This is a genomic window from Lactobacillus panisapium (genome assembly GCF_019469265.1).
GTDB lineage: Bacteria > Bacillota > Bacilli > Lactobacillales > Lactobacillaceae > Lactobacillus > Lactobacillus panisapium.
On record NZ_CP048268.1, the window covers coordinates 1,562,672 to 1,678,014 of the forward strand.

At 39.6% G+C, this 115,343-nt stretch carries 93 protein-coding genes (2 of these 93 running past the window's edge); 12 read left to right on the top strand and 81 right to left on the bottom strand.

What is annotated here, in order from left to right:
* The 7 genes from GYM71_RS07525 to GYM71_RS07555 all read right to left on the bottom strand — a co-directional run.
* Window positions 1-162: the 5' end (the start) of a galactokinase gene (locus tag GYM71_RS07525; protein ID WP_220220011.1), read on the bottom strand. The gene continues 1,008 nt to the left of window position 1, outside the view; only the first 162 of its 1,170 coding nucleotides appear in the window; it begins with the start codon at window positions 160-162; the stop codon falls past the left edge of the window.
* 174 nt (window positions 163-336) lie between these two features.
* On the bottom strand, window positions 337-1,272 hold the full coding sequence (locus GYM71_RS07530; protein WP_220220012.1) for an AAA family ATPase: 936 nt from the start codon (window positions 1,270-1,272) through the stop codon (window positions 337-339).
* 105 nt (window positions 1,273-1,377) lie between these two features.
* Complete coding sequence (locus tag GYM71_RS07535) at window positions 1,378-2,052, bottom strand: 2,3-bisphosphoglycerate-dependent phosphoglycerate mutase (RefSeq protein WP_220220013.1); 675 nt, start codon at window positions 2,050-2,052, stop codon at window positions 1,378-1,380.
* A gap of 1 nt (window position 2,053) precedes the next feature.
* Window positions 2,054-2,236: a DUF308 domain-containing protein gene (locus GYM71_RS07540; protein WP_103752432.1), complete on the bottom strand. Its 183-nt coding sequence runs from the start codon at window positions 2,234-2,236 to the stop codon at window positions 2,054-2,056.
* Between the two features lie 3 nt (window positions 2,237-2,239).
* Window positions 2,240-3,136, bottom strand: coding sequence for a cation diffusion facilitator family transporter (locus tag GYM71_RS07545; protein WP_220220014.1), 897 nt, complete (start codon window positions 3,134-3,136; stop codon window positions 2,240-2,242).
* Between the two features lie 57 nt (window positions 3,137-3,193).
* Window positions 3,194-3,874 (bottom strand): histidine phosphatase family protein, encoded by a 681-nt coding sequence (locus GYM71_RS07550; RefSeq protein ID WP_103752430.1) that lies wholly within the window; start codon window positions 3,872-3,874, stop codon window positions 3,194-3,196.
* Window positions 3,875-3,910: 36 nt separating this feature from the next.
* A complete protein-coding gene (locus GYM71_RS07555; protein WP_103752429.1) occupies window positions 3,911-4,672 on the bottom strand; it encodes a sulfite exporter TauE/SafE family protein in 762 nt (253 codons plus the stop codon).
* Between the two features lie 77 nt (window positions 4,673-4,749).
* Here GYM71_RS07555 and GYM71_RS07560 point away from each other — a divergent pair, with 77 nt between their 5' ends.
* From GYM71_RS07560 to GYM71_RS07575, 4 genes are all read left to right on the top strand, one after another.
* Complete coding sequence (locus GYM71_RS07560) at window positions 4,750-5,415, top strand: HAD family hydrolase (RefSeq protein WP_103752428.1); 666 nt, start codon at window positions 4,750-4,752, stop codon at window positions 5,413-5,415.
* A gap of 40 nt (window positions 5,416-5,455) precedes the next feature.
* Window positions 5,456-6,028 (top strand): DJ-1 family glyoxalase III, encoded by a 573-nt coding sequence (locus GYM71_RS07565; protein ID WP_220220015.1) that lies wholly within the window; start codon window positions 5,456-5,458, stop codon window positions 6,026-6,028.
* 182 nt (window positions 6,029-6,210) lie between these two features.
* A complete protein-coding gene (locus GYM71_RS07570; RefSeq protein ID WP_220220016.1) occupies window positions 6,211-7,230 on the top strand; it encodes a linear amide C-N hydrolase in 1,020 nt (339 codons plus the stop codon).
* Window positions 7,231-7,391: 161 nt separating this feature from the next.
* Window positions 7,392-8,105 carry a TatD family hydrolase gene (locus GYM71_RS07575; protein ID WP_220220017.1) on the top strand — a complete coding sequence of 238 codons (714 nt, stop codon included), beginning with the start codon at window positions 7,392-7,394 and terminating at the stop codon, window positions 8,103-8,105.
* A gap of 13 nt (window positions 8,106-8,118) precedes the next feature.
* Here the strand turns inward: GYM71_RS07575 and GYM71_RS07580 are convergent, their stop codons facing one another.
* The 11 genes from GYM71_RS07580 to GYM71_RS07630 all read right to left on the bottom strand — a co-directional run bounded on the left by GYM71_RS07580 (window position 8,119) and on the right by GYM71_RS07630 (window position 20,041).
* Window positions 8,119-9,282 (bottom strand): hypothetical protein, encoded by a 1,164-nt coding sequence (locus tag GYM71_RS07580; protein WP_220220018.1) that lies wholly within the window; start codon window positions 9,280-9,282, stop codon window positions 8,119-8,121.
* Entirely contained in the window at window positions 9,279-9,899 is a 621-nt protein-coding gene (locus tag GYM71_RS07585) for an ATP-binding cassette domain-containing protein (protein ID WP_220220019.1), read from the bottom strand. Before GYM71_RS07585 ends, GYM71_RS07580 begins: the two co-directional genes overlap by 4 nt.
* A gap of 434 nt (window positions 9,900-10,333) precedes the next feature.
* A complete protein-coding gene (locus tag GYM71_RS07590; protein WP_220220020.1) occupies window positions 10,334-11,203 on the bottom strand; it encodes a helix-turn-helix domain-containing protein in 870 nt (289 codons plus the stop codon).
* 558 nt (window positions 11,204-11,761) lie between these two features.
* Window positions 11,762-12,619, bottom strand: a complete 858-nt coding sequence (locus tag GYM71_RS07595; RefSeq protein ID WP_220220021.1) for an Rgg/GadR/MutR family transcriptional regulator — start codon at window positions 12,617-12,619, stop codon at window positions 11,762-11,764.
* A 256-nt stretch (window positions 12,620-12,875) separates the two neighbouring features.
* The gene (locus GYM71_RS07600; RefSeq protein ID WP_220220022.1) at window positions 12,876-13,511 is read right to left on the bottom strand and encodes an ABC transporter ATP-binding protein; all 636 of its coding nucleotides are present in this window, start codon (window positions 13,509-13,511) and stop codon (window positions 12,876-12,878) included.
* A 10-nt stretch (window positions 13,512-13,521) separates the two neighbouring features.
* On the bottom strand, window positions 13,522-14,178 hold the full coding sequence (locus tag GYM71_RS07605) for a hypothetical protein (RefSeq protein ID WP_220220023.1): 657 nt from the start codon (window positions 14,176-14,178) through the stop codon (window positions 13,522-13,524).
* A 663-nt stretch (window positions 14,179-14,841) separates the two neighbouring features.
* A complete protein-coding gene (locus GYM71_RS07610) occupies window positions 14,842-15,633 on the bottom strand; it encodes a hypothetical protein (RefSeq protein ID WP_220220024.1) in 792 nt (263 codons plus the stop codon).
* A gap of 64 nt (window positions 15,634-15,697) precedes the next feature.
* A complete protein-coding gene (locus GYM71_RS07615; RefSeq protein WP_220220025.1) occupies window positions 15,698-16,156 on the bottom strand; it encodes a hypothetical protein in 459 nt (152 codons plus the stop codon).
* Between the two features lie 322 nt (window positions 16,157-16,478).
* Window positions 16,479-17,105 carry a hypothetical protein gene (locus GYM71_RS07620; protein WP_220220026.1) on the bottom strand — a complete coding sequence of 209 codons (627 nt, stop codon included), beginning with the start codon at window positions 17,103-17,105 and terminating at the stop codon, window positions 16,479-16,481.
* 221 nt (window positions 17,106-17,326) lie between these two features.
* Complete coding sequence (locus GYM71_RS07625) at window positions 17,327-18,661, bottom strand: PTS sugar transporter subunit IIC (RefSeq protein WP_220220027.1); 1,335 nt, start codon at window positions 18,659-18,661, stop codon at window positions 17,327-17,329.
* 18 nt (window positions 18,662-18,679) lie between these two features.
* On the bottom strand, window positions 18,680-20,041 hold the full coding sequence (locus GYM71_RS07630) for a glycoside hydrolase family 1 protein (RefSeq protein WP_220220028.1): 1,362 nt from the start codon (window positions 20,039-20,041) through the stop codon (window positions 18,680-18,682).
* A gap of 127 nt (window positions 20,042-20,168) precedes the next feature.
* Between GYM71_RS07630 and GYM71_RS07635 the strand changes: the two genes are divergently transcribed.
* Window positions 20,169-20,882 carry a GntR family transcriptional regulator gene (locus GYM71_RS07635; RefSeq protein WP_220220029.1) on the top strand — a complete coding sequence of 238 codons (714 nt, stop codon included), beginning with the start codon at window positions 20,169-20,171 and terminating at the stop codon, window positions 20,880-20,882.
* 60 nt (window positions 20,883-20,942) lie between these two features.
* On the opposite strand, the gene GYM71_RS07640 is transcribed toward GYM71_RS07635, so the two are convergent.
* From GYM71_RS07640 to GYM71_RS07710, 15 genes are all read right to left on the bottom strand, one after another.
* Complete coding sequence (locus GYM71_RS07640) at window positions 20,943-22,952, bottom strand: BspA family leucine-rich repeat surface protein (RefSeq protein ID WP_220220030.1); 2,010 nt, start codon at window positions 22,950-22,952, stop codon at window positions 20,943-20,945.
* A 9-nt stretch (window positions 22,953-22,961) separates the two neighbouring features.
* Window positions 22,962-24,980: a mucin-binding protein gene (locus GYM71_RS07645; protein ID WP_220220031.1), complete on the bottom strand. Its 2,019-nt coding sequence runs from the start codon at window positions 24,978-24,980 to the stop codon at window positions 22,962-22,964.
* 22 nt (window positions 24,981-25,002) lie between these two features.
* Window positions 25,003-27,564 (bottom strand): BspA family leucine-rich repeat surface protein, encoded by a 2,562-nt coding sequence (locus GYM71_RS07650; RefSeq protein ID WP_220220032.1) that lies wholly within the window; start codon window positions 27,562-27,564, stop codon window positions 25,003-25,005.
* A 171-nt stretch (window positions 27,565-27,735) separates the two neighbouring features.
* Entirely contained in the window at window positions 27,736-30,111 is a 2,376-nt protein-coding gene (locus GYM71_RS07655; RefSeq protein WP_220220033.1) for a BspA family leucine-rich repeat surface protein, read from the bottom strand.
* Window positions 30,112-30,447: 336 nt separating this feature from the next.
* Entirely contained in the window at window positions 30,448-30,822 is a 375-nt protein-coding gene (locus tag GYM71_RS07660) for a hypothetical protein (RefSeq protein ID WP_220220034.1), read from the bottom strand.
* Between the two features lie 167 nt (window positions 30,823-30,989).
* Window positions 30,990-47,651 (bottom strand): DUF1542 domain-containing protein, encoded by a 16,662-nt coding sequence (locus GYM71_RS07665; RefSeq protein ID WP_220220035.1) that lies wholly within the window; start codon window positions 47,649-47,651, stop codon window positions 30,990-30,992.
* Window positions 47,652-48,577: 926 nt separating this feature from the next.
* On the bottom strand, window positions 48,578-60,982 hold the full coding sequence (locus GYM71_RS07670; protein ID WP_220220036.1) for a DUF1542 domain-containing protein: 12,405 nt from the start codon (window positions 60,980-60,982) through the stop codon (window positions 48,578-48,580).
* A gap of 1,106 nt (window positions 60,983-62,088) precedes the next feature.
* Complete coding sequence (locus GYM71_RS07675; protein ID WP_220220037.1) at window positions 62,089-62,349, bottom strand: SemiSWEET family transporter; 261 nt, start codon at window positions 62,347-62,349, stop codon at window positions 62,089-62,091.
* 251 nt (window positions 62,350-62,600) lie between these two features.
* The gene (gene scrK / locus GYM71_RS07680) at window positions 62,601-63,479 is read right to left on the bottom strand and encodes a fructokinase ScrK (protein WP_220220038.1); all 879 of its coding nucleotides are present in this window, start codon (window positions 63,477-63,479) and stop codon (window positions 62,601-62,603) included.
* 13 nt (window positions 63,480-63,492) lie between these two features.
* Window positions 63,493-65,424: a BglG family transcription antiterminator gene (locus GYM71_RS07685; RefSeq protein ID WP_220220039.1), complete on the bottom strand. Its 1,932-nt coding sequence runs from the start codon at window positions 65,422-65,424 to the stop codon at window positions 63,493-63,495.
* Window positions 65,425-65,481: 57 nt separating this feature from the next.
* The gene (locus GYM71_RS07690; RefSeq protein ID WP_220220040.1) at window positions 65,482-68,103 is read right to left on the bottom strand and encodes a glycoside hydrolase family 38 N-terminal domain-containing protein; all 2,622 of its coding nucleotides are present in this window, start codon (window positions 68,101-68,103) and stop codon (window positions 65,482-65,484) included.
* An 8-nt stretch (window positions 68,104-68,111) separates the two neighbouring features.
* A complete protein-coding gene (locus tag GYM71_RS07695) occupies window positions 68,112-70,781 on the bottom strand; it encodes a glycoside hydrolase family 38 N-terminal domain-containing protein (RefSeq protein ID WP_220220041.1) in 2,670 nt (889 codons plus the stop codon).
* Window positions 70,782-70,853: 72 nt separating this feature from the next.
* Window positions 70,854-71,951 (bottom strand): PTS fructose transporter subunit IIC, encoded by a 1,098-nt coding sequence (locus GYM71_RS07700; RefSeq protein ID WP_220220042.1) that lies wholly within the window; start codon window positions 71,949-71,951, stop codon window positions 70,854-70,856.
* Window position 71,952: 1 nt separating this feature from the next.
* A complete protein-coding gene (locus GYM71_RS07705) occupies window positions 71,953-72,270 on the bottom strand; it encodes a PTS fructose transporter subunit IIB (protein WP_220220043.1) in 318 nt (105 codons plus the stop codon).
* 4 nt (window positions 72,271-72,274) lie between these two features.
* Window positions 72,275-72,724: a PTS sugar transporter subunit IIA gene (locus GYM71_RS07710; RefSeq protein WP_220220044.1), complete on the bottom strand. Its 450-nt coding sequence runs from the start codon at window positions 72,722-72,724 to the stop codon at window positions 72,275-72,277.
* A 500-nt stretch (window positions 72,725-73,224) separates the two neighbouring features.
* Here GYM71_RS07710 and GYM71_RS07715 point away from each other — a divergent pair, with 500 nt between their 5' ends.
* The gene (locus tag GYM71_RS07715) at window positions 73,225-73,725 is read left to right on the top strand and encodes a hypothetical protein (protein ID WP_220220045.1); all 501 of its coding nucleotides are present in this window, start codon (window positions 73,225-73,227) and stop codon (window positions 73,723-73,725) included.
* Window positions 73,716-74,999 (top strand): glycosyltransferase family 2 protein, encoded by a 1,284-nt coding sequence (locus GYM71_RS07720; RefSeq protein ID WP_220220046.1) that lies wholly within the window; start codon window positions 73,716-73,718, stop codon window positions 74,997-74,999. Before GYM71_RS07715 ends, GYM71_RS07720 begins: the two co-directional genes overlap by 10 nt.
* Window positions 75,000-75,067: 68 nt before the next feature.
* Here the strand turns inward: GYM71_RS07720 and GYM71_RS07725 are convergent, their stop codons facing one another.
* The 6 genes from GYM71_RS07725 to GYM71_RS07750 all read right to left on the bottom strand — a co-directional run bounded on the left by GYM71_RS07725 (window position 75,068) and on the right by GYM71_RS07750 (window position 80,055).
* Window positions 75,068-76,420, bottom strand: coding sequence for a hypothetical protein (locus tag GYM71_RS07725; RefSeq protein WP_220220047.1), 1,353 nt, complete (start codon window positions 76,418-76,420; stop codon window positions 75,068-75,070).
* Between the two features lie 30 nt (window positions 76,421-76,450).
* On the bottom strand, window positions 76,451-76,711 hold the full coding sequence (locus tag GYM71_RS07730) for a SemiSWEET family transporter (RefSeq protein ID WP_103752411.1): 261 nt from the start codon (window positions 76,709-76,711) through the stop codon (window positions 76,451-76,453).
* A gap of 196 nt (window positions 76,712-76,907) precedes the next feature.
* Window positions 76,908-77,981 carry a S66 family peptidase gene (locus GYM71_RS07735; RefSeq protein ID WP_220220048.1) on the bottom strand — a complete coding sequence of 358 codons (1,074 nt, stop codon included), beginning with the start codon at window positions 77,979-77,981 and terminating at the stop codon, window positions 76,908-76,910.
* 255 nt (window positions 77,982-78,236) lie between these two features.
* Window positions 78,237-79,106, bottom strand: coding sequence for a DUF4097 family beta strand repeat-containing protein (locus tag GYM71_RS07740; RefSeq protein WP_220220049.1), 870 nt, complete (start codon window positions 79,104-79,106; stop codon window positions 78,237-78,239).
* A 2-nt stretch (window positions 79,107-79,108) separates the two neighbouring features.
* The gene (locus tag GYM71_RS07745; protein WP_220220050.1) at window positions 79,109-79,753 is read right to left on the bottom strand and encodes a DUF1700 domain-containing protein; all 645 of its coding nucleotides are present in this window, start codon (window positions 79,751-79,753) and stop codon (window positions 79,109-79,111) included.
* Complete coding sequence (locus GYM71_RS07750; protein WP_220220051.1) at window positions 79,750-80,055, bottom strand: PadR family transcriptional regulator; 306 nt, start codon at window positions 80,053-80,055, stop codon at window positions 79,750-79,752. The genes GYM71_RS07745 and GYM71_RS07750 overlap by 4 nt, the downstream gene beginning before the upstream one ends.
* 192 nt (window positions 80,056-80,247) lie before the next feature.
* On the opposite strand from GYM71_RS07750, the gene GYM71_RS07755 reads away from it, so the two are divergent.
* The 4 genes from GYM71_RS07755 (at window position 80,248) to GYM71_RS07770 (ending at window position 83,218) form a co-directional block, all read left to right on the top strand.
* The gene (locus GYM71_RS07755; RefSeq protein WP_103752405.1) at window positions 80,248-80,520 is read left to right on the top strand and encodes an autorepressor SdpR family transcription factor; all 273 of its coding nucleotides are present in this window, start codon (window positions 80,248-80,250) and stop codon (window positions 80,518-80,520) included.
* Window positions 80,513-81,142 (top strand): SdpI family protein, encoded by a 630-nt coding sequence (locus GYM71_RS07760; RefSeq protein WP_220220052.1) that lies wholly within the window; start codon window positions 80,513-80,515, stop codon window positions 81,140-81,142. Before GYM71_RS07755 ends, GYM71_RS07760 begins: the two co-directional genes overlap by 8 nt.
* Before the next feature lie 130 nt (window positions 81,143-81,272).
* A complete protein-coding gene (locus tag GYM71_RS07765) occupies window positions 81,273-81,956 on the top strand; it encodes an ABC transporter ATP-binding protein (RefSeq protein ID WP_220220053.1) in 684 nt (227 codons plus the stop codon).
* On the top strand, window positions 81,953-83,218 hold the full coding sequence (locus GYM71_RS07770; protein WP_220220054.1) for an ABC transporter permease: 1,266 nt from the start codon (window positions 81,953-81,955) through the stop codon (window positions 83,216-83,218). Before GYM71_RS07765 ends, GYM71_RS07770 begins: the two co-directional genes overlap by 4 nt.
* A 143-nt stretch (window positions 83,219-83,361) precedes the next feature.
* On the opposite strand, the gene GYM71_RS07775 is transcribed toward GYM71_RS07770, so the two are convergent.
* From GYM71_RS07775 to rpsL, 39 genes are all read right to left on the bottom strand, one after another.
* Window positions 83,362-83,724 (bottom strand): DUF6176 family protein, encoded by a 363-nt coding sequence (locus GYM71_RS07775; RefSeq protein WP_220220055.1) that lies wholly within the window; start codon window positions 83,722-83,724, stop codon window positions 83,362-83,364.
* 124 nt (window positions 83,725-83,848) lie between these two features.
* On the bottom strand, window positions 83,849-84,244 hold the full coding sequence (rpsI, locus tag GYM71_RS07780) for a 30S ribosomal protein S9 (RefSeq protein WP_103752400.1): 396 nt from the start codon (window positions 84,242-84,244) through the stop codon (window positions 83,849-83,851).
* A 13-nt stretch (window positions 84,245-84,257) separates the two neighbouring features.
* Entirely contained in the window at window positions 84,258-84,701 is a 444-nt protein-coding gene (rplM, locus tag GYM71_RS07785) for a 50S ribosomal protein L13 (protein ID WP_103752399.1), read from the bottom strand.
* Window positions 84,702-84,801: 100 nt separating this feature from the next.
* Window positions 84,802-85,596, bottom strand: coding sequence for a tRNA pseudouridine(38-40) synthase TruA (gene truA / locus GYM71_RS07790; protein WP_103752398.1), 795 nt, complete (start codon window positions 85,594-85,596; stop codon window positions 84,802-84,804).
* Window positions 85,596-86,393: an energy-coupling factor transporter transmembrane component T family protein gene (locus GYM71_RS07795; RefSeq protein ID WP_220220056.1), complete on the bottom strand. Its 798-nt coding sequence runs from the start codon at window positions 86,391-86,393 to the stop codon at window positions 85,596-85,598. Before GYM71_RS07795 ends, truA begins: the two co-directional genes overlap by 1 nt.
* A gap of 4 nt (window positions 86,394-86,397) precedes the next feature.
* On the bottom strand, window positions 86,398-87,243 hold the full coding sequence (locus GYM71_RS07800; RefSeq protein ID WP_220220057.1) for an energy-coupling factor transporter ATPase: 846 nt from the start codon (window positions 87,241-87,243) through the stop codon (window positions 86,398-86,400).
* Complete coding sequence (locus GYM71_RS07805) at window positions 87,219-88,070, bottom strand: energy-coupling factor transporter ATPase (RefSeq protein ID WP_220220058.1); 852 nt, start codon at window positions 88,068-88,070, stop codon at window positions 87,219-87,221. Before GYM71_RS07805 ends, GYM71_RS07800 begins: the two co-directional genes overlap by 25 nt.
* Before the next feature lie 395 nt (window positions 88,071-88,465).
* Window positions 88,466-88,849, bottom strand: a complete 384-nt coding sequence (rplQ, locus tag GYM71_RS07810; RefSeq protein ID WP_103752394.1) for a 50S ribosomal protein L17 — start codon at window positions 88,847-88,849, stop codon at window positions 88,466-88,468.
* A 25-nt stretch (window positions 88,850-88,874) separates the two neighbouring features.
* Window positions 88,875-89,813, bottom strand: coding sequence for a DNA-directed RNA polymerase subunit alpha (locus GYM71_RS07815; RefSeq protein ID WP_103752393.1), 939 nt, complete (start codon window positions 89,811-89,813; stop codon window positions 88,875-88,877).
* Between the two features lie 45 nt (window positions 89,814-89,858).
* Entirely contained in the window at window positions 89,859-90,242 is a 384-nt protein-coding gene (gene rpsK / locus GYM71_RS07820) for a 30S ribosomal protein S11 (RefSeq protein WP_034980403.1), read from the bottom strand.
* A 24-nt stretch (window positions 90,243-90,266) separates the two neighbouring features.
* A complete protein-coding gene (rpsM, locus tag GYM71_RS07825) occupies window positions 90,267-90,614 on the bottom strand; it encodes a 30S ribosomal protein S13 (RefSeq protein ID WP_046307546.1) in 348 nt (115 codons plus the stop codon).
* A 23-nt stretch (window positions 90,615-90,637) separates the two neighbouring features.
* Window positions 90,638-90,754, bottom strand: coding sequence for a 50S ribosomal protein L36 (gene rpmJ / locus GYM71_RS07830; RefSeq protein WP_003647815.1), 117 nt, complete (start codon window positions 90,752-90,754; stop codon window positions 90,638-90,640).
* A gap of 14 nt (window positions 90,755-90,768) precedes the next feature.
* Window positions 90,769-90,990: a translation initiation factor IF-1 gene (infA, locus tag GYM71_RS07835; RefSeq protein WP_103752392.1), complete on the bottom strand. Its 222-nt coding sequence runs from the start codon at window positions 90,988-90,990 to the stop codon at window positions 90,769-90,771.
* A 65-nt stretch (window positions 90,991-91,055) separates the two neighbouring features.
* Window positions 91,056-91,712: an adenylate kinase gene (locus tag GYM71_RS07840; RefSeq protein WP_103752391.1), complete on the bottom strand. Its 657-nt coding sequence runs from the start codon at window positions 91,710-91,712 to the stop codon at window positions 91,056-91,058.
* Between the two features lie 10 nt (window positions 91,713-91,722).
* Window positions 91,723-93,018 (bottom strand): preprotein translocase subunit SecY, encoded by a 1,296-nt coding sequence (gene secY, locus GYM71_RS07845; RefSeq protein WP_103752390.1) that lies wholly within the window; start codon window positions 93,016-93,018, stop codon window positions 91,723-91,725.
* Window positions 93,018-93,458, bottom strand: a complete 441-nt coding sequence (gene rplO / locus GYM71_RS07850) for a 50S ribosomal protein L15 (protein ID WP_103752389.1) — start codon at window positions 93,456-93,458, stop codon at window positions 93,018-93,020. The genes secY and rplO overlap by 1 nt, the downstream gene beginning before the upstream one ends.
* 23 nt (window positions 93,459-93,481) lie before the next feature.
* Window positions 93,482-93,667: a 50S ribosomal protein L30 gene (gene rpmD, locus GYM71_RS07855; RefSeq protein ID WP_103752388.1), complete on the bottom strand. Its 186-nt coding sequence runs from the start codon at window positions 93,665-93,667 to the stop codon at window positions 93,482-93,484.
* Between the two features lie 13 nt (window positions 93,668-93,680).
* Window positions 93,681-94,187: a 30S ribosomal protein S5 gene (gene rpsE, locus GYM71_RS07860; RefSeq protein ID WP_103752387.1), complete on the bottom strand. Its 507-nt coding sequence runs from the start codon at window positions 94,185-94,187 to the stop codon at window positions 93,681-93,683.
* A gap of 16 nt (window positions 94,188-94,203) precedes the next feature.
* The gene (rplR, locus tag GYM71_RS07865) at window positions 94,204-94,563 is read right to left on the bottom strand and encodes a 50S ribosomal protein L18 (protein ID WP_103752386.1); all 360 of its coding nucleotides are present in this window, start codon (window positions 94,561-94,563) and stop codon (window positions 94,204-94,206) included.
* A gap of 24 nt (window positions 94,564-94,587) precedes the next feature.
* Window positions 94,588-95,118, bottom strand: a complete 531-nt coding sequence (gene rplF, locus GYM71_RS07870) for a 50S ribosomal protein L6 (protein WP_103752385.1) — start codon at window positions 95,116-95,118, stop codon at window positions 94,588-94,590.
* 24 nt (window positions 95,119-95,142) lie between these two features.
* The gene (rpsH, locus tag GYM71_RS07875) at window positions 95,143-95,541 is read right to left on the bottom strand and encodes a 30S ribosomal protein S8 (protein ID WP_090092302.1); all 399 of its coding nucleotides are present in this window, start codon (window positions 95,539-95,541) and stop codon (window positions 95,143-95,145) included.
* Window positions 95,542-95,563: 22 nt separating this feature from the next.
* Entirely contained in the window at window positions 95,564-95,749 is a 186-nt protein-coding gene (locus GYM71_RS07880) for a type Z 30S ribosomal protein S14 (protein ID WP_103752384.1), read from the bottom strand.
* A 12-nt stretch (window positions 95,750-95,761) separates the two neighbouring features.
* The gene (rplE, locus tag GYM71_RS07885) at window positions 95,762-96,304 is read right to left on the bottom strand and encodes a 50S ribosomal protein L5 (protein WP_103752383.1); all 543 of its coding nucleotides are present in this window, start codon (window positions 96,302-96,304) and stop codon (window positions 95,762-95,764) included.
* A gap of 14 nt (window positions 96,305-96,318) precedes the next feature.
* Window positions 96,319-96,570, bottom strand: coding sequence for a 50S ribosomal protein L24 (gene rplX / locus GYM71_RS07890; RefSeq protein WP_046307564.1), 252 nt, complete (start codon window positions 96,568-96,570; stop codon window positions 96,319-96,321).
* 17 nt (window positions 96,571-96,587) lie between these two features.
* Window positions 96,588-96,956 (bottom strand): 50S ribosomal protein L14, encoded by a 369-nt coding sequence (rplN, locus tag GYM71_RS07895; protein WP_034980437.1) that lies wholly within the window; start codon window positions 96,954-96,956, stop codon window positions 96,588-96,590.
* 32 nt (window positions 96,957-96,988) lie between these two features.
* On the bottom strand, window positions 96,989-97,255 hold the full coding sequence (gene rpsQ / locus GYM71_RS07900; RefSeq protein ID WP_103752382.1) for a 30S ribosomal protein S17: 267 nt from the start codon (window positions 97,253-97,255) through the stop codon (window positions 96,989-96,991).
* Between the two features lie 18 nt (window positions 97,256-97,273).
* Window positions 97,274-97,471 (bottom strand): 50S ribosomal protein L29, encoded by a 198-nt coding sequence (gene rpmC / locus GYM71_RS07905; protein ID WP_103752381.1) that lies wholly within the window; start codon window positions 97,469-97,471, stop codon window positions 97,274-97,276.
* Window positions 97,461-97,901: a 50S ribosomal protein L16 gene (gene rplP, locus GYM71_RS07910; RefSeq protein ID WP_103752380.1), complete on the bottom strand. Its 441-nt coding sequence runs from the start codon at window positions 97,899-97,901 to the stop codon at window positions 97,461-97,463. The genes rpmC and rplP overlap by 11 nt, the downstream gene beginning before the upstream one ends.
* On the bottom strand, window positions 97,901-98,572 hold the full coding sequence (rpsC, locus tag GYM71_RS07915) for a 30S ribosomal protein S3 (RefSeq protein WP_103752379.1): 672 nt from the start codon (window positions 98,570-98,572) through the stop codon (window positions 97,901-97,903). The genes rplP and rpsC overlap by 1 nt, the downstream gene beginning before the upstream one ends.
* A 13-nt stretch (window positions 98,573-98,585) precedes the next feature.
* A complete protein-coding gene (gene rplV, locus GYM71_RS07920) occupies window positions 98,586-98,939 on the bottom strand; it encodes a 50S ribosomal protein L22 (protein ID WP_038523752.1) in 354 nt (117 codons plus the stop codon).
* A gap of 19 nt (window positions 98,940-98,958) precedes the next feature.
* Window positions 98,959-99,237, bottom strand: coding sequence for a 30S ribosomal protein S19 (rpsS, locus tag GYM71_RS07925; RefSeq protein WP_103752378.1), 279 nt, complete (start codon window positions 99,235-99,237; stop codon window positions 98,959-98,961).
* An 18-nt stretch (window positions 99,238-99,255) separates the two neighbouring features.
* Window positions 99,256-100,092, bottom strand: a complete 837-nt coding sequence (gene rplB / locus GYM71_RS07930; RefSeq protein ID WP_103752377.1) for a 50S ribosomal protein L2 — start codon at window positions 100,090-100,092, stop codon at window positions 99,256-99,258.
* Between the two features lie 15 nt (window positions 100,093-100,107).
* On the bottom strand, window positions 100,108-100,413 hold the full coding sequence (gene rplW / locus GYM71_RS07935; protein WP_103752376.1) for a 50S ribosomal protein L23: 306 nt from the start codon (window positions 100,411-100,413) through the stop codon (window positions 100,108-100,110).
* Window positions 100,410-101,042, bottom strand: a complete 633-nt coding sequence (gene rplD, locus GYM71_RS07940) for a 50S ribosomal protein L4 (protein WP_103752375.1) — start codon at window positions 101,040-101,042, stop codon at window positions 100,410-100,412. Before rplD ends, rplW begins: the two co-directional genes overlap by 4 nt.
* A gap of 14 nt (window positions 101,043-101,056) precedes the next feature.
* Window positions 101,057-101,686 carry a 50S ribosomal protein L3 gene (rplC, locus tag GYM71_RS07945; RefSeq protein ID WP_220220059.1) on the bottom strand — a complete coding sequence of 210 codons (630 nt, stop codon included), beginning with the start codon at window positions 101,684-101,686 and terminating at the stop codon, window positions 101,057-101,059.
* 25 nt (window positions 101,687-101,711) lie between these two features.
* A complete protein-coding gene (rpsJ, locus tag GYM71_RS07950) occupies window positions 101,712-102,020 on the bottom strand; it encodes a 30S ribosomal protein S10 (RefSeq protein ID WP_046307586.1) in 309 nt (102 codons plus the stop codon).
* A 431-nt stretch (window positions 102,021-102,451) separates the two neighbouring features.
* Window positions 102,452-104,548: an elongation factor G gene (gene fusA / locus GYM71_RS07955; RefSeq protein ID WP_103752373.1), complete on the bottom strand. Its 2,097-nt coding sequence runs from the start codon at window positions 104,546-104,548 to the stop codon at window positions 102,452-102,454.
* A gap of 23 nt (window positions 104,549-104,571) precedes the next feature.
* Window positions 104,572-105,042: a 30S ribosomal protein S7 gene (gene rpsG, locus GYM71_RS07960; RefSeq protein ID WP_103752372.1), complete on the bottom strand. Its 471-nt coding sequence runs from the start codon at window positions 105,040-105,042 to the stop codon at window positions 104,572-104,574.
* 14 nt (window positions 105,043-105,056) lie between these two features.
* Window positions 105,057-105,464, bottom strand: coding sequence for a 30S ribosomal protein S12 (gene rpsL, locus GYM71_RS07965; RefSeq protein ID WP_103752371.1), 408 nt, complete (start codon window positions 105,462-105,464; stop codon window positions 105,057-105,059).
* 179 nt (window positions 105,465-105,643) lie between these two features.
* On the opposite strand from rpsL, the gene GYM71_RS07970 reads away from it, so the two are divergent.
* Window positions 105,644-106,336: a prepilin peptidase gene (locus tag GYM71_RS07970; protein WP_220220060.1), complete on the top strand. Its 693-nt coding sequence runs from the start codon at window positions 105,644-105,646 to the stop codon at window positions 106,334-106,336.
* Between the two features lie 60 nt (window positions 106,337-106,396).
* On the opposite strand, the gene rpoC is transcribed toward GYM71_RS07970, so the two are convergent.
* From rpoC to GYM71_RS07985, 3 genes are all read right to left on the bottom strand, one after another.
* Window positions 106,397-110,062, bottom strand: coding sequence for a DNA-directed RNA polymerase subunit beta' (gene rpoC, locus GYM71_RS07975; RefSeq protein ID WP_103752369.1), 3,666 nt, complete (start codon window positions 110,060-110,062; stop codon window positions 106,397-106,399).
* Between the two features lie 16 nt (window positions 110,063-110,078).
* On the bottom strand, window positions 110,079-113,720 hold the full coding sequence (gene rpoB / locus GYM71_RS07980) for a DNA-directed RNA polymerase subunit beta (protein WP_220220061.1): 3,642 nt from the start codon (window positions 113,718-113,720) through the stop codon (window positions 110,079-110,081).
* Window positions 113,721-113,932: 212 nt separating this feature from the next.
* A protein-coding gene (locus tag GYM71_RS07985; RefSeq protein ID WP_220220062.1) for an ATP-dependent Clp protease ATP-binding subunit crosses the window boundary here: on the bottom strand, window positions 113,933-115,343 show its 3' portion. The gene runs 1,097 nt beyond the window's last position; only the last 1,411 of its 2,508 coding nucleotides appear in the window; the start codon falls outside the window, past its right edge; the stop codon is at window positions 113,933-113,935.

Below are 115,343 nucleotides of genomic sequence, written 5' to 3' on the forward strand. Positions count from 1 at the left end.
TGCGCCATAGATGCCTAACGAAATCGCACACGGAAAAACATGACCGCCATTGTAATCAGTATGCTCGCCAATCAAATTAATGCGCCCAGGAGAAAAATAGCAGCCTGAGGGTTGGTCATGATAAATATTGGCAAAATCTTGTTTTAATTCTTCAAGTTTCATTGCTACCGCCTTCGCCAAATAATAAAGCGTTATCATTTTTACATTCTAATTATACGGTTTTCCGTTGAGCTCAACAAGTGAATTAATTAGCACAACATTTTCATTTATTCACCACTCAAATACCAAATAAAAAAACGACTTTGCTGTAAGTTGCAAAATCGTTTCTTCTTGTTTTTACCAAATATGTAACAGCCGGTCGGGCTGCAGTTTGGTCAAATTAAACTGGTGAACATGCTGCGGTTTACTTTGCGGAAATATTTCCATAAAATCGGCCAGATTCACTAAGCCGGTCGAATATGTCCACACACCCTTTACCTTTTTTATTGGATCAAGCATTTCGTTCCTGATTGGACAAGCAGAAATTAAGAAATGCTTGTGATGAAATTTAAAAACAAAATACGGTAACCGAAAGTCATTAATAATTTCTTCTTTTGTCTTACCAATCGTAACCACATTTCGATAAGTACCATACATTTCAGTAAAGCGGTCATTAAACGAAAAATAAAAATTTGAAATGTGAACATGGGGAAAATCTTCTTCCGCTACCTGGTCAGGAACTGCAACAACGTGAGCAAAATGATCTAAATTACTTTCACGCTGTGACAATGCTTTTCCCAACTGGTTAGGACTAATAACGTGTGCCCATTCCGGAACCGCCAAATTTTCCTGATAATTAATATACATTTGCCTGACCACTTCAGGCTTAACCCAATCATATTGCCTGCGAATTTCATTGCGGTTCAACAAATTGCGCAAGTTCTTATGATACATCAAATCAACGATAAACAATTCATAGCGATAGCACTCAACCCACGGCTTATAATGCTCAATGCTTTCTTCAACGATGTGGGTACTATCGACAATTACTGTTTCGCCACGTTTCATCTTCTCTTCTACGAGGTAGTCCACCACTTTTTCCGTTTGTTCATTTGCATATCGCGGAATTACTTGATGTAAGCAATCGGTATCTTCTTCATAATAGTAAGTTAAATTCGCCAATAATAGCCTTATTTGATCACGGCTAATCGCATAGGGCTGCAAGTGATGACGAGCAATAAATGAAGATTTTCCGGAGCCGGGTGCGCCTCGTAATAAAAATATTTTACGCATACCTATTCTCCAAACTAAGAATGTAAAAACTCTATTTAGTATCGTAATAAATTTTAACATACATCTAGAAGATTCCTCACATCTAACTAAAAATGCGTGGAAATTTTAGCGCAAAATTTCTTTTTTCGTGATTTGTAAATGCTCATCAAAGGTGTAAATAATTGGCTGTGCATTGGGTACTTCAAGCTTAAGAATGTCATGATTGTCAATATGTTCAAGTTTTTTGATTAATGCCCGCAAGCTTGATCCGTGAGCAACAATTAATTGATCCTCACCCTTTAACAACCGGCTTGCAACTTGATCATGATAATAAGGCATTAGCCGCTTTTGCGTCTGGTAAAGGCTCTCAGCCCGCGGCAACCGTTTCCGATCACATTGATCATAGCAAGCCGCTGTCACCTCATCACCTGCTGGCGGAACTTCATAAAACCCGCGGCGCCATCTTCGCACTTGTTCTTCGCCAAAGATTGCCCGGGAAAGATCTTTATTGATCCCCCGCAATTTACCATAATGCCGTTCGTTTAACCGCCAAGTCTTGGTAATTGGCAAATATAAAAAATGACAAGTTTCCGCCACAATATTAGCGGTAATAATTGCTCGTTGCAAAACCGAGGTGTGAATGTGGGTGGGGTAAAAGTCGGGAACCTGCTTAAGTAATTCTCCCGCCGTCTGAGCCTGAATCCGCCCCTTGGCCGTTAATGCAACATCATTCCAGCCCGTATAAACATTAGCAAAATTAGCGGTACTTTCACCGTGTCTAAGAAGCACCAATTTGACCATTTTAGCCCATCCAATGTCTAATTAATAAAAAAATACCAAAAACCGTAAAGATAATGCCTAAAATCATAAAGGGGCCAAAACTACGGCCATTATTTTTATACCGGCGATTAAAGGCATAAGCCATATCATATAACCCAACGATTAAAACAATAATCGCGGTAAATAAACTCACTTCAAACTTCATTTGTTATTCTTCCTCTTCTTGATTGCGATCCGAAACAATCATCTTGTTGTTACGCCCACGCTCACATTCAACCTGAAAGTTGGTGTGATTAATGCCCAAAATCTGCAATTTTCGACTAATCTGCTGGTTAATCTGTTCAATCTGCCTAGCCGTTAAATCAGGAGCAACATTTACGTGAGCATCCAGCATAACGTAACGGTCGCTATAACGCCACAAATGAACGTGATGAATATTCTTGATTTCGGGAAAAGACAGGACAATCTTATTAACTTGGTCAAGATTAATGTCAGGATTAGATTCCATCAAGACGTTAGCGGCCTTCATAGTTAATTCCCAAGCCTCATGAAAAATAAAGAGGGAAACCAGTAAAGTCATTAATGGGTCAATCCATGTAATGTGCCAAAAGTAAATAAAAATTGCACCGACAACGACCGCAACACTAGATAAAGCATCACTCATCATGTGAATAAAGGTGGAGCGGACATTAAGATTCTCTTGACCGTCTTGGTGCATAACGAGCATCGAGATCACATTGGCCACTAAACCGATAATGGCCACAACCAACATAATTTGCCCACTAATTGCCGTTGGGTTCCAAAAACGTTCGATTGCCTCAATAAATAAAACAATGCTGATGAGCAGTAAAACGATCCCATTGGTAAAAGCAGCGAGCGTTTCAGCGCGGTCATAGCCAAAGGTCTTTTCTTTGTTGCTACCCCGATTACTAATTAAATGCGCCACAAAGGAAATGATAATTGCACCGACGTCACTTAAATTATGCACCGCATCAGATAACAGTGAAAGTGACCCGGAAACAAAGCCACCGATAAACTCCGCAGCAGTGATAATAACATTAAGTGCCGTAACGTAGGCATAACGCTTAGTTGTGTGATCTTTCATATGTTTTTTTCCTCATGTAATAGTGTAACAAAAAGTCCTACTTTTGACAGTAGGACCTTACATATCTTCTGCGGCAACATTATAATCGATTATTTCGAATTTGCCATTATTATAGAGTATGCCCCTAGTAACGCTACCGTTATCAGGGAAAATAATATCATGGAGCCCATCGCTTTGGTTCCAATATTTAATTGCTAAGGTTTTAATGAAATCACCGTGCGAAACAATTAACACTCGCTGTTCGTTCCTAGTTAAATCGCCCAAAACCGAAATTGCCCTGACCATCCGGTCATCAAGTTCTTCCTTGTTTTCAGCTAAATGACGGGGATCAGCCTTTTTAGTTGCTTCCCGGAATTCATAGATTCCAACTTGGTTAATAATCTTGGTTACATCCTTTTCGGGACCAATTCCGGCGGCTAAACTAACCTGTTCCCAGGTATTTTGAATATCGTCGCCTTCAAAAGAACCGAAGAAAACCTCCCGAAACTCGGGTAACTTTTTTATTTTACCGATTTCTGATACCTGATTGGCATCCTTCATCAAGTGGACTGTATCAATCGCACGTTTTAAATCGGAAGAATACATATTGTCAAAACGAACTTGACTAAGCGCCTGCGCTGTTACCTTCAGGTCATTAATACCCTTAATTGTTAACGGGGAATCACACCATCCCTGCACTTTGTCCAATTGGTTGAACATTGTTTCGCCATGACGTACTAAATAAATCTCTGTTGCCAACTTGCATTCTCCTTCCATTTAAATAATGTGCATAAACTATAACATATATGCCTTATAAAAGAAATAGGCAGCCTGAATGAAAGCCAGTGCAGCAATGAAGACGCGGACATATTTGGCCGGAACAACCTTCAAAATATCCATGCCTAAATAACCGCCAATAAACATACCAACTGCAAGTGGAATTGCCTGCAGCCAATAAATATGCGAAGTAAAGGCAAAGACAATTAAAGCGACCAAGTTAGCTAGACCACACACCACATTTTTAATTGCGTTTACCACAATGAACTTTTCATTAGTGATATATGTTAGCAAAACTAGGACGATTACGCCACCAGCAGCTCCGAAATAGCCCGTATATACGCCCATTGCCAGCAAGGCAGCAATATAAAAAATTTCCTGCCAAAGTGGCCGTTTGTGCGGTTCTAAATTATGGTGCTTGGCAGAAACAATGACCATAACCCCAGAGCCGGCAATAAAAAACGGGACGACTTTTTCAAATACTTTGGAGGGAAAGGACAATAGCAAATAACAGCCTAAAATTGACCCCAAAACGGTAAACATGGCGTAAAAGGCAACTTGTTTCCAGTGACCTTTGAGTTCTTTGAGTGAAGAAATTGTCGAACCAATCCCGGTCCAAATTAGGGCAGCGTCATTAGTGACGTTGGCATACACTGGCGGAATCCCAACCGCAAGCAGCACGGGATATGAAGCCAGTGACGCCATGGATGCAACTGATGATAATAAACCGCCAGCAATTCCGCCAAAGAAGATAAAAATTATGGTAAAAAAAGATAACATTTAAATTAGGACTTCCTTTTTAGCATTGATATCTATTATAATGCAATTAATATCAAATTAAGAAGGGATTTTTAAATATGGGAAAATTTGACTCTTTAATCTTTGTACCTGAGGGAGCTATCCTCAATGAAGGAGTTGCTGAAAGGAATGCTCTCCGGCAAACATTAGATGAAGTCGCTAGCGGTTTTGGACCAAAACAAAGGATCCAATATGCTGAACTGCTCAGCCAAATCAAGTTTTTAACATTCAGTGATCGAATTGAACTAGTTTTACAGACTTTTTGTCGCCACGAATTGTATTCAGCAAGAAAAATCTTTTATCAGAAGATGAAAGAGCAAAAGCAATTAGTCAAAGATGTTGGGCTATTTCTTGGAGAATTAAGTGATATGGATGATCAAATCAAATTAATTCTGTGCTCCAAGGAAGACCGGGAAACAATCTCCTCGCGCTTGGATGAAAGTGAATTGCTCAACTGCTTTTCAGCTGTTTACACTCAGGATGACTTTGTGCAAAGGTTACCGAATGAAGAGGTTCTAACGACAATTGTTCAGGAACAAAATCTTGATCCTGCTACTTGTTTGGTCATTGGAACTGATCTTGCTGATGACATCCAAGGCGCAGAAAATGCTGGTTTAGCTTCTCTTTGGATTGCACCAAGAAATATTAAAACGCCAATTCATCCTAATCCTACTATTCACTTAACCACATTAAGTGATTTGTTGTTTTACCTTGAACTAAGCTAGTTTATAATAAACAATAAAACGGATTGTGAGGTTGCGAAAAATGAAAAAAGCTGCTGTAGTTTTTGCCGATGGCTGCGAAGAAGTCGAAGGCTTGAGTGTCGTTGATGTTTTACGCCGACTAGGCGTTCAAACTGATATGGTTGGACTTACCAGTAAACAAATTAATGGTGATCATCATATTCTATTGACTTGTGATCAAGTTGTAGATGAGCGCCTGCTTGACTATGATGTAGTCGCATTTCCGGGTGGTAAAACTGGTGCTGAAAACTTACGGGCTAGCGAACAATTGCGCGACCTAATGGTTAAAAGGCACGAAAACGGCATGTGGGATGCAGCAATGTGTGCCGCTCCCATAGCTCTCGCAAAATATGGTGTCTTGGATGATGCAGATTATACTTGCTATCCTGGCTTTGATGAACAAACTAAAAAAGATGCCCCAACTGGACATTTTAAAGAAACGATCACGGTGACAGATAATGAGCACAAAGTTATCACTAGCCGTGGTCCAGCAACGGCCTGGGCATATGCCTATGCGATTGCTGAAGCACTGGGAATTGATACCCACGAGATCAAAGAAGGCATGTTGTATAATTATTTAGCTGCAAATATTTAAAATTGCGACTAGTTAAAGACGGAAGTGAATAGGTCCGTCTTTTTTATAATAAAAGTGCCAAGCCCCCTACTTTCTAACTGTTTAGTAATTAATAACCACAATTTCTTTTCAGAGCTAGCGTTAAAATATGCTAAGATTTACTTGCACGTAAAAATGCAAATAACTAAGCAGGAGGTAATAAAATGTGTACGAGTATTGCTGTGACGGCAGATAACGGAGATGTATTTTGGGGAAGAACAATGGATTTTACCTTTGATCCATTTAAGCCAAGTGCTGATAGCAAAATGACGGCTTATCCCTCAGAATATGAATTAAAAGGGTTGCACCAAAGTTGGACAACTAAATATGCGTTCATGGGCATTAATGTTAATAACTCGCTCTTTTTTAACGATGGGATTAACAGTGCCGGTATTGTTGGCGATGCCCAGTACTTGGAAGAAGCTTCCTGGGACACGGCTTCAAACCTTGAAAAACGTGGTTTAAAACCGATTATTGGTGAAGAAGTCGTGAGCTACGTCTTGAGTAATTTTGGCTCTATTGCCGAAATAAAAGAGGCTTTCACTCATTTAGGTCAGGAAAAAACAACTTATCCTGATTGGGAAGAAGCCGATACCGGCATCCCTACCCCAATTCCCATGCACTATACTTTTAGTGATGCTGAAGGCCATAGCGTTATTTTAGAACCGGTAAAACAAGGTGTATTTAAGATTTATGATGGTATCGGGGTCATGACTAACAGCCCAGAATATTCGTGGCACCTGGATAATTTGCGTAATTATTTACAGTTGACCAACCATAATTTGGGCCACCAACAACTGACTGAAAAGCTATATATTAAGCAAATTGAGAGTGGTTCCGGCTTAATCGGCTTACCCGGCGATTATACTGCGCCATCGCGTTTTGTACGCGGAACCTATCTTTCCAAGTTTTTAGCGCCATTTCATTCTGATCAGGGCATTACCCAGCTATACAATGTCTTTAAAGCGGTGATGATTCCCCGTGGGATTGAACATCTACAAGAAAATAGCGCTAAATGTGATTATACGGGCTACTGGGCAGGTTACGACGTCACTAACAGAAGTCTATATGTCCAGCCTGAAGACTGCCCTACGATGACAAAGTTTACCCTGGATCCGGCGATCACCACTAAGGTAACTGAGCCTATTCAACATGATTTTCAGGTTTTAGAAGCTAAAAAATAATCGCTGAACCCCAAAAATAGCAAAAGAAAAAGGATTAGTAGTCGCAATTGACTAAATACTAATCCTTTTTTGCTTGCTAAAAATTAATTGCATAATAATTAATGACCAGCTATATTATTAGTTAACCGTCTACTTTTAATTAACGGAAAGAAGCTAATTTTATGCTAACAGATGCTCATTGCCATTTAGAAAATAATCAAGAACTGGCAAATTTGCTCGTCAAAAAACAGATTACAACAATTGTTAATTGCCAGACACCAGAGGAATGGCACATTAACCAAAAACTGACCCGGAACATGGAGCCCCTTAGTTTTGGCATACATCCATGGGATGCTAACAGACTAACCCTGCAAGGGGTATTGCCCTATCTTGAGCAAGCTGACGTTGTAGGTGAAATCGGGCTCGATTCCGTTTGGACAGAAAATAGCTTGGACTGTCAAAAGGAAGTTTTCACCGCACAAATTGAGTGGGCCCAAGCATCCAATCGCCCAGTTATTTTACACACTAAGGGATGCGAAAAGACCATTTTAGCTACAATCAGGCAATTTCCCAATCGCTATTTAATTCATTGGTACGATTGCAGTAATTACCAGCGGGAATATGTCGATCTTAACTGTTATTTCAGCTTCTGCCTAGCTATTTTAGACGATGCTAACGTAATTAAGCTGGCAAGAAAGGTCCCCTTAAATCGCTTGCTAATTGAGACAGATGGCTTAAGTTCGGTTGAGTGGTTGGAAAATAAACCGGTAAAAGTCGAAGACTACCCTCTTATTTTAGACCAAACACTAACGGCCCTGGCAGACTTGCGTCAGGTTGATAAAAATATGCTGACAAAGCAAGTCGCCGCTAATTTACAACGCTTTTTAGGCAAGTAATAAACTTGCCCCATTAACTATGAATTATTGTTTCAGACTTTTTCTGTTGGAACCGATCAAGAAATAAGGTAGCTACTAACAGAATTAAAGTACCAAGAAGCAAAGTGACTAAGCCATGAGCAAAATTAACCCGCATATTATTAAGATCGTAAGCTGTAGAACCAGAAATAGCTCTGAGCGAGTTAAGGTAAGTGGTAGGTAGCCAAGCTGCAAGCGCCCTAATTGGCTCAATAATTACCGTCGCTAAACTCCCCACAGCAACGAGGAAAGTCGCCACCAGCATTGTCGGGAATAAATGCCGAAAAATTCGTGCCAGTAAGTTGACATAAACAGTAATCAGTAAAAATTCAAGTAATTGAATAATAATCGTCTGCGGAATTAGCTTAACTGCTGGAACAACATCCAGCACAGCTTGCCCATTTGTCATTCTGTGAACAATATAAGGATAGTTCATATTGCCCATCCCCAATATTAGGGATGAGACTAAGAATACTACTAAATTGAGGCCAAGATAAATCAAACTGACGAGCAGTAAGCCCACCCCAATATTAGTTAAGAACTTTTTACCAGAACTAATAGGAATAATGGCGGAAATATCATCACCATCTTTATATGAACTAGTAAACAGATATGACAAAACAAAAATAATTACTAAATTAAATAAAACAGGCCAAAACTTATTATTTAGTTCTAGTAGAAGCTGAATACCCGTCATGTCACTTAAGTCCTCATGTGGAATTGGATGTTTTCCTAAATTTGCTAGAAATTGTTTGGTTTGGTTAAGCCAATCTTTTTCTTCATAATTGTTTTCACTCAGTTTTAGCTCATCAGAATCATTATTCGATACTTCATAAACCTGGTGCCAGTGTTTAGCCTGCTCATCCCTAGCTAGCCGGGAATCCTTAGTCGAAACTCTGGCTGCATTTTTTGATTGAGGCTCGGTTTTAGCCTGGTGAGACTTATTTTTAGCTTCTGCTGTTGGCTTGGAGTCATGAACGACAACGTGATTAGCACTGACGACGCAATTATTTTGTCCTTCAAACAAGGCGCCATTTGTCAGAAAATTTAGATCAAGATCAAGAAAACCAAAAAGTACAATTAACAACACACTAATAATGATTGTTTTGAGATTCTGTTTAACAATCTTTTTGAATTGAAATGAAAAGTACGAGTTCATTTCACCACCTCGTATATCATTTGCTTTTGAAAGACCATCTTATGCAAGTTCGAAACCTCGATACCGCTGTCTTGATGTGAAGTAGCAATCACACACTTATTTTGCTCACTAACTTCTTCGTCAAGCCGCGCATAGACCTTCAAACAAGTTTCTTGATCAAGGTGATTAGTGATTTCATCCATTAAATAATAAGTAGCACCACTAATAAAATACATTGTAATCAGCAATTTTTGCTTCATTGCCTGCGTATATTTGTGAATAGGTACTTTGGCATATTCACTTATCCCTAAAAAAGCTAATTCATCGGTCAAATTGGCATGAGATTGCCACTGATGTTTAACAAACTTCAAATAATCCAAGCTATTAAAGTTTAAATTAAACCAATCGCAGCTTTCGAAGAAAAATACTTTCTCTTTTGCTCCAGAGTATGGCTGTTCATCAATTAAGACCTCCCCTTTTGCAAAAGGGGTAATATTGGTTATTGCCCGCAAAAAGCTGCTTTGGCAAGTATAATTTTCGGATGTGATTTGATAAAACTGCCCTACTTGAAACTGATAGCTAAAATTAAGTAAGATTGGTTGCTGATAGTCAATTGATAAGTTATTAATCGTTAGCATTTAGGACTCCTTTAAAAGTAAAAATGATTGGAATAATAACTTGTCTTAGCATCAATTACTGTATTTAACGTTCTAATCAGTTAGACAACTTAAAATTACTTTGTTTTAAAATTTCCAAAGCATTTTTACTAAGTGCTAAAATTAATTGTAACTTATTAAGCAAATATAATCTGCAAAATTATCGTTTTTTCAAAATTTAATTAATAATAAAGTAATTTATTTATTAAATTTGATAGCAAAGATAGAAAGAAAAAAATGATATTTTAGACGTAAATATTATTATTCCGCTAATCATAAATTAAAAATAACAGTCTTAACTAGTAGGATTAGCTTATATTGCTAGAATATCAAAATTTCAAATTTCAGAAAAAAATCGTTCACTCTGTTGAACAAGTTTGGCATGAATTAGCTATAAGTGTACCATTAATACTGGTTTAGATTACTTTTTTGGAGTAGATCTTCTTAATTCGCTTAAAACTCTTTTTTAAGTCGGCGGCTAGTTGACCAATACCGAGATAATCCAAGCAGGGGAAGAAAACTTGTTGCATTCGAGTTTCATCACCCGTTTGGATGTAAAGCATAACCTCATGAGCAAATTTAAGACGAACTTTTTCAAACGTAAAGGAATAGCCCATATTGATGGTATCAAGTTCTGTAACTAATTTCTTTACCTTGGCAAATTTCCGATAAAACAAAGTGAAAACAGCATTTAAACATGTATTCCATGCAGAATGCTGCCACTGGTCATAGGCTTTTTGCTGGTTTTGGCTAAGCTTCTTGATTAGTAACTTGGTCAAACCGTATATGCGATTACTGGGGAGCAAGCTTAAAGTATTGCCAAAATTATAAACGTCTTCGTAATACCATTCATCAATTTGTGACAGCAACTCTTCGAGTTTCTCCAAATCTTGGGATGAAAATAGATTCTCACCTGTGGCTGCCATTAGATGATGGCAGGCAATTGCAGCTCGGATTAACTCACGCCGACTTGTTGGGTTTTTACGACTTATTGTTAAATATTTTTTAGCAAGTGACCTTAGGACATCATAATTATTTTCTAGATAAGCAGTACTAATATCACTGATATCTAAGTATGCGTTCAGGCTATTTGCTAAGAACTCCTCCGGTCTGATATGCAACCGTTCAAGCATTTTGATAACTTTACTAAACGACATATCACCCATTCCCTTTTCCCAATAATAGAGTGATGATTTTGAAGTAATACCCCGAGAAGTAGTTTCTAAACTAGATCTTTTTTCTTCGCGTAATTGTTTAAATTTTTTACCGTATATTTTATCGTACATGGAGGGACCTCAGATGAAAAAGAACTTATTGAAAAAATTTGTAATGACGATTTTAATTGGTGACTCAGTTGTTACGATTCCGGCATTAATTATGCATGCAATCGCAGCTAGCAATATTTTCTTAGGCTAATTCAAGCTAACATCTAATTTTTAACAATGTTTAGGCCATTTATGTACTGACAATAAGCCTTTTGGAATTACCTTTGAAGTATAAATTGAAAAATCAGACATTAATTAAAATCAGTACAAATTTACTACACGATTCCGTTAACTTAAGGAATCGTGTTTTTTTGTAATCATTTCAATAAGCTAATTGATTAAAAAGTTTTTCCTAACTAATTATTATGTCATAAAACTAGGAGTTAAACATGTTAGCAGTCTGCCTGAAATGGCTCTAGAACAGCAAATTGAGCTAATACAAACAAAAAAGCCCTCTACTCGGGGCTTTTTAATTTAGATTAAATTTTTACCAGATTTTACACCTACTAACAAATAATAGTCAAATAGAGAAATAGTAATAATTAAGCAGATTATGTTTTTTATCCATTCACTTGTGTTTTATGCAACTTGCTTTTTAACTTTGACAAAAGTTTTCTTCATTTCAGTACTTAAATTGGCAAAGCCCAGATACTCAATAGTTGGAAAAAAATGAGCAACTAATTCGCTATCATCTTCAGTTTCAAGATAATTCACCAATTCAGAGATAAATATTAAGCGAATTTTTTCAAAAGCAAAGATATCATCAATCTTTAGTAAATTAAGCTCAGAGATTAGTTTTTTGCCATACTGCCGATCACTAATAATCAGAGTAACAGATGCATTAAAAATGGTGTTTAATGCTGCATGTTCCCATTTAAGGTAATTTTTAGGCTTATTTTCAAGATAGACCTGGATTAAAAGTTTAGCTAGGCCAAATATCCGCTTATTGGGCAAAAGAGATAACGTGTTACCAAAATTAAAAACATCTTCATAATTCCATTCCTTAATTTCGGAAAGTAATTCTTCTAAACTAGCTAAATTTTTGGGTGAAAAAAGCAATTCGTTAGTAGAATTCTTTAAAAAATTACACGAAATTGCCGCTTTTAACAGCACATTTTTATCTTGCGAGTTTTCTCGCAATTGCTGAAGAGAAATTAGCGCTAGTTGTTTGAGCTTTTGCTTGTCATTTTTTAAATAAGCATTAGTAATTGCAAACATATATTGATACTCATCATTTAAGCCAAAGTCTAATTCCTCACAAGGTATCCGCATACGGTTAAGCATGGCAACCACTTTATCAAAGGGCATGTTTCGTTGCCCTTTTTCCCAATAATACAGAGAGGACTTAGAAGTTATGCCAATTGAGGCATTATCGAGACTGAAATTTTTTTGTAAACGTAGCTGTTTAAATCTTTTACCGTATTTTGAATCAATCATAATCAAGCCTCAATAAATTCCAGTATGTCAATACTATAATAATGTTTTATCACTTATCAATAAATAAAAATTCCACTTTTTAAGCTTACAAAAGTGGAATATCAATTATATTGCAAATTCAATCTTAAAATGGCTGAATAATTTTAGTTTAATCATACTACCATTCCTAATTATTATCAATATATTCATATATAGCTTTTTATCATGAATATAAAGTGGAATCACGAAATTACGATATTCTAAAACTCACTTCCTACTAGTCACTTACAATTTTGCCACCATCAATTTGATAATATTCATCAGCAACTGCCTTAATAACCCGATCGTCATGACTGGCAAGCAAAACCGTAACTCCTCGCGCACGTAATTGATTCATCAAGTTTTCAAAAATCTGAACAGATTCTTTATCCAAACCATTAGTTGGCTCATCAAGAACAAGCAGCTCCTGCTTTTCCATGAATGCTTGAACAATTGCTAGCTTTTGGCGCATTCCTAAAGAAAACTTTTTGACTTTTTTATCTTTAACTTTTTCCAAATCAAAAACTTTCATTGCAGCAATTATCTCATCTTTACCCACAGTGTTTTTTATTGAAGCAAGATATTGCAAATTCTTAAGCGCAGTGTAAGATTTGATAAATCCAGGAGTTTCAATGATTGCCCCTACATTTACTTGTCGCTCGGTATTTAAGCCTACTTCCTGGCCCTTAAGAATAACCTGCCCCGAAGAGATTTTTATTAAGCCAAGAATTGCTCTAAATAGCATGGTTTTACCAGAACCATTAGTACCAACAAAACCAATTATCTTACCTTGATCGATTTTTAAATTGATATCATTTAGCACAGTTTCATCATTTATTTTTTTAGTAACATTAGTTAATTCAAGATAGCTCATTTTTGACTCCTTATTTTGTTTCAAGTCGCTGGTTAATTTGCTCTAGCAAAATTATTAAAACAATGAACCAGATCGCATTGCTGATATTTACACTCCAGGTTACGCTATTAGTAACCATGATTAAATAATTGCTCTTTAAAGCCAATGAAATCACACTTAGCAATAATGGAATAATCCATCCTAAAATTCGTTCAATTAAAGAACAAGTTAACGCCAATAAGATAAAAACCGTAAAGCTAAGCCAAAGAGTACTGAATAATTTTACTAAGAACCAATAATTAAGCTTATTTTTAGTCATAATTACAATCAAACTAATAAATAACAAATTATATACAAGAGAAAATAGCACGACCGTCAACAGACAATTTTGGAAAATAGTGGTTCGCTTCTCATTTCTTATAACCACTAACGGATTAGCAGCCAAAAGTTTAGTTTGCAAAAGATTAATTAAGTAAAATTCTCCACCTAAGTAATATAAAAGCCACGCTAGATTAGCCATTAAAAAATTGGCACCAGTTATCGGAAAGGTGGTAAACATATTATTCTGGTAAGTAAAATTAATGTTGGTACAGTATTGCCACCAAGAGAAAACTTGAAAGCACATAACCATAATTTTCCCTAGACGATTATTAGAAAAGAGCTCGGGTAAGTATGTTCTCCATTTCATAAGCGCTCTCTCCGTTCATAAATAGTCCAGCTAAGATACCAACAAACTAGTATTATTCCCACTAAAATCATAGATGAGCATAGCAATTTGAATAGCTGATTTCCAACTAAGTAGTTGGAATTAATAAAATTGTTGAATAATGGAAAATGAATAAAATCAGGCGTCACGTCAGCTAAAAAGTACAGTAAACAATTGATAAAAAAATAATTAATTCGCTTTAAAAAGTAAAATAAGACTAAAATTATGCTTTGAAAAAATAAGAGATTAATAAATGCAACCAGTATGACAAGCAAAAAAGGTTGCCAATAAATTTGCGATATTCCGGGATCTAACAATAGTATAGCTTGTACTACACAAGTAGTTATAAATGCAGTTGTTAGACTGCATAGACTAAGCCACCAAAATAAAAACAACGGCCAATCACTTTGATACTTTATGCGAATATTTTCAAAGTAAATTGGATATGGCCTGACAGTCATTACTAACAAAACATTGGCAAAGGCAGTAACGGAATAAAAAGTATTTGGCATCAATAACTGGTAGATTGCTTTCCTTTTGCCTAACCCACGTTCAATTCCTGTGAAATGATACAGCAAAATTAATGCTAAAATATAGCCAATAACAATGACAAATAATCTTAATTTATTTGCTTTGATAGTTCGCTTAATTGAAGACATCTTGTTTGCTTTGCCTCCAAGTTAAGCCAAAGACAGCTAATAGAATAACTAGCAAGTAGCCCAATAAAATCCATTGAGTATACGAATAACTGTTACTGTATGTTGGTGTTAAAACGTAATATAGGGATGCTTCAATCTCGCCAGTCAAATTTGCTGCCAATAAGGTGATAAAACTAATAACAAAAGGAATGATTGTTTCCACACCCGAATGTATTTCAAAATATGACGATACTAAACCCATCAAACTGAATAGTCCGCTAAAGACAAAGGCAATGAGGATTGTGCAGAGCCAAAAGAGTAACGTGTTATGAATAAAGAAATTATAGCCCCATCCAGAAGGACTGATTATCTGATGGTCTCGTCCTGTAGGAGCATTAGTTACCTGAAAATTAATGAAGAAATAGCCTGCTTCAATTAAAAGAGGCAAAATCCCGACTAATCCTCCAACGATAAATGAGCTTGCCGTGGTTGAGAACAAATATTGCCTTTGCGTTCTTCGTGAAAGAAGCTGAGATAAGCGATGATTTCTTTTGTCTTCTTGAAAAGTACTACTAGCCGCCAAACCACACATCAAAGGTAAGATCAAGTAATAAATGGTAGTTCCTGAACCACTAAAATCAAAACCGGTTAAATGCAAAAAGGCATTATTTACTCCCCTAGTTGCATTAACCTGATTGATTGTTAAAGCTTGAATAACAACAACTAACAAGCCGATCAAAACCGCTAATAACGTTTGCCAACGCAAGCACATTCTTTTGATTTGCATTTTTATTAACATAAGTTCACCAAGTTAAAAAAGAAAAAATCCGTTTCAGGATATTTTTCTCTTTATTAAAAAATGTTTAGATTGAATCTGGACTCCATTTGCCACTAGAATGAACTTGGACAGCTTCATAGCCAGCTGTTTTTACACCTAATAGAATATTTGTGCGTCCATACATTTCATATGCTCTATTATAAATTTTCACACTCTGCCCTTGCTTTAAAGTATATGATCCAGTATTAATATCTCCTCCATTAGCTCTCTCGGTCCAAACAATGATATTTCCCTTTCCAATTGCAGTAGCTTTAGCATAACTTCTACTTTTATCCGTTTTTAATCTTGAGTTTGTTTTTGCAACCTGGTTCCATCTCGGTAAATTAAAATCCCAGGTACTATCACTATGATTATTACGTAGTAAATCTGAAGTATCAAAATCACTATTATCGTTGCTTTCCTCAACGTCCGCTAAAACTAACCCTGAAGATCCAGCTACTAACATTACTCCAGCTAAACTTGAAAATAAAAATCTTTTTTTCATAATGACTCCTTAAAAAAATCCCGCAATTAACAAATTAATGTTATTTGCACCTTTATTGAACTTAATTAATATTTTTATTTGATATTAATTAATATCTTAATAATATCAAAATAAATAAATAATAAAAAAGATTGTTCCACATAAGGAACAATCTTTTATCTTTTTATTTAAAATAATAACAACTTAATAAGATATACTATAATCTCACTAAGCTGGCAAAAAATATACAAATTTTGTATAAAGATATATTTAAATATTATCTATCAAGTGATCATCTATAAGAATAGTAGCTTTATCTAATTTATTTTAAAGATATTTTTCGTTAATACCGGGGATATTCACCGATCAAAAGGGCGGGAATGTCTTTATATTCCATTGCACCTAGCCATTTCTGCAACTCCTTAACAGAAGTTTGACCAATTGCCTTATCAGTGCCAGTTAGCTTGGTAGCAATTTTAGTCACTTTTTTCATCTGCTTTTTGGCTGCTTTCATATTCATAATATCAGCATAATCCATTACCTTAAGCTCGGCTTTAATTAATGGTCGCAGGTTCTTTTTCTTTGAGTTAATATTGTACAGATCGCTCACAATATTAACCCAGCCTTGATACTTGCCTGTCTGATCTACTAAATGAACTTGAACGCCATTACGTAAAGAACTAACTTGGTCAATTTTAAATAATACTTGGTCATTAATCAGTTGCTTTACTTCTTCTTTCGGCAGCGTGGCTGCCTTATGAGCATGAAGAGAAATCCTGGCATCTTGATTAAGCCGAAAGACATAACCCGCCTTAGCCAATCTCTTTGAAGCTTGCTTATCAGTCTTTCCTTCCTGCTTTTGTTCAGTATTAGATGACGCATCAACAACCGCAGTAGCAAGTGCCCCAGTCGCAATTGAAAATAGTGTTACGGCAGCGGATATTCCAAGGAACTTTACGCCCTTTTTCATTAATAATTTCCTCCGATAAGTAAAAAATAGTTCTTACTATTGTAACATTTATCCTACAAATTCATTAATGAATTTTATTAATAAATAAAAAATGTCGTACATAGTGTCAACTAAGTCCGCAAATCTTTTCGATACTATTCCAGCCATAAGACTTTAAGAAAGAAATAAAAAAATAGTTTCTAAATCTAATATAATTTAGAAACTATCATTATTAATAATACTTATTGAGCATTATTTAGTTCTGCTTGTTTCATTGCCACGCGCTCCGAAATCTTGATAAACGGAATATAAAATAGTGTACAAACAGCCAAGATAATAATTTGTACTAAAACCACTTTCCAATCGCCACCACTAGATAGAATACCACTTAAGATTGGTGGCGTTGTCCAAGGGACCATATAGGCTAGTGGCTTAACAAAGCCAATGGCTGTTGCAAAGTATCCAATTAATGACCCAATTACTGGGCTCAAGACGAATGGAATAATCATTGGGATGTTAAAGACAATTGGAAAGCCAAAAATAATTGGCTCGTTTATTTCAAAAATACCAGGAACGATGGCTAACTTAACCACGTCTTTATAAGGCTGATAATGTGATACTAGTAAAACGGCTATAATTAACGCAATTGTCAAACCAGTTCCACCCATTTGAGAATAAACTGTAACAAAATCCGTATTAATAATATGCGTAGCTGGCCGGCCTGCTGAAACTGCAGCGGTATTTTCATTCATATTTACTAAATTTAATGGATCTAGCAATGATCCGTTAATAACTGTTTGGTGAATACCTAGTGTATATAAGAAGTTGCCCGTCGAATAAATTAGTAAAAACCCTGGAAGAGAAGTATTAACCTTTCTTAAAGGCTCTTGGATTAGCCGCGAAATCAAGGTTACCAAATCAACGTTAAAAGCGGCTAAAATAGCGGCAGTAATTCCAAATATACTCAAAGTTATCAGTGATGGTAGAAGAACGGAAAAGCTTTGACCAACTGCTGGTGGTACCTGATCACCTAAATTAATCTTTAATGCTTTAATTTTGGATAGCCTTAAATAAATTTCGGTTGCAAGCAGACCAATAATTATACCAGCAAACATCCCCGTCGTACCAACCTGCGAGTATAAGACAGCTCCAGTAACGTCAATTGCTTTTTTTGCCCCTTCTGGCGTAATGCTAACATGAATTGCCAGCATAATGAAAACCGCGGATAACGCAACAGCCGCCGCTGAAATTGGGTTTTCGTATGATTTGTTTTTAGCTAAATAAAAGGCAATCATTGGCGCTATTAAAATACTGGCAACATTTAGCGTACCGTTTGTTAGTGCTGTTCCAAAAACCTGAAATTTTGCTAACATTGCTCCTTTTAAGAGCCAAGTAAATAATACGTTGTTGAAAAAGACGGCAATCCCAGCCAAAATAAACATCGGCATTAACGTCGCAAATGCATCCCGTAATGAGCGCAAATGCACCTGATTACCTATCTTAACCGATATGTCGGTAAATTTATCCAAAAATCGTTGCAGCTTTGGATGAGCCTGTGTACTAGTCGAATCATTCATATCGAATTCCTCCAAAAATCAAGATAAATCACGGCCATTAGACCGAATTACCTTTTTCAGCCAATAATAACTTTTCTTGGGTACCCGCTTCATATCACGGAGATCATGATTAGTTCGATTGACATACACAACGCCATAACGTTTGTCCATGTCACCTTGCGAGCTTAAAATGTCAATCAGGCCCCAGCCTAAATAGCCAATTACATCAACGCCATCTTCTTTGATGGCTGCCTGCATAGCCTTAATGTGACTGCGATGATAATCAATCCGGTAGTCATCTTGAATCGGCGTTTTACCATCCCATTCTTCACGCACGCCAATGCCATTCTCTATGGGAAACACTGGCAAGTGATAACGCTGATAGATTTTATTTAAAACATCACGAAAACCAAGCGGATCAATCTGCCAACCCCATTCACTTGTTTGCAAAACGGGATTAAGCTTACGGCCAAATTCTAAATATTGATTTGGTGCTGTGTCGGCCGGAATCTTGCTTGCATCAATTGTGCTGGAAGCATAATAGCTAAAACTTAAAAAGTCGCTTTTAACTGCTGCAATCGTTTCTTTTTCCTTATCAGTCACGGCAAGCTGCAAGTGATGATTTTTGATAAAGGCTAATACAGCAGCGGAGTGCTTCCCATAGCTGAACACATCGAGCAAGTCATAATTTAAAAACTCGTCAATCTGGTGTGCCGCAAAAGCATCCTGCGGATTCGCGGTTGCACCGTAAACTTGGTTATAGGCTAGCATGCCGCCAATCTTAGCGTCCGTGTTTTCATGAAGATAATTGGCAATTGCGGCATGACAATACATGACATTATGCGCAATTTGATAAAGCTCACTTAACGTTTTTTCACCCTTTAGATAACCTGCGATCTTAAAGGCTTCGGAAGTATGGTAAAGATTTTGTTCATTAAAAGTGATCCAGTATTTAACTCGGTCAGCAAAATGATCAACGATAATCTTGCCGTAGCGGATAAAGGCATCACAGACCTGCTTATTAACAAAGCCGTTATACTTTTGAGCTAAATGAAGTGGCATATCAAAATGATATAAGCAGATCATTGGCTCAATGTTGCGTTCAAGCAGTGCATCCACTAGCTTGTCGTAATACTTTAACCCCTCCTCATTAACTGCACCATCGCCGTCTTTAATTACCCGTGACCAAGAGACTTGGAACCGATACATGTTCATGCCTAAATCTTGCAGATAGTCAAAGTCCTCGGTGAAATGATGGTAGTTATCGTTAGCAAAATGCCAATCACTTGTATGCTCGCCGGGCTTACGAATGTCATAAACGGATAAGCTCTTACCGCCTTCATTCCAGCCACCTTCGGTCTGCATACTTGAAGTTGAATTACCCCAGAAAAATTTTGTCATTTGTTTTCTTCTTTCTTTTATTAAAAGCGCTTTCAGAATTAATGTTATTTCATCTTGCACTTGAAGTAAATCTTTGCCAAGATGTAAGTAAAGCTATTTGTTTACTTACAATTTAAGAGGAACACTTATGTCAGCTAAACCACTTTATGTTAAAATCGCTAACCATATTGAGCAGGATATTCTAACGCATAAATACCAAAAGAAACTCCCTCATATAGATCAACTCGCCGATATTTACCAAACCAGTAAAGTAACGATTATTAAGTCACTTAGGTTCTTGCAATATAAGGGGATCGTGCAACCTATCCGGGGTCATGGCACACTCATTTTGACTGAAAAAGAAATGGAAATTGCTAAAAAAGATAATGCTAACGAACATGTCGGCTTTACCGAGAGAATTAAAAACACCGAATTCTTAACGAGCAACATTATTTCCTTTGCTACCCGTGAGCCGACTGAGAAAGAAGCATCTTATTTAAAAATTGGTCTTAGTGATCCTGTCTATGACATCATTCGGCAACGTTTGTTAAACAATTTTCCTGTTAGACTGGAATATACAATTATGCCTGTCAAGGTCATTCCTGGTATCACAATGGCAGTGCTTGAACAATCGATTTATAGCTATATTGAAGGCAAGTTGCATTTAAAAATTGGCAAGGCCAATCGCACTTTTCGCGCCGATAAGCCTGACGCCTACGATCAGTTGTATTTGAAATGTGATCAGACCGACCCCGTTTTTGAAGTTGAGCAAATTTGCTTTTTAGATAATGGTCTACCGTTTGAATACTCGCAGACCCGTAACAGATATGACCATGGTGAATTAACCCTAAACCAAGTCTAAATTTGGCTAAACAAAAAGAGGATTCCGCATTAACGGAGTCCTCTTTTGCTTTAAAAAATATTACTTGTTAGCCTTATAGTAAACGTCAACTCGTTCATTTTGACTATTGGCGTTAATTACCTTAGTTGGAATAATACTCTTAGTTGGTGTATATCCCGCAATTTGTGGTAAACGATATTTTTCCCAAATATCTGTATGCCATGAGCCCGTAGTTCTCTTACCGGTGGCTTGATCAATTGTTACCGTCCGGCGAACAACGGCCACTTGGTTAATTGTCTTAATCGTGCCATCTGGCTGATGAACATTAATTGTTCGTGTGAAAGTTTTGATTTCAGTACTTTGAACCAGTTTATGGTTAACATTAACTTTAATTACTTGCTTGCCCGTTGCATCAACCTTGATGGTTGGCTGAGGCGAAGCAGCTAATTCGTAGCCTGCAGGAACATGGTAATTTGGCGTGATCGTTTCACCAACATAGCCAGTAAGCTGTTGTGTACCTACGACCTTGCCATTATCCAAATATTGCACAGTGATAGTTTGCTCAACTGGTTCGTAAAAAATATCAACTACCTGATCTTGCGTTTGCCCATCAACAACAGCCGCAGGAATTTGCTTTGAACTTGCTGAATAGCCAGCAAAAACCGGTACATCATATGCCTCCCAGGTTGCTGTTGACCAAGCACCATAATCAATCGAGCCATCTTCGTTTGTATTTACTTGTCGTTTAATCATGGCTGTTTGAGTTATCGCTTTCGTAGTATCATCAGGTTGATGAATATTAATTAGACGACTAACAGCTTTTGACTCAGTTGAGGTTTCTGCAACTGGTGCAGCAGCAACCCAGTCGTAAGTCGTTATTGCATCGCGACTTTCCATTTTCATTAATTCATCAGAAGTATACTGTTTGCCCTGCTCATAGCCACTAGTTACCACCCAATATGGAGCGGTTACTTTTTTATTAGTGCCTGGTACCAACGTTCCCACAGCTGGAACATCTGGTAATCCCATTTCAGCCTGTTGTGGAAACAATACCTTTGTTCCAAGGACTAAGTGATTTAAGTTCTTACAGTCTAAAAACATATTGTTCATAGGAATATATGAATCTCTAATTTTCAGATTTCTTAAGTCCAGACTGGTTAAACTAGTACAACCATCAAATAAATTATTTAAATAGAAAGCATTTGGCGCCTTAAGGCTACTTAAGTCTAAAGTCTTCAGACTTGAACATCCCGAAAACATGTATTGCATATCACCTGCGTTAGGTAAAACCCAACCGCTTAAATTTAAGTTTTCTAAACTCGTGCAATTTTGAAACATCCACTGTAAGTTGACAAAATTGCTAGTATTAAAATTGCTTAAATCTAGGCTTTTTAAACTAGAACAGCCAGCAAACATTTGCGAAATAGTTGTAACGTTTGAAGTGTCAAAATGACTCAAATCTAAACTAGTCAGGCTTTTACAACCCTGAAACATTCCAGACATATAAGTCCATTTTGAAGTATCGATATTAGATAATCCTTCAATAGTAGTTAGGTTTTCAAGATAACCAAATTGAAGTGTGCTGTCACTTTTTACACCTGGATCAATTACAATTTTAGTTATTCTATTATCGCGGCTTGGTATATCGTAAATTGCTCCTTCATGTATATATAGAACATAGTCATTACTTTCTTTTTTAAACTCCCATTTACTTGTGCCTTCAATACCTTGGTCAATTAATTCTGGAGTTGTTGCCGCTTTTGTAGTTGGAGTTTGCTTATTTGCTTCTTCATTACTTGCACTAACATTTAAATCAGTGTCTTTACCATTGGTAGCTGTAGGCTGATTTTCAATTGTATTAGCAGTCGAACTGTCATCTGCATTCGTTTTATCATTAGAGTTAACATTTGCTGAAAGAGTGCTCAACCGAACTTCTTTATCTGCCTTGGGTGCTTGAACAATCGTACTGCTTTGCTCATTAGCCGAATCTACTGTTGCGGCTTTTGCTTGTTGCTGCGTTAATGCTAATCCGCAAACTAATCCGACTACTGTTGAAGAAACAATTAATCCTTTTTTCTTGTTATTTTTCATGGTTTTTCCTTATTTTGCCTTTTTATAGTAAATGTCAACACGCTCATTTTTGCTTGCACTAGTCACTGCTTTTGCAGCTACGTTGGCACTACTTGGTATATATCCTGTAAGTGTTGGAACGATAAACTTGCTCCAGCGAGCCGTATTCCAAGCACCATAAATCTTTTGTCCAGTAACACGATCTTCAGTTACCGGACGATTTAGAACTGCGACTTGACTATAAGTCTGAACGCTACCATTTGGTTGATGAATGTTGATTGTTCGTGTCAATGTTTTCAATTCACTGGTTTTATTCAGTTGGTGTCTGAGAGGAACCTTGATTATCTGCTTTCCTGATTTATTAACAGTGATCGTCGTTGGAAGCGGGGAAATTACTTCATAACCGTTTGGAATTTGATAATCAGGCATAACCTTATTACCTGGGTATCCGGCTACCTCTTGAGTAGCAACAACCTTACCGCTATCGATGTATTGAATAGTGATAATGTGCTTAACTGGCGTGTAGTAGACATCTACCGTTTGATCAACTGTTTGACCATTAACTATTCCTGCTGGAATTTCTTCCAGATTAGCTCCATAACCAGCAAAAACCGGTATTTGATATGCATCCCATTGTGAACTGGACCATTTGCCGTAATCAACTGAACCATCATCATAAACGGTAACTGTGCGGTTAATAATTGCCGTCTGCGTATCTGATTTTACGGTTCCATCAGGTTGATGAATATTAATTAAACGGCTAACAGCCTTTGACTCAGTTGAGGTTTCAACAACTGGTACAGCAGCAACCCAATCATAAGTAGTAACTTGATCATGAACACCTATATTCCCTAACTCCTCTGATGTATACTGCTTACCTTGATCAAAACCACTAGTTGCCGCCCAGTATGGAGCCGTTACTTTCTTATTAGTACCTGGAACAGGTGTCCCTACTGCTGGCACATTTGGAAGTGACCATCCTTGATAGCTTCTACTTTCAGTAACTGGGGCAAGAACTAAATGATTCAGACTAACGCAATTTTCAAAAATATGGCTTCCATTGCCAATCTTAAGCTGTCTGATATCTAGACTTGCGAGTTTGGTACAATCCTGAAACATTGAAATTGCACTGGTATTATCCGATTTAACTGCACTCAGATCTAAATTGACTAAACTGGTACACCCGCTAAACATAGATTGCATTTCCCGTACACTATATTTTGAACCAGCCAAAGTTAAAGTGGTTAGGCTCGAGCAGTTTTGAAACATATTAGGAACAAAACCAACACCCAATATATCTAAATTAGTTACACTTCTTAAATTTGTACACCCTTCAAACATCGACGCCATTGTATACACGTTCGAAGTATCAAAATGACTTAGGTCTATTTCCGTTAAACTACTACAATTAGAAAACATTGCTTCCGTATTAGTCATCTGCGAAGTGTCTAAATTGGTTAAGCCTTCTATGGTTTTTAAATGAGTTAAATCAGAAAATAATGATGGACCAGAGTTTGCTGCGACAGTGACCGTTGGGTCAATAATTATTTTAGTTATTTTACTATCAATAATTTGATGATCAATTTCAGTATCAATAATCTCAGCACTGCTAAACCGATTTATTTCAAGTGTTCCTTTATGAATGTGGAGAACATAGTCATCACCATCATGTTGATACTCCCACTTGCAAGTACCCCAAGTTCCTTGGTTGATCATTTCCGGTTCAGCAGCTTTGGTTGCAACGTTCTTTGTTTTTGTAATTTGGTTAACAGAATCGTTTACATTATTATCTGCATTGCCCGCATTACTAGGTTTGTTTTGCTTTTCGTTTGTAGCCGACTGAGTATTATCTTGATGTGCATCACTTGTAGGCTGATTGTTGCTGGTATCAGAACTGCTAATGTTCTGTGTCGTATTAACAGTACTGCTTTGCCCATTAGCTGAATCTACTGTTGCAGCCTTTGCTTGTTGCTGCGTTAATGCTAATCCGCAAACTAATCCCACTACTGTTGAAGAAACAATTAATCCTTTTTTCTTATTATTTTTCATGGTTTTTCCTTGATTTCATTAATTATTTATAGTAAACGTCTACTGTTTCAGCTTGCGTAGTTGCCGTTACTGTCTTGGCTGGTACAAATGTGCTGCTGGCTGTGTAACCCTTAATTCTAGGAATCTGAATCTTGTCCCATCTGCCATTGCTCCAAAAGCCGTATGTCCTTTGACCAGTAACTAAGTCTTCTGTTACTGGCCGGCTTAAAATCGCTTCTTGATTAAATGTCTGTATCGTGCCATCCGGCTTGTGAATGTTTATTGTTCTAGTAATCGATTTTAATTCATTTGTCTTCATCATTTGGTGTTTAACATTAACGTTAATAATTTGCTTGTCTGACTTGTTAATCGTAATTGTTGCTGGCGGGCAAACTACTTCGTAGCCTGCTGGTGCCTGATAATTTGGCTTAATCTTTTCGCCGGCAATTCCAGTAATTTGTTGCGTGCCAACAACCTTACCCTTGTCAATATATTGAATTGTTGCGGTATACTTAGCCGGACCATAGGTAATATCAATTGTTTGATCCTTTGTTTCAGCAGTTACAGTTTGCGCCGGAATTTCCTTAATGCTTGCTTCATAGTCCTTAAAAACAGGTACTTCGTAAGCAGCCCATTGTGCCGTTGACCAGTCACCATAGACAGTTGAGCCATCATCGTACAAATCAACTTTACGGCTAATCGTAGCTGCCTGGCGATCATTCTTTAATTTACCGTCTGGCTGGTGAACGTTAATTGTCCTGGTAATGGTTTTACTTTCAGTTGAAGACTTAACCAAGGACTTTTCTTTACTCCAATCATACGTAGTTACTTGATCACGGTCAGTAATTGCCATTAACTCAGCTGAGGTATACTTTTGACCCTGGTTATAGCCCGTAGTTGCCACCCATTTGATCTTTGGATTGGCATTCTCTGGTAGCATCGCATCGGAAGTAAACTTAGTTTCAGAGCCAAGTACTAAATGATTAAGCTTATTGCAATAACTAAACATATATCTCATGTCTGTAACATTGACTATGTCAAAGTGACTTAGATCTAAACTGATTAAACTGCTACAGCTGCCGAACAGGCCATACATATTTGTAACTTTAGATGTGTCAAAGTGACTTAAATCCAAACTGGTTAAACTGCTGCAACCATAGAACATGTAGCTCATATCTGTAACTTTAGATGTATCAAAGTGGCTTAAATCTAAACTGGTCAAACCATTGCAGTTATAAAACATCCATGACATATCTTTTACATTACTAGTATTAAAATTACCTAAATCCAAATTTGTTAGACTGCTACAATCATCGAATAAATTATTCATTTTTGTAACACTAGCAGTATTAAAGTTGCTTAGATTTAAACCTGTTAATTTTGAACAATCGGCAAACATGTAACCCAAATTTGTAACATTAGACGTATCAAAATGGCTTAAATCCAAACTGGTTAAACTATTGCAGCCTTCAAACATCCATGACATATCTACTACATTGCTAGTATCAAACTGACTTAAATCCAAGCTGGTTAAACTGCTACAACCATCGAACATACCATACATATCTGTAACTTTAGATGTATCAAAGTGACTTAAATCTAAACTGATTAAGCTACTACAATCTCTGAACACACCAAACATGTCTGTAACCTTAGATGTGTCGAAATGACTTAAATCTAAACTAACTAGGCTTTTGCATCCCATAAACATTCTACGCATATCTGTTGCATTAGACGTATTGAAGCTGCTTATATTCAGAGTTGCTAAGTTACCACAGCCAAAAAACATCATCGAAAATCCATAGTCTGTAACTTTTGCAGTATCAAAGCTACTTAAGTCTAAGGCAGATAGACTACTGCAATCTTCAAACATGCGATACATATTTGTAACTTTAGATGTGTCAAAATGACTTAAATCTAAACTTGTCAAGCTAGAACATTCACCAAACATATCACGCATGTTTGTGACGTTAGCAGTATCAAGATTGCTTAGGCCTTCTATTGTAGTTAGCTTGCTTAAGCCATAAAATAACCCACCTGATTCCTGATTAGCCACTACCCCTTGATCAATCTTAATTTTTGTTAACTGATCTTTAAAAGTACTGTTTAACTGGAGAATCCCGTTATATACAAAATCGCTATTAATCCATTTGGATTCACCTAATGTACCAGCATGTAAATACAGCACATAGTCGTCACCCTCATGCTTATACTCCCATTTACTAGTACCCCATGTTCCTTGATCAATTACTTCTGGAGTTGTTGCCGCTTTTGCAATTGCAGTTTGCTTATTTGCATCTTCGTTACCTGCACTGACATTTGAACCAGCGTCCTTATCAGTGTTATCTGCAGGCTTATCGTCAGTAACATTAGCAGTTGAACTGTCATCTGCAGTCGTTTTATCGTTAGAATTGACATCTGCTGGAATAGTATTTTGCTCAGTTGCTTTATCTGCCTTGGGTGCCTGAACAATCGTGCCGCTTTGATCATTAGCTGGATCTACCGTCGCAGCTTTGGCTTGTTGCTGCGTCAATGCTAATCCGCAAACTAGTCCTACCACTGTCGTTGACACAATTAACCCGTTTTTCTTTTTAGTATTTTTCATTATTTTCTCTTTCTTAATATACGTAATAATAATTAATTTATCTTATTTTGTGTTATGTAAACACTAAAAAGTAAAATAAATACTTGTATAAATAAAATAAATGGTACCATGCAGATGGTTAGTCTTCACAGTACCATTCACTTGTTCTATATTAATTATGAATATTTAACTTCACTTATTTGCAGAATAGTATATTTCCACTTGTTCATTTTCACTATTTGCTGTTACTTCTTGACCGGTTACTGTTGCCTGACTTGGCGTATAACCAGTGATTGCTGGTACCTTGAATTCGTCCCAGCTGTCATTGTGCCAACTGCCATAGGTCTTTTCGCCCGTTATTTGGTCTAGGCTTACAGTTCGTCTGATAACCGCCACCTGATTATAAGTTTTAATGCTGCCATCAGGTTGGTGGACATTAATTGTTCTAGTAATAGTCTTCAGCTCCGTATTTTGAACTGACTTAGGATTAACCGAAACTTTGATAACTTGCTTTCCTGAACCGTCAACTTTAATACTTGGCTGTGGTGCTGCGGCTAGTTCATAGCCAGCTGGCGCATGATAGTTAGGCGTCAATGTATCGCCGGTGTAGCCAGTTATCTCCTGCGTACCAACGACTTTGCCACTAGCATCGACATATTGCACCGTGATTGTTTGTTCAATTGGGTCATAGTATATATCAATTGCCTGATCACCAGTCTGACTAGTAACTGTTTGGGCAGGTATTTCTTTAACGCTTGGATTATAACCAGCAAAAGCGGGTACTTCATGTGCTGTCCATTGTGCTGTCGTCCAATTGCCCCATGAAATTGAACCATTTGGCTTAATTATTACAGGTCTAGTAATCATTACCGTTTGCGCATCTGTCTTAGTTGAGCCATCTGGCTGATGAACGACAATCAAGCGCGTTACTGCCTTAGTTTGCGTTGTGTTAGCCGCTACTGTTTGCGTAACCCAGTCATAGGTTGTAACTTGATCACGGCCGGTTAATGACATTAACTCATCTGATGTATAACGCTTACCTTGTTCATAACCGCTAGTTGCCACCCAGTAAGGCGCAGTTATAATTCGATTAGAACCGGAAACAACGGTATTAACAGCAAGCACAGCAGGCAGTTTAACGTCAGAAGTTAACTTGGTTCCAGAACCCAGCACTAAGTGATTAAGTTTATTGCAACCGTCAAACATTCTTGACATATTTTTTACATTGCTAGTATTAAAATTGCTTAAATCTAAACTGGTTAAACTGCTGCAAACATAGAACATGTATCTCATATCTGTAACTTTAGATGTGTCAAAGTGGCTTAAATCTAAACTGATTAAACTGCTACAGCCGCTGAATGTACCAAACATATCTGTAACTTTAGACGTGTCAAAGTGACTTAAATCTAAACTAGTTAAACTCTTGCAGCCATAAAACATGTCATAAATATTTGTAACTTTAGATGTGTCAAAGTGACTTAAATCTAAATTAGGTAAACTGCTGCAACCATCGAACATGCCATCCATATCTGTAACCTTAGATGTGTCAAAATGACTTAAATCTAAACTGGTTAAACCGCTACAACCATCGAACATACTACCCATATCTGTAATATTAGATGTGTCAAAGTGGCTTAAATCCAAACTGACCAGATTTTTACATCCAAAAAACATGCAATACATATTTGTTGCATTAGCCGTATTGAAGCTGCTTATATTCAAAGTTGCTAAGTTATCACAGCCAAAAAACATCATCGCAAATCCAAGGTCTGTAACTTTTGCAGTATCAAAGCTACTTAAGTCTAAGGCGGATAGATTGCTGCAATCTTCAAACATGCGATACATATTTGTAACTTTAGATGTGTCAAAATGACTTAAATCTAAACTGGTCAAGCTAGAACATTCACCAAACATATCACGCATGTTTGTGACGTTAGCAGTATTAAGATTGCTTAAGCCCTCTATTGTAGTTAACTTGCTTAAGCCATAAAATAATCCACCTGATTCCTGATTAGCAACTACCCCTTGATCAATCTTAATTTTTGTTAACTGATCTTTAAAAGTACTGTTTAACTTGAGAATCCCGTTATATACAAAATCGCTATTAATCCATTTGGATTCGCCTAATGTACCAGCATGCAGATATAGCACATAGTCGTCACCCTCATGCTTATACTCCCATTTACTCGTACCCCATGTTCCTTGATCAATTACTTCTGGAGTTGTTGCCGCTTTTGCAATTGCAGTTTGCTTATTTGCATCTTCATTACTTGCACTGACATTTGAATCAGTGTCTTTATCAATAGTAGCTGCAGGCTTATCTTCCGTGACATTAGCAGGTGAATTATCATCTTTATCGGCATTTTCTTGGGAGTCAGATTCAGCTGGAAGAGTATTGGGCTCAGTTGCTTTATCTGCCTTGGGTGCCTGAACAATCGTGCTATTTTGCTCATTAGCTGAATCTACCGTTGCAGCCTTTGCTTGTTGCTGCGTTAATACTAAACCACAAACTAGTCCTACAACTGTAGTTGACACAATTAACCCATTTTTCTTTTTAGTATTTTTCATTATTATCCCTTTCTAAAAATTAGTACTTTGTTATATAAATATTTTTGTTATAACAAAGCCTTAAAATATTTTATTTACATATAAACTATTTTAATACAACTTTTTAAAAATAGAACCATATTCATAGAAAAATCACAATTTTTTTGAATTAATTTAGTTATCAAGCTTAAATATACTTATAAATCATAAAAATGTATAAACATTTATCAGCTTTTTCAATAAAACAGATATTAATTCAACAATTTAATTTAAGCAAAAAAAGACCGCAATTGAATTGCGGTCTTTTCGAAAAAGGTAGGAGTGGATGTTAATCCTTTTTTAATATACCATAAATTTCTAAGAAAAAGCAACATTATTTATATTATTTAAATCAATCCAAATACCAGAAATTACTATTTCATCTATCTGATACCCTTGTACGAAACCGACAATATCTGGTTGTACTTTCCCCTCAATATCAAGTTCCTTAAGTTGAACTGAAACTTGGCGATGGTTAGCATAAGCATTCATTAAAATTTTACTAACTTCTTCTACCGTCATCGGCTCTTTTTTATGATAAATAATTGAACGTTGCCGATTGTCTTTATTCATAGTTGCTGTATGATCACTTAAAAAGAAACCCTGCCATTTTTTCATGCCCCGATCTTGATAAGTTTTAAAAAAATTATCAAGAATCTGGTCGAATTCTTCTTGATTAAATTTTTTATTCATTTTCCCTCTCTTTATTACGAACATACGTTTAAAATAATTATAAAACAAATTATTGAATTAGTAAATTTTTTCTAGCATCACAAATTAAAGATTAGACCAAAAGAAGCCCCTACCTCTTATGAGATAGGAGCTTCTTTCTTCTTGGGTTATTTAGCTAACCTTTATTTTTATTCAAAGGCTGTTTGCTTAATAAATTCATCGTTACCGATTGCGTAGTAAGCTTTGCCCTTAATAACAACTATATCACCGTAAGTCTGAACAGTTTCGCCTTTCTTCATTGCAGGCTTACTTGTCTTGTTACCGTACTTATTGTAAATAGCTGCCTTAGTAGTTAATTTACGAGCCGTTCCTGTAACATTATCACTTGCTACATATTGACCGTTAGCAATTTCAACAAATTGACGACCATCAATTGTCTTAGTATCGCCAGCTGTAATCTTGGAACCAGCTTTAAGAACTACTTGGTTAATTCTCTTGCCATCACCATTATATACATAAGCATCATGTTCAAGAACAGCATTTGAAGTTACGCCATCTGCGATAACGTTATTTGCTTCTTTTCTAGCTGTCTTAAAGTTAGCTGCCTTAACATAACGATTAGTACCAACAATGTAGTAAGACTTGCCGTGAATTGAAACTGGATCGCCGTAAGTACCAACCTTACTGTTCTTCTTCAGTAGTTTAGTACCTACACGCTTACCATTCTGGTTATAAACAAATGCATTGTGCTTCAATGTCCGCTTCTGCTCTTTAAAGTTATTAGCAGCAACATATAGACCATTATCAGTCAGGTAGAATTCACGACCACCAATATTAGTAGCTTCACCAAAGGTAGAAATTGTTGAACCCTTCTTAGCAACTAATAAGTTGGCACGTTTACCATCCTTGTCATAGAAGTATGCATTATGTTTAAGCTTCCGATCTGTTGCTTGAGCTGCATCAGCACCAGCACCAGCGCCGGCAGTTTCTGCAGCAGTACCTTGACCAGTAGCAGAATCACTGCCAGTTGAGCCTGTAACAGTAGCGCCAGCACCACCAGTACTTGTAGAGCCTTGTGAACTTGAACCAGAACCGTTAGAGCCGGAACCATTGCTGCCTGAACCGTTTGAGCCTGAGCCATTTGAACCTGAACCATTTGAGTCAGAACCATTTGAGCCTGAGCCATTTGAGTCAGAACCGTTGGAGCCGGAACCATTGCTGCCTGAACCATTTGATCCTGAGCCATTTGATCCTGAACCGTTGGAGCCAGAACCATTTGAGTCAGAACCGTTGGAGCCGGAACCATTTGAGCCTGAGCCATTTGAGCCGGAACCATTGCTGCCTGAACCATTTGATCCTGAGCCATTTGAGTCAGAACCGTTGGAGCCGGAACCGTTAGATCCTGAACCATTACTGTCGGAGCCGTTGGAGCCTGAGCCATTTGAGCCAGAACCGTTGGAGCCGGAACCATTGCTGCCTGAACCATTAGATCCTGAGCCGTTGGAGCCGGAACCATTGCTGCCGGAACCATTGCTGCCAGAACCATTTGAGCCTGAGCCGTTGGAGCCGGAACCATTGCTGCCTGAGCCATTTGAGCCAGAACCGTTGGAGCCGGAACCATTGCTGCCTGAACCGTTGGATCCTGAACCATTACTGTCGGAGCCGTTGGAGCCTGAGCCGTTTGATCCTGAACCATTCGAGCCTGAGCCATTTGATCCTGAGCCGTTGGAGTCTGAGCCATTTGATCCTGAACCATTGCTGCCTGAACCATTTGATCCTGAGCCGTTGGAGCCTGAACCATTTGATCCTGAGCCGTTGGAGCCTGAACCATTGCTGCCGGAACCGTTAGATCCTGAGCCATTTGATCCGGAACCATTGCTGCCTGAACCGTTGGATCCTGAACCATTTGAACCGGAACCATTGCTGCCTGAACCATTTGAGTCAGAACCATTTGATCCTGAACCATTGCTGCCGGAACCGTTGGATCCTGAGCCATTTGAACCGGAACCATTGCTGCCTGAACCATTTGAGTCAGAACCGTTGGATCCTGAGCCATTAGATCCTGAACCATTCGAGCCTGAGCCATTTGAGTCAGAACCGTTAGATCCTGAGCCATTTGAGTCAGAGCCATTGCTGCCTGAACCATTTGAGCCAGAGCCGTTAGATCCTGAACCGTTGGAGCCTGAGCCATTTGAACCAGAACCGTTGGAGTCAGAACCATTTGATCCTGAACCATTGCTGCCGGAACCGTTGGAGCCTGAGCCATTTGATCCTGAACCATTGCTGCCGGAACCATTTGAGTCAGAACCGTTGGAGCCTGAACCATTAGATCCGGAACCATTTGATCCTGAGCCATTTGATCCTGAACCATTCGAGTCAGAACCGTTGGAGCCGGAACCGTTAGATCCTGAACCGTTGGATCCTGAGCCATTTGAGTCAGAACCATTTGATCCTGAACCATTGCTGCCTGAGCCATTTGATCCTGAACCGTTGGAGTCAGAACCATTTGATCCTGAACCATTGCTGCCTGAGCCATTTGAGCCAGAACCGTTGGATCCTGAACTGTTGGATCCTGAACCATTGCTGCCGGAACCGTTGGAGCCTGAGCCATTTGATCCTGAACCATTTGAGCCAGAACCGTTGGAGCCTGAGCCATTTGAACCGGAACCATTGCTGCCTGAACCATTTGAGTCAGAACCGTTGGATCCTGAGCCATTAGATCCTGAACCATTCGAGCCTGAGCCATTTGAGTCAGAACCGTTAGATCCTGAGCCATTTGAGTCAGAGCCATTGCTGCCTGAACCATTTGAGCCAGAGCCGTTAGATCCTGAACCGTTGGAGCCTGAGCCATTTGAACCAGAACCGTTGGAGTCAGAACCATTTGATCCTGAACCATTGCTGCCGGAACCGTTGGAGCCTGAGCCATTTGATCCTGAACCATTGCTGCCGGAACCATTGGAGTCAGAACCGTTTGAGCCTGAACCATTTGATCCGGAACCATTTGATCCTGAGCCATTTGATCCTGAACCATTCGAGTCAGAACCGTTTGAGCCTGAACCATTTGATCCTGAACCATTCGAGTCAGAACCGTTTGAGCCTGAACCATTTGATCCTGAACCATTGCTGTCGGAACCATTGGAGTCAGAACCGTTAGATCCTGAACCGTTGGATCCTGAGCCATTTGAGTCAGAACCATTTGATCCTGAACCATTGCTGCCTGAGCCATTTGAGCCAGAACCGTTGGATCCTGAACCATTGCTGCCTGAACCGTTTGATCCTGAGCCATTTGAGTCAGAGCCATTGCTGCCTGAACCATTTGAGCCAGAACCGTTGGATCCTGAACCATTGCTGCCGGAACCGTTGGAGCCTGAGCCATTTGAGTCAGAGCCATTGCTGCCTGAACCATTTGAGCCAGAACCGTTGGATCCTGAACCATTGCTGCCGGAACCGTTTGATCCTGAGCCATTTGATCCTGAACCGTTGGAGCCTGAGCCATTTGAGTCAGAACCGTTGGAGCCTGAACCATTTGATCCTGAACCATTTGATCCTGAACCATTGCTGCCGGAACCATTTGAGTCAGAACCGTTAGATCCTGAACCGTTGGATCCTGAGCCATTTGAGTCAGAACCATTTGATCCTGAACCATTGCTGCCTGAGCCATTTGATCCTGAACCGTTGGAGTCAGAACCATTTGATCCTGAACCATTACTGCCTGAGCCATTTGATCCTGAACCGTTTGAGCCTGAACCATTTGAGTCAGAGCCATTGTTGCCTGAACCATTTGAGCCAGAACCGTTTGATCCTGAGCCATTTGATCCTGAACCGTTTGAGCCTGAGCCATTTGAGTCAGAACCATTTGAACCGGAACCATTGCTGCCTGAGCCATTTGAGTCAGAACCGTTAGATCCTGAACCATTTGAGTCAGAGCCATTGTTGCCTGAACCATTTGAGCCAGAACCGTTGGATCCTGAACCATTGCTGCCCGAGCCATTGGAACCTGAGCCGTTGGAGTCTGAACCATTTGAACCGGAACCATTCGAGCCTGAACCATTTGAGTCAGAGCCATTGTTGCCTGAACCATTTGAGCCAGAACCGTTTGATCCTGAGCCATTTGAGTCAGAACCATTTGAACCGGAACCATTATTATTTTTACCAAATGAATTAATTACTTTTGAAGCATCGGCCATAACAATTAGTAATTCTTCATTAGATTTGGCAGCATCAGCTTTATCTTGAAATTCTTTTACAGCTTGATCAATCTTATCCTTGGCTGCTTTTTTATCGCTGTCACTTAACTCGGATTTATCAATGGCCTTTTTAGCATCTTCACCCATTTGTTTGATTTGATCTTTAGCTACAGACTTATCTTTTTGGAATTGAGCCTGGTTATCTGCATCAGTTGTTATCTGAGTTACATTCGCAGTTCCATCAGACTTAGCCTTTTCAATTCCATCAGCATCAGTTGCTTTATCAACAGCATCTTTGGCTGCAGCTGCGGCATCATCAACTGCTTTATTCGCAGCAGCTTTTTGCTCATTAGTTAAATTCAAATCTTGAGAAATCTTGTTCTTAGCTGTATTAGCTGCGGCATCAATTGCATCCTTAGCAGCTTGCTTTTGATCGTCAAGAGTAATAACTGGTTTTTGAGCTACATCAATTCCAGCAATACCAGCTGCTTTACCATTATTAATGTCTTCAGCATCTTTGGCCTTGTTAATTGAATCTTTAGCTGCAGCTGCGGCATCATCAATAGCTTGTTTTTCTTTAGTCTTTTCTGCAGCAGTCTTAGATTGATCTTTGTCAACCTTATCTTTAGCTGCAGTAGCTGCATCAGTAATTGCTTGAATAGCATCAGACTTTTGACTTTCAAATGGCTTACCAGGAATGTACTGTGCATCGATTGCTTCAACACCAGCATTCATCTTACTGTTAACAGTTGTAGCATCTTCCGCACGATCAATTGCATTCTTAGCTTTATTTGCTTCTAGATCAACATTAGCTATTTGCTTCGACTTTTCAGCTGCGGTTAAGCTTGCATCACTATTAATTCTCTTTCTGATAATTAATGCTTCATCATCAATTGAATCTTTAGCACTTTGCTTTTGTCCTGCTAATTCAATAGCACTATTAGCTTTAACCACATCATTAATTGCGATTGCGCTATCGGAGATAGCTTTACTAATTTCATCAGAACCAACTGCTACTCTAACTGCTTCCTTGCCCTTAGCTGCGGCATCATCAATTGCTTGGTTTGCCTTTGCCTTCTGAGCATCAGTAACATTCTTAGATTGTGCAATCTTATCCTTTGCAGCTGTAGCCGCATCGTCAATTGCTTTAACAGCTGCATTCTTTTGATCTGCAATTGACTTACCTGGAATATATTGAGCATCAATTGCTGCAATTCCAACTGCCTGTTTATCAGCTACTTCTTGAGCATCTACTGCACGATCAATTGCATTTGTAGCTTTATCTGCTTCTAACTTAACATTAGATATCTGAACTTGCTTCTCATCATTAGTCAAAGTTGGATCAGCAGATATAGCATTTTCAATTGCAGCTGCTTCAGTAGCAATTTGATCCTTAGCATTTTGCTTCAAAGCCTTTAGGTCAGCTGCACTATTAGCTTTAACTACGGCATTAATTGCATCAATACCATCAGAAACAGCTTGGCTAATTCCTTGAGCGTCTTGAGCTGCATTAATTACTGACTTAGCACTGTTGACTGCATCATCAACTGCTTGATTTGCCTTAGCTTTATCTTCAGGAGTAACGTTCTTAGATTGTGCAATCTTATCTTTTGCTGCAGCAGCGGCATCATCAAGAGCCTTCGCAGCACTAGCTTTTTGATCTGGAAGTGATTTACCAGGTACATATTGCGCATCAATTGCATTAATTCCAGCAACTTCTTTATCACTTATTTCTTGTGAAGTCTTAGCACGATCAATTGCATTCTTAGCTTTTTGCAATTCAGAATCAACATTAGCAATTTGAGTTGCTCGAGCAGACTCATCAAGTGAAGTATCTTTGTTGATAATACCAGTGATTGTAGCTGCCTCTTGGTCAAGCTTATCTTTAGCATCCTTCTTTTGTGAATCAAGATCAGTACCAGATAAGTGCTGAGCGTGAAGTGCTGTAATTCCCTTAGCATATTCAACTTGAACTGCTTGAGCATTAACTGCTCCATCAATTCTGTCAATTGCTTTTTGGGCTTGAGCTTCTACAGCCTTAACTTGATCCGCTTTAGTCTTGTCATCAAGAACTGGATCACTATTAATCGCAGCCTTTACAATTTCAGCTTCGTCTCTAATTAATTGCTTAGCGTATTCTTTTTGCTCAGCTAATGTAAATGGATTACTTACATATTTAGAATCAATTATGGTAATACCACGATCACGTGAATTCTTAACGCCCTGAGCGTTTGTTGCAGTATCAATACTTTGCTTTGCTCTAGTAGCAGCGGCATCAACAGCTGCAGCTTGATCAGCCTTGGTCTTATCATCAAGTGTTGGGTCTTTAGCAATCCAACCCTTAATCTTAAGTGCCTCTTCATCAATTCGATCCTTAGCATCTTGCTTTTGATCATCAAGTGTTGTATCGCTTGGTACATAATCATTATCAATTGCGGTAATACCATTATTAGTTTCATTGATAACAGTTTGAGCATTTGCAGCAGTATCAATCTTATCCTTAGCTGCCTTAGCATCGGCATCGACTTGTGCCTTTTGAGCTGCCTTTTCTTCGTTAGTCAAAGTAGGATCTGTCGTGATTGAATTCTTGATAAGTTTAGCTTCTTGATCAATTCTGTCTTTAGCAGTCTGCTTTTGTTCATCAAGTGTAACGGCACCTGGTTGGTGATCATCATCGATCGCTGTGATACCCGCCTTGAGTTCGTCTTTAACTCCTTGTGCATTCGCAGCAGTATCAATCTTATCCTTAGCTACTTTAGAATCGGCATCTACCTTAGCTTTTTGTGCTGCCTTTTCAGAACTAGTTAAAGTTTCATCATTATCGATGTCATTCTTGATGTTAACAGCTTCTTGATCAATTCTGTCCTTAGCACTCTGCTTTTGCTCATCAAGTGAAGCCGTATTTGGTACATGATCATTATCAATTGCAGTAATACCTGCTTTGAGTTCATCCTTAACTTCTTGAGCATTCTCAGCATTATCAATATTAGTCTTAGCTATCTTAGCATCTGAATCAACCTTAGCTTTTTGCTTCGACTTTTCAGCTGTTGTTAAGCTGTCATCATTATCGATGTCATTCTTAATATTAACGGCTTCTTGATCAATCTTGTCTTTAGCAGTTTGCTTTTGATCAGGTAATGAAACTGTATTGGACACATGGTCAGATTCAATCTGCTTAATGCCATCATTACGCGCATCTTCAACACCTTGAGCATTTAATGCATCTTCAATATTCTGCTTTGCAATAGTAGCATCAGTATCAACCTTAGCCTTTTGCTTGGTCTTTTCAGCCGTTGTTAAAGTTTCATCATTATCAATAGCATTCTTAATTTCAACTGCTTTTTGATCAATCTTATCCTTAGCAATCTTCTTTTGGTCTTCCAAAGAAGTTGTGTTTGGTACGTGATCGTTTCTAATTGCTTCTTCACCAGCATTAAGAGCATCAAGTATACCTTGCGCATCAGCTGCCTTGTCAATGTTACCCTTAGCTATCTGGGCATCGCTATCAACTTTGGCCTTTTGAGCTGTCTTCTCAGAGGTTGTTAGCGTTGGATCTTTATCAATTTCACCCTTAACTTGAGTAGCTATCTGATCAATCTTATCCTTAGCTGTTTGCATTTGGTCATCCAGTTTAGTACCTGGTTGGTAGGCCTTTTCAATTGCTGGCTTACCAGTGGCTACTGCGCTGTTAATAGCATCAGCTGTTTTAGCTGCATCAATTGCGGCATTAGCCGTATCGCGCTCATCGCCTGCTGTCTTCAGCTGTGCGGCCTTTTGGTCTTTCGATAAGGTCGGATCGCCGTTTATCTTCGCTGCCGTGTCAGTATAAGCTTGCGCAATTATTTTCTTCGCATCTGTTATCTGTTGACTCAGATCTGTACCTGGCTGGTAGGAGTTTTCAATTGCTGGCTTACCAGTGGCTACTGCGCTGTTAATAGCATCAGCTGTTTTAGCTGCATCAATTGCGGCATTAGCCGTATCGCGCTCATCGCCTGCTGTCTTCAGCTGTGCGGCCTTTTGATCTTTCGATAAGGTCGGATCGCCGTTTATCTTCGCTGCCGTGTCAGTATAAGCTTGCGCAATTATTTTCTTCGCATCTGTTATCTGTTGACTCAGATCTGTACCTGGCTGGTAGGCCTTTTCAATTGCTGGCTTACCAGTGGCTACTGCGCTGTTAATAGCATCAGCTGTTTTAGCTGCATCAATTGCGGCATTAGCCGTATCGCGCTCATCGCCTGCTGTCTTCAGCTGTGCGGCCTTTTGATCTTTCGATAAGGTCGGATCGCCGTTTATCTTCGCTGCCGTGTCAGTATAAGCTTGCGCAATTATTTTCTTCGCATCTGTTATCTGTTGACTCAGATCTGTACCTGGCTGGTAGGAGTTTTCAATTGCTGGCTTACCAGTGGCTACTGCGCTGTTAATAGCATCAGCTGTTTTAGCTGCATCAATTGCGGCATTAGCCGTATCGCGCTCATCGCCTGCTGTCTTCAGCTGTGCGGCCTTTTGATCTTTCGATAAGGTCGGATCGCCGTTTATCTTCGCTGCCGTGTCAGTATAAGCTTGCGCAATTATTTTCTTCGCATCTGTTATCTGTTGACTCAGATCTGTACCTGGCTGGTAGGAGTTTTCAATTGCTGGCTTACCAGTGGCTACTGCGCTGTTAATAGCGTCAGCTGTTTTAGCTGCATCAATTGCGGCATTAGCCTTATCACGCTCATCGCCTGCTGTCTTCAGCTGTGCGGCCTTTTGATCTTTCGATAAGGTCGGATCGCCGTTTATCTTCGCTGCCGTGTCAGTATAAGCTTGCGCAATTATTTTCTTCGCATCTGTTATCTGTTGACTCAGATCTGTACCTGGCTGGTAGGAGTTTTCAATTGCTGGCTTACCAGTGGCTACTGCGCTGTTAATAGCGTCAGCTGTTTTAGCTGCATCAATTGCGGCATTAGCCTTATCGCGCTCATCGCCTGCTGTCTTCAGCTGTGCGGCCTTTTGATCTTTCGATAAGGTCGGATCGCCGTTTATCTTCGCTGCCGTGTCAGTGTAAGCTTGCGCAATTATTTTCTTCGCATCTGTTATCTGTTGACTCAGATCTGTACCTGGCTGGTAGGAGTTTTCAATTGCTGGCTTACCAGTGGCTACTGCGCTGTTAATAGCATCAGCTGTTTTAGCTGCATCAATTGCGGCATTAGCCGTATCGCGCTCATCGCCTGCTGTCTTCAGCTGTGCGGCCTTTTGATCTTTCGATAAGGTCGGATCGCCGTTTATCTTCGCTGCCGTGTCAGTATAAGCTTGCGCAATTATTTTCTTCGCATCTGTTATCTGTTGACTCAGATCTGTACCTGGCTGGTAGGAGTTTTCAATTGCTGGCTTACCAGTGGCTACTGCACTGTTAATAGCGTCAGCTGTTTTAGCTGCATCAATTGCGGCATTAGCCTTATCACGCTCATCGCCTGCTGTCTTCAGCTGTGCGGCCTTTTGATCTTTCGATAAGGTCGGATCGCCGTTTATCTTCGCTGCCGTGTCAGTATAAGCTTGCGCAATTATTTTCTTCGCATCTGTTATCTGTTGACTCAGATCTGTACCTGGCTGGTAGGCCTTTTCAATTGCTGGCTTACCAGTGGCTACTGCGCTGTTAATAGCATCAGCTGTTTTAGCTGCATCAATTGCGGCATTAGCCTTATCACGCTCATCGCCTGCTGTCTTCAGCTGTGCGGCCTTTTGATCTTTCGATAAGGTCGGATCGCCGTTTATCTTCGCTGCCGTGTCAGTATAAGCTTGCGCAATTATTTTCTTCGCATCTGTTATCTGTTGACTCAGATCTGTACCTGGCTGGTAGGAGTTTTCAATTGCTGGCTTACCAGTGGCTACTGCGCTGTTAATAGCATCAGCTGTTTTAGCTGCATCAATTGCGGCATTAGCCGTATCGCGCTCATCGCCTGCTGTCTTCAGCTGTGCGGCCTTTTGGTCTTTCGATAAGGTCGGATCGCCGTTTATCTTCGCTGCCGTGTCAGTATAAGCTTGCGCAATTATTTTCTTCGCATCTGTTATCTGTTGACTCAGATCTGTACCTGGCTGGTAGGAGTTTTCAATTGCTGGCTTACCAGTGGCTACTGCACTGTTAATAGCGTCAGCTGTTTTAGCTGCATCAATTGCGGCATTAGCCGTATCGCGCTCATCGCCTGCTGTCTTCAGCTGTGCGGCCTTTTGGTCTTTCGATAAGGTCGGATCGCCGTTTATCTTCGCTGCCGTGTCAGTATAAGCTTGCGCAATTATTTTCTTCGCATCTGTTATCTGTTGACTCAGATCTGTACCTGGCTGGTAGGAGTTTTCAATTGCTGGCTTACCAGTGGCTACTGCGCTGTTAATAGCATCAGCTGTTTTAGCTGCATCAATTGCGGCATTAGCCGTATCGCGCTCATCGCCTGCTGTCTTCAGCTGTGCGGCCTTTTGATCTTTCGATAAGGTCGGATCGCCGTTTATCTTCGCTGCCGTGTCAGTATAAGCTTGCACAATTATTTTCTTCGCATCTGTTATCTGTTGACTCAGATCTGTACCTGGCTGGTAGGAGTTTTCAATTGCTGGCTTACCAGTGGCTACTGCGCTGTTAATAGCATCAGCTGTTTTAGCTGCATCAATTGCGGCATTAGCCGTATCGCGCTCATCGCCTGCTGTCTTCAGCTGTGCGGCCTTTTGATCTTTCGATAAGGTCGGATCGCCGTTTATCTTCGCTGCCGTGTCAGTATAAGCTTGCGCAATTATTTTCTTCGCATCTGTTATCTGTTGACTCAGATCTGTACCTGGCTGGTAGGAGTTTTCAATTGCTGGCTTACCAGTGGCTACTGCGCTGTTAATAGCGTCAGCTGTTTTAGCTGCATCAATTGCGGCATTAGCCGTATCGCGCTCATCGCCTGCTGTCTTCAGCTGTGCGGCCTTTTGATCTTTCGATAAGGTCGGATCGCCGTTTATCTTCGCTGCCGTGTCAGTATAAGCTTGCGCAATTATTTTCTTCGCATCTGTTATCTGTTGACTCAGATCTGTACCTGGCTGGTAGGAGTTTTCAATTGCTGGCTTACCAGTGGCTACTGCGCTGTTAATAGCATCAGCTGTTTTAGCTGCATCAATTGCGGCATTAGCCGTATCACGCTCATCGCCTGCTGTCTTCAGCTGTGCGGCCTTTTGATCTTTCGATAAGGTCGGATCGCCGTTTATCTTCGCTGCCGTGTCAGTATAAGCTTGCGCAATTATTTTCTTCGCATCTGTTATCTGTTGACTCAGATCTGTACCTGGCTGGTAGGAGTTTTCAATTGCTGGCTTACCAGTGGCTACTGCGCTGTTAATAGCGTCAGCTGTTTTAGCTGCATCAATTGCGGCATTAGCCTTATCGCGCTCATCGCCTGCTGTCTTCAGCTGTGCGGCCTTTTGGTCTTTCGATAAGGTCGGATCGCCGTTTATCTTCGCTGCCGTGTCAGTATAAGCTTGCGCAATTATTTTCTTCGCATCTGTTATCTGTTGACTCAGATCTGTACCTGGCTGGTAGGAGTTTTCAATTGCTGGCTTACCAGTGGCTACTGCGCTGTTAATAGCATCAGCTGTTTTAGCTGCATCAATTGCGGCATTAGCCGTATCGCGCTCATCGCCTGCTGTCTTCAGCTGTGCGGCCTTTTGGTCTTTCGATAAGGTCGGATCGCCGTTTATCTTCGCTGCCGTGTCAGTATAAGCTTGCGCAATTATTTTCTTCGCATCTGTTATCTGTTGACTCAGATCTGTACCTGGCTGGTAGGAGTTTTCAATTGCTGGCTTACCAGTGGCTACTGCGCTGTTAATAGCATCAGCTGTTTTAGCTGCATCAATTGCGGCATTAGCCGTATCGCGCTCATCGCCTGCTGTCTTCAGCTGTGCGGCCTTTTGATCTTTCGATAAGGTCGGATCGCCGTTTATCTTCGCTGCCGTGTCAGTATAAGCTTGCGCAATTATTTTCTTCGCATCTGTTATCTGTTGACTCAGATCTGTACCTGGCTGGTAGGAGTTTTCAATTGCTGGCTTACCAGTGGCTACTGCGCTGTTAATAGCATCAGCTGTTTTAGCTGCATCAATTGCGGCATTAGCCGTATCGCGCTCATCGCCTGCTGTCTTCAGCTGTGCGGCCTTTTGATCTTTCGATAAGGTCGGATCGCCGTTTATCTTCGCTGCCGTGTCAGTATAAGCTTGCGCAATTATTTTCTTCGCATCTGTTATCTGTTGACTCAGATCTGTACCTGGCTGGTAGGAGTTTTCAATTGCTGGCTTACCAGTGGCTACTGCACTGTTAATAGCGTCAGCTGTTTTAGCTGCATCAATTGCGGCATTAGCCTTATCGCGCTCATCGCCTGCTGTCTTCAGCTGTGCGGCCTTTTGATCTTTCGATAAGGTCGGATCGCCGTTTATCTTCGCTGCCGTGTCAGTATAAGCTTGCGCAATTATTTTCTTCGCATCTGTTATCTGTTGACTCAGAGCAGTACCCGGTTGGTAGGAGTTTTCAATTGCTGGCTTACCAGTGGCTACTGCGCTGTTAATAGCATCAGCTGTTTTAGCTGCATCAATTGCGGCATTAGCCGTATCACGCTCATCGCCTGCTGTCTTCAGCTGTGCGGCCTTTTGATCTTTCGATAAGGTCGGATCGCCGTTTATCTTCGCTGCCGTGTCAGTATAAGCTTGCGCAATTATTTTCTTCGCATCTGTTATCTGTTGACTCAGAGCAGTACCCGGTTGGTAGGAGTTTTCAATTGCTGGCTTACCAGTGGCTACTGCGCTGTTAATAGCATCAGCTGTTTTAGCTGCATCAATTGCGGCATTAGCCGTATCACGCTCATCGCCTGCTGTCTTCAGCTGTGCGGCCTTTTGATCTTTCGATAAGGTCGGATCGCCGTTTATCTTCGCTGCCGTGTCAGTATAAGCTTGCGCAATTATTTTCTTCGCATCTGTTATCTGTTGACTCAGAGCAGTACCCGGTTGGTAGGAGTTTTCAATTGCTGGCTTACCAGTGGCTACTGCGGTATTAACAGCGTCGGCATCTTGAGCATTATCGATTGCGGTAATGGCCGCATCATGCGCTGAGCTTGCCGCCTTCAGCTGGTCGTTCTTCACAGCTTGGGTTAAAGTAGGATCGTTGTTTATATTATTAACTGTCTCCTTATACACTGCTTCAATGTCAGCATACGCATCTGTCTTTTGCTCACTTAACGGCTTAATATCTTTAATACCGTTTTCATAAGCTTTCTCCATGGCCGCTATACCACTATTTTTAGCATTCTCTACTAGGCTTGGAGTATTTGTAGCTGCTTGGTTAATTTTATCTCTAGCTGCATTATATGCGTCATCAACAAGCTTTTTCACTGCATCCTTTTGATCTTTAGTCAAATCTTTATTTCCGGCAATTGTACCAGTAACTGGGTCAGTTAGCTTATTGTACTTATCTTCCAGTTCATTTAAAGCACTATTTTTATCCAGAGGTGCATAAACATACTTAAGTGAATACTTTTGATCAGCAGGCAGGTTGGTTTGATCTGGCATTTCAAAGGTATCACCAGCTTTAACCGTCTTACCGTTTAACTCAATGTGATCAAGTTGCGAGTTAATTGCTTCTGGAGCTTCTGGAACAGTTATTGTTTGACCAGTCACACCAGTAACAGTTACCGGATTTATAGGACTAACAGCAGCATTACCTAGATCAACGAAACTTACTGGAATAGTCTGCTGGTTACCTTCAACAAAGATAGTAACTAACGGATTATTATCAGTAACTTGAGTTGTTGTCGGTTGCTTGCCATCAGTTGCAGCTTGGGTTGAATAATGGTAACCAGCTGGAACATTATCAGTCTTGTAGTACTTGTTAGTCCAGTCGATGGTGTTACCGTAGTTAGCTGGTGTTACACCACCAACAGCTTCAGTACCAGTTCTACCTGAAAGTGGTGAAGTCAATACTCGGTTGGTCTTGTAATCAACGTATTGGTAGCTAACCTTTTGCGGTGCACCGTAGACATAAATCTTATAAATGTAATCAAAGTGATTAGGATCTTTATCATCATCATCTGTGTGCATTGGTACTGTACCAACATATGCTTGACCTGTTAATTCATCACCATCATCATCAGTACTGATTGGATTACCGCCACTTTGCTTATCCTTTTTTGCACCAGCATAGACCTGATTACCTAATGCCCACATATAGCCTTTAGGCATTAAAGCATTAACATATTTGTCTGTAATGAAAGGAATACTTTGACCAACAAAGTTATCATTATCATTGATACCTATATCGATAGGTTTATCAGATAATGGTTTGCCATTTTGATCAACATATTGAACTCCGACCCTACCAACACTAACGGCAAGAGTTTGAATTTCTCGTGTACCACCTTGAATAATGTTGGATGGACTTGAAGGAGTACCCGGTTGGGCATTTATAGGAATAATATAAGCATTCCCACCTTTTACAGTCATTTCCGCAAATTGCAATGTATTATCAGCTGGGTTGGTTTTTTGCGAATTCGTATTTAACCAAGTACTTATCTTTGAATTGTTTAGAGTTACGCTACCACTACCAGTTATAATATTTCCTGGGCGGGCTGGATTTCCTGACCCATTATTGACAGCAAAGTGGAGACTTTTTGGTGACGTAAATACTACACTGGAGGTACCGGCCACTGAAATAATTGAGTTAATATTGTTTTGATTAATATCTAACTTTGCACCAGGAGCAAATGTAGCCTTTTGATTATTTCGGAGACTTATTGCATTGGGCATAGTAGAAACGGGCACTGTTAAATCAAAATTCTGTCCGAAATCGTAAGTTCCATTAGGATCTTGAGTATAAGTGGTGTCTAAAAAGTATTGAAAACCAGATTGCTTCCAAGTTACGTTATCCCCAACTTTAACTTTATCAATATTCTTATACAAAGCTGGGAAATTAGCAGTTCGATTATTAAAAACATATGCTTCGTTAACTGAACCGTTACCCATAGAAAATGAATTGCCGTAACCAATGCTGTTAGGGGTAGTATTTTGGTAATCGTACCAAAACTCTGAGTTAGGAGTTGATCCTGCTACACGGTTCATCCTAATGGAACTATTATTAGCCATTTCTATTTTTGTAACATATCTAGTAACTTCATCAGAAATATTGAAAGTATTTTTACCAGAGAATTTAACATAAGCATACCCAGCAGTTATTGCATGACTAGGTGACATACAAGTAGTTGCTGACGTGTTAAATGCTCTAGGATCATCTGTAGTTAGTGTTATATTATCAAAATTGGCGGTTAAGCCTATCCCATTACGAGTGAAAACTAAGGAATGACCGTCCCAGCCATCACCGAACCCACTACCACTATTATATGATTGCTTATAAGTAGCATTAGTCAAAGTAACCGATGTTGGCGTATTGACACTAGTATTGTTAAAATAAAATGCGCCAAAATCCGTATTACCTAAATCAATAGTGTGTCCGTTACCATTAACTACAATATTAGTGCCAGCAGCACGCATTCCAAGTGTACCACCAGTTGTATAAGCTATATCGCTTGTTATATTGATATAGGTAACAGTTAAATCCTTCCAAGCGGCGCTCAGTTCTGCGTACGTTGAAACATTTGCCACTTTCGTTTTGTACTTATCAGGATTAGTAATTTGATCAGGTACCGGAATATTAACAGAAGTCTTAGTTTGACCTAATGGATTGTTTTTCAAATCTTCGTCAAACTTATTACGTCCACCATCTGGGTCGTTACCAACAGCAACAGTTTTGTCCCCATCGGTGTCAGCTGCTGTATCAATTCTTGGCGTTGCTTCATCTTGAGCAGTTACATCATTTGTACTTCTCTTGTCTACTGCCTTATTGTCTGAAGTACCTTCTACTTTAGTATTAGTAGTTGCATTATTTGCTGCAATTTTAGCAGAATCAGTTGCTGAATTTGCGGCAGAATCAGTTACAAGTGAACTGGTTGCTTCAGATTTATCAGTCTTAGCCGTAGTTGCAGCTACAGCTGCTGAATTATCATTAGTTGCAGTTACACCGTTAGAAGTTGATGCAGATTTGAAGAATGAACTCAAACCTTTATAAGTAGTAACGCCAACCTTCTTTGAAGCAGGTTTAACATTCTTACTTATTACAGGAGCTTTTTTGGTGCTCTTTTTAGCAGTTGACTTAGCTTTAGTAACAACTGAGCCTGGTTCATAAGCATTATCAATATTTGATACAGTCTCTTCAATAACCGCTTTAACATCAGCTAAATTAGCTGCTGCATCAACCTTAGTTTTGGCAGCAGTAACCAAGGCATCAACTTTTTTGACTTGTTGCGCCTTTTTGCTACTAGATAAGTTCAAATCAGAATTAATCTTTTCCTTAATAGTAGTAGCTTCAGTGTTAATAGTAGTAGAAGCATTTAATTTTGCATCTTCCAGCGACTTCGATTCGACAGTCTTTTGAAGGTCTTGATCTACTCCTTTTTGATCCTTTTGATTATCAATATCAGCGGCCTTTACGGGAGCAGTTGAACTACTTCCTAAGTAAATTCCACCGAGCATAAATGTTAATAAAGAATAGCTAACAAGCCATCCTTTTTTGCTTTTATGCATCTTATAATTTGTATTTTTCGTTTCTTCGATAAGATTCGAGTTTCTCTTCAAATTATACTCACCATTCTTTCATTTAATATATAACATTAATATATAACAAAAGTAGTTTAGCACATTTATCATGATGTATAAAGCTCTTTTTCAAATGATTTTATTAACAAAGTGGCTGCTATACCCCACTGTAAAGCGCTTTTCAAAAATGCAATAAATGATTTTTATAAGCTCTGTCTTTTTAAATAAGACAAAAGATTACCCGATTCAAAAAATTAATAAACCTTTATTTATCAAGTGATTTCATATACTAAAATCATTATTTTGGGTCAAGTTATTTAATTTTTGTGCTTATTTTAAATATTATTTTTTTCTTAATTGCAAAACTACTGTTATTTAAAATAATTAAAAATATTTACTGAATTTTTTTAGTTATTAATGAACCGTAATTATGTTTTTACTATCTTCATATACATTTAAATAATTGATTGTGTGATTAATCACCAATTGTAAATTGACTGATTCTTAATTTGATGAGTGTCAAATCCAGCGCAGAACACCGTTTTAGCGGATTTTTGCTTTAATTTAAGCTCCTTTTTGTTTTATGCCGTCCGCAAATAGCTAAGCAAAAAACTATAATAATTTTTAAGAAGAAATTATTTAGCCTAATAAAGAATTTTTATTAAATCGGAATTCAATTTACCGGACTTACCCCAATCTTAAAAACGTTATTTTGACAAGAAGAGTTTGTTATTTTTTATCTGGTTATTCAGCCCAAAAATTAAAAACGCACCCAGATAAAAGCGATCATTTCAATCGCCACTTGAAGAACATAAAATTATTACCTATAAATATATACTTAAAAGTGATTATTTACATTTATGATCTAAAGAAAAACACCAAGCTTACGGTAAGCTTGGTGTTCTCTATCTACTAAATATGCCTCGATTATTTGCAAAAATGGTAGTTCAATAATTATCTATGGATTATTTTACAACGCCTTTTTTTACAAATTTATTATTTCCAATTATATAAAATTCTTGGCCTCCTTTCTTGACTGGTTCGCCGTAGGTTTGAACAGTATCGTTCTTCTTCAATGTTTGCTTACCTATGCGTTGTCCATGTTGATCATAGACATACGCCTTAGTACTTAATTTACGAGCTGTACCCGTGACGTTGTCACTTGCTACATAATGACCCTTGCCAATTTCGATGAACTGACGTCCATCAATTGTCTTTGTTTCACCTGTAGCAAGTTGTGACCCCGCCTTAAGAACAACACGATTAATTCTCTTACCTTCATCATTATAGATATATGCATCATGTTCCAGAATTGCATTGGCTGTTACACCGTCGGCAACCACATTATTGGCTTCCTTAGCAGCAACTGCAAAGTTAGCTGCCTTAACGTAGCGATTACCAGTAGTAATGTAGTACTGCTTGCCCTTAATGGTAACAGGATCGCCATATGTCTTAACCTTAGTATTCTTCTTCAATAACTTAGTACTGATTCGTTTGCCCTTTGAACTATATAGGAATGCATTCTTCTTCAATAAACGTGTTTGTTCCTTGAAGTTGTTTACGGCAACGTACAAACCATTATCAGTTAGGTAGAAGTCTCGGCCATTAATACTTTCTTGCTTGTAAGTACTTATTACCGAACCTTTCTTAGCTACTAATAAGTTTGCCCGCTTACCATCCTTGTTATAGAAGTAGGCATTGTGGTTAAGTTTTCTGTCAACTGCATCACCGGTTTCTTCACCAGCAGTTGCAGCAGCTGTACCTTCACTAGTAGCTGGATTATTTACAGTTGAACCAGAACCGTTCGAGCCGGTACTTGTGCTTCCGGAACCATTTGAACTTCCTGAACCAGAACTGTTTGAGCCGCTGCCCGTGCTACCGGAGCCATTTGAACTTCCTGAGCCGGAACCATTAGATCCGTTTGAACCTGAGCCATTGCTGCCAGCACCATCGGAACCATTTGAACCGGAGCCATTGCCGTCAGAACCATTTGAACCGGAGCTATTAGAGCCAGCACCATCGGAACCATTTGAACCGGAGCCATTTGAGCCAGCATCGTCGGAACCATTTGAACCGGAGCCATTTGAGCCAGCACCGTCGGAACCATTTGAACCGGAGCCATTAGAGCCAGCACCATCGGAACCATTTGAACCTGAACCATTGCTGCCAGCTCCGTCTGAACCATTTGGAACAGAACCGTTGCTGCCAGCTCCGTCAGAACCATTTGAACCGGAGCCATTTGAGCCAGCACCATCGGAACCATTTGAACCGGAGCCATTTGAGCCAGCACCGTCGGAACCATTTGAACCGGAGCCATTTGAGCCAGCACCGTCAGAACCATTTGAACCTGAGCCATTTGAGCCAGCACCATCGGAACCATTTGAACCTGAGCCATTGCCGCCAGCACCGTCGGAACCATTTGAACCGGAGCCATTGCTGCCAGCTCCGTCTGAACCATTTGAACCGGAGCCATTAGAGCCAGCACCATCGGAACCGTTAGAATTGTTATTATTTGGAACAACAGTTACCAATCCGATTTCTTTATTCGTACGGTCAATTACTTGTAAGATCTCTTCAAAACTGTTTGCCTTGTCAATATTAGCTTTTCCGGCTTCAAGAATTTGATCAATCTTTTCCTTAGCACTTTGCTTTTCACCATCACTCACATTAGCTATATTATCAATTTTATTCTTAGCAGCTTGTGCACTGTCAATAATGATGGCCTTTGATTGATCCTTAAGCTTTTGCAAGTCTAATTCAGCCGTAATCTTGTCAATTGCGTTGATACCATCTTGCTTAGCTTTGTTAATTTCATCAGAATTGCTTGCTTTATCAATCGCATCCTTAGCTGCTGCAGCTGCATCATCTACAGCCTTATTAGCAGCAGCTTTTTGTTCGTTTGTTAAGCTTACATCCTGACTAATCTTGTTCTTAGCAGCATTAGCAGCATCGTCAATTTCCTTCTTAGCCGAGTTCTTTTGATCTTCCACTGTAGCAGTTGGCTTTTGCGCAATTTCTATTTCCGAAGTGCCTTCAATTTTAGCATTATTCACACCATCAGCATCCTTGGCTTTGTCGATTGCGTCTTTCGCTTTCGATACGGCATCATCAATCTTTTGCTTTTCATTAGCCTTCTCTTCAGCAGTCTTAGATTGATCTTTATCAATCTTATCTTTGGCTGCTGCAGCTGCATCATCTAGAGCTTTATTTGCTTCACTCTTTTGATCAGCAAGTGGCTTACCTGGAATGTATGCATTATCAATTGCAATGATACCGGCAGCTAAATTATCACTGATATCTTGTGCCTTGTTCGCACGATCAATAGCATTTTGTGCTTTACCAGCAGCTAATTCTGCATCAGCAATTTGTTTAGCCTTTTCTGATGAAACGAGGCTGACATCTTTACTAATTGCTTCCTTAATAGTAGTTAGTTCTTGCGTAATTGAATCCTTAGCTTTCTGCTTTTGGGTTTCTAATTCAGTACCTTTAAGGTGTTGAGCATGAATTGCAATAATACCATTATTGTATTCTTCTTGAACTGCTTGTGCATCTGGTGCTTGAGCAATCTTGTTAATTGCCTTTTGAACTTGAGCATCTACCGCCTTTGCCTGTTGCGCCTTAGTTTCAGTATCAAGTGCAGGATCGCTTTCAATTTGACCTTTGACAATTTCAGCTTCGTCCCTAATCAATTGCTGTGCATATTCTTTTTGCTCAGCTAAAGTAATTGGGTTGGTAACGTATTTAGAGTCAATATTCTTGATGCCACGATCAACTGCATTTTGTACTTCCTGAGCCGTAGTTGCAGCATCAATGCGATTCTTGGCTGTTTGAGCAGCAGCATCAACAGCAGCAACTTGGTCAGCTTTAGCCTTATCGGTTAATGAACGATCCTTTGCAATTAAGTCTTTAATTGTATCGGCTTCATCATCAATTCGATCTTTAGCATTAGACTTCTGAGCAGTTAGTGCAGTACCAGGTTTATAGGCATTTTCAATTCTATCATTACCCTTATTAACTGCATCCTGAACTTCTTGAGCTGTCTCAGCCTTATCGATCGCATCCTTAGCATCGGCCGCAGCCTTATCAGCATCTGCTTTTTGCTTCTCCTTTTCAGCATCAGTCAGATTCTTATCGGCATCGATCTTATCCTTAACGTCTTTAACCGTTTCGTTGATCTTATCCTTGGCTTTATCTTTTTGGTCAGTAATTACTGTACCAGGTTTATAAGCCGCATCAATCTTATCCTTGCCTTTATTGAGAGCATCTTGAACTTCTTGAGCTGACCCAGCCTTATCAATGGCATCTTTAGCCTCAGATACTGCCTTATCAACTTCAAGCTTTTGATCAGCCTTTTGCTTATCGGTCAAGTTCTTGTCAGCGTCAATCTTGTCTTTGACTTCTTTGCCCTTGTCATCAATCTGACCTTTAGCATCTGTCTTTTGACCACTGAGTGATGAACCTGGCTTATAGGCTGCATCAATGTTGGCTTTACCTGTAGTTACGGCATCTTCAACTGCTTGAGCTGTTTCGGCCTGATCAATCGCATTCTTAGCATCAGCTGCTGCCTGATCCACATCAGCTTTTTGATCAGCCTTTTGCTTATCAGTTAAGTTCTTATCGGCATCAATCTTGCCCTTAACTTCCTTGACCTTATCATCAATCTTGCTCTTAGCATCTGTCTTTTGACCGCCAATAGCGCTACCTGGCTTATAGGCTGCATCAATTTGATCTTTACCCTTGTTAATGGCATCTTGAACTTCTTGAGCAGTTTCAGCCTTGTTAATAGCATCCTTCGCATCAGCTGCAGCTTTATCTACCGCATCTTTTTGCTCTGATTTTTGCTTATCAGTCAGATTCTTGTCAGCGTCAATCTTGTCTTTAACTTCTTTTGCTTTGTCATCGATTTGACCTTTAGCTTCTGTCTTTTGATTACTGATATCACTACCCGGCTTGTAAGCTGCTTCAATATTGGCCTTACCAGTAGTTACAGCATCTTCAACTGCTTGAGCAGTTTCTGCTTTATCAATCGCATCCTTCGCATCAGTGACTGCTTTATCCACTGCCACCTTTTGGTCAGCCTTCTGCTTATCAGTCAGATTCTTATCAGAATCAATCTTGTCTTTGACTTCTTTGGCCTTGTCATCAATCTGACCTTTAGCGGCAGTCTTTTGACCACTGAGTGATGTACCCGGCTTGTAAGCTGCTTCAATCTGATCTTTACCAGTTGTCACAGCATCTTCGACTGCTTGGGCCGTTTCAGCCTTGTCAATCGCACCCTTCGCATCAGATGCTGCTTTATCAACGTCAGCTTTTTGATCAGCTTTTTGCTTATCAGTTAGGTTCTTGTCAGCGTCAATCTTATCCTTAACTTCCTTGGCCTTATCATCAATTTGGCCTTTGGCAGCAGTCTTTTGACCGCTAACTGGTGAACCAGGCTTGTAGGCTGCATCAATGTTGGCTTTACCTGTAGTTACAGCTTCTTCAACCGCTTGAGCTGTTTCAGCCTGATCAATCGCATCCTTCGCATCTGTTGCAGCCTTATCAACGGCCTCTTTTTGATCTGATTTCTGCTTATCAGTTAAGTTATTGTCGGCGTCAATCTTGCCCTTAACCTCTTTGGCCTTGTCATCAATTTGACCCTTTGCAGTAGTCTTTTGATTACTGATTGGCGTACCAGGTTTGTAGGCTGCATCAATATTAGCTTTACCAGTAGTTACAGCTTCTTCAACTGCCTGAGCTGTTTCGGCTTGATCGATCGCATTTTTAGCTTCAGTTACAGCTTGATCGACGTCAGCTTTTTGCTCTGTCTTCTGCTTATCAGTTAAGTTCTTATCGGCATCAATCTTACCCTTAACTTCTTTGGCCTTGTCATCAATTTGACCCTTTGCAGTAGTCTTTTGATTACTGATTGGCGTACCAGGTTTGTAGGCTGCATCAATGTTGGCTTTACCTGTAGTTACGGCATCTTCAATTGCTTGAGCTGTTTCAGCCTGATCAATCGCATCCTTCGCATCAGCTGCTGCTTTATCCAACGCATCTTTTTGCTCTGTCTTCTGCTTATCGGTCAAGTTCTTATCGGCCTCAATGTTGCCCTTAACTTCCTTGACCTTATCATCAATCTGACCTTTAGCATCCGTCTTTTGACCGGTTATAGAACTGCCTGGCTTGTAGGCTGCATCAATATTGGCTTTACCAGTAGTTACAGCTTCTTCAACTGCTTGGGCCGTTTCAGCCTGATCAATGGCATTTTTAGCATCAGTTACAGCTTGATCGACATCAGCTTTTTGATCAGCCTTTTGCTTATCGGTTAGGTTCTTATCGCCATCGATCTTGCCCTTAACCTCTTTAGCCTTATCGTCAATCTGACCTTTAGCATCTGTCTTTTGACCGGTTAAAGAACTACCAGGCTTGTAGGCTGCATCAATGTTGGCCTTACCTGTAGTTACGGCATCTTCAATCGCTTGAGCTGTTTTGGCTTGATCAATCGCATCCTTCGCATCAGCAGCCGCCTTATCAACGGCGTCTTTTTGGTCGGCCTTTTGCTTATCAGTCAAGTTCTTATCGGCATCAATGTTGCCCTTAACCTCTTTAGCCTTGTCATCAATCTTGCCTTTAGCTTCTGTCTTTTGACCACTAAGTGAACTACCTGGTGCATAAATCGCATCAATCTTATCTTTACCATCATTCAGGGCATCTTGAACTCCTTGAGCTGTATCTGCTTTGTCAATGGCGTCCTTAGCATCTGAGACTGCTTTGTCGACAGCATCCTTTTGATCAGTTTTTTGCTTATCGGTTAAATTGACGTCGGCATCAATCTTGTCTTTGACTTCTTTAGCTTTGTCGTCAATCTGACCTTTGGCATCTGTCTTTTGACCACCGAGTGCTGAGCCTGGCTTGTAGGCTGCATCAATATTAGCCTTACCAGTAGTTACGGCATCTTCAACCGCTTGGGCAGTTTCGGCCTTGTCAATTGCATCCTTGGCATCGGACGCTGCTTTATCAACGTCAGCTTTTTGGTCGGCCTTTTGCTTATCAGTTAAATTCTTATCAGCGTCAATGTTGCCTTTAACCTCTTTAGCCTTGTCATCAATCTGACCTTTAGCATCTGTCTTTTGACCACTAAGTGCTGAGCCTGGCTTGTAGGCCGCATCGATGTTGGCTTTACCTGTAGTTACGGCTTCTTCGACCGCTTGAGCTGTATCTGCTTTGTTAATTGCATCTTTCGCATCGGCTGCTGCCTGATCCACCGCAGCTTTTTGGTCGGTCTTCTGCTTATCGGTTAAGTTCTTATCAGCGTCAATCTTGTCTTTGACTTCCTTGACCTTGTCATCAATTCGACCTTTGGCATCTGTCTTTTGAGCTGTTAAAGAACTGCCCGGCTTGTAGGCTGCATCAATATTGGCTTTACCTATAGTTACGGCATCTTCGACCGCTTGAGCTGTTTCTGCCTGATCAATTGCATCCTTCGCAGCGGATGCTGCTTTATCCACATCAGCTTTTTGGTCGGCCTTTTGCTTATCAGTCAAGTTATTATCGGCGTCAATCTTGTCTTTGACTTCCTTGACCTTGTCATCAATCCGACCTTTAGCATCTGTCTTTTGACCACTAAGTGCTGAGCCTGGCTTATAAACTGCATCAATGTTGGCTTTACCTGTAGTTACAGCTTCTTCAACTGCCTGAGCTGTTTCGGCCTTGTCAATTGCATCCTTCGCATCAGACGCTGCTTTATCAACGTCAGCTTTTTGCTCTGACTTCTGCTTATCAGTCAAGTTCTTATCGGCATCAATGTTGCCCTTAACCTCTTTAGCCTTATCATCAATTCGACCTTTAGCATCTGTCTTTTGACCAGTTAAAGAACTGCCTGGCTTGTAAGCCGCACCAATCTTATCTTTACCGGTAGTTACAGCATCTTCAACTGCCTGAGCTGTTTCCGCCTGATCAATCGCATCCTTCGCATCAGACGCTGCTTTATCCACATCGGCTTTTTGGTCGGCCTTTTGCTTATCGGTTAAGTTCTTATCGGCATCAATGTTGCCTTTAACCTCTTTAGCCTTGTCATCAATCTGACCTTTAGCATCTGTCTTTTGACCACTAAGTGCTGAGCCTGGCTTGTAGGCCGCATCAATATTAGCTTTACCTGTAGTTACGGCATCTTCAACTCCTTGAGCTGTCTCGGCCTTGTCAATCGCATCCTTGGCATCAACTGCTGCCTTATCCACCGCGTCTTTTTGCTCTGCCTTCTGCTTATCGGTTAAGTTCTTATCAGCATCAATGTTGCCCTTAACCTCTTTAGCCTTATCATCAATCCGACCTTTTGCATCAGTCTTTTGACCACTTAATGAACTACCTGGCTTGTGAGCCGCATCAATCTTATCTTTACCAGTATTAACAGCATCTTCGACCGCTTGAGCTGTCTCGGCCTTGTCAATCGCATCCTTGGCATCGGATGCTGCTTTATCTACCGCATCTTTTTGCTCTGCCTTCTGCTTATCGGTTAGGTTCTTATCGGCATCAATGTTGCCCTTAACCTCTTTAGCTTTGTCATCAATCTGACCTTTAGCTTCTGTCTTTTGGCCACTAAGTGAACCACCTGGCTTGTAAGCCGCATCGATATTAGCCTTACCTGTAGTTACGGCATCTTCAACTCCTTGAGCTGTTTCGGCCTTGTCAATGGCATCCTTGGCATCAGCTGCCGCTTGATCCACTTCAGCTTTTTGGTCGACCTTTTGCTTATCGGTTAAGTTCTTGTCAGCGTCAATCTTGCCCTTAACCTCTTTAGCCTTGTCATCAATCTGACCTTTCGCATCAGTCTTTTGACCGGTTAAAGAACTGCCTGGCTTGTAAGCTGCATCAATCTTATCCTTACCAATATTTAAGGCATTTTCAATTCCTTGAGCTGTTTCGGCCAGATCAATGTTTTCTTTAGCGGCAACAGCTGCTTGATCAACAGCATCTTTTTGCTCTGCCTTCTGCTTATCGGTTAAGTTCTTATCGGCATCAATGTTGCCCTTAACCTCTTTAGCCTTGTCATCAATCTTGCCTTTTGCATCAATCTTTTGAGCACTAAGTGGGCCACCTGGTACATAAGCATTACCTATGCTATCTATGCCTTTATCTAAGGCATCCTTAACTCCTTGAGCTGTTTCAGCCAGATCAATGTTTTCTTTAGCGGCAACAGCTGCTTGATCAACAGCATCTTTTTGCTCTGCCTTCTGCTTATCGGTTAAGTTCTTATCGGCATCAATGTTGCCCTTAACCTCTTTAGCCTTATCATCAATTCGACCTTTAGCATCTGTCTTTTGACCACTAAGCGGGCCACCTGGTACATAAGCATTACCTATGCTATCTATGCCTTTATTTAAGGCATCCTGAACCCCTTGAGCTGTATCTGCTTTATCAATGGCATCCTTGGCATCAGCTGCTGCCTTATCAACATCAGTTTTTTGCTTCTCTTTTTCAGCATCAGTCAGGTTCTTATCAGCGTCAATGTTGCCTTTGACTTCCTTGACCTTATCATCAATCTTGCCCTTGGCAGCTTCCTTTTGGCTACTAATCGGATCACCCGGTTTGTATACTGCATCAATCTTATCTTTGCCGGCGATTAAAGTGTCTTCAATTGTTTGGGCATCTTCTGCCTTATCGATGGCATCTTTAATTGCGGCTGCTGCTTGATCAACTGCATCCTTTTGATCAGTCTTCTGGGCATTTGTCAGAGTTTTATCAGCATCAATCTTGTCTTTGACTTCCTTAGCTTTGCCGTCAATGGCGCTTTTGGCATCTGTTTGTTGTTGAGTTAGTGATTCTGGTCGATGTTTATTACCAATTTGTTCTCTACCTTTATTCAATGCGTCTTCGATACCCTGCGCATCTTCTGCGTTATCAATTGCAGTTTTGGCATCTGCGACTGCCTTATCAACATCAGCTTTTTGCTCGGCCTTCTTGGCATTAGTCAAAGTTACATCAGTGTCAATCTGATCCTTGACTTCCTTAGCTTTATCATCAATCAGACCTTTAGCATCGGTTTTCTGAGTTTCTAATGGTTTGCCATTCTCATCGCCAAGTTTATTAATTTCTTCGATCCACTTATCTTTTACAGAGTTCAATTGACTAAGAGTTTCACAATTATTAATTTCATTGATAGCATCAATTTTAGCCTGAATTACTTTGTTTGACTGGTTTTCTTTGCCTGCAGTCGTCCAAGTCTTATTGATACTGATTTTCTCAGTTGCATTATTAGCTGCTGTTTCTATTGCCTTAATAGCTTCATCTTTATCGATCTGTAGTGAACGATATTTATATACTATAGTATATTTGTCTTTAGCAGATAAATGTGCCTGATCAGGCATTTCAAAACTGGAACCAGTAGTCACAAGGTTGCCATTCAGATAAATTTCATCTACTGCTAAATTCTTAACATCAGGAGCAGTTGGAATCGTAATGGTATCGCCTGTTCTACCAGTTATTTCAACCGGATTATCTGGGGTAATAGCATTGCCGTCGCCATCTACATAGGTAGGAACAATCTTTTGTTCGTCACCCTCAACATAGAGAATTACAACTGGATTATCATTCGAAACAAGAGTCGTTGTTGGTTGATTTTCAGCATCAGTCTTGTAATGGTAACCGACAGGTACGTTTGTCTGTGTGTAGTATTTATTCGTCCAATCAATCGTGTTGCCATAGTTTGCAGTAACCAGGCCGCTAGTATCTTCGGTTCCTGCAAGTTTAGGAATTGTCAGGACTTTATCAGGATGATTAACATCGACATACTTGTATGTCACGTTTTGCTTAGTTCCATATACATAGACCTTGTATGTAAATGAGCCATCATCCATTGGAACAATTGCTACGTTTGGTTGACCACTGGCATCACCATTATCTTCATCAGTTGCTGCACCACCACTTTGTTGATCGGCGGCTGCACCAGAATAGATCTGATTGCCTAGTGCCCACATGTAGCCTTCTGGAATGTGATTGACGATGTCTTCGCTTACTAACGGAATTCTTTTACCAATATATGCGTCTTCATAAGCACCATTACCGAATGGCAACTCATATTCGCCAATATTATTTCCCTGACGATCAATATATTCAATCTTAACCTTACCAGGCTTGATAGCATTAGTTTTTAATTCACGCGTTGTAGCAGTCAGGATGTTTGATGATGTGGCATTACCACCAACAACACTAATCGTTGCTACACCATTTGTAATAGTGATATTGCTAAACTTAGCTGAATAATCACCATCAGGTTTTTCTTCAGAGGAATTTAAACCGTCCCAAGTCCTAATACTTGAATTATTAATCTTAACGGTACCAGATCCTGAAACAATACCTCTTCTGGCAGTTGCGGCGGCATCACCCTTATTGGTAATTGCCAAGTCCAATTCTCTTGGTGAGTTGAACGTTACAGATGAAGTTCCAGCAACAACGATAATTGAATCATTTGAAACTTGCTGATTAATATCAAGAATCGTTCCAGGATTAAATACTAAGCTTTGGTTACGGTATAAGTGAATAACCCCACCACGAGTAGCAGATGGACATTCCAAGTCAAAGTTTTGGCCAAAGACGTAACTTGCACTTCTAAATGCAGCTCCATTTGAAGCAAGCAAGAAGTAGGCAAATCCTTTTTGCGTCCAGGATACGTCGTCACCAACTTGAAGAGTCATAATCGAGCCCTGTAAAGCTGGGTATCTCGTTGAAACTCCGTTTAAAGTTGCGGCTAAGTTAGAGGAACGGTCACCCATGATAAATTGGTTCTTATTACCGTTACCTCTATTAAATGCGAATTCTGGAGTCGCTCTATCGAGAACTACTGAAGGATCTGAGGTAGAGCCATCGTCACCATCGCCGTCGCTATTATCATCTTCAAAGTCATTGGAATTTCTAACCATTTGGACACTTGCGTCATTAGCAAAGTATACGCTGGCCATTCCGCGGGCAACTTCGTTGGTAATAACGAATTTGTTATCGCCAGAAAAGACAATTTTAGCACCATATGCTACAACACCACGCACGGAATACGTACCTGCTGCACTTGGTTCAAGTTCAACATTATCAATATTAAATGTTAATAATGGACCATTACCAGCATAAGTACTACTTAATAAAGCTGTTGCGGCACCACCAGCAGAAGTGAATGATTGGGTGAATTTAGCATTTGTCACAGTAATCGATGTGGCTTGCGGTACCCGATAATTACCAACCCTCAGGCTTTGGTTACCCATATCAATTTTATGACCATTACCGTTAATAACTACGCTTGTAGCCGGTGTTCTAGCATTTTTACCTCTAGTTCCAAATCCTCCGGCTCTAGAAGCAACTGCACTATCAAAAGCAATATCTTGGGTAATATTAATATAGGTTACAGCTGAATTTCCCCAAGCATCAGCTAATTGTGCAAAGGTTGAAACATCAGCCGACTGGCTTGTATCAGGGTTAGTCACTTCTTTTGGTACAGGAACATTAATTGAAGTACGAGTTTTCCCACTAGGTTTCTTAACTAGATCTTCAAAATCTTCCCGACCCGCATCTGGATCTGGTGCAACCGTTGCGTCGGTGTTAGCTTCAACTTCTTCATCGGTTTTCGTTGTAATACTCTTGCCTTGCAACGATGCTGCACTAACTTTTTTATCCTGCGGCGCAATTAAAGAACTTGTTTCTTCCTTATTATTGTCTTTGGATGAAGAATTATTAGTGTTAGTATTTGCTAGCGCTGGCTTATTAGCTTCAGCAGGAGCATCTTCCTTAAAGAATGAGCTAAGTCCTTGATAAGTTGAAACTGCTACTTTCTTAGAAGCTGGTTTTTTAGCTTCATTAATAGTAGGAGCTTTCTTAGTATTTGCTGCCACCTTAGTAGTAGAGTTCGTCTTATTATTCTTAGCTGGCTTGCTTTCAGAAATAACACTACCTGGTTTGTAACTTGAATTAATATTTGCAACAGCTTGATCGACAATTGCTTTAATGCTTACTAATTCTGTAGCTTCTGCTATGCGAGCTTTTCCATTAGCAACCAAAGAATCAATAGTTTCAATCTGAGCTGCTTTTTCTTTATTAGTCAAATTTGCATCAGTATTAATCTTATTCTTAGTACTTGTTGCCTCAGTATCCAAAGTCAAGCCAGCAGTTGTTCTGGCATCGTCAATCGACTTTGATTCCACTTCTTGTTGACCTTTGTCTTGTTTGGTAAGCTGGGTAGTCTTAGTACCAATATCAGCTGCATTTACCTGTTGAGCTGAAGTATTACCGTAAAATATCCCACCAAGCATAAAAGTTAAGAGAGAATAGCTGACAGTCCAGCCCTTTTTCCCTTTATGCATTTTGTAATTAGTGTTTTTTACGTCTTCAATAAGATTTGGCTTTTTCAAAATTTACATCACTTCCTAATATGATTTAGAACAACTTTATTTACATAAATGTGATTTTAACATGTTAATTAATAAATATAAAGACATTTATAAAACATTATTTTATATCAAGTTACAACTTCGCCTTAATATAGCATTTTTTAGCAATTAACAATAAAAAAGTTTTATCGATATTATTAATGCTTAAATTTATCACACCATAACTTTAAGCATTATCACTGTTATATTAAGGCTTATAAGTATTACATTAGATATTCATAATCAATTAGATTGATTTATTATCCATAGACTATACGATTATATATAATTTATTAACTATTATTTTAAGTTATTTTGTTAAATGGTAACTACATCAGGGTTTGCCGATAATTTTAGTAGATTTCATCTTTTAGCAACTAATCATTTATAAATTATCAATGTATAATTTGCTTTTTTCTAAAATGCTGGGATATTATTCAAAGCAAGTTCACATTGGAAATCACCTTTTGACTAGTAAAAGACGCCATTTCCCTAGCAATGACAAATTCTTGCTCTTTTTGCTTGACGATGACCACTAGCCTTTTAAATAACTGTTCTTGCGGTAAATGTATATACGTGCTCATTATTGACTATAAAATTTGCTTATAAATTTGCTTTCTCCTGTAATAATGCTGTTTTAGAGGTATTCAGTGGCATTTAGTACCATAAATAACACTTGCGCTATTTTTTGCTTTTTATATTACTATAGTAACTTTTTAAGCTACACAAATTAACAAAGTTAATCGGTGCGACTGACAAGCACAGCAAGTTATTTATTATTTTCGAACCGAAATTATGGCTGAGAGCAAATAAAAAGGCATTCTTGCTAGCAAGAATGTCTTTTAAGGTTTATTCGAAAATCAGTTTTGGTTGATGCACTGCGTGATTTCGTGATTTATTGTTTAGCAGTTTTATCCGATAAACTGCAATCTCTATTAGCATCAGGCAATAATTCTACTGGTAAATTTCGAAATACTTTTGCAAGTATAATCTTATTTACTCTTGTTTACGGAGACAAAAACACCTCCAAATTAACCTAATTAACTTGGAGGGGTTTTTAAATAAATATTTGCGACTTTGAGACTACTTTATAGTGCAGTAAAAAAGGCAACAAGACCAAAAACAAAGCCAACAGCATTACAAGCTGCAATTGGAATGTCTCTGTCTTCCTTAAACAGACCATAAACTACCCACAAAAGGGTGTTGATTGCCGTTGCTAAAGGTTGAATTGGGTTACCCTTTAATCCGTGCAGATTATTGATAATTTGCGGAATATAGGCTACATACATAATAATTGCAGTGATTGAAGCCACCCAACCCAGAATATCCATCGCTTTTTCTAACTTCATTACGTCAACTCCTTATGGAGAATATGTTAGCATTGGGTATTTTACACTGCCAGAACATTTAATCAATGTATAAGCTTCAAACTTATATTTTGAGTTAGCGCTTTATTATTGATGTTTCTCCTGCTACAGTAGCCTTATTAGCAAAATCACTAAAGCTAATTATTAACTAATTTCTGGAAAATAAACACAAAAACCAAGGAGCTTATTTTGCACCTTGGTTTGATTACTTACATATCTTTTTATTCAACAATTTAATCAAATGACCGAAGTAGCCTCTTGGCAAGAGCAAAGTTTCCGACAGTAGCCGAACCATTTTCCGCAATTGCTGGCATCGTAATATACTGAGTTAAATCTGGAACTTGAACATAGTCATTTAAAAGCTGAGCGAATTCTTGCCGCACCTTTTCCAAAAACAATTCACTAACAACGCCGCCGCCAAACACAATTTTATCAGGCCGCAGGATGAGCGTGGCCTGTAAGGCAGCCTGAGCAACATAATAACTTAAAATTGCCCAAACTGGATCGGTTAACGGCACATCCTCCCCTTTCTTACCTAGCCGTTTTGCAAAAGTTGGCCCTGAGACTAACCCTTCCAAACAATCTCGGTGGTACGGGCAAATACCTGAAAAATTGCTATCTGCAGGATGACGCTTGACCAAGACGTGCCCCATTTCTGGATGACCGATTCCGCCTAACACCTTGCCATCGATAATCGCACCACCGCCAACGCCGGTACCAATTGTGTAATATACGAGTGCACTGATATCCTCGTTAGATAAGCGTGACATCACGTATTCCCCATATGCCGAGCCATTGACATCGGTGGTAAAAAAGATTGGCACCTTAATTGCTGCTTTAATCATGCCAACAATATCCGTATTAGCCCAGCCCTTCTTGGGTGTTGTTGTAATATACCCATAATTAGGTGCCGTCTTTTTAATTTCAATTGGGCCAAATGATGCGACACTAATTGCCGCCACATCGAATTGCTTTAAATAATTAATGACCCTTGAAATAGTTTCTTGCGGATTCGTAGTGGGAATTACGCACCGCTCTTTAACTTGGTAGTCCTCGTTACCAACGGCACAGACAAACTTGGTTCCCCCTGCCTCAATTGATCCAAATAACATTTTTGCCCTTTCTTTAATAACTGCTTTTAATTAACGAGCTGATTGCATTCTTTATTTCAGCTGGTTTAGAGCTTTTATCGATAATTTTTCTAAAAGTAGAATTGGTTTGCAAATCAACAATAAAATCGAACAACTTTTGCACACTGAGATAATCCGGTCGAGCAATTGCCAGCAAAAAGACATACTTTACCTCGTTTTTTTGATCCCATTTGATTGGCTGATCAAGTCTAGCAAAGGAAACCTTCGACTTCTTAGTTGCATAACCCAATGAGTGCGGTATCGCAATTTTGCCACCGATTGCAGTAGAGTACATTTGCTCTCGTTCGTAGACCTTCGGCATAAAATCCTTACTGACAATTTTTTTCTGTTCCAGATTATGGATTAGCATATTTAACAACTGCGTTTTAGACATCTTGTCTTTTATCAGGTAGATATTTTCCTCATCAAATAATTTATTAATTGCCCGGTAAGGATTATTAAGCGACTTTAGATACTCAGACAATTGCAAAATATCATTATGGAAGTTAGCTAAGTCAATCTGAATTACTGGAATCGCGGCATCATTTAGCGGCACCATGGAAATTAGAAAGTCGTTGCCCGCTGCCTTGCCTTCAAGATATTCATCATAAGTATAAGTCCCCGTGATATTTAAAAATGAAGCAAACTGCGTCTCTAGCTTGGCCCGCACTAGCGAAGCCGTGGACATCCCCGTCCCGCAAATTAAGGCCGCATTCTTTTGGTAAGAACGATTGCCCTGCCGCTCGATTGACGCACCCACATGCAGCGTAATAAATGACAGTTCATCATCATTGAGCTTCAAGTCAAGCATGTGTTCTAAAATCGGCGCGGAATAAGCCGTAATCTCATAGGCATAAGGAAAAGTCGACAGAATAACATTTAACAGTGGGTTCTTTCGGTTACCGTTAACTGTCTTAATCTTCACCAAGTTTTCCAGATGCTGGACTAAGTTAATTCGCAACTCATTATCATCCAGAAGATCAATCGCAAATTCTTTCTTGATATTTTGCAAAAAAATCGTCACGGCCCTGGTAATTTTTTCCTTAGTATTAATCTTATTGCTGCTACGAACACATTCCGGATAATTCAAGGCAAAATGATACACTAAATCATTAACCTCATGGCAATTAAACTTAACGTTAAATACCTTTTCCAACTTCTGGCACAATTTTGTTAAAGTTGCTAGTACTTCAGGCTTAATCTTGACCGTATTACTATTCTCCAAGTGAAAACCCAGTTTGATTCGGGAAATAGTTAAAGCCGCATGTAAGATAATATTTTTCGTATTAATATCTGAAATATGATAACTATAATGGCGTAAAAAGCCGTGAATTAGCTGCTTGAGCTTGTCTAAATCAATATTGGCAAAGATGATTTTTTCCTGCTCGGTGAAGTCAACGATGTAGCTGTTGGACTTCTTATTAATTAACTTAGCAATAATGAATTTGCGCTTGGCTGACTCTGTACCAGCCACCAAATAATAATCGCCTTTCTTAACAACCCGTAAATTGAATTGGCTAAATTCTTTCTTAATGGTCACCAGATAAGTAAAAAAGGTGTTGTCACTGATGAATAGCTTATCTGTCAATTGACTAAGGCGAACTCGGTCATTAACCAGTAAATACTGTTCCACCTCGATGATGCGCTCGCCAGAACTCGAAGCTGGCAAATCGCTTTTAGCAATCTCACTCAGCTTTTGCCTTGTTGCATCACTGATCTCATTAAGATAAAAGCCCTCACCTCGTTTATTTTGGATTTTAACGTGGTCGCTAGAAAGTTCCTTATTTAATTCCTTAATATCGGATCTGATTGTTCTAGTACTAACGTTGCATTTTTGAGCTAAAAAGGAGGCAGAAACGTAGCGGTTGGCTGAATTGTTTAATAAGAATTCAAGGATTGTTCCCAATCGTTTATAAGATAGTTTCATACTTTCACTTCTTCTCATTTTGATTTTGTAAAATTGGTTGCCTGCAGGTGATTCTTGCTAGATTGGCTTAATTAAGGTAATCAGGTCGTATGGCGCAACTTGGTAGTCTTGCGCGATTGTTTCTTCCAAGCCATTAACCACAATGAAACCTTCATCTTTTAGGTAAGAGACATCCTGAGTTTCACCGGTAAGATTTGATAAGCGTAAAACTAGGTTATCTTTAACGGTATAAGCTGGGTACAAAGCAGCCACTTCCAGATCGGGCTTAAGGTTAAGCCAGGATTGCGTGCGTGCAAGTTTTGGCAAATCTGGTGCAAACTCAATATCCCATAGTTTGTTATCCAGACGATTGACGAACAAATTGTATTTTTGCAACTGGTAACTAACAGACGGTGAATACCACTTAGTTAATTGCTTTGATAAACTTTCTTCGGTCACCGGCTGGGAACTGGTGGCATATAGTCCAAAAGTAAATTCATTAGGGCCCTGTTCTTGTGCCATTGGCGTTGGCATCATAATGTGGCCTACCGAAGTGGTATCACCCGAAGCACGTCCAGGACGCCACAATAAGTCGGGTTTACCCAACTGGCCAGTTGTCGCCATTAACGTAATGTAGAGTGCATCCCCTACTTTTTCGTATTCCTTTTGCCCTGTCCCTAGGAAATACAACCCTTGATTTTGATTTCTTAGACCAACCATGCGGTCAAACAAGTAAATATTAACGGGTTTTTCGACAAACTCATCATTCCAGTTGGTTGCAATTGGTTCATTTTTAGTTTCGCGAAAACCGCCCTGAATTTGTGCGTGCGCATAGTCAGTTTCAATATCAGTCTTCAGCCGCAACCGTAAGCGATGTGCCAGTACTTGGTTATCGATAATTAGCTTAGCCGTAATCACCTTTGCCTCGTCGGTGATTGACAGCAGCAACTGGTAATTAACATCCTTTATTTTGCTCTCGGCGGTGGACACCCGATCTGCCAGGTCGTACGGTAATTGCCACTTACCCTTCAGAGTCAAGCTTTCGATTCCTGGTGCCGCCTGTTTATGGATAATGCCATTCCACGGTAAGCGCACCTCGCTATCACCCCTTAATGGTGAAAAATCGTAGGTATCGCCATCATTGGCCTGGTCATAAATGCTGATGACATCACTGAAGGTTTTATTCTTGGTAATCAAATAGAACTTGCCTTCTTCAAAGACTAATTCAACGTGTTTATTGCCAATTGAGCTGCCACTTTCTTCTTGCAGCTCCGGAGCAGCATGCGTGCTGTCATTAAAGTGCAGCACCTGATAGCCCAAACCAGCCATCTTAACGTGCAGGCTAACTTTAAGTTTAAAGTAACCTGGTTCATCCTTAAACTCATAACCGTTGGGTGTTAACTGCATAATATGTGGCCGCGCTTTAATTTCTTCTTTAGCAACAATCACCGCTTCATTTTCTGCTGGAAATTCTATCTGGGAAGTTGGGCTAATGATAGTCACGGTCTTACGACCATCAAATTCAGTTGGGTCCAGGTTAAAAATAAGAACATCATGGTCATTTAATTTTAGTCGCTGAGCCAAGCGCTTCTTAACGTAATTTTCCACTCCTTCCGCAATTTCAGTTGCCTGCTTAATGCGCTGATTGATATCAAGCGCAACATTGTCGGTCACGCTGCCACCCAATGTATCATGCGGTTGTAATTCAAACAGCAGTTTCCACAATTTGATCACAATGCCGTTTGAAATAGGGATACCAGCATACTTGGCAATTAACATTAATGGTTCAACCCTCTTGGTAATAAGCTGTTCAAGCTTAAAGTTGCTCCGCTTATTGCGTGAACGAACCGAGCCAATTGTACGGTGAACGCGTGAATAAGTTGGGTAGCGTAATTCACCCTGATATTCTGGTAATTTTTGTCCACGTAATTTGGCCATAAATTCTGGATAAGTCCCAATAACTACGTCATGCTTAGAATATTTATTCACCTGCTTGAGTGTATGCGCGAGGTCATGAATAATATTCATCTGGTCAATGCCTGAAGGAATCAGAACCTCTTGGTTATTGCCGTTTAACGCTTCAAATTCAATTCCCTGATCCAGCCTGTTTTTGACAAAGTCCGCTAAATTTTGTTTTGATTCTAAATCAATTTGACCAGTGTAATAGCCCAAAGGGAAGTTGGCCGCAAAGACCGCCTTACCGCCAAGGGCTTTCCACTTAAAGTAAACAGAATTAGTCTGGCGCTTAAAGTTAGTCCCGCGCCACGATAAGAAATCATGAATTCCAACTTGGCGCAAAATCATTGGCAAATTAGCATTAAAGCCAAACGTATCGGGTAAATATCCCAGCATCATTGGCTCACCGTAATTTTTGCGGGCATCCAAGATGCCGATAATCAAGTTGCGTAAGAGTGATTCGGCATTGGGCACTAGCGCATCTGTCTGTGTGTACCAGGGGCCAATGAACAACTGCTTACGCTCAACTAGGTCGTGAATCCGGCTCTTGGCTTCAGGGTGAATTTCTACATATTCATCTACAATTGACATCTGGCCGTCGAGCGTGAAATTGGCTTCTGGATGCTGCTCGAGTTCATCAAGAACCTCAGTAAAGAGCTGATCACTCAATACTTGGGCATCCTGCGTTGTGAAATACCATTCTCTGTCCCAATGAGTGTGATTTACAAAATATGCTTTAACCATAATTTCTCCTAATATTCAAAATAAACTGTTATTAACTTGGCATGCGTCAATTCGGGTAAAACAACCTGCTTTTTAACCGGCGTCAATGACCTGACTTTTTTACCACGTAAATCTACGATTTCGATTTTTTGCGGCAATTTAGTAAAAGTGATGCGTTCCTGGATGGGGTGCTCTTTGGGGTTATACATCCTGATGATGTATCCCGGACGCTCATGATCTTTTTGAATTGTACTGATGCTCAACTGGTTAGTTGTTGTCAGCCAACTAAAAGGCGGTTCGTAGACTCTGGTTGCAGGATTAAACGGAAATGTCAGCCGGCCGTTCAAGAACTCGGCATATTCGTACACTTGTAGTGGCGTTTCGAGTTCTTTTACCTTATTTGCTAAATTACTGTTTTCGTAACTGGTTTGCCCCGTAATTAAACTAAAGGCAAAACTGAGCTGCTGGTTAAGCTGAGCCTGCGGTGTTGGAACAGTCTCGTCTCCTGAGGCACGTCCAGGACGGTACAATAAATCGCGCTTGCCCAGCATCCCGTAAGTACGAAAAATTGTTAACCTGATTGTATTGTGCTTTTTTCCGCAACATTCATATTCCCGTACCCCTTGCGGTGCCAAGGCTAGCAAACGCTGCTCATCTGATAAGGCAACAAAGCTCTGCATCGTGTTAATTGCGATTGGTTTTTCTTCCCAATTAGCCTGATTTTGTTCCCAATCTTGCAGTTCTTTTTCTTTAACAAGTGGGCGCTTAATTGCGCCAAACTGGATATCTGCAATGCTAGTCTTGGCGGCAATGTCACCGGCAAAATCAATGCATACCCGGTGGCTCTTAGGCTTGGTGTTATCGATGTTGAGTACGCAATTAATTGCCGACTCGTTTTTCTTCAACGTAACTTCCAGCTGAACCGGCATTGGTGTATCTGTAATTCCTTGAGCCCGTTTAGTCAAATCACCGGGTACCATGAAGTCAAAATCAAGTATTAATTTACTGACTAATTGTCCGTGAATAACTTGTGCATGGTGCGGCTGACTGGTGGAATAAATCACCAAGTCCTTCTTAGCAGGAGAATAATTATAGGAATCACCGTCGTCCCCATTTTCCTCAATCACGGCCTGGTGCTGGTATAAGTGCTGGTTGCGCTTATCCAAAATCGCTAAACTACCGTCATCGTTTACCGTAATTCGGTAAAATTCATTCTCAATTGTCGAATCTTGCTGCCGGTTAGCCAATTCGATTTCCTTGTCAGCTAGCGGAATAAGGTAAAATTGCTGATAGCCCATGGCCGGAATTTGCTCAAACTCTAAGTTAACTTCTAAGCGGTAAACCTTATCCGGTTGGTAAATCTTCTTGCCAGGATCAAGCTGAATTGTTGCTCCCTTAATTAATTCCGTTACCTCCGTAACTGCTGTAATCTCATACGGGACCTTTTTACCCGTTTCGTCTTGAAGTACGAAATTACGGCTAGGCGAATAAATTGTTTGACTAACTATGCCCTTACGCGGATGTGGCAGCAAATTAAAAACGGTTAGGGTTATCGGCTGCTTCTGCTTTTTTACGCGGGTAGCAAGTTGACGCAAAGTAACATCGACTAAGCTAGTGGCAATCTCTTGTACGGTTAGATAGCGGGCTTTAATATCTTCATTAACCCGGTCAGAAACGCAGTTGCCCATTGAATCATGTGCCGCATTTTGACACATCTTTTCCCAGATGTCGTCGACTGCTTCGGACGGATATGGCAAACCATAATAATCTCCTAAAGCCAGAACTGGCTCCATCACATTGCTCAAGTAATTTTGCAATTCCGTATTTAACTTCTTCAAGTCTGCCCGAGAAGAGGAAATCGACTTATGGACCCGCATGTCTTTTCCGCTGTCCTGCTCACCCGTTAGACGCAAAAAGTGGGGCTGCTCCTTTTTGACGGCGTTAACATAATCGGTTAAAGAAGCAACTTCGAAGGTATATTTACCCTGATTCGCCGCAGTTAACTTTTGGAGTAACACGGGCAGATCAAAGCGTAGTGGTGCCATATCTGAACCATTCGGGAATAAAATATTGGCTGTTGTTGCCTCATCAACGATCGTTTTAAATGGTTCTTCCGTCATTAATTGTGCTAGTTTCGTTTCATCAATCACGCCACCGACAAAGTAGCCACAGGCCATCCGAAAAACAGTAACTTCCGTGCCATCTTCACCGCGCCAAATAAATTCAGATTTAGCAGCAGTGTCCCGGCAAAAGCCACGGTACAAAACCGCATCCTTAATGCCAAAGCCGCGGTAGATTTGCGGCATGCTGGATTCCTGCCCGAAAGAATCGGGTACATAAGCAACCGGCATATGACCGCCGAGACGATCACTTTGCTTAATCCCAATGCGTAAGTTATTAATAATGCTTTCACCCGAAGGTAAAAATTGGTCGGTTTGCGTATACCACGGACCTAACGCTAATTTCCCTTCTTGCACTAAGTGCTTAACGCGTTCGGTATCTTGCGGGCGCCATTTAAGGTAATCGGTAATTAGTGACGATTGCCCGTCTAGCAAAAAGGACTTAAACACCCCACCTTGTTCTAAATAATCTAGGACATCCTTTACGTCTTTTAATAGGTAGACTTTTGCTTTAGACGCGGTAAAAAACCACTCCCGATCCCAGTGGGTATGCGGGACTACGTAAACTTTTTTAGTCATTTTCTCTCCTAAAGAAAAAACTATAGCTAGAAATTGCTTAATTCGTTCCAAACTATAGTTTTTGGTTTCATATTATTGGATATTTAATTCAATATCGTCATCACTCATTGATTCCTCACCAGTTGAGTCTTGATCGGTAAAGTCAGCAATTAATGGTGCGACAATTGCGATAAACAATGCACAAACCAAAATTCCGGCTAAGTAGGCAATAATGTTATCAGCTGTTAAAATGCCTGGCAAACCGCCTAGAGGAGGAATATGTGATTTTACTCCTAAAAATGCACCGGTAGCAGAGCCAAGTGCGCCCCCAATAACATTAACAATAATCAATTGTGGTGCCTTCATCATGAAAGGTATCGCTCCTTCGGTAATGCCGAATGTTCCCATGATGAGGTTGTTGTGGCCCATTTCAAGTAATTCTGGTGAAAAACGCTTCTTTGGCCAAATAAAACTCATGATTGCGTAGCCCATTGGAATCGCACAAATTGCAATATTAGTGTAAAGACAAGGTTGGTAAATTCCCTCAATGAAGAAGAAATTACCCACGCCCCAAGCAGCCTTGTTAACTGGGCCACCAAGGTCGACGCCAATCATGCCGCCCATAATAGCAGCTAACAAAATGGCATTAGTCTTTTGCTCTACCATAAACTTAACCCATGAGGTCAGTCCGTTATTAATCCACGCTAGTGGCGGCGTTAAGACCACGCCGACAAAGAGCGCGACCGACCCCACTGTTAAAAGCGGCATTACAATCAATTCGATTGCTGAATTCCATTTGTCAGGAACCTTAATCTTGCGGCACCAACGTGCTACATAACCTGCAATTAAGCCGGCTGCAATCGCACCAATAAAACCTAATTGGTTATTGGTTGCGAGCTGTCCGCCGATAAAACCCGCACCTAGGGCAGGCTTATCACCTAAGGCATAGGCAATATAACCTCCGATAACTAGGTTAACTAAGCCAATTCCAATCCAACCCACTTGGTTGATTTGATACAAAAAATGGAAAAAGCCTTGTGTTTTCGCAAACTTCGATAAGTCACCATAGCCAAAACACATCCCAATTAACTGCGGGACACCAACAACGAGAGCACCACCAATGACCGTAGGGATCATGTAGGAGATCCCACTCATGATGGCTCCTTCCCATTCCTTCAAAATCCGTTTCATTTTAGTTCTCCTTTTGAACTGCAGCCGCACATTTCTTCAAAACGGCCTTTGGCGCTTTAATACAAGTATTAATGTCAACTCGAATAACCGGCTTCCCCTCAAAACGCTCCATGCTAGTAATCTTTTGATCAGAAGCAATTAAGACAAAGTCTGCTGCATTAGCCTCATCTTGCGTGATTGGGTTAACTGGGCCCATCATTCCTTGTTGTTCAATTCTGACATTCCAGCCGAGTTCAGTACCGGCTTTTTCCAATGCCTTAGCAGCCATTGGTGTATGTGCTAGTCCTGCAGGACAAGCGGAAACTCCTACTACATTCATCTTGCTATTCTCCAATCTTTTGGTTAATAAAATCTGCTATTGCTTTCTTGGAAGTTAACTCCCGTAATTTGACCTTAAAGTCATCTTCAAGCAATGCTGTCGACAGGTTGGCCAGCATCTTTAAATGCTCATCACCCGCATTTTCAGGTGGGACCATTAAGGTAAAAATATCGCTGACCGGTTGATCATCATAGGTCTGCCAGTCAATTGGCTGCGTCAACCTAAAATATAAGAACCCAGGTTTTAACACAGCCGCTGTTTTGGCATGTGGAATGGCAAAGCCATCTTCTAATCCCGTTGAGAATTCCTTTTCCCGTTCTAAAAAACTGCGTTTTAATTCACTGACATCATCAGTAAAGCCAGCATCTTTAGCTGCTTTGGCGGCAAACTCTAAAAAAGAAGCAACGCTTTGTTCATCGACATCCAAAAACACGTCATTGGCGGTAAATTTCATTACTATTTTTCACTTCCATTCTTTGTAACCCTTTACAATGATTAATACTAAACTGAAACGCTTACTTTGTAATTACTGCTTATTTCCATTTAAAATGGAAAAATAATATTTACCATAATGCCTTTAAGTCGCAAAATGCTTGCTAGTACAGCTTTTAGCCCGGATTATTTTTAATAGTTGAGCGCTTAAAAAAACTGCATATATATCAGCTGATTCCTACCCGTTAAACAATTATTGGCTTTTAGGCACACCAAAAAGCCCCTGCTTAAAAGCACAGGGGCAAGATCAATTAATGCTAACAAGAAGTTCGACTGACATTCTGCCATAAGGGTCATTTGGCTACTCACCTGATTAAGGTAAACTAAAGTCCTTTACCAAATAACAACCTTTATTGAGAATATCTTAAGCTAAGGTTCCTAATTTGAATTATTTTGGGCAAGCTAATAAAGTAGAAAACGCGCTTTTCAGGCCTAATAATTGTTTTGACGGAGGAGAAAGCATTGAATCACAAAAACAAAATTGAATTGGTCGAAGATGACTATTTTAATTCATCTAATTGGCAGCTTAAAGCAAAGCAAACTGCTATTGCGTTAGTTGGCTGGCTTGGCGTTATTTTGCCATTTTTCTTTTTGATGTTGCCCTTATGGCTCCCGCAGGCAAGACATGCACTGCCATTTAACTATTACCATCGGATTATCATTCCACTAAAATTTCTCGCGCGCTTTTTTGACGAATACTTTGTCATTATCGCTCTTTTATACTTTAGTCTGACTGAGTGGAACAACTATCGGTTTTCGTCAACTTGGACCCGCCGAGTCGCGATTAATACTCACAGATGTGATGTTCGAAAAGAGTTAATTGAAAATGCGTGGACAGATAAATTTGGTAATTTACAAAAACGGCAACAAGACAGTTTTTATACCGTAAAAAAGGAACAGAATCTTGAGCCCTACTTTGCCCAGCTATTATTTGTCAAAGGAGACGATCATCAGTGTACTTAACATGGCTTAATTTCAAAATTGTTCCGCAATTTTTGTTTTTGATTTTAGTTTCCTACCCAATTTTAGGGGGCTTAGCCTGGTTTATCGGTGGTTTATGCTATAAATATGTTTTTCAAAATAAAAGAAAGAAATTTGCCATGATTCCACCGGAAAAAGAACCGATGATTACAATCATGATTCCCGCCCATAACGAAGAAGTTTCGCTGGCAGAAACCATTCATTACCTCCTAACCCAGCTTAACTACACCAACTACGAATTATTGGTGATTGATGACGGCTCAACCGACCAGACGCCGACCATTCTCGCCAAATTGCAAAAGCAATACGCTAAGCTGCGCGTCATTCGGCTAGAACAAAATCATGGTAAGGCTCATGCATTTAATGTTGGATTAGCATTTGCCCGAGGAGATTTGGTTCTCAGTAACGATGCAGACACGATTCCAGAACCGGATGCGCTGAAACGTTATGTCAATTATTTTAATAGTCCCGAGGGGCAAAATATTGCGGCAGTAACTTCTAACGTAGAGGTGCGCAATCGGACGAAGCTGATTACCAAATCAATCACGGTTGAATTTTCCAGTATCGTCGGTATCATTAAACGCGCGGAAATGGGCGTGTTTGGCAGCATTTTTGCTTATAGTGGTGCTAACACGATGTACCGAAAGAGTGCTTTGATGGATGTCGGGCTTTTTCGGCAAGATCGGGCAACCGAAGACATTAGCATTGCGTGGGATCATCAGCTCAACAACTGGCTCGCAGTTTTTGCACCTGATATAATCTCCTACACCTTAGTGCCAGAAAATTTGCGTGATTTATACCATCAGCGTAAGCGCTGGGCCAAAGGTGGGACTGAAGTTTGGTTGACCAATCTCCTACGAGTTTTGCGCCACCCACTTAAAAATTTAGGTGAAGTGCTAATGCTTTTTGACCAAACCCTGAGTATTTGCTGGGCATTCTTCTTCTGGATTTCTACCGCCATCTTTGCGGTTTTAGCAACTAGCGCTTTACTTACGCAAAATTGGTCCTCTCTAGCTTATTTATGTTTCTCGGCCTTGATCTTAATTAGCTTTGAAATGCTTGCCGGAATTATGCAATTAGTAACGGCATTGGTAATTGATAAACGCGGAAATAAGATTAAGTACCTGCTATTTGCACCAATCTATTTATTATGTCTATGGGTTATCAACACCATAACGATTATTACCACCTTCATCCCCGCGGTTAAAACGATTATGGGTCACGGGTCTGGCACTTGGGTCAGTCCATCGCGGTAAATAATTTTTAAGATATTAAAAGCGCTATTCTTAGTTGAACAGCGCTTTTTTGATTCTTAAATTAAAATCTAGAGATGAATTTCGGTCTTAATCTTAACGATTGCCGCCAAGCTATCAGCTACTTCACGCCAATTATCTTGATAAGGACCATAAGCTGTATGAATTAAACTGCCTACTGGCAATGAAGGACATTCATTTTCAGCATTTGTGCCCCAATTTTGCCAACCAGATTGCGGCCGTTGAACGATTTGAAATGCGCTTGCAGCCTGATCCGTTTGCCAGATCATTGCTTGGCCAGTTTTGGTATTAATTTCGGCACTCTTAGTAGCCGGACCAGCAAAAATCGTTTGATCAGAAACGGAACTGACGTTAACCGGATCAGAGCTATATAACCAGGGCCGATTATTTAGCTCCGCCAACACAAAGGCCTTTTGCCGCACATCTTGCAGGTTAGTTTCAATTTCATCTGGTGTCAAAGCATTTTCCCATACAGAAAACAACCGCCAATATAAATCCCAATGAGCATTTTCCATGTTATCAGTCAGTTGCTGACGGAAATTTTCAAACCTGGTAGATCTTTTTTGACTGTCATGCACTAACTCTTGCACTTTTTTCGCCAATTGGCCGGAATATGGATCACCTTCACGATACCAAACACCGTCATATGCGGCAAACCGATCAAAAACTAGTTGACCAATGCCGCTTTCAAATTCATCACCAACAGTAATCTTATCAACGATTGAGCGGTTATTAACAGTGGTCTGAAAATGATCAACCTGGTACGTTCTCGAAAAGAAAGGAACATTATAATAAAAAGACCAGTCCAAAGCAAAACGCTTACCATGAAGTTCAGGTTTTAGCCCATCCGGTATGCGTCCAGATAAACGATACTTCTTCATTACCGGACCATCTTCGATTGGCTTAATATCGACTATGATATGCTCGGCGGGATTAATTAAGCCGTTATCCGGCGTAAAGAAGGGCCCATAAAAGCCACCGATGGCATTGTTACCAGAAGGAAGTAAATCTTTCTTTTCATCAACTGCCATGAAATGTCGCAAGCCCCATTTTGATGAGCCTTCTCCCATAGCGGTTCCGCGGCAAAGCTCAAAGTCAAATTTACCCGTATTCAGATGCACATACGCATCTTTTTCCTGAGCAGTTTTTATTTCTTTGATTCCCTTGACTTGATCCACGCTTATTTCGTGATCAAAGGTTAATTCTTCTTGAGCGCCCGCAAACGTAACTACTGCGATAAAATTATTTTCTTCATCATGATATAACCGCTGCGCTACTATTGTTTCTCCCTTACTATTTTTTGTTACCCAATAATCGCCCTTAATTTCAGCAGGTAATTTAAATTTAACAGGTAGCGGAATTTTGCTGCCATTTTGAGGATTAAAAATTTTAACTTTAACCATAGCTTTCCTTTCGTTTTAATGATTTGTTACTTACAAAGCGGTGAAAAATGCAATTAAACCAAAAATTACACCAGCGGCATTGCACAGAGCTAAAGGAAGGTCACGATCTTTTTTAAAAAGAGCATAGATTACCCATAAAAAAGTGTTGATGGCCGTTGCTAAAGGTTGTATTGGACTACCTTTCATCCCTCTTATATTGTTAAAAATTTGCGGTATATATGCGACATACATAATGATTGCCGTAATCGAAGCAATCCATCCCAGCGTATTCATAAATTTATCAAATTTCATCAACTTTACCTCCTATCTATATGAATAGCCTAGCATTAAGCAATCGCTTTCACAAAGATTTGAAGTCGCAGATGAAAAATAATTTATGTTGGTGGAGTTACCAAGTTTTCTACAGCAGCCGTGGCACGATTTTTATATAAATGAAGCTTAAAACATGTGAACCTTCATTTAATGACCTAGCAAAAAAGAAATTATACTAAGCAAACCACGGTTCTAGAATCCGTAAGCCCGCTTGCTCGCAATCAATTTCAGCAGTAGCACCGTATGGCAGGACCGTATGCGGATAGGCATGACCAAAGTTGACGTTATATAAAATCGGTGTTTGGTAGTCCGCGGTTGCAGCCAGTAATTCTTGCTGATATTCTGCAAAATATTTTTTATTCTGCGGCTTACCGACTAAAATACCACTGACATTGGGTAAAATTCCCACCTTATCAAGTTTAGCTAATTTTTCGCGGAAAAGAGCGGGCTCAGGCTGTTCTTCGCATGTTTCGATAAATAGCAGCTTTCCCTTGGCTTCCTCGGGCGAAAGCAATAGATGGTAGCGGGAAATAACTTCAGGTTCATCAGGATAGCGATCATCACCTAAATCATCGGCTAGACTGTCAAGACAGCCACCCCAAAGTTGGCCTTGAATCTTACCTTTGCCGCGTAAAACTTTGTAGCCTGTATCAGGATGACTCACGCGAGCTTGGCCCAATTGGGTCGGAGAAAAATCCGTTCGCTCTTCATACCAAGTTGTGCTAGCGGTGATGTCCGTTACTGGCGGATTAGTAAAATAGTGGGCAATCGTTTTTGCAGTATACGGCAACATGTCATTATCTAGTTCAGCAAAATCGTTTAAAAAGCTAATGCCGTAGAAGCTCTGCATCCCTAACCGATAAAACAGCAGATGATCATTAGTAGTGTCCGAATAACCGGTAAACAGCTTCGGATGATCTACTACCGCTTGTTTAAATTCTTCGTCTTCCAGCAAATAAGGTAGAATTCGGTAAGTGTCATCGCCCCCAATTGCAGCAACAATGCCTTTAATGTTAGGAGTTAGAAATGCCTCTTTTAGATCCGCCGCCCTTTTTTCAGGATGATTTTTCACATAATCAATTCCCTTAAGAGCGTGTGGCATAAAAACTGGTTTTAAGCCGAGTTCTTCAATCCGCCTCTTGCCCAGCTTAAGTTGGTGTGCGGCAAAATCCTCTCCTAGCGTTCCCATTGATAAGCTAACAATAGCAATTTGGTCTCCTTGGTTTAGACGGTGCGGTTTTTTTAACATCTAGTATCTCCTGTTGGTTAACTAACAGACCAAGCATAAGCAATAGAACTAAACTACAATAATTATTGAATAAGGTAACCACAAGAATTACCGTGCATCTAGTTTTTTCTAATTCAGGGTCTCGTTTTAATAGCTGAGCGAATAAATCATAGTCCAATTTAATTGAGTTAAAAATCCTAGTAAATTTCGATTTGCTTGATTAGTTAAAATACTCAAATTGGCTAGCTATATAAAATATGCTTTTTTTAATTCTTGTTACTTAATCGCTATCGTTCCATCAAGATTTTTAACATAAAGCGAGTTTTTACCAGCTACTCTTTTAGCAAAATGATTACGTGGCTTTAAGTTATGATAATAAATTCCCTCCGAATTTGAAATTAGTTTATAAGATAATTTAGAGGCATTCTTGATGACTATATCGCCACCTTTTTTCATTTCAATGGAGTTATTACCAAGTAACTCGGTATTTGTGATTGTTGCATTACCACCAACAGTCCTAGCATTAGTATTAATAATACTATTAGCAATAGAAAGATTACCAGAATTAATGTCAATATCGCTATTAGTTATTTTAGAACGATCAATGTCAATTTTACCCCTTTGGGTAGCGGCTAAATTCGCACTATTAGTAGTCAGCTGGTTAGCAACCAATCGCCCATTAGCAGTAATCATGCTGACAAAGTCACCAGAATAATTATTGATCTCAGCATTGCCTGACGCACTTCCCACGACAAGTGCGCGTAATTTCAGCTTTTTAGGGATAATAACTTGAACATTGTTATTAATTTTCTTCCAAACAATCCCCTTTAATGGTGGTTCTCCAACAATCAACTTTCTGCCAGCGACATGAGCCCTAAGTGCGTATGGGTTATTTGACTTAAACACAATTTTATTTTGCTTTCCTTGGGTTATTTGCACATTTGCTTGATCTAAATTTATTTCTACAATATTAAAATCTGTTCGATTAGTCAGAGTCGTTGTCTGTAAACGATCATTAATTGCCGTGTAGGTATACGTTTTGCCATTATCAATCACTGGCTTCACGCCATGATTGATTCCTCCAATAATTGCCGTAATTAAACCAATAATAACAACTACCAAACTAGTTCGATAAAACTTTTTCATTTTTATTCCTCGATTCCTGATGTTGATCTCGTTTTAAAGTAATGTCTTTTAAATATTTTTCCACCCAGATAGCGAAAAAGAGTGGCACACCTGGCAAGCAAAAACTGAACAAATTTGCCAATTATTGGTAACAGCATGATGCCAATAGTTGTTAGGGCTAGGCTGAGGCCAACATAGAACATTCCTGTTGCCCAGTTACTACTACACAACAGTCCAAAGGTTTTGACTAGTACAAAAATTCCACCAGTAATGAGTGCCAGGACAAAGGCAACAAAAGCAATGAAAACAGCACAAAAGATTACGAGAACAGCAATCATAACAAAAGCAAAAACTATTGCTAACGGGATGCCAATCGGTGCTGCAAGAACGCCCAATAGAATTAGCCAGATAGTTTTCAAATTAGAATGTGAAGATTTTCTACTTTGCTTAGTTGACTGTGAATCAGCCGAAGCAGAATAATCAGCTAATACTTTGCGTGCCAGCATTTTAGGTGTGCCTAAATCCTCTATAATTGCTTGTTCAGTTTGAAAATCACCGTCAAGTAAAAATTCATGGTAATAATCAATGACATCTTGACGGTCAGATTCAGGAAGATCCTCTAGCTTTTGATTTAGTTCCTTAATGTAATCCTCAATTATTTTACTCATTTTCTCTCCCCCATTAGCTTGTTTAATTTGGTGCTAAAAGCCCACCATTCCTGTTCAATAGTCTCTAATTCCTTTTTTCCAGATGCGGTAATTTGATAATACCGCCGATTACGGCCCTGAAAGGGCTCATCATAAGTAATAACTAAGTTTTCCTTTCTTAATCGTTTCAAGACGGGATAAACAGTTGAATCAGAAATAGCAAAAATCTGTTTAACTTCTTGGGTCAGAGCATAACCGTACAAGTGATTTTGACTAATCAGAGCTAAAACTGCGCCATCAAGGAAACGAGTTTGAATTTGCATACTTTTATTTCCTCCGATATTATATTTTATATAATATTCTAAAATGAAAGACCTATTAATGCAAGTACCTTATTTTTTTAAAAGTTTCAGTTTAAAACTTTTACTGTCGCAATAACTTGCTTTCAGTAAAAAAGGTGGTACTATTTAGAAAACTACCTAATTAGATTTTTTTCTAAATAGAAAGGAGAAAAAATGGCTTTTGAAACCAGTTTTAAAGCGTTAGCGGATCCTGTCAGACGTAAGATTTTGCAGTTATTAAAAGCTGGCCAGATGTCTGCCGGTGAAATTGCTAGTCACTTTGATATGACACAAGCAACAATTTCTTATCATCTAAACGTTCTTAAAAAAGCTGATTTAATTAGTGAAGAAAAAGAAAAAAACTATATTTATTACTCTTTAAATACTTCCATCATTGAAGAAATCATGACTTGGCTCGTTGATTTGAAAGGAGATCAAGATGAATAAAAAAAGATACCAAAAAACGTTTGTGATTACCTGTTTACTAACGCTTTTACCAATTTTAGTTGGTTTACTGCTATATAATAAATTACCTGCGCGAATGGCAATTCACTTTGGCCTAAATGATAGTCCAAACGGTTTTGCCGCTAAAATTTGGGCAATTTGTGCTATTCCAATCTTAATGTTGCTGTTGCAATTGTTAGTTTTTTATCTCATTGCGCATGAGTCAAAGACCGGTAGTTTAAATTTTAAGATCGTTAACATTACCTTATGGTTTATTCCAATTATTGTTAACGTAACCAGTTATTCAATTTACGCTTTTGCACTCGGCTACCCACTTAAAATGTCATTCGTTTTCAATATTTTGTTTGGATTAATACTGGTTATTTTCGGCAATTACCTGCCAAAAACCAGACCGAATGGTCAAATCGGTTTTCGTCTTCCTTGGACATTGAACAATAATGTTAACTGGCAAAAAACACACCGTCTAGCTGGTTGGCTCATGCTGCTTAGTGGGCTATTTTTATTAGTAACCGCACTTGATCAAACAATGTCCCTTTTTATCATCATTATTCTTATCGATCTTATTGTGCCCATTATCTACTCATACTATTTAAGTAAGAAGTAAGAAAGCACTTGTAAATCTAATAGTAACAGCTATCTACGCTAATCTGTGATTTTTATTAAAAAAGTATTGACTATTAATATACTGAGCTGTATTATATCAATAATACAGTGATCCAAGGAGGAAAGACTAGATGAGTCTACTAGAAACGCGCGAAGTCACACGAACTTATGGCAAAGGTGCCTCTAAGTTCGATGCGCTGCGTGGAATCAGTTTACAAATTAATCAGGGCGAATCAGTTGCCATTATCGGTAAAAGTGGCTCGGGTAAATCAACCTTGATGCATATCATGGCCTTACTTGACCACCCCACTTCGGGTAGCGTTTGGCTTAATGACGAACCAACGGCTAAAATCAAGGCGCGAGACTTGAATAAGTTGCGTAACAAGACTTTTGGCTTTGTATTCCAACAATTTTTTCTTAATGCTCAAGACAGTGTACTCGAAAATGTCATGTTGCCAATGAAAATAGCTGGTATCACAGGGAAGAAAAGGCGTGAAGCTGCCTTAAAGGCAATTAAAGCCGTGGGCCTTGAAAACAAGGCCAATAATAAGGCTAACGCACTTTCTGGTGGTCAAAAGCAGCGGGTCTGCATCGCACGTGCTTTAGTCAATGATCCGCAAATAATTTTTGCTGACGAACCAACTGGTAATCTTGACTCTGGCACTGGTGAAATGGTTGAAAATATTTTATTCAACTTAAATAAAGAAAAAGGAATTACCTTAATTATCGTCACCCACGATCCAGATTTAGCAAACAAGTGTGAACGACAAATTCAAATTAAAGATGGCCAGTTAGTTGAAGGAGGCAAAGAATGAAATTTCGTGATATTTTAAATTCCGCCGCAACTAATTTATGGCATAACAAAGGACGCACTTTTTTAACCATAATCGCGGTGTTAATCGGTGCTTTGACAATTAGTATTACGCTTGGAATCAATACCGGTGTTAACGATTATTTGCATAAGCAAATTGGCAATGTTGGCAATACTGAACAAATGATTATCAGCCCGCAATATTCTAGCAGCGATGGTTCAGGACCACAAAAATACAACTCAAATAAGAGCAGCCACAATGCCGATGGCATGATTAGTAAAAAAGAGGTCGCCAAAATCAAGTCTGTCAAAGGGTTAAAAGACGTTAAGGCTCTTAAAGATAGTAACGTTGAGTATGCTCAGGGTAAAAGCAAAACCAAATACCTAATTGATGCTCAAGTGACCTTAGGAATTAAATATGACTTGTTGGCCGGACGTCAAGTTGCTACTCAAGGTCAGGCAAGCGAAATTCTGTTGACTAAAGAGATGGCTAAGGCGTTTGGTTACAAAAACCCACGGCACGCGATTGGTCAACAAATTAATTTGACAGCAATTCCACCTGTGACTAAGAAAAAGGAAAAGATTGCAGCTAAAGTCGTGGGCGTTCGTAACGAAAGCATGGTCAGCAGCGGTCAATCGGTTTATAGCACCGGCTTAAGTGATAAGATTATTGCTGCCAACCAAGCCGGTTTACCTAAAGCACTAAAAGCACGTTATGTTGAAGTTGTAGCCACACCAACAAGTAAGGATGATCAAAAGATTACGGAAATTGAGGACAGGCTCAACAAAAAAGGCTTTGATGCAATGACACTCAAGGAATCGGTTAAACAATTATTCCAAGTCTTTAATGCTGTGACTGGCGTACTGATTTTATTCGGTGCGATTGCACTGATTGCTGCTAGTTTTGGCGTTATCAACACTCTTTACATGTCAGTGCGTGATCGTACGCGTGAAATTGGCTTGATGAAGGCCCTTGGATTAGGCGGCGGAAAAGTCTTCTCAATCTTTAGTTGTGAAGCAATTCTAATTGGCCTGATCGGATCTCTACTTGGCTTGTTAGCGGCAATGGGCATCGGACAAGCCATTAATAAGGTTGCTACTACAAGTTTCCTAAAGGGACTAGATGGCTTTACATTGGTACAATTCAATTGGTCAAGCAGTTTGATAATCATTGGCATCATTTGTTTAATTACCTTCTTGGCAGGAACACTACCAGCACGACGGGCAGCTAAACTCGATCCAATTACAGCCCTGCGATATGAATAACAAATTCTAAATCAAACAAAAAGTGCGAGAAATTACTCTCGCACTTTTTTGATTGAATTAAAAATTAATAATCAGGTAAAATAACAGATATTCTTCGCTACCAGTACTAAAATCGGTAGCTGCTTGGTATAAGCAACTCACAATTATTGTTCGGATTGCTTGATTGCCTGCTCAATTAGTGGTGCTAATAAACTTTGTTCAACCACCATATCAACCGGACGATAGGTTTCATCAATGCATTCTTCCCAATATTCTAAATGCTTTTGATCAATATAACTAGTGGAATCTTCAACCGCATTTCCACCTATCCCCTGAATTGAATACCAGTAGAAGTATGTATAACCGTCCGGATTGCTTTCCTTAAAAACCGTTTCAACGTACATTTTTTCACCTGCCATGGTGGCGACAGTATCTTGGTGATGCCGGTTTAAGAAATCCATCCACTCTTGTGCCGTTTGTTCTTTGCCCTTTTTAATCCGAAAACGTGTTAATTCGATATTTGCCATTTTTTACTACCTTATAAAAAAAGACATCAGTTTAACACTGATGCCTTGAAAACCTGTCTGGAAAAAGGACGAGTAATCCAATAACCAAATAGTTTTATTGATCTGTTCAATAGACGTAAATAAATTAACGCTTACTGAATTGTGATGCCTTACGGGCCTTCTTGAGACCTGGCTTTTTACGTTCAACCATTCTTGGGTCACGAGTTAAGAAGCCAGCCTTCTTTAATGGGCCACGGAAATCTGGGTCTACTTCAAGAAGAGCACGGGCAATACCTAAACGAATTGCTCCAGCTTGACCTGAGAAACCACCACCATTAACGTTAACCTTAACGTCGTATTGACTGTCAGTTTCGGTTAAAGTCAAAGGTTGTTTTAAATCCTTAACTAAGTTAGGGAATGGGATGTATTGATCAACATCTTTGTTATTAACTGTAATTTTTCCACTGCCTGGTACTAAACGTACACGAGCGACAGCATCTTTACGCCGGCCAGTACCAGCATATGCAACTTGTTGTGCCATTTATAATAACCTCCTAGATTAATTTATTAATGTCCAATTTTTCAGGCTTTTGTGCTTCATGCTTGTGGTCTTCACCAGCATAAACATGCATCTTCATGAATTCTTGGTGACCAAGAGTGTTCTTTGGAAGCATACCTTTAACTGACAATTCAACTAATCTAACTGGGTTGTTGGCAAGTAAGTCACCTGCTGGGGTAGCCTTTAAACCGCCACGGTAAGAAGAGTGGTGATAGTAAATCTTGTCAGTAGCCTTTTTACCAGTTAACTTTAACTTAGCAGCGTTAATAATAATAACGTTGTCGCCAGTGTCAACATTTGGTGTGTATTGAGGTTTGTTCTTACCTCTTAAAATAGTTGCTACTGCAGTAGACAGACGACCTAAAGATACATCTGTTGCGTCAATAACATACCACTTACGTTCAATTTCATTAGGTTTTGCTAATTGTGTAGTACGCAATTTAATTTCCTCCGTTTATACGTTGTTTGAATACAATAAGATTCCGGGGCCTATCGTGGACAAACATACCTAAATAGAATACGTCCTTTTTGCTTAATTGTCAATATAATTCGCTATCTAGGCGATATTTTTTCGGAATATCTTCATAAAAGACGTGATATAAAAACAGGCCGTTGGCTTGTGCCGTTTCTCTGACTTCTTCCCTGTTCTTTGCTTTAATTACTCGGGGTATATCATTGAGCGGTCTTTTACCATTACCGATTTCCAGTAAAGTTGCCACCAAAATTCTGACCATATTGTATAAAAAACCGGAACAAATGAAGTCAAAAATTATTTCATTTTCCTCTTCATCTTTTTGCACATTGACATAATACATTGTGCGAACTTTGTTTTTTATCTGGCCTCCACTAGCAGCAAAACTAGTAAAATCATGTGTTCCTAATAAATCTTTTGCTGCTAGCTGCATTTTTTCCAAGTCAACCGGATAAGGATAATGGCCCGTATAAAAGCGCTTGAAGGGATCAACAAAGCGATCTAGGCTAACTCGGTAACGATACCATTTTCCCTTTGCACTATAGCGAACATGAAAGTTTTCATCAACAATTTCACATTCTTTGAAGACAATATCAAGCGGCATGATTGAATTAAGTGCACAAATCATGCGTTCAGGCGGAATTGTTGTCCCCGGATAATCAAAATGAATAACTTGACCGAAAGCATGCACGCCCGCATCCGTTCTTCCTGAACCTTCAACAGCGACTTCGCGACCTTTAGTCATTTTCTTTAACGCGGCTTCAATTGTTCCCTGCACTGTCCGCTGACGAGGTTGCGATTGAAAGCCATGAAAAAGGTGCCCATCGTAGGCAAGTGTCATTTTATACCTTGTGTAATTCATTAATGTGTCCTAAAAATTAATAATAGAGCTGTTAAGACGACGAAATAACCTAAGTTCACTAAATCATATTTTGACCATTTTAAAACTCGGAATTTAGTTCGTCCCTCATCACCGCGATAGCCGCGTGATTCCATTGCTGTTGATAAGTCGATGGCTGTTTCTAATGAACTAATGAATAAAGGAACCAAAAGTGGCGTTATTGCCTTAGCACGTTGAATTAAGCCACCATTATTAAAATCGGCTCCCCGAGAACGCTGTGCGTTCATGATTTTATAAGTTTCATCAAAAAGCGTGGGGACAAACCTTAAGGCAATTGACATTACTAACGCAATTTTATCCACAGGTATCCTAAATAATTTTAGGGGTATTAGCAGCCACTCAATTGCATCCGCAATTTCTAACGGCATTGTTGTTACGGTCATGACTGTTGAAATTAAAATAATGACAGTGAACCGAATAAAGATAAAAACCGCATTAGTAATACCATAAGTTGAAATGGCAAAAATGCCCCATCGCCAATAAACTTTTCCACCAACGGTAAAAAATAATTGCAAAAAAGAGGTAAATAGAATCAGCCAAATCATTGGTTTGACACCATCCCAAAAGACCTTTGGTTTTAAACCTGTTGCTGCCACTGCAAGGATACTGAAAAGCGTAACAATAATATATGTAACGGGATTATTAGCCAAAAATATTAACAAAATAAAGCAAATTGTTGTTAATAGTTTTCCCCGTGGATCCATCTTATAAACTAGCGAATCTCCGGAAATGTACCGACCAATTAAAATTTTATTCACAAGTTCATCCCCTTAAATTTTGCTCTATTTCTTCTACAAGTTTTTTCTCCGTTAATGGTGGTTGAACAAAATTAAAATTATTTAATCGTGACGCAAATAGCGATGCCTTAGGCTCCTCAAGATGATGCTTTTTTAACCATGTCCGATCCTGAAAGATTTTTGCCGGACAGTCATGCTTGATCATCTTTCCGTGTTCCATTACCAGAACATCATCCGCATAATCAGCGACATCATCCATATTGTGTGTAACTAAAATTACCGTATGACCTTCTTGTTGGTATTGTGCAAAAAGATGCATCATCTGTTTGCGTGCCCGTGGATCAAGTCCTGCAGCTGGCTCATCTAAGCATAAAATATCAGGCTCATAAGCCATTACGCCAGCGATTGCTACTCGGCGCATTTGCCCGCCTGATAACTCAAACGGTGAACGCTGAGCGATATAATCTGGCAAGCCAACTTTTCTTAACCAGATTTTGGCACTTTTCTTTGCCTCTTCGGGACTATAGCCAAAGTTTTTGGGACCGAAAGCAATATCATCGAGCACAGTACTTTCAAATAATTGTGCTTCAGGAAATTGAAAAACCAGGCTTACGTGCCGTCTTAATTCCTTTAAATCTTTATTGGTAGTTGCAGGCGTAATTGTTGTATTCGCAATTTTAATTTTGCCCTCAGTCGGTTTTAGCAGCGCATTAAAATGTTGCATCAATGTCGATTTTCCACTGCCGGTGTGACCAATAATGGCCGTAAAAGAGCCAGTTTTTAATTCAAAGTTGACATCTTCTAAACCCTTTTTTTCTAATGGTGAACCTGGTGAGTAAGTATATCCTACTTGTTCGAATTTAATTGACATAAGTACTTTACCAACTCTTCTTCTGAATTAATTGTTTCTGGGATTGCGATTGAGTCGCTACGTAAATCATCCATTACTTGTTGGAAAAAAGGAACATCCAACCCAATTTCCTTTAGCAGTTTAACTTGGCTGAATACCTTCGTTGCATTTCCTTGAGTAATCAGCTTACCATCATTCATCACAATGATATTATCGGCCATATTAGCTTCATCAATGTCATGGGTAATGGCGATTACGGTTAAGTCGTATTCCTGCTTCATTTGCTGAACAATCCCCAAAATTTTATCCCGACCTTCGGGATCAAGCATCGATGTTGCTTCGTCTAGCACAATAATCTTAGGCTTGATTGCAAGAATCCCTGCAATCGCCACACGCTGTTTCTGCCCACCAGAGAGGTTAGCTGGCTCGGTATCAGTATATTCTGTCATGTCGACAGCTTTAATCGCTTCTGGGACGATTTTGAGCATTTCAGTGCGGGGAACACCCCGGTTCTCAAGACCAAAGGCAACATCATCAGCTACCGTGGCACCGACAAATTGATTGTCTGGATTTTGAAAAACGACGCCAACCTTATCTCTGATATCCCATACACTATCATCATCAAGTTTGGTTCCGTCGACTTCAATATAGGAATCGTCTTTTTCATCAGCTACTAGTAAGCCGTTGATCAATCTAATAATAGTGGACTTCCCACTACCATTATGACCAATAATCGACGTCCAAGAACCCCTCTTAATTTCAAAACTGATATTATCAATCGCAGGCGAGTCGGACTCAGGATATGTAAAACTGATATTATTAACTTTAATGATACTATCTTTTGTCATGCTCTCACCCTCCTAAAAAGTCTTATTCAATTGTACCAAAAAAAGACCTCGTAATAAATTAAGATAATGGCGAATAAATAGTTTCTTATTAGTCTAAATTCGCTATTCTTACGCAGAAGATTTTAAGCAGTGAATCATTATACAAAAATGAGCCTTCATTGCAACCTTTCAAAAAGAAACATTAAATTATATAACAAAAACCCCGAAGTTGTCTTAACTTCAGGGTTCATATCAAACTTAGCGTTTTTATTGAAATAAAAAGAGCAAAAAAAATCACCCATGAAGAGGGATAATTTTCATTATCTAAGCTAGACTAAACTTTCGTCATCATCTTAACGCTTATTCTCACTTTCATGGATAATTCTTAATAGCTATTAAGTTTTGGTTATTCTAACTTAAACCAATTCTAGAATAACCATTGGAGCTGCATCGCCTCTACGAGCCTTGGCAAGCTTCAAAATACGGGTGTAACCACCATTACGGTCCTTGTAACGAGGTGCAATATCACTGAAGAGTTTTTGCAATGCTGATTTTACAACAACTGCATCTTTTTCTTCTTGAATGTCAGCAACTTCATTACGAACGTAAGCAGCAGCTTTTCTTCTTGCAGCTAAATCACCACGCTTGCCTAAAGTAATCATCTTTTCGGCAGTTTTGCGGACTTCTTTAGCACGTGTTTCAGTAGTAACAATGCGTTCGTTCATGATCAATTGAGTAGTCATTTCTCTAAGCATTGCTTTTCTATGTGCACTATCGCGACCTAATTTACGGTATGCCATCAGTTTACCTCCTTTTATTTGTTAGTTAATCTTCTTGACGAAGTGAAAGTCCCAAATCAGTTAATTTATTTTTAACTTCTTCTAATGATTTACGTCCTAAATTACGTACACGCATCATATCTGCTTCTGTCTTATCAGTCAGTTCTTGCAGAGTATTAATGCCAGCACGCTTAAGGCAGTTGTATGAACGAACAGATAAATCAAGCTCTTCAATTGTCATTTCGAGCTTCTTCTCTGCAGTATCGTCCTCTTTTTCAACCATAACATCATTGAATTGGGTATTTGCATCAGCAGTTTCAAACACTTTAAAGTGCGCTACCAAAATTTTGGCAGCAAAACTAAGGGCGTCATTAGGCTTGATTGAACCATCAGTCCAAATCTCTAAAGTGAGCTTGTCAAAATCGTCTCTTTTACCAACACGAGTTGACTCAACCTGGTAATTAACTTTTTTAATTGGTGAAAAGAGAGAATCAACCGGAATAACACCAATTGGCATATCTTCACTCTTATTCTCACTTGCGGCAACGTAACCACGGCCATTTTTGACTGCAATCTGCATATGCAAGTGACCACCGTCAGCAATGGTACAAATATATTGATCTGGATTCAGAATTTGAATATCTGAATCGGCTTTCAGATCATCGGCGGTAACAGTAGCTGGACCCTCAACATCTACTTCAATGGTCTTTTGCTCATCTGAAAAAGATTTTAATTCAAGCTTCTTCAGGTTCAAGATAATCTTAGCAACATCTTCTCTAACACCTGGAACAGTGGAGAATTCGTGTAAAACATCATCAATTTGAACATAAACAAGTCCAGTACCTGGAATAGATGTAAGTAAAACTCTACGTAATGAGTTACCTAAAGTAGTACCAAAGCCTCGTTCAAGTGGTTCAATAACAAATTTACCATAAGCCTTCTCTTGGTCCACAACGGTAATATTTGGTTTTTCAAATTCAATCATTACTAGGCCCCTTTCAAAACGCAACGTCCTTCATTAAGAACAAAATTAAACACGACGACGTTTTGGTGGTCTAGAACCATTGTGGGGAACTGGAGTGACATCACGGATTGCAGTGATCTCAAGTCCAGTAGCTTGAAGTGATCTTATAGCAGATTCACGACCAGCACCAGGACCCTTAACAGAAACTTCTACATGTTTCATGCCTTGGTCCATTGCGCTCTTAGCTGCTGCTTCGGCTGCCATTTGAGCGGCAAATGGGGTAGACTTACGACTACCTTTAAAGCCCAATGCACCAGCTGAAGACCAAGCAATTGCATTGCCTTGAACGTCAGTAATCATGACTAAAGTATTATTAAACGTAGAATGAATGTGAGCAACGCCTTTTTCAACGTGCTTCTTCACACGACGCTTACGTGCTGTTTTAGGCATCAATAAACCTCCTTATATTTTTGTTTATCTCTTCTTACTACCCTTACGAGTACGGGCATTATTCTTGGTATTTTGTCCACGAACTGGAAGTCCACGGCGGTGACGCATACCACGGTAAGAACCAATATCAATTAACCGTTTGATATTCATGCTGACTTCTCTACGCAAGTCACCTTCAACACGGTATTTATCAACTTCTGCGCGAAGCTTTTCTTGATCATCTGGAGTCAAATCTTTTGAACGTATGTCTTCAGAAACACCAGCATCCGCACAAATTTTCTGAGCTGTTGGTTCACCAATGCCATAAATGTATGTTAATGCAACAACTATTCTTTTATCTCTTGGTAAGTCAACACCAGCAATACGTGCCATAAATTGCACCTCCTATTTTATTTTTAACCTTGACGCTGTTTGTGTTTTGGATTTGCAGAACAAATAACCATCACACGACCATGTCTTTTAATAATCTTACAATGTTCACACATTGGTTTAACAGATGGTCTAACCTTCATGTTTCCCTCCGTTATTACTTTATAAACCGATAAGTAATTCTACCTTTTGTTAAATCGTAAGGAGAAAGTTCTACAGTAACACGGTCTCCGGGCAGAATACGAATATAGTGCATTCTGATTTTCCCAGAAACATGTGCTAATATTTCTGCTCCATTTTCCAATTCAACCTTAAACATAGCATTAGGCAAAGTATCAATAACTTTACCCTTTACTTCAATGACATCATCTTTTGCCAAAGCTGTTCCTCCGCATTTAAACAGTCATACTTTGAAATTATAACACGGAAAAGTAAATATACAAATTATTGCTTTTTACTTAAAACCGCATCAACACTTTCAAAGACTTTCTCAGGAGATTGTTCACCATCTACACAGGTTAACAACCCATTCTTTTGATAATAGTCTTTCAAAGGTGTGTTCATCTTTTCGTTAACTTGTAAACGATTCTTAACTACTTCTGGCTTGTCATCTTCACGTTGATAAAATTCATGACTGCCACAACGATCACAAGTACCTTCTACTTTAGGCATCTTAGTAATTTTGTTATAAGTGGCACCACACTTTTTACACATAAAGCGTGCTGATAAACGTTTGACTAAAGTATCTTCCTTAACCTCTAAAGAGATTACGTTAGTTAAAGGTTTGTTCAACTTCTTAGTGATATCCTCCAAAAGTTCGGCTTGAACAATTGTCCGAGGAAAGCCATCTAAAATGTAGCCTTCTTTAATATCTGGTTGACCCAAACGTTCTTCTACTAATCTAGCAGTAACTTCGTCCGGTACCAAATCACCTTTGTCAATGTAACTTTTAGCTTCAAGACCAACTTTGGTCTCATTAGCCATTGCTTCTCTAAACATATCCCCAGTTGAAATATGAGTTAGATGATATTTATCAACAATTTGCTCTGATACTGTTCCTTTACCAGCACCCGGCAAACCTAAAAGAAATAAATTAATCATTTATTCGTTCCTATCTGATGAATCCTACATATTCTCTCTTCATTAACAAACCGTTAATTTGACGAGATAACTCCAAGACAACTCCGATTACGATCAAAAGACTAGTTCCACCTAGTCCAATTGAACTCGGTAAGTCCCAAATATTAGTAGCAAGTTGTGGTAGTAAAGCTACCAAACCCAAGAATACTGAACCAACAGTTGATAATCTAATTAACAACTTTGAAACATATTTTTGCGTATCCTTACCCGGCCATACACTAGGAATGTAAGCACCTTGTTTTTGCAAGTTCTTTGCAAGCTTCTCAGGATTAACCTGAACAAAAGCATAAAAGAAGGTAAACAGTACAATCAAAAGAGTATAAATGATAACACCAGTTGTAGTCTGCATACTAAAAATGTTAGTCATTACCTTGTACCATTGTTGGTCGCCTTGAGTTCTTTGAAAGGCCATTAAAATTGTGGCTGGTGTAACAATAAACGAACTAGCGAAAATTACTGGAATCACACCTGAGACATTAACTTTTAATGGTAAGAAACTTTCTGAGCCACTAGTAGTTGCTCGTCTAGTGTATTGGATTGGAATACGGCGATCAGCCTGTTCAACCCAAGTAACTATTTGCGTTACGATGAGTATTGCAATGAGAATCGCAATGAAGAACACAATTCCTTGCCAACGATCACTCGCACTATTATTGATCACTTCATCTTTATATAACTGCCAAAGACCGCGTGGAAGTCGAGCAATAATACCGGCAAAAATAATTACTGAAACGCCGTTACCTAAACCTTTATCGGTAATTTCATCACCAAGCCAAGTCAACAGCATCGTCCCTGCAGTCATAATGATTGCAATTTCACAGTATGATTGCCACGTTTGGGATTTAACCAATCCCATTTCAGTCAAAGCGTTAAAACCAAGCGTGATTCCAATGCTTTGAAAAAATGCGACAAATAATGCAAGCCATCTTGTAGCTTGATTGGTCTTACGGCGACCAACTTCACCCTGCTTGCCCCATTCCACTAAAGTAGGAACAATGTCCATTTGCAACAATTGGATAACAATTTGCGCAGTAATGAAGGGCGAAACACCAAGTGAAAAAATCGAGTAATTATCTAGCCCACCACCGGAAACAGTGTCCAGCATTGGAACTAAACCAGTTTGTGCGACTTGAGTAATCGCTTTTGCATTGACACCTGGAACAGTAATGTTAGCTCCAATGCGATACAGCAAAAGAATAAAGAGTGTGAAATAAATCTTATTTCTAATTTCTTTATCCTTGAAGGCGTTCTTCAAAGTCGAAAACATTAGATCACCTCAACAGATCCGCCTGCAGCTTCAACTGCTTTTTTAGCAGCGGCGGAAACCTTGTTAACCTTTACGTTTAACTTAACTTTTAGCTCACCTTTAGCAAGTAGCTTAACGCCTGATAATTCTTTCTTTACCAAGCCGTTTTCTTTAAGACTAGCAACAGTAACTTCGTCGTTGTCTTTAAACTTGTTTAAGTCGTCTAAATTAATAATTGCATATTCTTTACGGTTAACGTTCTTAAAACCACGCTTAGGCATAGTTCTGAATAATGGCATTTGACCACCTTCAAAACCTAAACGAGTGTGTCCACCTTGACGGGCTAATTGACCCTTTTGTCCACGGCCAGAAGTCTTTCCGTAACCACTTGAAGTACCACGTCCAACACGTTTTCTAGTATTGCGTGAACCCTCAGCAGCATGTAATTCATGAAGCTTCATTAATTCGGCACCTCCTCAATTAATTATTTATTGATCTCTTCAACAGAGATTAAATGTGCAATTTTCAACAATGCACCACGAGTAGCAGCGTTGTCTGGTAGAGTAGCTGTACTATTGATTCTACCTAAGCCTAAGGCTTTAACAACTTTTTGTTGGTTAGGTAGACGGTGCGCAGCACTTCTAATTAAAGTAACTTTTAATTCAGTCATTTATTTTGTCTCCCTAATCTAAATCAGCGTGACGTAGTTTTTCAACTTGTTCACTGGTCTTAAGTTTCTTCAACCCATCGATAGTTGCACGAACAACATTGATTGGAGTGTTTGAACCAAGTGACTTAGAAGTAACATCAGCGATACCAGCCATATCCATAACGATACGAACGGCACCACCGGCAGCAACTCCGGAACCAGCTGGAGCAGGTTTAATTAAGATGCTACCTGAGCCATAGTGACCGATTACTTCGTGAGGAATGGTAGTACCAACCTTAGGAACAGTAATCATGTTCTTCTTACCAGCTTCAACGGCCTTACGGATTGCTTCTGGAACTTCTTGAGCTTTACCAGTACCAAAGCCTACACGACCTTTTTTGTCGCCAACGATTACCAAGGCAGCAAATCTCATTCGTTGACCACCCTTGACAACCTTGGTGACACGATTAATTGCTACTAACTGATCTTCGATGTCGTCTTTATTTCTGCGATTATTGCGAGAATCGTTGCGGTTTGCCATGTATTATTCTCCTTCCCTAGAAATCTAATCCGTTTTCACGAGCGGCATCTGCCAAAGCTGAAATACGGCCGTGGTATAGGTAACCACTTCTATCGAACACAACATTTGAAATGTTCTTAGCTTTAGCTGCTTCGGCAATTGCCTTACCTACAGCTTGAGCTTGTTCTACCTTAGTTGAATCCTTAGCTACGGAATCATCCAAAGTTGAGGCACTTGCTAGCGTTACACCCGCTACGTCATCAATTAATTGAGCGTAGATGTTTTTGTTTGAACGGAAAACGCTTAAGCGTGGGCGCTCAGCAGTACCAGAAATCTTGCCACGAATACGTTTGTGACGCTTTAAGCGTAACTTATTTTTATCTGGTTTTGAAATCACAATTTCACCTCAAAAATTTATTTATTACTTACCTGTCTTACCTTCCTTACGACGTACATATTCGTCAGTGTAACGAATACCTTTACCCTTGTAAGGCTCTGGTGGACGTACATCGCGGATTTCAGCAGCAAATTGTCCAACATTTTGCTTAGAAATCCCTTCTACTTCAATATCAGTTGCTGAAGTAGCTTTTACGGAAACACCTTCTGGTGCAGTCATTTCAACTGGGTGTGAGTAACCAACATTTAATGTTAATTTGTTGCCTTGTGCTGTTGCACGGTAACCAACACCGATTAACTTCAAAGTCTTCTTGTAGCCATTAACTACACCTTCAACCATTGATGCTAAGTTAGCTCTTTCAGTACCGTGAAGTGCTTTATCACTTTCACTTGAACGTGAAAAGTTAATCTTGCCATCTTCTTGCTTGAAAGTAATCTTTGGATCGAAGTATCTAGTTAATTCACCCTTTGGTCCCTTAACGGTGATGTTGTCACCATCCTTGGTAACTGTGACACTATCTGGGACTTCAATTGTTTTTAAACCAATACGGCTCATTGATTGTTCTCCTTTCTGTCAGAATTACCAAACGTAAGCGATAACTTCGCCGCCGACGTCTTTTTGTCTAGCTTCTTTATCGGTAATTACACCAGCAGAAGTTGAAACGATGGCGATACCTAAACCATTAAGAACTTTAGGTAAGTTTTCAGCACTAACGTAATTTCTAAGACCTGGCTTAGAAATACGCTTTAAGCCTGAAATGACACGTTCTCCGTCTGGACCATATTTCAAGAAAATCTTGATAATGCCCTGTTTGTTGTCATCAGTAACTTCGTAATCACGGATGAAACCTTCGCGTTTCAAAATTTCTGAAATAGATTTTTTAATGTTTGATGCAGGAATTTCAACTGAACTATGCTTTGCCATATTGGCATTTCTAATTCTAGTCAAGTAATCTGCGATCGGATCTGTCATGACCATTTATGCTATCCTCCTAACCGTATTACCAACTAGCCTTTTTAAGACCTGGGATTTGACCTTTGTGAGCTAAATCCTTCAAGCAAATACGGCATAAACCAAACTTACGGTAAACGGAATGTGGACGACCACATCTCTCGCAACGAGTATATTCACGTGAAGAGAATTTAGCAGGACGATGATTTCTAATTATTTGTGATGTTTTAGCCATTAGTGTCCTCCATTATTTTGCAAACGGCATACCAAATTGACTTAAAAGCTCACGAGCTTCTTCATCAGTGTTGGCAGTAGTAACGATAACAACATCTAAACCTCTTGTCCGATTAACCTTATCAAAGTCAATTTCTGGGAAAATAAGTTGTTCCTTAATACCTAAAGTGTAGTTACCACGACCATCGAATGAACGGCTTGAAACACCGCGGAAGTCACGAACCCGAGGAAGCGAAACACTAATTAACTTGTACAAGAAATCATACATTCTGTCTCCTCTAAGTGTTACCTTAGCACCGATAGACATACCTTCACGTAAACGGAAGTTAGCGATTGATTTCTTAGCCTTTGTTACTAAAGGCTTTTGACCTGAGATCAAAGTTAATTCTTCGACTGCTTCATCCAAGTTCTTTGCGTTAGTAACTGCGTCACCAACACCCATGTTCAAAACGATCTTTTCGATCTTAGGTACTTGCATAACTGAGCTGTATTCAAACTTTTCTTGCAATGCAGGAACAATTTTTTCTTTATATTCTTCAGCTAAATAATTTGCCATTTGTGTCCTCCTTCCTATTTCTTAGTTTCTTCTTTTTTGCTTTCAGACTTAGCAATAACTTTTACGTTTGATGCGTGAATTGAACCTTCTGATTCAACTACACCACCATTTGCATTAGTTTGCGAAGGCTTTTGGTGTTTCTTAATTGTGTTAACGCCCTTAACAACCACACGGTTTTTCTTAACGTTAACAGAAAGAACAGTACCTTCTTTACCTTTGTCTTTTCCGGCAATAACTTTTACTTTGTCACCAGTTTTAACAAACATCAGTGCACCTCACTTAATTATAAGACTTCAGGAGCAAGAGAGACGATCTTCATAAAGTCGTGCTCACGCAGCTCACGTGCAACAGGCCCAAAGATACGAGTACCACGTGGGCTCTTATCTGCATTAATTACTACACCGGCATTTTCATCAAACTTGATGTATGAACCATCTTCACGACGTGCGCCTGATTTTGTTCTAACAATGACAGCTTTGACAACGTCACCTTTTTTGACAACGCCACCTGGTGTTGCTTGTTTAACAGTTGCAACCACGATGTCACCAATGTTACCAGTCTTACGTCTTGAACCACCTAAGACTCTAATAACTAATAGTTCTCTGGCACCTGAGTTATCAGCAACCTTCAAACGGGATTCATTTTGAATCACTATTTAATCCTCCCCTCACTAAATCCGCAAAACTATACAGATTTCTTGACAATTTTTACTAAACGGAAGCGCTTTGTACGAGATAATGGACGGGTTTCCATGATACGAACAGTATCGCCAACTTTAGCTTCATTTTTTTCGTCTTGTGCGTAATATTTCTTAGAATATTTGATACGCTTCTTGTAAACAGGGTGATTCTTGTAAGTATCAACAACAACAGTGATAGTTTTGTCATTCTTATCAGAAATTACTCGACCTTGATATACGTGACGACGATTTCTTTCGATTGATTCGCTCAAGTTAATAACTCCCTTCCACTAATCTTTCTTCAATGCATCTTCACTTAGAATTGTTTTAATTCTAGCGATGTTCTTGCGGACTTTGCTTAGGCGAGCGGTATTTTCTAATTGACCCGTTGCTTGTTGAAAACGCAAATTAAAGAGTTCTTCTTTGTATTGCTTTTCCTTGTCCAACATCTGATCAGTGGTTAGTGCTCTGATATCTTTAGCCTTCATTAGAATTGCCACCTACTTCCGAACTTTTAGTCACAAACTTACATTTAATTGGTAACTTAGTTGAAGCAAGTCTTAAAGCTTCACGAGCAGTTGCTTCGCTAACGCCACCAATTTCAAACATAATCTTTTCTCTCTTAACAACAGCTACCCAGCCGGCTGGTGCACCTTTACCAGAACCCATACGTACACCTACACCTTTAGCAGTGTATGACTTTTGAGGGAAAATTCTAATCCAAACTTTACCACCACGCTTCATGTAACGAGTCATCGCAACACGAGCAGCTTCGATTTGTTGGTTAGTAATCCAGTGTGATTCAAGAGCTTGTAAACCATATTCACCAAAGGCAATGGTTTTGCCACCCTTAGCAGCACCACGCATCTTACCACGGAATTCACGACGGTGCTTTACCCTTTTTGGTACTAGAGGCATTATTTGTTTCCTCCCTTCACAGCTTTTTCAGGTTTCTTACTCTTTGAAGGTAAGACTTCACCACGGTTGATCCATACTTGAACACCAATTTCACCATAAGTAGTGAAGGCATTTACCCAAGCATAGTCAATGTCAGCTCTTAAAGTTTGTAATGGAACACGACCTTCAGTATGCCATTCTCTTCTTGCCATGTCAGCACCGTTTAAACGACCAGAAGTTTGAACTCTGATTCCTTTAGCACCAGCACGCATAGTTCTTTGAGTAGCTTGGCGCATTGCACGTCTAAAAGCAATACGAGCTTCAAGTTGACTTGCAATACTATCTGCTACTAATTTAGCATCAAGATCTGGTTTCTTAATTTCGACAATGTTAACGTGAACTTGCTTGTTAGTCAAAGCATTTAATTCTTTTCTTAAAGCTTCAACTTCAGAACCACCTTTACCAATTACCATACCTGGTTTTGAGGTATTAATTGATACGTTGATTCTGTTTGCTGCACGTTCAATTTCAACAGTAGAAACAGAGGCATCCTTTAATTTCTTAGAAATGAATTTTCTGATCTTCAGGTCTTCATTTAAGGTTTCTTTGTATCCTCTGTCAGCATACCATTTAGATTCCCAGTCACGAATTACGCCGAGACGAAAACCATTTGGGTTAATTTTCTGACCCATTAATATACCTCCCTTAATCGTTCTTTTCTGAAACTACTACAACTACATGACTTGTTCTCTTGTTAATTGGAGAAGCCATACCTTTGGCACGTGGTCTAAATCTCTTTAAAGTTGCACCTTCGTTTACGTATGCTTCTGATACGTAAAGGTTAGCACTTTCGAGATCGTAGTTGTGTTCCGCGTTAGCGATTGCTGAGCGTAAAACTTTTTCAACGATTGGGGAAGCAGCTCTAGGCGTAAATTGCAAGATTGCTAATGCTTCTGCAACGTCTTTACCGCGAATTAAGTCAACGACTAAACGTGCTTTTCTTGGAGCAATACGAACAGTTCTTGCTTCAGCCCTAGCTGAACTAATTTGTTCTGCCATTTAAGTGTTTCTCCTTCCTCTATTTAGTTGCCTTATCGTCAGATGTCTTGTGTCCATGGAAAGTTCTTGTTGGAACAAATTCACCTAACTTGTGACCAACCATGTCTTCAGTAATGTAAACTGGAACATGTTTTCTACCATCGTAAACAGCTATAGTCAAACCAACGAAGGAAGGGAAAATAGTTGAACGACGTGACCAGGTTTTAATAACCTGTTTTTTCTCTGTGTCTGCTTGTGCATCAACTTTCTTTAGCAAAGATGCGTCTGCAAAAGGCCCTTTTTTAATACTACGGCTCATTAATTAACCCTCCTTCTATTACTTGTTACCCTTACGGTGACGAATAATTAACTTCTCGCTAGCTCTCTTACTATTTCTAGTCTTGATACCGCGAGCTTTCTTACCCCAAGGAGTCATAGGTTGTGGACGACCAACTGGAGCCTTACCTTCACCACCACCATGTGGGTGATCGTTAGGGTTCATTACAGAACCACGTGATTGTGGACGTCTGCCTAACCAGCGGCTACGGCCAGCCTTACCTAATTGAATCAATGAGTGTTGTTCGTTACCAACAACACCAATAGTTGCACGACAAGTTGACAAGATCTTACGAACTTCGCCACTTTGAAGTCTAACTAAAGTGTACTTACCGTCACTACCCAAAACTTGAGCATTGGCACCAGCACTTCTGACAAGTTGTCCACCCTTACCAGGTCTTAATTCAATGTTGTGAATTGAAGTACCAGTAGGAATGTTCTTTAATGGTAAAGCATTACCTGGCTTAATGTCTGCATTAGGACCAGATTCAACTACATCGCCAACTTTTAATCCTTTAGGAGCTAAAATGTAAGCTTTGATACCATCAGTGTAGTGAAGAAGTGCAATGTTAGCAGTTCTGTTTGGATCGTATTCGATAGCCTTAACAACAGCTTTTGCATTGTCCTTGTTACGCTTGAAATCGATGATACGGTACTTTTGCTTATGACCACCACCACGGTGTCTACTTGTAATATGACCATATGAGTTACGACCTGCAGTGTGTGATTGTGATTCAAGCAAGGTACGTTCTGGCTTGCTCTTAGTAATCTCAGCAAAGTCGGAAGAAGTCATATTACGGCGACCATTTGTGGTTGGCTTATAAATCTTAATAGCCAATTGACTGACCTCCTATTACTTATTTTCTTCTTGATTTTCGTCTTTGAAAATCTTAATGTCGTTTGAATCATCAGTTAAAGTGACAATTGCTTTACGGCTACGAGCTGTTTTACCAGTGTAACGGCCAACACGCTTGTCTTTACCACGAACATTCATGATATTAACTTTCTTAACTTTGACATCAAAGATTTCTTCAACAGCGTTACGAACTTGAGTCTTGGTTGCAGTTAAAAGCACGTTGAAAGTGTACTTCTTATCATCCATTAAGTTCGTTGACTTTTCAGTAATGATAGGTCTTAAAATGATATCATGTGCACTCATTTCTTCGAAGCCCCCTCAACATTCTCTTCAATCTTCTCAATAGCGTCTTTAGTCAAGATTAACTTGTCGTAGTTTACTACATCTTCAACGTTTAAGCCGTTAATTGTAATAACCTTAACTTTTGGCAAGTTTCTTGCTGAAAGTTGTACATTCTTGTCTTCTGAAACAACAAGTACTTTACCTTCAATATTTAAGCTGTCTAATATTGACTTAAATTCTTTAGTCTTAGGAGCTGACAATGTCAACTGGTCTAAAACGATTAAATCTTGATCAATCAATTTTTGGGAAAGAACTGACTTGATAGCCAAACGACGTTGCTTTCTTGGCATTGAGTATGCGTAAGAACGTGGAGTTGGTCCAAAGACTACACCACCGCCGCGCCATTGAGGTGATCTGATTGAACCTTGACGAGCACGTCCTGTACCCTTTTGCTTCCAAGGCTTCTTACCACCACCACGAACAGCAGATCTATTTTTAACCTTTGAGGTACCTTGACGCTTGCCAGCTCTTTGTCTGATGATTGCATCGAAAACAACGCTCTCGTTTGGTTCAATACCAAATACTTCATCTTTTAAAGTAACTTCACCAGCATCTTTACCTTTTTGATCGATAACTTTTAAATTAGCCATTCTAGTCCTCCTTCCTATTTATTATTCTTAACAGCAGATTTAACAGTAATTAATGAGTTCTTAGCACCTGGAACATTACCTTTGATAAGTAATACGTTCATGTCAGCTACAACCTTTTCAATTACTAAGTTTTCAATGGTAACTTTCTTCATACCCATGTGACCTGGCAAACGCTTGCCCTTTGGTACACGGTTAATGATGGAACCCATTGAACCAGGAACTCTGTGGTATCTTGATCCGTGAGTTTCAGGTCCACGTGATTGGCCCCAACGCTTAATGTTACCTTGGTATCCATGACCTCTTGTAGTACCAGTAACGTCTACGACGTCACCTTCCTTAAATGTGTCCACAGTAACTTCTGAGCCGACTTCGTAGTCCTTAAGCTCAACTCCGCGGATTTCACGTATGAAGCGCTTAGGCGAAGTCTTTGCTTTTGCAGCATGACCTTTTTCTGGTTTGTTGCTCAAAACTTCACGCTTGTCTTGGTATCCCAATTGAACTGCTTCGTAACCGTCTGATTCAACAGTCTTAACTTGCATAACAACGTTAGGAGTTGCTTCGACAACAGTTACAGGAACAAGGATGCCATCTTTGGTGAAGACTTGAGTCATACCGACTTTTCTTCCTAAGATTCCTTTGGTCATGATTACACCTCTTTCTCTTTAAAAATTATAATTTGATTTCGATGTCAACGCCGCTTGGTAGATCAAGCTTCATTAAAGAATCAACAGTTTTAGGTGTAGGGCTTAAAATATCGATTAAACGCTTGTGCGTACGCATTTCAAACTGTTCACGTGAGTCCTTGTTCTTGTGTGGTGAACGAAGAACAGTGAATAATACCCGTTCTGTTGGTAGAGGAACTGGACCTGAAATTTCAGCACCAGTTCTCTTAGCTGTTTCTACAATTTTAGCAGCCGATTCATCGAGAATACCATGTTCGTAAGACTTAAGTCTGATACGAATTGATTGACTTGCCATTGAATTACCTCCTCAACGTCTTCTTTTAAAAGATGACTAGCTTCCGCAAAAATTCCCGGCGCCACCTCTGTGGCAATGCAGCCTGGTGTGCCGCAACCTTTTGCATCAACGCTTTACAACAAATATGTGCAATAGAGCATACTATGCCCTAAGCGCACAAAAACTAGTATACTTACTTTAAGCCTAAATATCAAGGGTTTTAGGACTTTTTCTTTAATTTTTTCATGATTTTCTGAAAACAAGCAATAGCAAAATAAAAATTTACTCTACCAAATATATTTTGTAAATTTTTTTGCTTAGAATTTGAGCAATGCCATTCTTAATTTTTTATGGTAGTTAATAGACTCATTTTTAAATAAAAAAAAGAGCTATCGGATTTACCAATAGCTCGATTAAAATTGTTGTTAATTTTTATTGTCAGTTATTAAAAACTAGTCAGCGTTGTTGCCGCCACGGCTCTTAATAATTTCTTCTTGAATTGACTTAGGAGTTGCTTCATAGTGGTCAAATACCATTGTGAAAGTACCACGTCCCTGAGTTGATGAACGCAAAGTAGTTGCGTAACCAAACATTTCAGCAAGTGGAACCATTGAGTTCAAGACCTTAGCACCTGAACGGTCAACCATGTTGTCCATTGTACCACGACGAGCGGTAATTGAACCCATTACATCACCCAAGTATTCTTCAGGTGTGATAACTTGTACCTTCATAATTGGTTCAAGAATAACAGCACCAGCCTTAGGAGCTGCATTTCTCAAAGCAAGTGAAGCAGCAACCTTGAAGGCAGCTTCTGAAGAGTCGACTTCGTGGTAACTACCATCATAAAGCTTAGCCTTAACATCGATCAATGGGTAGCCAGCAAGGATACCGTTCTTCATTGATTCTTGCAAACCAGCATCTACTGAAGGGATAAATTCACGAGGAACAACACCACCGACGATGGCATCTTCAAATTCGTAACCTTTACCTCTTTCGTTTGGTGTGAATTCAATCCAAACGTCACCGTATTGACCCTTACCACCTGATTGACGAACAAATTTACCTTGTGCCTTAGCAGGTTTAGTGAAGGTTTCACGGTAAGCAACTTGTGGTTCACCGATCTTAGCTTCAACGTGGAATTCACGTTTCATACGTTCAACCATGATTTGAAGGTGTAATTCACCCATTCCGGAAATCAAAGTTTGACCAGTTTCAGCATTAGTTTCAGCTCTGAAAGTTGGGTCTTCTTCAGTTAACTTTTGCAAAGCAACATCAAGTTTATCACGGTCAGCCTTTGATTCTGGCTCGATTGAAACTTGAATAACTGGGTCTGGAACTTCCAAACTTTCCAAAATTAATGGATGATCTGGATCAGTTAATGAGTCACCAGTCGTAGTGTTCTTCAAACCAATCGCACCAGCGATATCACCTGAAAATACTTCTGAAATTTCGCTTCTTGAGTTAGCGTGCATTTGAAGCAAACGACCAACACGTTCACGACTGTTCTTAGAAGCATTCAATACGTATGAACCTGATTCAAGAGAACCAGTGTAAACACGGATATAAGTTAAACGACCAACGAATGGGTCAGTTGCGATCTTAAATGCTAGAGCTGAGAATGGCTTGTCGTCACCGGCAATCAATTCAACTTCTTCGCCAGACTTAGGATCATGAGCAACATAAGGCTTAACATCTAATGGTGATGGTAGATAATCAACAACACCATCAAGCATCATTTGAACACCCTTGTTCTTGAAAGCTGAACCAGCAAATACTGGGAATGCCTTCAATTCCAAAGTTGCTTTACGGATAGCAGCTTTTAATTCATCAATGGAAATTTCATCACCGTTTAAGTATTTTTCCATGATGTCATCGTCAACGTCTGCAACTTGTTCAATTAAGTCGTTACGACGCTTTTCTGCTTCTTCCTTGTATTCGTCAGGAACTGGAATAGTGTCCCATTTTGAACCAAGTTTGTCTTCATCGTAAACATCGGCAACCATGTTGATCAAGTCGATAACACCTTCAAAGGTATCAGCAGAACCAATTGGCATTTGAACAGCTAAAGCATTGGCGTTTAAACGTTCATGTAAAGATTTAACAGACTTATCAAAATCTGCACCAATCTTGTCCATCTTGTTAACAAAAACAATTCGAGGAACACCGTAAGTTTCAGCTTGGCGCCAAACATTTTCAGTCTGTGGCTCTACACCTGCTTGAGCATCAAGAACAGTTACGGCACCATCAAGAACACGTAGTGAACGTTCAACTTCGATTGTGAAGTCAACGTGTCCTGGTGTATCAATGATGTTAATTCTGTAGTCATTCCATTGAGCTGTAGTAGCAGCTGACGTAATGGTAATACCACGTTCTTTTTCTTCGTCCATCCAGTCCATCTGTGAGTCACCCTCGTGGGTTTCACCGATTTTATGAATCTTACCAGTATAGTAAAGAATACGCTCAGTAGTGGTAGTCTTACCCGCATCAATGTGGGCCATGATACCAATATTACGTGTTTTTTCTAATGGAAATTCACGCTTATTAGCCATAAATTATTTCTCTCCTTAAAAAATTAGAAACGATAGTGAGCAAATGCACGGTTAGCTTCAGCCATACGATGTACATCTTCACGCTTCTTAACTGCTGAACCAGTGTTGTTAGAAGCATCAATGATTTCGTTAGCTAAACGCTCATCCATTGTGTGCTCATTACGTAAACGAGCATATGAAACAAGCCATCTTAAGCCCAAAGTAGTTCTTCTTTCTGGACGAACTTCAACTGGAATTTGGTAGTTTGAACCACCGATACGGCGAGCTCTAACTTCCAAAACTGGCATAATGTTGTTCATAGCTTCTTCAAAGACTTCAAGTGGTTCCTTACCAGTCTTTTCTTTCACGATGTCAAAAGCATCATAAAGGATTGAAGATGCCTTAGCTCTCTTACCATCAAGCATCAAGTGGTTGATCAACTTAGTAACAAGCTTTGAATTGTAAACTGGATCCGCTAAAATATCTCTTTTAGTTACGTGTCCTTTTCTAGGCATTATTTAACTCCTCCTTAATCTTTCTTGGCACCGTACTTAGAACGGCCTTGCTTTCTGCCGTCAACACCGGCAGTATCAAGTGCACCACGGATGATGTGGTAACGTACACCAGGAAGGTCCTTTACACGACCACCACGAATTAAAACAACGGAGTGTTCTTGTAAGTTGTGGCCTTCACCTGGAATATAAGCAGTAACTTCAATTAAGTTTGAAAGACGAACACGAGCATACTTACGTAAAGCTGAGTTTGGCTTCTTTGGAGTCATAGTACCAACACGAGTTGCAACTCCACGCATTTGTGGTGCTGGGTTTGATACTAATTCTTTCTTCATACTGTTGTAGCCGTAGCTTAAGGCTGGTGATTTTGATTTAGTCGTCTTTGAATGACGGCCTTTTCTTACCAATTGGTTAATGGTTGGCATTAAATTGTTCCTCCTAAAATTTGATTATCTTGTTCACACATCCAGGAGTTTCTTTTTTAGTCCTGAATCTATCTTCAAAATGCACAATTGACATTGTACTCCCTTTTTACCAAAAAGCAAAATTATTTTGGCAAAAAAGTTTTTTTATTTTTAGCGTAACTAATGATGGGAGGTAAAAAATGGCTTGGATTTATCAACTTACTAACTTTTTAATTGGGACCTGCTTAGCATCCCACGCCTGTGTTGTTTGCGACCGCTTTGATACTGGTGACTTCATTTGGGGACGTTCTCGCTGTGATTTCTGTTTAACTAAACTTACTTTGGTGGACGAGTTGCCAATTTTGTCCTATTGTTTTTTACACGGAAAATGTCGCTACTGCCAGCGCAGTATTTCAGTTAAATTACCGTTAATCGAATTTTTGGGTGGTTTAGCATATCTTAAGATTGATTTTAGTCAGATGACCGGAATTGCCACTGCGATTGTCATTTTTTGTTTACTACTGGCCGCAATCAGCGATTATGACAGGCTAGAATTTCACCTAGCAATGATTTTTCCCGCGCTTTTATTAACACTACTTAGATTCAAACATCTCTTTAAGTTACAATTAGGCGATTTAATTGAACTAATTCCTATTTTGCTAGTCTTGCTTTTTTATACTATGCAAAAGAAGTTGGGTTCGGGTGATTTAATTATCTACTTAATTTTAGCCTTTTTCTTTACCCCTCACTTTGCTAACCTGGTTTTTCTTTTTGGCTCTTTTCTACTTCTCTTTCAATTCTTTCTAAAAAGAAAAACTTGGTCATTGCAAAAGCAAATTGCCTTTGTACCGTATATTTTTGTTGGACTAATCATTCAATTACTTCTGCAATAGCAAAAAAATAGCTTTCCTACTTTAATTAGTAGAAAAGCTATTTTTATTAATAAATTTTACTTATCCTTGTGGTTCCCCAGCTTGATCAGCTTCCTTCATCTTTTTCTCAATATCAGCTATTGAGTAGACAGACTTAGGCTTCTTCACATCAGCTTCAGGTTCCATATCACGGTAAATTGGAAGACCAGTACCGGCTGGAATAATCTTACCGATGATAACATTTTCTTTCAAACCAAGAAGTGGATCGTTCTTGCCTCTGATTGAAGCATCAGTCAGCACACGAGTAGTTTCCTGGAATGAAGCAGCTGACAAGAAACTATTAGTTTCAAGGGCAGCCTTAGTAATACCAAGAATTACACTTTGAGCAGTTGCAGGGATTCCACCTGAAATAATTACTGAAGTGTTGCGTTCCTTGAATTCGCCAATATCCATGATTTCACCTGGAAGCAAGTTAGTCTCACCAGGATCAAGAACACGAACTTTTTGCAACATTTGTCTAGTTAAGACCTCAACGTGCTTATCTGAAATGTCAACACCCTGCATCCGGTAAGCCTTTTGTACTTCAACCAAGATGTATTCTTCGGTTGTCAACGTATCAGTTACTTGAATTAATTCCTTAGGATCGATTGAACCAAGAGTCAACTTGTTACCACGGCGAACTTCATCACCTTCACTGACTGCAACTGAAGCAGTATAAGGAACACTGTAGCTTCTAGTATCGATCTTACCCTTAACAGTAATTTCACGTGTGTGCTCTGCTGGGTTTTCTTGAATTGAGTCAATAACACCATCAACTTCAGAAATAACAGCACGACCCTTAGGGTTACGAGCTTCAAACAATTCTTGCACACGAGGAAGACCCTGAGTAATATCTTCAGCACCGGCAACACCACCGTTGTGGAAAGTACGTAAAGTAAGCTGCGTACCAGGTTCACCAATTGATTGAGCGGCAACAGTACCAACTGCTTCACCAACTTCAACTTCTTCACCCGTAGCCAGGTTCATACCATAACATTTACGGCAGACACCGTGAGGGGTATCACAAGTTAAAATTGACCGAATCTTCACGTCTGTAACACCGGCATCACAAATTTTATGTGACAGATTTTCATCAAGCATTACATTTGGTCCAACGATCGCCTCACCGGTTTGTGGATCCTTAACAGTTTCAGCAGTGAACCGACCAAGTAAACGATCGTATAATGGCTCAATTAATTCGTCACCTTCCATGATTGAGTGAACATTGATACCACGATCAGTGCCACAGTCATCTTCACGGATAATAACATCTTGAGCAACATCAACCAAACGACGAGTTAAGTAACCTGACTGAGCAGTCTTCAAGGCCGTATCAGTCATTCCCTTACGTGCACCGTGAGTGGACATGAATAATTCTAGAACTGACAAACCTTCCTTGAAGTTTGAAGTAACTGGAATTTCGAACAAACCACCGTTAGGAGTGGCCATCAAACCACGCATTCCGGCAAGCTGAGTAAAGTTAGAAATATTACCACGAGCACCGGAGTCAGCCATGATTGTAATAGGATTACGTGGATCATAGATCTGTGCAATCTCATTTTGAACCTGGTCCTTACACTCATTCCAAATACTAATTACTCGATCGTGACGTTCTTGCTCAGTAATTAAACCACGTCTAAACTGCTTAGAAACGACGTCAACTTGCTTGTGGGCCTTAGCTACCTTTTCATCCTTGTCATCAATTTCTGGAACATCGGTCATTCCGATTGTAATACCAGAAGTAGTTGAACTTGTGTAACCAAGTGTCTTCAAGTCATCAAGGTATTCTGAAGTTCTTTGAACCTTGTAGTACTTGTAAATTGTGGCAATTGAGTCAGATAAGAATGATTTCTTAAATGGCGTAGCAATTAAATCACCAGCAACATTATCAATTTTTTCATGAATATCCTCACCTGGCTCTAAGAAGTACTTAGCAGCTAGTGGATTATTCAGGTTCTCTTCAGTTGGCTCGTTAACGTAGAAGTAATCTTCTGGGAAGATTTGGTTGAAAATCACACGACCATAGGTAGTAATGAAAATGCCGTGTTCATAACCTTTAGGCCATGCCTTCTTTGGCATTGAGTCCGCAGACATTCCAATAATTGAGTGATAATGAATATCACCATTATTGTATGCAACAGTTGCTTCGTCAGGTGAATTAAAGATCATTCCTTCACCTTCACGACCCTTTTCAGCTTGAGTCAACCAGTAGTTACCTAAAACGATATCCTGAGAAGGAGTAACGATTGGCTTACCATCTTTTGGAGCAAGAATATGATGAGCTGCAAGCATTAACAAGCGTGATTCTGCAACAGCTTCATCTGACAAAGGTACGTGAATGGCCATCTGGTCACCATCGAAGTCAGCGTTGTAAGCTTCACAGGCAAGTGGGTGCAAACGAATTGATTTACCAGGAACTAAAACTGGTTCAAAGGCTTGGATACTCAAACGGTGTAATGTTGGCGCACGGTTTAGTAAAACCGTTCTTTCCTTAATTACATCTTCAAGTACATCCCAGACATCATCGTCTTCACGATCAATCTTACGCTTAGCGCTCTTAATGTTAGAAGCAATCTTGCGTTTAACCAATTCATGCATAACAAATGGCTTGAATAATTCTAGTGCCATTGGACGAGGAACACCACATTGATAGAACTTCAATTTTGGTGAAACATCGATAACTGAACGACCAGAGTAGTCAACACGCTTACCAAGCAAGTTTTGACGGAAACGTCCTTGCTTACCCTTAAGCATGTGTGAAAGTGACTTAAGTGGACGGTTACCAGGCCCAACAACTGAACGACCACGACGACCGTTATCAATTAAAGCGTCGACTGCTTCTTGCAACATCCGCTTTTCGTTTTGAACGATAATGTTTGGTGCATTCAGGTCAAGTAATCTCTTCAAACGGTTATTACGGTTAATAACCCGACGGTACAAGTCGTTTAAGTCTGAAGTGGCAAAACGGCCACCTTCAAGTTGTACCATTGGACGCAAGTCTGGTGGGATGACTGGGACAGCGTCAATCACCATCCATTCAGGCTTATTGCCAGAATCTTTAAACGCATCCAAGATATCTAATCTTCTGATTGCACGAGTCCGTTTTTGACCTGTAGCAGTTTCCAATTCTTTCTTTAAATCTTTAACTTCTTTTTCAAGGTCAACCTTGCGCAATAAGTCACGGATTGCTTCGGCACCCATTTTGGCTTCAAAGCGACTACCAAACTTAGCTTTTTGCTCACGGTATTCAGCTTCCGTCAGCAATTGTTTAAATTCAAGGTCTGTATCGCCTGGATCAATCACGATATATGCTGCAAAGTAGATAACTTCTTCCAGCAATCTTGGTGACATATCAAGAATTAATCCCATCCGTGATGGAATACCCTTAAAGTACCAAATATGAGTAACTGGAGCGGCCAACTCAATGTGACCCATCCGTTCCCGTCTAACTTTAGAGGAAGTAACTTCAACCCCACAGCGATCACAAACGATTCCGCGGTATCTTACACCCTTGTATTTGCCACATGCACAGGCCCAATCCTTGGTTGGTCCAAAGATTCTTTCGTCAAACAGACCATCCTTTTCTGGCTTTAAAGTACGGTAGTTAATCGTTTCTGGCTTCTTAACTTCACCATACGACCAGCTCCGAATTTTGTTTGGCGAAGCAAGACCAATTTGCATGCTTTCAAATTTATTTACGTCGATCAAAAGTTTAACCCCCTACTTATTTAGAAATCTTATTATCGTCATCAGATTCATTCACAGGAGTATCAACAGGTGTTGATTCCTCAGTTTCTTCATCTTCAGATTTTGTGGTTTCTTCGGCTAACTTCTTCTTTTGTTGTTCTTCGGCCATCTTCGACAAAGTATCAATATTCAAATGTTCATTTGAATCATCATCCATGTCGCGCAATTCAATTTCCTTGTGGTCCATGTCAAGAACACGAATATCTAGTCCTAAAGATTGCAATTCCTTGACTAAAACGCGGAATGACTCTGGCACACCTGGCTTAGGAATTCTATCGCCCTTAACAATTGCCTCATAAGCCTTAACACGTCCAACAACATCATCGGACTTGTAAGTCAAAATTTCTTGCAAAGTATAAGCAGCACCATAAGCTTCAAGTGCCCAAACTTCCATTTCACCAAAACGCTGACCACCAAATTGTGCTTTACCACCAAGAGGTTGTTGCGTAACTAATGAGTAAGGCCCAATTGAACGAGCGTGAATCTTATCATCAACCATGTGAGTCAGCTTCAAGTAGTGCATGATTCCGACAGATACACGGTTATGGAATGGCTCACCAGTCCGACCGTCATAAAGAACAGTTTTACCATCTTTATCAATACCAGCCTTGTGGACAGTATCCCAAACATCATCTTCGCTGGCTCCATCAAATACAGGAGTGGCAACGTGAATACCAAGACTATTAGCTGCTCGACCTAAGTGCAGTTCTAACAGCTGTCCGATGTTCATACGTGAAGGAACACCCATTGGGTTCAAACAAATATCAACTGGAGTACCATCTGGTAAGTATGGCATGTCTTCTTCAGGAACAACAGCAGCAACCGTACCCTTGTTACCGTGACGACCAGACATCTTGTCTCCGACTTGGATCTTTCTCTTTTGGGCAATGTAAACGCGAACTAAGGTATTTACACCTGGTGAAAGTTCATCACCATTTTCACGCGTATAAACCTTGACATCGCGAACAATTCCGCCACCACCATGAGGTACACGAAGGGAAGTATCACGAACTTCACGTGCTTTTTCACCAAAAATGGCGTGTAGCAATCTTTCTTCTGCTGATAATTCAGTTACCCCTTTTGGTGTAACCTTACCAACTAAAATATCGCCATCATGAACTTCAGCACCAATGCGGACAATTCCTTGACCATCAAGATCCTTTAAAGCATCCTCACCAACATTTGGTAATTCGCGAGTAATTTCTTCAGGTCCAAGCTTAGTGTCACGTGCTTCAGATTCATAATCCTCAATACTAATTGAAGTATAGACATCATCTTTAACCAGACGTTCTGATAACATGATGGCATCTTCGTAGTTGTACATGTTCCAAGTCATGAAGGCAATAACTGGGTTTTGTCCCAAAGCAAGTTCTCCGTGATCCATTGTTGGACCATTGACAATTACTTCGCCTTCTTCAACTCGATCACCCAACTTAACGTTTGGTGTTTGGTTGTATGACTTAGAATTGTTTGAACGACGGTACTTTTCAAGAGTGTACTTGTCTAAAGTACTGTCATCACGTCTAATTCTAACTGTGTTAGCGTCAACATACTCAACTGTACCAGCAGCTTTAGCAACAATAGCTGCACCAGAATCGTGAGCGGCACGATATTCCATACCAGTACCAACAAGTGAACTGTGTGGATTAATTAAAGGTGCTGCCTGACGTTGCTGGTTGGCACCCATCAATGCACGGTTAGAGTCATCGTTTTCCAAGAATGGAATACATGCAGACGCAACAGAAACAACTTGCTTAGGAATAACGTCCATGTAATCAATCTTATCTGGACTAACTTCGACGTTATCTTCCTTGTGCCTTGCCAAAATTAAGTCATCCTTGAATGAACCATCAGGATTTAACTTAGTGTTAGCACCGGCAATAATGTAGTTATCCTCAACATCAGCTGTTAAGTAGTCAATCTTATCAGTAACCTTGTGTGTCTTCCATGAAACGCGCCGGTAAGGTGTTTCGATAAAACCGTACTTGTTAATAATTGCGTATGTTGCAAGCGAGTTGATCAACCCAATGTTTGGTCCTTCTGGTGTTTCAATTGGGCACAAACGACCATATTGAGTATAGTGAACATCCCGGACCTCGTATCCAGCACGGTCACGAGTCAAACCACCAGGCCCTAAAGCAGACATACGACGCTTATGCGTTAATTCGCCAAGCGGGTTGTGCTGGTCCATAAACTGTGACAGTTGTGATGACCCGAAAAATTCTTTGATGCTGGCAACAATTGGCCGAATATTGATCAATTGCTGTGGTGTAACTGTTGAAGGATCCTGAATTGACATTCTTTCACGAACAACACGTTCCATTCTTGCTAAACCAATTCTAAATTGATTTTGCAATAATTCACCAACACGACGAATACGACGGTTACCCAAGTGGTCAATATCATCAGTATTACCAATTTCATCTTGTAATAAGAAGAAGTAGTTAATTGATGCCAAAACATCAGCTGGAGTTAAGTACTTAACATCCTTAGCAATATGACCATTAGAAATTAACTTAACAACACGTTCTGGGTTAACCTTTGAGTAAACCTTAATTTCTTGCACGTTAATTGGATCTGGCAAGACACCTTCTTTAGAAGGTTCATAAGTAACCATCTTGAAGTCATCACGGTCAAGGTACTTTTCCAAACCGTCCATTACTTCATGAGTAACAACAGTACCCTTTTTAGCAATGATTTCACCAGTATCTGGATCAGCTAGAGTTTCAGCTAAAGTTTGACCGAAAAGACGATTCTTTAATGATAACTTCTTATTAACCTTGTAACGACCAACAGGTGCTAAGTCGTAGCGGCGTGGATCAAAGAAACGAGCGTAAAGTAGCGAACGTGAAGAATCGGTTGTCTTTGGTTCACCTGGACGCAGACGTTCGTAAATATCCTTCAACGCCTCGGCAACGCGGGAATCAGCTGGATTCTTGTGCACATCTTTATCTAAAGTAAATTGCAATGTGTCACTATCACCGAAAATGTCAGTGATTTCACCATCAGAGCCGATTCCTAATGCTCTAATTAAAACAGTCAAAGGCAACTTACGGGTACGGTCAACACGAACATATGACACATTTTTAGCGTCAGTTTCGTATTCAAGCCATGCTCCACGGTTAGGAATAACTGTGGTCCCAAAGATTTGCCGACCATTCTTATCATAGTCACCTGAGTAGTAGACACTTGGTGATCTAACTAATTGCGAAACAATAACTCTTTCGGCACCATTGATAATAAATGAACCGGATTCGGTCATTAATGGTAAATCGCCGAAGAAAACATCCTGGGTCTTAATTTCACCGGTTTTTTGGTTAGTCAACTTTAAGGTTACATGCATTGGTGCAGCATAAGTTGCATCATGATCACGTGCCTCATCAACAGTATACTTTGGCTTTTGCAGTTTATAGCCTACGTATTCAAGCGAAAGCTTACCTGAAAAGTCACTAATTGGCATAATGTCGTCGAAGACTTCCTTAATACCTTCATCCAAAAACCATTTGTATGATTCAGTTTGGACATCAGTCAAGTTAGGTAGTTTCAATACTTCTTTAATACGAGAGAAACTACGTCTTGTACGATGTTGACCAAAATTCACTACGTGTCCATTTAACAAGGAGAAAACATCCTTTCTGTCAGAGAAAGCTAATATTACATTTTGGTTACAATTTCAAAAAGCGGGATTTTTAAGCATAAAAAAGACAAAAACAACTGTAGTCGTTTTTGTCCTTTATTATTCTGCTGGACAATATATCAGCAAAATCCTGAAAATCAGCCTTTTTAATCACGCATAAATATAGCAAATTTTAAAAGACTTGTCAATCAATTTTACTTAGAGCCAACAAGACTTTTGTCATTTGCCTTAACAATGTCAAACTTTAATTTATTATGATTACAACCAATTTTGAGCAAGTCGCCTTCTTTAAGGTCGCCCTTGATTAGCATTGAAGCTATTTCGTCTTCAATATCCTTTTGAATAGCTCTGCGAAGTGGCCGTGCCCCCATCTCAGGATTGTAACCGTCTTTAGCAATCTTATCTAAAGCGGCACGGGAAATTTTTAATTGAACTCCTTGTTTATTTAACCGGTTAATTAACTTGCGGGTCAACAAGGTAACAATTTGACGAAGCTGCTTTTGATCAAGTTCGTCAAAAATAATTGTTTCATCAATTCGGTTCAAAAATTCTGGACGGAAGAACTGTTTTAGAGCCTGCCGTACGCGATCTTTTCGCATTTCAATTTGACTTGAATTATCAGCCGTAAAGCCAACTTCCTTAGTTTCAAACAGAGACCGTGAGCCAAGGTTAGAGGTCATAATCACAATTGTGTTCTTAAAATCAACCTTGCGTCCCTTAGAATCAGTCAAGAAACCATCATCAAGAACTTGCAATAGCAAATTGAAAACATCTGGGTGCGCTTTTTCAACTTCATCCAATAAAACAACGGAATAAGGATGACGTCTGACCTGTTCAGATAATTGGCCACCCTCATCATAGCCAACATAACCCGGTGCAGAACCAATCAGCTTGCTGTTAGCAATTTGATCCATGTATTCGGACATATCAATTCTGATCAAGTTGTTCTCTGAGCCAAAAATAGAAGCAGCAATTGCCTTAGCTAGTTCCGTTTTACCAACTCCCGTTGGTCCTAAGAATAGGAAGGAACCAATTGGTCGATTTTCATCCTTAATGCCGCTGCGACTACGACGGACTGCACGGCTAACAGCCGATACTGCTTTATCTTGGCCAATAATCCGCTTATGCAAATCGCTTTCCAGATTAGCTAAATGCTTAGTTTCATCACGGTTCATCTGCGTGACAGGTACTCCCGTCCAATTAGAAACTACTTTAGCAACATCTTCTGGCTGAACCATCGATTTTTTACTAGTAGCTTGATCTAGACGATTAGAGAGCTGATCTTGGCGCAATTGTAAACTATTTTGCCGATCTTGCAATTGAGCCGCCTTAACGAAGTTTTGGTTAACGGCAGCTTCATTTTTCTGCTCAATGACCTTTTTAATTTGTTCATTAATCTGGATTAATTGATTGTTTGAACCCTTACCTGACTTAATTTTAACTGCGGCACTAGCCTCATCAATTAAGTCGATTGCCTTATCGGGTAAATAACGGTTGGAAATGTAACGACTTGATAAATCAATTGCATTTTCAATTGCGGAATCGGTAATCTTGACGTGGTGGAACTTTTCATATTTCGGCTTTAATCCTGACAAAATTGCCTTA

Coding starts and splice junctions, on each gene's coding strand:
- GYM71_RS07530 (WP_220220012.1), bottom strand. CDS start 1,272: ATGCGTAAAATATTTTTATTACGAGGCGCACCCGGCTCCGGAAAATCT.
- GYM71_RS07535 (WP_220220013.1), bottom strand. CDS start 2,052: ATGGTCAAATTGGTGCTTCTTAGACACGGTGAAAGTACCGCTAATTTT.
- GYM71_RS07540 (WP_103752432.1), bottom strand. CDS start 2,236: ATGAAGTTTGAAGTGAGTTTATTTACCGCGATTATTGTTTTAATCGTT.
- GYM71_RS07545 (WP_220220014.1), bottom strand. CDS start 3,136: ATGAAAGATCACACAACTAAGCGTTATGCCTACGTTACGGCACTTAAT.
- GYM71_RS07555 (WP_103752429.1), bottom strand. CDS start 4,672: ATGTTATCTTTTTTTACCATAATTTTTATCTTCTTTGGCGGAATTGCT.
- GYM71_RS07560 (WP_103752428.1), top strand. CDS start 4,750: ATGGGAAAATTTGACTCTTTAATCTTTGTACCTGAGGGAGCTATCCTC.
- GYM71_RS07565 (WP_220220015.1), top strand. CDS start 5,456: ATGAAAAAAGCTGCTGTAGTTTTTGCCGATGGCTGCGAAGAAGTCGAA.
- GYM71_RS07570 (WP_220220016.1), top strand. CDS start 6,211: ATGTGTACGAGTATTGCTGTGACGGCAGATAACGGAGATGTATTTTGG.
- GYM71_RS07575 (WP_220220017.1), top strand. CDS start 7,392: ATGCTAACAGATGCTCATTGCCATTTAGAAAATAATCAAGAACTGGCA.
- GYM71_RS07580 (WP_220220018.1), bottom strand. CDS start 9,282: ATGAACTCGTACTTTTCATTTCAATTCAAAAAGATTGTTAAACAGAAT.
- GYM71_RS07585 (WP_220220019.1), bottom strand. CDS start 9,899: ATGCTAACGATTAATAACTTATCAATTGACTATCAGCAACCAATCTTA.
- GYM71_RS07590 (WP_220220020.1), bottom strand. CDS start 11,203: ATGTACGATAAAATATACGGTAAAAAATTTAAACAATTACGCGAAGAA.
- GYM71_RS07595 (WP_220220021.1), bottom strand. CDS start 12,619: ATGATTGATTCAAAATACGGTAAAAGATTTAAACAGCTACGTTTACAA.
- GYM71_RS07600 (WP_220220022.1), bottom strand. CDS start 13,511: ATGAGCTATCTTGAATTAACTAATGTTACTAAAAAAATAAATGATGAA.
- GYM71_RS07605 (WP_220220023.1), bottom strand. CDS start 14,178: ATGAAATGGAGAACATACTTACCCGAGCTCTTTTCTAATAATCGTCTA.
- GYM71_RS07610 (WP_220220024.1), bottom strand. CDS start 15,633: ATGTTAATAAAAATGCAAATCAAAAGAATGTGCTTGCGTTGGCAAACG.
- GYM71_RS07615 (WP_220220025.1), bottom strand. CDS start 16,156: ATGAAAAAAAGATTTTTATTTTCAAGTTTAGCTGGAGTAATGTTAGTA.
- GYM71_RS07620 (WP_220220026.1), bottom strand. CDS start 17,105: ATGAAAAAGGGCGTAAAGTTCCTTGGAATATCCGCTGCCGTAACACTA.
- GYM71_RS07625 (WP_220220027.1), bottom strand. CDS start 18,661: ATGAATGATTCGACTAGTACACAGGCTCATCCAAAGCTGCAACGATTT.
- GYM71_RS07630 (WP_220220028.1), bottom strand. CDS start 20,041: ATGACAAAATTTTTCTGGGGTAATTCAACTTCAAGTATGCAGACCGAA.
- GYM71_RS07635 (WP_220220029.1), top strand. CDS start 20,169: ATGTCAGCTAAACCACTTTATGTTAAAATCGCTAACCATATTGAGCAG.
- GYM71_RS07640 (WP_220220030.1), bottom strand. CDS start 22,952: ATGAAAAATAACAAGAAAAAAGGATTAATTGTTTCTTCAACAGTAGTC.
- GYM71_RS07645 (WP_220220031.1), bottom strand. CDS start 24,980: ATGAAAAATAATAAGAAAAAAGGATTAATTGTTTCTTCAACAGTAGTG.
- GYM71_RS07650 (WP_220220032.1), bottom strand. CDS start 27,564: ATGAAAAATACTAAAAAGAAAAACGGGTTAATTGTGTCAACGACAGTG.
- GYM71_RS07655 (WP_220220033.1), bottom strand. CDS start 30,111: ATGAAAAATACTAAAAAGAAAAATGGGTTAATTGTGTCAACTACAGTT.
- GYM71_RS07660 (WP_220220034.1), bottom strand. CDS start 30,822: ATGAATAAAAAATTTAATCAAGAAGAATTCGACCAGATTCTTGATAAT.
- GYM71_RS07675 (WP_220220037.1), bottom strand. CDS start 62,349: ATGAAGTTAGAAAAAGCGATGGATATTCTGGGTTGGGTGGCTTCAATC.
- scrK (WP_220220038.1), bottom strand. CDS start 63,479: ATGTTATTTGGATCAATTGAGGCAGGGGGAACCAAGTTTGTCTGTGCC.
- GYM71_RS07685 (WP_220220039.1), bottom strand. CDS start 65,424: ATGAAACTATCTTATAAACGATTGGGAACAATCCTTGAATTCTTATTA.
- GYM71_RS07690 (WP_220220040.1), bottom strand. CDS start 68,103: ATGGTTAAAGCATATTTTGTAAATCACACTCATTGGGACAGAGAATGG.
- GYM71_RS07695 (WP_220220041.1), bottom strand. CDS start 70,781: ATGACTAAAAAAGTTTACGTAGTCCCGCATACCCACTGGGATCGGGAG.
- GYM71_RS07700 (WP_220220042.1), bottom strand. CDS start 71,951: ATGAAACGGATTTTGAAGGAATGGGAAGGAGCCATCATGAGTGGGATC.
- GYM71_RS07705 (WP_220220043.1), bottom strand. CDS start 72,270: ATGAATGTAGTAGGAGTTTCCGCTTGTCCTGCAGGACTAGCACATACA.
- GYM71_RS07710 (WP_220220044.1), bottom strand. CDS start 72,724: ATGAAATTTACCGCCAATGACGTGTTTTTGGATGTCGATGAACAAAGC.
- GYM71_RS07725 (WP_220220047.1), bottom strand. CDS start 76,420: ATGGTTAAAGTTAAAATTTTTAATCCTCAAAATGGCAGCAAAATTCCG.
- GYM71_RS07730 (WP_103752411.1), bottom strand. CDS start 76,711: ATGAAATTTGATAAATTTATGAATACGCTGGGATGGATTGCTTCGATT.
- GYM71_RS07735 (WP_220220048.1), bottom strand. CDS start 77,981: ATGTTAAAAAAACCGCACCGTCTAAACCAAGGAGACCAAATTGCTATT.
- GYM71_RS07740 (WP_220220049.1), bottom strand. CDS start 79,106: ATGAAAAAGTTTTATCGAACTAGTTTGGTAGTTGTTATTATTGGTTTA.
- GYM71_RS07745 (WP_220220050.1), bottom strand. CDS start 79,753: ATGAGTAAAATAATTGAGGATTACATTAAGGAACTAAATCAAAAGCTA.
- GYM71_RS07750 (WP_220220051.1), bottom strand. CDS start 80,055: ATGCAAATTCAAACTCGTTTCCTTGATGGCGCAGTTTTAGCTCTGATT.
- GYM71_RS07755 (WP_103752405.1), top strand. CDS start 80,248: ATGGCTTTTGAAACCAGTTTTAAAGCGTTAGCGGATCCTGTCAGACGT.
- GYM71_RS07760 (WP_220220052.1), top strand. CDS start 80,513: ATGAATAAAAAAAGATACCAAAAAACGTTTGTGATTACCTGTTTACTA.
- GYM71_RS07765 (WP_220220053.1), top strand. CDS start 81,273: ATGAGTCTACTAGAAACGCGCGAAGTCACACGAACTTATGGCAAAGGT.
- GYM71_RS07770 (WP_220220054.1), top strand. CDS start 81,953: ATGAAATTTCGTGATATTTTAAATTCCGCCGCAACTAATTTATGGCAT.
- GYM71_RS07775 (WP_220220055.1), bottom strand. CDS start 83,724: ATGGCAAATATCGAATTAACACGTTTTCGGATTAAAAAGGGCAAAGAA.
- rpsI (WP_103752400.1), bottom strand. CDS start 84,244: ATGGCACAACAAGTTGCATATGCTGGTACTGGCCGGCGTAAAGATGCT.
- truA (WP_103752398.1), bottom strand. CDS start 85,596: ATGAATTACACAAGGTATAAAATGACACTTGCCTACGATGGGCACCTT.
- GYM71_RS07800 (WP_220220057.1), bottom strand. CDS start 87,243: ATGTCAATTAAATTCGAACAAGTAGGATATACTTACTCACCAGGTTCA.
- GYM71_RS07805 (WP_220220058.1), bottom strand. CDS start 88,070: ATGACAAAAGATAGTATCATTAAAGTTAATAATATCAGTTTTACATAT.
- rplQ (WP_103752394.1), bottom strand. CDS start 88,849: ATGGCATACCGTAAATTAGGTCGCGATAGTGCACATAGAAAAGCAATG.
- GYM71_RS07815 (WP_103752393.1), bottom strand. CDS start 89,813: ATGATTGAATTTGAAAAACCAAATATTACCGTTGTGGACCAAGAGAAG.
- rpsK (WP_034980403.1), bottom strand. CDS start 90,242: ATGCCTAAAACAGCACGTAAGCGTCGTGTGAAGAAGCACGTTGAAAAA.
- rpsM (WP_046307546.1), bottom strand. CDS start 90,614: ATGGCACGTATTGCTGGTGTTGACTTACCAAGAGATAAAAGAATAGTT.
- rpmJ (WP_003647815.1), bottom strand. CDS start 90,754: ATGAAGGTTAGACCATCTGTTAAACCAATGTGTGAACATTGTAAGATT.
- GYM71_RS07840 (WP_103752391.1), bottom strand. CDS start 91,712: ATGATTAATTTATTTCTTTTAGGTTTGCCGGGTGCTGGTAAAGGAACA.
- secY (WP_103752390.1), bottom strand. CDS start 93,018: ATGTTTTCGACTTTGAAGAACGCCTTCAAGGATAAAGAAATTAGAAAT.
- rplO (WP_103752389.1), bottom strand. CDS start 93,458: ATGAAGCTTCATGAATTACATGCTGCTGAGGGTTCACGCAATACTAGA.
- rpmD (WP_103752388.1), bottom strand. CDS start 93,667: ATGACTGAATTAAAAGTTACTTTAATTAGAAGTGCTGCGCACCGTCTA.
- rpsE (WP_103752387.1), bottom strand. CDS start 94,187: ATGGCAAACCGCAACGATTCTCGCAATAATCGCAGAAATAAAGACGAC.
- rplF (WP_103752385.1), bottom strand. CDS start 95,118: ATGAGCCGTATTGGTTTAAAAACAATTGAAGTCCCAGATAGTGTCACA.
- rpsH (WP_090092302.1), bottom strand. CDS start 95,541: ATGGTCATGACAGATCCGATCGCAGATTACTTGACTAGAATTAGAAAT.
- GYM71_RS07880 (WP_103752384.1), bottom strand. CDS start 95,749: ATGGCTAAAACATCACAAATAATTAGAAATCATCGTCCTGCTAAATTC.
- rplE (WP_103752383.1), bottom strand. CDS start 96,304: ATGGCAAATTATTTAGCTGAAGAATATAAAGAAAAAATTGTTCCTGCA.
- rplX (WP_046307564.1), bottom strand. CDS start 96,570: ATGTTTGTTAAAACTGGTGACAAAGTAAAAGTTATTGCCGGAAAAGAC.
- rpmC (WP_103752381.1), bottom strand. CDS start 97,471: ATGAAGGCTAAAGATATCAGAGCACTAACCACTGATCAGATGTTGGAC.
- rplP (WP_103752380.1), bottom strand. CDS start 97,901: ATGCCTCTAGTACCAAAAAGGGTAAAGCACCGTCGTGAATTCCGTGGT.
- rpsC (WP_103752379.1), bottom strand. CDS start 98,572: ATGGGTCAGAAAATTAACCCAAATGGTTTTCGTCTCGGCGTAATTCGT.
- rplV (WP_038523752.1), bottom strand. CDS start 98,939: ATGGCAGAACAAATTAGTTCAGCTAGGGCTGAAGCAAGAACTGTTCGT.
- rpsS (WP_103752378.1), bottom strand. CDS start 99,237: ATGAGCCGTAGTATTAAAAAAGGGCCTTTTGCAGACGCATCTTTGCTA.
- rplW (WP_103752376.1), bottom strand. CDS start 100,413: ATGAGTGCACATGATATCATTTTAAGACCTATCATTACTGAAAAGTCA.
- rplD (WP_103752375.1), bottom strand. CDS start 101,042: ATGGCTAATTTAAAAGTTATCGATCAAAAAGGTAAAGATGCTGGTGAA.
- rplC (WP_220220059.1), bottom strand. CDS start 101,686: ATGACCAAAGGAATCTTAGGAAGAAAAGTCGGTATGACTCAAGTCTTC.
- rpsJ (WP_046307586.1), bottom strand. CDS start 102,020: ATGGCAAGTCAATCAATTCGTATCAGACTTAAGTCTTACGAACATGGT.
- fusA (WP_103752373.1), bottom strand. CDS start 104,548: ATGGCTAATAAGCGTGAATTTCCATTAGAAAAAACACGTAATATTGGT.
- rpsG (WP_103752372.1), bottom strand. CDS start 105,042: ATGCCTAGAAAAGGACACGTAACTAAAAGAGATATTTTAGCGGATCCA.
- rpsL (WP_103752371.1), bottom strand. CDS start 105,464: ATGCCAACCATTAACCAATTGGTAAGAAAAGGCCGTCATTCAAAGACG.
- GYM71_RS07970 (WP_220220060.1), top strand. CDS start 105,644: ATGGCTTGGATTTATCAACTTACTAACTTTTTAATTGGGACCTGCTTA.